A 105,513-nucleotide genomic window follows, 5' to 3' on the forward strand; every position below is an offset into this window, starting at 1 on the left:
GACCGCGGCGGCCAGCTCGGCCGCGCGGGCGCGGGTGGCCAGCAGCTCGCGGCCCTGCTTGGCGAACGCCTTGCGGGCGCCGCGGGCCACCGCGTGCGCCTCCTCGGCCCGGCCGCGGGCCAGCGCGATGCGGGACAGCAGCAGCGCCGCCTCGCCGCGCACCGCCCACAGCCGGCCGCGGCCGCAGGCGTCGACGGCCTCTTGCGCGGCCCGGTGCGCCTCCGGCAGCAGCCGCACCGACTGCAGCAGCTCGGCCAGGTCGAGCTGGCCGATGGCGTCGCGCCCGGTGCGGGTCAGCTCCGGGCGGGCCCGGGCGTAGCGGGCGAGCGCCTCGGGCACGTCGCCGGCCTGCGCGGCGACGAAGCCGAGGTTGTGCTGCACCTGCGCGGCGGCGGCCGGCAGGTCCAGCTCGGCGTAGAGGGCGGCGGCCCGGTGCAGGTCGGCCTGGGCCAGCCGGTGGTTGCCGTGGTAGCCGTGCAGGATGGCCCGGTTGTTCAGCGCCCTCGCCTGCCACAGCCGGTCGCCGTTGTGCCGGAAGACCCGCAGCGCCGCCCGGTAGCCGCGCATCGCCTCGTCGTCGCGGCCCATCCGGCGCAGGATCAGTGCCCGCTGCATGACGGCCCGGGCCCGGCGCAGCCCGCTCAGGCTCTGCAGGGCCACGTCGATCTCGCGGACGGCGGCGGCGGGGCGGCCGAGGTCCTCCAGTACCAGCGCGAGGCTCATCCGCGCCTCCGCCGCGAGCGTCATCCGTTCGTGTCGTCGTGCGACGTTCAGCGCCATTCGGAGGTGTTTTGCGGCGGTATGTGCGTCATACGATGCCCGGGCGGCGAGGCCGAGCGCCCGGTGCGCCACCGACAACGCGTCGGGGTCCCGGGCCTTGCGCGCCGCGGCCAGCGCGGCGGCCGCAAGGGCGAGGGCCCGCCGTGGGTCGCCGGCCACCGCATCCACCGCCCGCGTCGCCAGCGCGATCGGTAACCCCGCAGCCTCGGTCACAGGGCCGATCCTGCCACCGCCGGCGACTGTCGCCCACCCGACGTATCGGTCGGGTGAACGGTACGTCTTCACCTACATGGATCGGTTCGAAGGAGGAGCCATGGGCGGCAACCGGATGGACGCGAACCCGTCGGGCGGCGACGGGGGAGCCGGGACCGAACGGCTCAACCGGTGGCGGCGCCGTCGCGCCGAGCATCTCGCCGCGCTGCCGTGGCTGGCCACGACGAGCGGGGCCCGCCCGGCCCGCTACGTCGCCGGCGAGCTGCTGGCCGTGGACGAGCACTACGACGACGCGCGGTCCGCGGTCTCGGCCCTCGGCCACGACGCGCGGGACCTGACCGAGGACCGCCCCCTGCCGGGCGTGCGCCGCATCCGGGCCAAGGGCCTCGACGCGCCGGCCGCCGCCCGCCGGGTCCGGGACCGGGCCGGCGCCGACGCCGCCGTCGGCCCCAACCACGTGCTGCTGGGCGCCCCGCACGAGCAGGGCGGCCCCTTCGGCCGCCCGGTCGCCTCCCGGGCCGGCGCGATCGGCCCGGCCGGCCGCGACGGCGTGCGGGTGGTCGTGCTGGACACCGGCATCTGGGCCGACAGCCCGCTGCCGACGGACCGCTACCAGGTCGCCGACGCCGACCACGAGACGGTCGTGGACGCCGACGGCGACTCGGTGCTCGACTCCGACGTGGGCCACGCGAACTTCATCGCCGGGGTCATCCTGCAGGGCTCCGGCCGGGCCCGGGTCCGCGTGATGCGGGTCCTGGACTCCTTCGGCGTCGGCACCGAGCTGGAGCTGGCCACCCGCATCGCCGGCCTGACCGACGCCGACGTGCTGAACCTGTCGCTGGGCGCGTACACCGTCGACGACCAGCCGCCGGTGCTGCTGCAGTGGGCCCTGGGCCGGTTCCTGGCCGGTCAGGACCGCCTCGTCGTCGCCGCCGCCGGCAACGAGGGCCTCGACGGCCCGCCCTTCTGGCCGGCCGCGTTCGCCGGCAGCACGGTGCCCTGGCGCGAGCAGGTGCTCGCGGTGGCCGCGCACGACGGCGCCGTGGTCTGCCCGTGGAGCAACGCCGGGCCGTGGGTGAGCGTCGCCGCGCCCGGCGCCGACGTGGTGAGCACCTACATCAACCACGCCGACTTCAGCAGCGGCTGGGCCGCCTGGAGCGGCACCAGCTTCGCGACCCCGCACGTCGTGGCCGCGATCGCCGAGGCGGCCGCGCAAGCCCCGGGCGTCGTCGCCGCGGCCAAGCAAGTGGTGTCGGCCGCCACCCGGTCGATCGGCGGGTACCCTTCGCTATCGTGACGACATTCGATCCCACCATCGCGTTGATCGAGGCGTCGGACGGGAATCAGCGCGCCTGGGATCTGATCGTCTCGCGGTACTCCGGGCTGGTCTGGGCGACCGTGCGGGGATTCAGGCTGGGCGATGCCGACGCGGCCGACGTGTTCCAGGGCACCTGGTTCCGCCTCGTGGAGAAGCTGCACCAGATCCGCGACGGTGACGGCCTCGGCGCCTGGCTGGCCACGACCGCCCGCAACGAGGCGATCGATCTGCTGCGCCGCCGCGGCCGCGAGTCCCCGGCCGAGTTCGACGACCGGCTCGTCGAGGTCAGCTCGACCGCGGGCCTGCCCGAGGAGAGCGTGCTGCGCGAGGAGGAGGACCGCCTGTTGTGGCAGGCGGTCCAGCGCCTCCCGGCCCGCTGCTCCCGGCTGCTGCGGGCGATGGGGGCCGACCCGGCGCCGAGCTACGCCGAGCTGGCTGCGGCCCTCGGGATGCCGATCGGCAGCATCGGCCCCACGCGGGCCCGGTGCCTGGCGGCCCTGCGGACGATCCTGGTGTCATGAGGAGGAGGACGACGTGAGTCAACAGCGCGACGACGAGCAGGGAGCCGATCGGCTCGGCGCCGCGGTGGCCCGCGTCTACGTCACCGTCGACCCGCCGCCGCCCCACCTGCTGGTGGCGGCCTCGGCGGCGCTGGCCTGGCGGGACCCGGACGCGGCCCTGGCCACCCTGCTGATGGACAGCGCGGTGGCGGGCGAGGCCGCGGGCATCCGCTCCGGCTCGGCCCCGCCGCGGCTGGTGAGCTTCGCCGCGGGCGACCTGGTCGTGGACGTCGAGCTGACCGAGGTCGACGGGGTGGTGCACCTCGTCGGCCAGGTCAGCCGGCCGGTCGCCGCCCCGGTGGCGATCCGGCACAGCGACGGCACGTGGACCGGCACCACCGACGCGCTGGGCCGCTTCGCCGCCGAGTCCCTGCCGCTGGGGCCCCTGCGCGTCACGTGGGGCCCGGCCGAGCCCGGCGGGGACACCGTCATCGGACCGACGATCCTGCCCTGAGCCCGCGCGTCCCGGGAGGGCATACATCCCGGGCGGTACGCACAAGAGCCGGTTCTGGCATGACGACGGCGGGCGGCGCGGCGGGGCAGCATCGGGGCATGTCCATGCCGTACCGCTTCGTCGTCCCCGTCCCGCGGCGCGCCGCCACCGGCAGCGTCGCCGCCGTCTACGACCGCTCGTCCCGGGAGCTCGGGGCGCTGTTCGCGCCGCACCTGTCGGTCGTGCCGCGGCTGCACGCGGCGCTGTGGGCGCTGCTGCGCGAGTCGCTGCTGTGCGGCGACGCGCCGCGGGCCCGCAAGGAGGCGGTCGCGGCCGCCGTCGCGGTGGCCAACCGGTGCCCGTTCTGCATCGACGCGCACGGGGCGATGCTGCACGCGGCCGGCGCGCACGAGCTGGCCGGGGCCGTGCTGCGCGGGGAGGCGCCGAGCGACCCCGGCGACGCCGCGCTGGTCGCCTGGGCGGCCTCGACCAGGACGGCCGGCCCGCTACCGTGGCCGTTCCCGGCGGAGCTGGCGCCCGAGTACGTCGGCACGGCCCTGGCCAACCACTTCATCAACCGGATGGTGGACGCGCTGCGGCCGGGCTCGCCGCTGCCGGGCGGCGCGCTGCGGGCGCCGGCCCGCCGGGCGGCCGGGATGGCGCTGGCCCGGACCGTCCGGCGGGGCTGCGCGCCGGGGGAGTCGCTCGACCTGCTACCCGCGGACGCCGGGCCCGGCCCGGCCTGGGCCGCCGGGACGCCGGTCGGGGTGGCGTGGGCGGCGTTCGAGCTGGCCGCCGGGGACGGGGCAGGGCTGCTCGGCACCGCCGCGCAGGCCGCCGTGGTGGCCGCCATCGAGGGCTGGGACGGCGGGCATCCTGACCTCGGGCCAGCCTGGCTGGACGGCGCGCTCGTCGCGGTGCCGGGCGGGCAGGTGCCGGCGGCGCGGCTGGCGCTGCTGGCCGCCCTGGCGCCGTACCGGCTGACCGAGGGGGCGGTGGCCGCCGCCGGGCTCGGGTCCGAGGACCTGGTGCGACTGCTGGCGTACGGGGCGTTCGTCGCGGTCCGGCGCATCGAGCGGGCCGTGCGCGTGACGGCGTGAGGCCCTGAGGGCGCCGCGGCGCCGGCGGAGCTCTTGCGGTACAAGATCGGTATGGTCTTGTCCTCGAACCACGGCGTCACGCTCGTCGATCTGGTCATCGAGTCGGTGCGGGCCGATCCCGGGCGGCTCGTGCTGGACTACAACAAGTGGGCCGGCCCGTGGGTCGACGGGGCACCGGCGCCGCTCACCGGGGTCGAGACGTTCCCGAGCGGGCGGCCGGTGCCCGCGAGCGTGCGGCACTGGCTCGCCTACGACAGCGGCCTGCTGCGCCGGCACAAGTGGTTCGACGACGCCGGCCGGCTGACGCCGCGGACGATCGGCGAGATCGCGCTCGAGGAGTACGGCGAGGGGTGGGGCGCCTGCTACGCCAGCCCGGCGCTGGCCGAGCGGTTCGCCGAGTGCTTCCTGCTGCCCGGCGGCAGCGACTCGCGGCGGGTGCTGGCCACCGGCACGCCGGACGCCTCGGGGGAGTACCCGGTGCTCGCGCTCGACGTCGACGACCTGCCGTGCGTCGAGCTGATGTACCCGGGCTTCGACGTGTACCTCGCCGACACCGCGGGCGTGCTCGGGGTCGAGCGCGGGCCGGGGTACTCGTCGCTGGGCTCGGACCGGACGTACGGGCCGCGGATGCGCGAGCACGCCCGCAACTTCTTCGGCGGCGAGTACGGCGAGGACATGACCTCCTGGTAGGACCGCTCTCCCGCGGTGCGCGCGCGACGGCGTCACCCGGCCGGCGCGACGCTGACCGCCCGGCCGGGGTATCCGTCCTGGCCGGGCACCTCGTAGCGGCACCGGACCCGCTGGCCGGCGCGCAGCGACCGGTACGTGCCCGGCGGCGCCTCGACGGCCGAGTAGTGCGTCCAGAGCTGGAGGCCGCCGTCGTCGAGCGCGATGACGCCCCACCCCTCGTCGTCCTCCCACCGGAGCACGACCCCGGCCCCCGCGCGCTGCTCCCGGTCACCCATGCCCCGCAGGCTACTGTGCGGGCGTGGCCGGGGAGAGCCTGACGGGACGGCACGGGGAGATCCCGGTGCGGTGGTACGGCGACCCGGATGCCGGGCGGCCGCCGCTGGTCTGGCTGCACGGCGGCGGGTTCGCCCACGGTGACCTCGACATGCCCGAGTCGCACGCCGTCGCCGGCGCCGTCGCGCGGTCCGGGCGGGCCGTCGTGGCCGTCGGCTACCGGCTGGTGCCGTACCCCGTGCCGGTGGACGACGTGGCCGACGCGTTCGCCGCTGTCCGGGACCGGGCTCCGGGCGGGCGGGTGGTGCTCGGCGGGGCCAGTGCCGGGGCCTGCCTCGCCGCGGCCGCCGCGCTGCGGATGCGCGACGAGCGCCGGCCCGGGCCCGACCGGCTCGTCCTCGCCTACGGCACGTTCCACGCCGCGCTGCCGGCCGCGTCCCGGGCGCTGTGGCGCCGCCTCGCCGGGCGGTGGTGGTGGCGGCAGATGGGCGGGCGGGACGTCGCCCGCATGAACCGTGCCTACGTCGGCGCGGCCGTCGCCGACCCGCACGCGCTGCCCGGCGGGCACGACCTGGCCGGCCTGCCGCCCGCGCTGCTGCTCGACGCCGACCGCGACCGCCTGCGGGCCTCCGGTGAGCGGTTCGCCCGGGAGCTGGCCGATGCCGCGGTACCGCACGAGCACCACGTCGTCGCCGGCACCCCGCACGGCTTCCTCAACCGGCCGGCGCACCCCGGGTTCGCGGCGGGCGTCGCGCGGATCGTGCGGTGGCTGGACGGCACGGATCACTCGTCGTGAATGTAGATGCCGCCGCGGAACAGGGACACCACGGCGGCGGCCAGTGACAGGGCGGCGGCCAGCAGGAAGACCACGATCAGGCCATCGTGGAACGGGGCGGCCAGGACGCCCGGCAGGTAGGTGCGGGCGGTGACCGTCCCGACCGTGGCGGCCGGCAGCGTGCCGAGGACGCCGGCCGAGGCGAGCAGGGACGTCAGCGGGTTGTAGCCGAGGAACGCGGCGAAGAGCAGGCCGACCGGGGGTACCGCGGCGACCCGGTCGATCGCCGGGCCGGGGACGGACTGGGCGGACAGGGCCTCGCGCAGGGCGGACGGGAGGGAATCCGACAGGCCGGCGATGAGCAGGGAGAAGAACAGGCCGATGGACAGCACCATGCCGGCGTTCTGGAAGGTGGCCCGGATGCCGGAGGCGACCCCGCGCTGGCCGGCCGGGACGGCGTTCATGACGGCGGTGGTGTTCGGGGCCGAGAACAGGCCCGAGCCGACGCCGTTGAGTAGCAGCAGGAGGGCGAACGACGGATAGGAGAAGTCGACGGGGAGCAGCAGCAGGCCCACGAACGACACGGCGGTCAGCACCAGGCCGCCGGTGGCCAGGGGCTTGGCGCCGTAGCGGTCGGACAGGTGACCGGAGACCGGGCCGGCGCAGATGAAGCCCAGGGTGAGCGGCAGCAGGTAGATGCCGGCCCACAGTGGGGTCTCGGCGAAGTCGTAGCCGCGCAGGGGCAGCCAGATGCCCTGCAGCCAGATGATGAGCATGAACTGCAGGCCGCCGCGGGCGATCGCGTTGAGCAGGGCGGCGACGTTGCCGGCCCAGAACGCCTGGATGCGGAACAGGCGCAGGTCGAACATGGGCTGCTCGACGCGGGACTCGACGAGGCAGAACACCGCCAGCAGCGCGACGCCGCCGAGCAGCCCGGCCTGGACCATCGGGTTCGTCCAGCCCTCCGTGTGGCCGCCGTAGGGCTGGATGCCGTACGTCAACGCCGCCAGCACCGCCGTCAGCCCCACCGCCAGGGTCAGGTTGCCGAGCCAGTCCACGCGCACGCCGGTGTGCTCCGGCCGGACGGCCGTCAGGTTGCGGTACGCCCAGTAGGCCCCGGCGACGGCGACCACCACGCTGACCCAGAAGATCGCCTGCCAGTGCCAGGCGGACAGCACCCCGCCGAGCACCAGGCCGATGAAGCTTCCGGCCAGGCCGGCGACCTGGTTGACGCCCAGGGCGGTGCCGCGCTGGCGGGGCGGGAACACGTCGGTGATGATGGCGGTCGAATTGGCCATGAGCATCGCCCCGCCGACGCCCTGGGCCAGGCGCCAGCCGATGAGCCACAGCGCGCCGGCCTGGCCCTCGACGGGGGTGAGGGCCAGGGCGATCGACGTCGCCGCGAACACCACGAAGCCGATCCGGAAGACCCGCACCCGGCCGTGGATGTCACCCAGCCGGCCGAGGCTGACCACCAGCACCGCGGTCATCAGGAGGTACCCCATGAGCAGCCACAGCAGGAAGCTCACGTTGCCCGGGGCGAGCGGGTCGACGTGGATGCCGTTGAAGACCGCGGGCAGCGAGATGATGAGGATGGAGCCGTTCACGGTGGCCAGGAGCATGCCGAGGGTGGTGTTCGACAGCACCGACCACCGGCCGGGCATACCGTGGCTGGGTGACATGAGCGTCCGGTCTACCCGGCGGGTGCCGTTTTAGCGTTGCGGGTGCGGTGCTTCGGGGTACACGTGCCGGTATGGCCACCTACCGGGTCAACCCCGACGCCGTCGAGCAGGCCCGCCGCCTGATCGACGGCCACCAGTACACCCTGGACAGCGACTGGGGCCGGGTCCAGCCCCGGGCCGACGCCGAGAACGCCTACCTGCAGCGCCACTCGTGGGCCGACTACGCCGCGTGGCACCTCGGGCTGACCGAGGGCGCGGCCGAGGAGACCAAGGCCCGCTACGCCTTCGTCTACGGCGACCTGCGCCGGGTCCACCGCAGCGGGCTGATCGCCTGCGTCTACCGGGCCGCGGAGTGGCGGCACAAGGACATCGAGTTGGCCGCGCACGACCTGCTGCAGTACCTCGACACCGCGGCCGGCATCGTCCCCTCGACCGCCGCCTGACCGGTCAGTTGCCGATGCCGGTGGCGGTGCTGTCCTGCAGGGTGGCGTCGATGTCGGCGGTGGTGCGGGTCAGGGTGGCCTCGACCTCGGCCCGCGGCAGGGCGCCCGAGGCGTGCCACAGCTCGGAGAAGTCCTTGGCGATGACGGTCTCCACCGTGACCCACGCCGGGACCGAGGGGTACATCTTGCCGTGGCCGAGCATCTCGCGGAAGGCGGCGTACTTCGGGTCGGTGGCGAGCCTGGTGCCGGCCACGGCCTCGGTGCGGGCCGGGAAGTAGCCGGAGTTCACGGCGTACCGCTGCTGGCTCTTCTGGCTCGTCAGGAAGCGGACCCATTCGAATGCGGCGTCCGGGTGCCTGGCCCCCTTGAGGATGGCCAGGTTGGAGCCGCCCAGGAAGCCGAACCGGCCGGCCTTGCCCGCGGGCATCGGGGCGGTCCCCCAGCCGGCCTGCAGGCCGGCGCGGTCCGGGTTGGCGAGGAAGTCGGCGATCGACTGGGAGTTGTCGATGGTGACGGCGCCCATGCCCCTGGCGAACGCGTCCGGCACGTCGCTGGAGATCAGCTTCATCGCGGCCGGGTCGTCGTAGAGCGAGACGAGGCGCTGGTAGTAGCTGACCGCGTCCACCGCGGCCGGCTCGGCCAGGCGGGAGTGGGTTCCGGTCTCGTCCAGCAGGTCGCCGCCGGCACCCCAGATGAAGGGGGCCACGTTGTGGATGATGCCGAAGGTGTTCTGGTTGCCGATGGCCAGCGGGGCGACGCCGCCGCCATCGGCCTTGATCTTCGCGAGGGTGGCCTCGAACGACTCCCAGGTGGCAAACGCCGTGTCCGGGTCCAGACCGGCCTTGGCCAGGACATCGGTGCGGTAGAACAGCGAGCGGATGTCGACCAGCCAGGGCATGGCGGTGGTCTGGGAGGAGCCGGCCAGGTGGCTGGAGCTCCAGCTGGCGGCCGCGAAGGCGGACTGGCCGCCGACCGCGGCGATCTCGGCCTTCGTGTACGGCCGCAGGGCCCCGAGCGCGCTGAAGCCCCCGACCCACGTGGTGCCGAGCTGGGTGACGTCCGGGCCCTCGCCGCTCGTCGAGGCGGTGCTGATCCGGGTCAGCGCGTCCTCCCAGACCACCCGCACGGGGTTGACGGTGATGTTCGGGTGGTCGGCGTGGAACGCCTTCGTCTCCGCGACCACCGCCTCGTCCTGGACCGCCCCGCCGGCCGGCATGTACCAGAAGTCGATGGTCACCGGCGGCCGGTCGGCGGCGTAGCCGAGCACGGCGGGTGCGTTGCCGGTGGCGGCCGCGCAACCCGTTACGCTGAGCGCGGCCACTGCCGCGACTGCCATGAGCCTGATCACGCCGAGGTCATCGGCGGGACTCCCGGGCGACTGAGCGCAAAAAATCCCGAAGTTCGGCCGAGTGGTGCCGATAGCTACTGGCATGCACAAGGGAGGGCCGGACTGGCTTCGGTGGCGGTGGCCGCGGGTCGTGGCGATCGCCGTGTTCCTGCTGGGCGGCGTCGCGCTGGCCAACATCCGGCTGCACGGCGAGAGCCGGCAGCACGAGGTGACCCGGGCCCGGCTCAGCGAGCTCAACATGATGCTGCACGAGGAGAGCTCGCTGCAGTGGAAGACCCTCGCCGACCGCAACTCGCCGGTGACCGTGGCCCGTGATCTGGGCACCCTGCGGGCCCGGGAGCGCGATATCCTGCAGAGCCTCGAGGGGGCCGGGGACCTGGGCCAGCAGGTGGACCGGTACCACGCGGTGCTGGACGAGGAGCTCGGACTGCTCGGCGTGGGCAAGACGACCGAGGCCAAGGCGCTCGAGCAGCGCGAGACCAACCCCCGCTTCGCCCAGCTCAACCTGTCGCTGCAGCGCCTCGCCCAGCAGGCGGTGGACGCCGCCGACCGGGCGAACGGGTTCGCCAACCTGGCCGTGGTCCTCGCGATGGTGGCCGCCGTCGCCGCGATCGGGATCCTGGTGTACCGCTTCGAGCGCGAGCACCGCGCCAGCCAGCGGGCCGACGAGGAGATGCTGCGCCAGCAGCGGATCGCGCTGGACACCCTGGCCGAGCACGAGGCGCTGGTGCGCTACCAGGCCTCGCACGACCCGCTGACCGGGCTGCCGAACCGGCGCGCCCTCAACGAGCTGTTCGACGACGGCGCCGCCCCGGCCGCGCTGCTGCTGGTCGACCTGGACAACTTCAAGCCGGTCAACGACAACCTCGGCCACGCCGCCGGCGACGAGCTGCTGGTCTCGGTCGCCGCGCGGCTGCTGGCCGCGGCCGGGCCGGACGACACCGTGGTCCGTCTCGGCGGCGACGAGTTCGCCGTGGTGGTCGCGACGGGGGACACCGCCGAGGGGGTGCGGGTGGCCAAGGCCGTCGTGGCCGCGCTGGCCGCGCCGTTCGACGTGGCCGGGAGCCAGGTGCGCATCGGGGCCAGCGTGGGTGTGGCGCCGGCCGACGGGAAGACCGGTGGCGGGGAGCTGCTGCGCCGGGCCGACCAGGCGATGTACTGCATCAAGCAGGCCGGCAAGGGCGGCTACGAGGTCTTCCGGCGCCCCACGCTCGCGGCGGCCTGACCGGCGCAGCGTGGGCCGACACGCCGCGAGGTGAATTTCATCCGCCGGAAACCAGTACCCCTCTGGATCACGGTAGATTCCCGGCATCCTTGACGACGTTGATCCCTTCATCGGCACCGCGGCGACGGCCCTGCCGCCGGCTCGTGGCCTGGCCGCGACCTGGTGGTGGCCGAAGCCGCAGGTCGGCAACACGCACCCCGGTGCGACCTCGCCGTTCGGCATGGTCTCCGCCTGTGCGTACTCCGGCGCGTACCCGACCGGCTACGGCAGGTACGGCAAGAACACGGAGGGCGTGCCGGAGGAGATGTTCGACCGCCTCCAGGCGTCGGGCTTCACCCACTTCCAGCAGTCCGGCACCGGCGCGATCCGCAAGTACTACAACTACATCCGGGTCACGCCGATGGTGCAGCAGCTCGACGTGCTGGGCGAGTCCTGGCCGCTGCGCGACGAGGTCGCCCAGCCCGGCTACTACGCGGCCACCCTCGACACCGGCGTGCGCTGCGAGATCACGGTCGGGGAGAAGGTGGCCGTGCACCGGTACACCTTCCCCGAGCACAGCAACGCCCGGGTCGTCATCGACCTGTCCTGCGGCGGGCTGGGCATCGAGCTGGGCCGCACCGTGCCGCTGCGCGCGCACGCGGAGAGCCTCGGCGGCGGCCGCGCCCAGGGCACCGTGGTGATGGAGGGCGTACCGCTGTCCGTCGCGATGGAGCTCAGCAGCCCCAAGTGGCGGCAGATGCTGTGGTACGACCGCAGGCTCATCGACGGCGGCACGCGCCTGGACTTCGACAGCATCCGGCACACCACGCTGCGCCCGTTCGGCATGCTCTTCATCGGCCCGACCAGCGCCGGCCAGACCGTCGAGATCCGGCTGGGGTTCTCCCTGCGCGGCTGCGAGCAGGCCCGGCGCAACCTCGAGGACGAGTGCGGGACGAACGGCCACGCGTTCGACACGGTGCGGTCCGCGACCCGCGCCCGGTGGCGCGAGCACCTCGGCCGGGTCCAGGTCGACGGCGGCACGCCGGCCCGCCGCACCGTGTTCGCGACCGCGCTGTACCACTCGCTGATCAAGCCGTGCTTCGCCGATGACGAGAGCCCGTTCTGGCCCAACAGCGGGCCGTTCGCGTTCGACGTGTGCACCATGTGGGACATCTACAAGACGCAGCTGCCGCTGCTGACCGCACTCGCCCCCGACCGGGCCCGGGACCTGCTGGAGTCGCTGATCCGGGTCTGCGAGGAGGAGGGCAACTTCCCGATCGGCTACCGGATGGCCCGCGGCGCCGACCGGTTCTTCCGCCAGGCCAGCGCCCTGGCCCACACCGTGCTGGCCGACGTGCACGGCCTGGCCCTGCCCGGCCTGGACCTCGACTGGAACTGGGCGCTCGTGCACATGGTCGACGATCTTCGCCGGATGTACGGCGAGGACTTCTGGGAGCACGGCGTGGTGCACCCGATCAGCCACACCCTCGACCTCGCCTACGCCCACTACTGCACCGCCCAGGTGGCCCGGGCCCTCAACGACGTCCACCTCGCCGACGACCTGGAGCGGCGCAGCCGCCAGTGGACGAACGCCTTCGACCCCGGCACCGGCCTGCTGCGCGACTCGGAGTTCTACGAGGGCGGCAAGTGGAACTACTCGTTCCGGCTGCTGCACGACATGGCCGGGCGGATCGCCCTCGGCGGCGGCGACGACGCGTTCGTGGCCAACCTGGACCGCTTCTTCGGCTACGGCGCCGACCCGGTCGTGCAGCCGGGCCGCCGACCGCAGCCGCCGGAGATGGCGGCCGGCTACGCCCTGCAGCGCTTCGAGGGCCTCAACAACGAGCCGGACATGGAGGCGCCCTGGGCCTACCACTACGCCGGCCGGCCGGACCGCACGGCCGAAATCGTGCACTCCGCGCTGACCTGGCAGTTCGGCACCGGCCCGGGCGGGCTGCCGGGCAACGACGACTCCGGCGGCCTGAGCTCCTGGTACGTCTGGGCGTCGCTGGGCCTGTTCCCGGTCGCCGGGCAGAACCTGTTCCTCATCAACGCGCCCGCGTTCGCCCGCGGCTCGCTGAAGGTCAGCGGCGGCGAGTTCGTCGTCGAGACCTCCGGCCACCGGGGCGCCCCGATCGGCGCCGACGGGGTCGAGTTCGACCCTCCGGCGCAGTACGTTCAATCGGCTACGCTCAATGGAGAGCCGCTCGACGCGACCCACATCAGCGCCGCCGACGTCCACCGGGGCGGCCGGCTGCACCTGCAACTCGGCCCCGAACCGTCCGCCTGGGGGCGCCGGGTCCGTCCGCCGTCCGCCTCCATGCTGGAGTCCAGATGACGTACCCCCGCCGCCGCCTCGTGATCGTCGTCCGCGCCGACCCGGTCATCTGCGGCCACTCCGGCGAGGCGCGCAACCTCGCCGAGGTCGCGCTGACCCGCGGCTACGACGACGTGCGCCTGCTGACCTGGCCGATCCCGGCGCTGCAGGCCGCGGGGCTGCCGCTCAAGCCGCTCGACCGGCTGCTGCCGTACTCCCCGGGCATCACCGTCGAACGCCCCGAGCCGGTCGGCGACTACCGGGTGCCGGACGGGCGCTACCTCGCCGGGCTCACCGGCCGGCTCGTCGAGCTGCTCATGGAGCCCGTGCCGACGACGTGCCTGTCGATGTACCTCGTGCCGCACACCCAGGTCGTCGCGGACGCGGTCAGCATCGCCCGGGCGGCCGGGTTCGCCCCGGACGTGCGCACCGCGGCCAAGGCGGTCGGCTCCGACGTCACCAACGTCATCCGGGCCTGCCTGCGCGAGCGCAACCACGGCGCGGCGATCGCGCTGTTCACCACGTTCCTGGCCAACGAGCAGGTGGTGGCGGTCTCGGCGTACACCCGCGACGAGATCGTGGCCGCCGCCGAGCAGGTCGACGCCCTCTGCGGCACCCGCTTCGCCGACCAGTGCCGGCGCCGGGTCACGATCAGCTACCCGCCGATCGACGTGTCCGCCTACCTCGATCTGGACCCGGCCGCGGTCGACCGGGCGCTGGCCCGCCGCGGGCTGCGCCGCGACGGGTACGTGCTGTACCTGTCGCGGGTCTCCCGGGCCAAGGGCATCTACGACCTCATCACCGCCTACGAGCGGATGCGCTGCCGCCCCGACGTCCGGCTCGTCGTCGCCGGCACCGGCCCGGCGCTGGAGCAGGCCCGCGCCCTGGCCGCCGACGACGACCGGATCGTCTTCCTGACCGACGTCGACGACGCCGAAAAACCGCTGCTCATGCGGGGGTGCGCGGCGTACGCGCTGCCGACCCGCCCGGAGCCGGACTTCGTGGAGACCTTCGGCATCGCCCTGGCCGAGAAGATGCTGGCCGGCGGCGGCCCCGTGATCACCACGCTGACCGGCGGCACGGGCGAGGCGGTCGGCGACACTGCCGTCATCGTCGAGCCGGGCGACATCGACGGCCTGGCCGCGGCGGTCGACCGGGTGGTGCTGGACATGTCGGCGGCGGAGCGCTCGGACCTGGAGCGGCGGGCCCGGGCCCACGCCATGTCCTTCGAGCGCACCGCGGTCTTCGACGACCTCTTCCCACTCACGTCGACCGCCGCGCCGTCCGGCTGGACGGCCCCGCCGCCCCGGCCGCGGATCCCCCAGGCTTGAACGGGGTCCACGCGGCGAAACTGCTCTACGACGGCGGGTTCGTCGCCGAACGGTACCCGCCGTCGGCGCCTACACCAGCTCCTGCAACCTCTTCGGCCTCAGCGCCGTCGCCGTGCCGGCCGGCGAGGCCAGCGGCACCAACTTCGGCGTCCCGGTCGTCGCGCGCGGCTTCGCCGACGCGGTCGCCGGCGACATCGCCGCCCTGCTGACCGGCGAAGCCCTGGCGGGCAGGGGCGGCCGAGGCCCGACGGTGATGGTGGTCGGCGCGAGCCGGACCTTCTCCAGCCCGGCCGCCGGGTACGGCCACTTGATCGTCGGTCCTCGCACTAGACCCTGAGATCATGGGCCTGTTCCGGAAGAAGCCCCGCCCCGAGGCGATCGCCGAGTTCTGGCAGTGTTGGGCGGCCGCCCGCACCGAGGTGGCCGCGGCCATCCCAGCCGGCACCGTGCGCACCTTCAGCGACGCGATCGGCCGCCGCGTCGACGCGATCCATCCCGAGCTGCAGTGGGAGCTGACCCCGGGCGGCACATCCGAGCACGCGCTCGTGGTCACTCCCGCCGGCAACCCCGAACTGCGCGCCATCGCTGACCGCCCTGCGCCAGTTCGAGGACGACCTGACCGCCGCCATCGGCGCCAACGGCACCCTGGTGGCCCACGAGTCCAACCGCCGCAAGCGAGCCCTGCACTTCTACGTCGACTCCCAGACCAACGCCCGTGCCGAGCTCGAGTCCCGCCTGCCCAAGTGGTCCGAGGGCCGCGCGTCGGCTTCGCCGAAACTGGACCCGGGTTTTGAGAAGGTCCGGCACTTGATGCAGTGAGCCGTCATCGGCTCTGGTGGCGTGCCTGCCGGCCGCCTGGGTCGCGCTGCGCGTGCACCCTGAAGCTGGATGTTGCTCCAGAGGAACGGATAGCCAAACGTCCGTTTCCAGGCCAGGGACAGCCCATCGGGACCAGTGATCGGCAGCGCGATTGCAAAGGCCCCGGCGCAGTTACCGCGCAGAAAGAGATCAAGCGGCGACCCCGGTTACGGCAGGGCAACGCCGGCCACCGCCGCGTCGAAACGATCGGCGAGAACGAGAAACTCCCCGGCCCATCCGCTGGACAGCGAGACCTCCTGAATCGGACCTGTCGGCGCGAACAGGACCCTGAGCGTCAGCAGTGGCGGATCACCGGCACGAACCGCAGCACTCAGCTCATCGACCTCCTGCAGCGCGGCATCCACATCAGGAAACGGCGACCACGAATAGTCATTGCCTTGCCGTGCCAAGCTTGCGTGCAAATCCGCGAGCACGGCCAACAACGCCTCAGTATCAACGCTCATGGTGCCGAGCCTCCGTCTGGCGAACGTTAGCGTCCACATGACTGTGCAGGCGCGCAAACGGTCCGGTCGGAGGGACTGCGTCGGCAGCCGCAGCGCTACGACCCGCGACGGCGTCCGCGACGGCCGCGACAGCGGCCTGATCGGGGTCGCGACCCTGCGCCTCGGGCCCGGCCACGTACGCGGCGAGCCATGCCGACACGCGGGTACGCGGATACTGCGCCAGGTCGTTGCGGTAGTGCTCCGGGAGCATCAGTTGATCGTCGGGAAAGGGTTGGTCACCGTAGTCGTAGTTCACAGTCGTCTCGCCGCGGTTCGTGACGGTCAGCAGCAGCCGCCACCAGGGCCCGGCCGGCATCCGCGCGGCAACCTCGCGCTGGCGGCGGACCAGCTCGCCGAGCGGATTCGGCACCGGTACGCGCCCCGATCGGCCCTGTACCCAGAAGTGCAGCTGGGCGATCTCAGCGGAGACGGTGTACGCGAACTCGGCCGAGAACCGGTCCCACCCGGCGGGACCGAGCTGGGCCAGCTGCTGCACGATCGGGTCGATCAGCCGTGAGGCTTCGGCCGCGGTCTCGGCGTTGTCGGTCGGGGCGTCGACGACACTGAACCCGCTGATCGCCGGCGCGCCCTCGGACGCGGCCTGGTTGAAGTGTTGCTCGAACTCGGCCATGCACTCTGACTCGTCGGAGCCACCGCGCCCGCCCCCGCTCCGGAGCTCGACCTCGATGAACTGGCCATAGGCCTGCTGTGGTGATACCGAGGACGACACCTCCTCGATGCGCCCGGAATCACCGATGAGAAACACCGATCGCCCCACCGGTATGTCCAGGAAGGCCATCGGATCGCTCTCGTCGATTTCCACCGGCGCGTATACGGCCCAGCCCACCTCGAAACGGTCCGCCTCCAGCCCCTCCGTGGGGTAGTCGATGTCCTGGGACGTGATCCAGTCCACCACCAGCGAAATCGCTCGCACCTCATTCATCCGCGTACCCTCCCGTGCTTCGGATCGAGGACGCCGCGCGGCAGTCGTCGCCGCCGGAGCGGATCTTCTCGCGGTGTCCGGCGAGCCCTCAACAGCGACCACGGCGCGCCCGGTGTCCTCCTTCGGTGGCGACATCGCAGCACACGGTAACCGGGACCGGTCCCGAACCGGATGGGTTAACGTGCGGTGGGGCCGCAGGGGATTGCGAGGTGGCGATGAAAGAGTTCGTGCCGCAGGTGTTACCTGCGTCCACCCGTAGCCTGGCCGGCGGAGTGCCGCAGGCGCCGCCGGGCACGATCTTCGCGCTGGCCGCCGATGGCGGGTTCGCCGTGCCGCCCCGGAAGTTCACGCTTCACTTCGGTCGCGACAAGGACGACGTCCATGTGCCGATCGGCGTCGACGATCCCTATGTCAGCCGACTGCATGGCGTGATCGTCGGCGACGGGCTGGAGTGGCGGATCCGCAACAAGGGTAAGCTGCCGCTCCAAATGCCCGGTGACGTGATGCTGTTGTCCGGTCACGAACTGCTGATCGAGCCGGGTTACAACCCGCTGTTCATCGGCTCCCCGAAGGGCCGGTCACATCTGCTCGAGATTCACGTCGTCGGTTCCCGGATCACCGACGCCTACGTCGAACAACGCAGCCGGACGAGGATGCCGGAGGTCTACGACCTGAGTCTGGTGGAGCGGCTGGTGCTGACCGCGCTCGCGCAGCGGTACCTGCGCCAGGTGCGCTATCCCCAACCCGTGTCCTGGAACCAGGTGGCCAGCGACCTCAACCGGGTACCGGACGGCAGGCAGTGGACGCCGAAGAACGCGGCGCACATCGTCGCCGCGGTGCGCGAGCGCCTGGCCGAGGGCCCCGATCCGATTCCCGGGATCCGGCGCGAGGACGGGGTCGGCGAACCGGTGGGCAACGCGCTGAACCACAACCTGATCCAGGCGCTGCTGCTCAGCACCACGCTGATGCCGTCGGATCTGCACCTGCTCGGCGAGGAGCAGGACGAGGAGCAGGGGTGAGCGTGTAATGACGTGGCAGGTCGGTGAGGTGATCGATGGCCGGTACCGGGTGACCCTCGTACACGAGCAGGGCGGGATGGGCTTGGTGTACCGGGTCCACCACCTGGCCTGGGGCATCAACCTCGCGGTGAAGAGCCCCCGGCCGGAGCTGTTCTGGCGACCGCAGGATCAGCAGCGGTTCATCGCCGAGGCGGAAACGTGGGTGTCGCTGGGCCTGCATCCGCACGTGTGCAACTGCTACTACGTCCGGGTGCTGGACGGCGTACCCCTGGTGTTCGCTGAGTACGTCCCCGGCGGCAACCTGTACGACTGGATCAGAAGCCGGCGGCTGTACGACGGTGACCTGCCCGAGGTGACGGCCCGGATCCTGGACGTGGCGATCCAGACCGCGTGGGGACTCGACTACGCGCACAGCCATGGCCTGGTGCACCGGGATGTGAAACCGGCGAATGTGCTGCTCGACCTCGAGGACGGCGCAGTCACCGCGAAGGTTACCGACTTCGGCATGGCCCGGGCCCGGGAATTCCCGATCACGGTCGGCACCGACGCGCCGGCCGGCGCCAGCATCCTGGTGCCCGGCGGCAGCGGAATGACACCGTTGTATGCCTCGCCCGAGCAGGCGGCGGGGGAGCGGGTGGGGCGGCGTACCGACATCTACAGCTTCGCTGTGTCACTGCTACAGATGTGCGCCGGCAAGGTGACCTGGATGGCAGGTACCGCCGCGGGGGCGGCGCTGACCGGTCTCCGCGCGAACGCCGCGGCAGGCGCCGTCGCCATTCCGCCGGCCCTCGGCGACCTGCTCGAGCGGTGCCTTCGCCAGTATCCCGCCGACCGGCCGAGTTCCATGCCCGATGTCGCCACCGAGCTGATCGACATCTACCAAGCGGTCACCGGCCACGCCTACCCCCGGCCGGCACCCGCCGTGGCCGACCTGCTCACCGATGAACTCAACAACCGGGCGGTGTCGCTGCTCGACCTCGACCGGCCGGACGAGGCTGACCAGGCGTTCGCTCAGGCGCTGGCGGCCGATCCACGCAACGCGCGGGCCATGTACAACGCCGGACTGGTGAAGTGGCGCCGCGGCGCGGTCACCGACGACGCGCTCCTCGCCGAGATCGAGGCGACCCGCGCGGACACCAGCGATCCCTGAGAGGTGCGGTACGCGCTCGCCCAGATCCACCTGGAACGCGGCGACCTGGGTACGGCCCGCACGCTGCTCGACGAGGTGGCCCGTGAGCGACCGGATGAACGCGAGGTCATCGAGGCCCTAGACCTGATCGCCTCCCCCGAGCTCATCGACGCGCGCTGCACCCGCGAGTGGCAGGTACCCTGGCCCCGGCGCCAGCGTGACCTCTACTCGGTCGGCGAGGACCCTTACCGGATCCCGCTCGCCGTCACCCCCGACGGACGGTTGATGCTCTCCGGGGGCTGGGACGGCGCACTCCGGCTCTGGGATATCCACAGTGGACGGTGCGTGCGGACACTCGACGGGCACCGCCGGCCGGTGCACGCGGTCGACCTCACGCCGGACGGACGCTGGGCCGTCTCCGTCTGTGAGGACGAGTCCGTGTGGTTCTGGGAGCTGACCGGCACCCGCTTCCGCGGCTCACCCAAGGGTCGCCGCCTGTACGCCAGCCCCAACCCGCCGAACTGGGGCAGCGGCGACCGGATCGGGGAACTCGCCCTGCGCGTCGACCGCACGGCGGTCCGGCTGACCCCCGACGGGCGCTGCGTCCTCTACGCGGGCCTGGACGGCGTGCTGCGAATCTGGGACACCTCCGGCCGACGGATGCGGACGCTCGACGAGGTCGCGGCCGGACGGTTGGTGTCGACGAGCGCCGACGGCCGCTGGGCACTGTCGGTCGGTTGGCGCGGGCGCGAGCAGGAGCGGGAGCGTGTCGTGCGGCTGTGGGATCTGGCCGACGGTCGGTGCCGGCAGGAGTTGGCTCCGCACGAGTCGGGGGTGACCGGCCTGTGTTTCAGCGCCGACGGTCGTTACGCCGCCACCGGATGCCACGGCGGCAAGATCCGGGTCTGGGATCTCGGCGATGGTCGCTGCGTACATGTTCTGGAGGGCGGAACCACGCCCGACGCCCTTTCCCTCGACGCCGGTGCGCGATTCCTGATCTCCGGCGGCGACGGCCGCAGCATTCGGCTGTGGGAACTGGACAGCGGCCGGTGCCTGCGGACGTTCGGCGCTCACCAGGGCGGCACCACCCTGGTCCGGCTGGATGCCGACGGCCGGTCCGCGCTGTCTGCCGGACAGGACAGGACGGTACGGCGGTGGGAGCTGCCCGGCCGGTACCGGGTCAGGCCGCGGCTGAGCCGGCCGCGCCGGCACGTCGAATTGAGCCGGCTCGGCGGCCGGGTGGACGCGCTGGTGGCCGAGGCGGAGCAGGCGATGGCGGGCGGCCGTTTCCCGGCTGCGCTCGACCTGTTGCGGCAGGCGCGCTCGACCGAGGGGTACGAGCGGGCGCCGCGCCTCATTTCCGCCTGGTGGGCACTGGGCCGCCGCGGCGTGCGCACGGGTCTGCGGTCGGCCTGGTCGTCGAGACTCCTGACGGGGCACACCAAGTCAGTGGAGGCGGTGGACCTGTCCGGTGACGGCCGGATCGGGTTGTCCGGCGGCAGCGACGCAACGGTCCGGGTGTGGGACCTCGACGCGGGTACGTGCCTGCGGGTTCTGGAAGGCCACCAGCACATGGTGGAGTCGGTCCGCCTGAGCGACGACGGACGGCGGGTCCTGTCCTCGAGCCGGGACGGCACGGTTCGCCTGTGGGACCTGGACACCGGCAGGTGCCTGCGCATCATCGAGCGCAAACGAGGGTTGACACACCGTTCATCGCCGGTGCGGTTCAGCCCCGACGGCACGCAGGCCGTGGTCGGCGGTCAGGACGGCATGGTCCGATACTGGGACCTGGAGACCGGGGCGCCCGTCCGGGAACTGAGGGGGCGGGTCTGGGGCATCGACGACATGTGCCTCGGTGATGACGGCCGTCTCGTCGTGACCGCGAAGGGCGGCGAGGTCGAGGTGTGGAGCCTGGTGGACGGCGGATCCGTGAGCCGGTTGCGAGGGGAGGGGAGCCGCCTGACCGCCGCCCGGATGCGTACTGTGTCGCTCAGTGCCGACGGATGTTCCGTGATGTCCGGCGGCGACGACGGCTTCCGCCTGTGGAATGTCGCCACGGGGAGGATCACGCGGACCTTGGATGGGTCGCCACCCCGCGGATTTCACACGGTCCGGATGACCGCGGACGGCCGCTTCGCCGTGTGCGCCGCTTTCTGGTCACCCATCGAGGTATGGGACATCCATAGTGGACGACGCGTACGGGTCCTCGACGGTCACGAACAGGGTGTCAGCTGTCTCGCGTTGACGCCCGACGGTCGCTTCCTGCTGGTCGGAGGCGGCGACTACCTGCGGTGCTGGGAGCTCGACTGGGAGCTTGAGGCCCGAGCCGCGGCCGACTGGGATGACGGCGCGACACCGTACCTCGAAATGTTCCTGCGCCGATACGGTCCACAGTGGATGACCCAAAACCTTGACGTCCTGCTGCGCCGGCTTCAGGACGTCGGATGCGGCTGGCTGCGCCCCGACGGCGTGCTGGCCCGGCTCGACCGCATGGCGGCCGACGAGGCGGCCCGGCCGCGGACCGAGGTCGGAAACTAGTTCTGGCCGCCGTCTCGAGGCGACAGCCTCGTCAGGATTGTGAGGATAGATGGACCCGCGACGAATCGACCTCAACCGCCAGCACAGCCGAGAAATGGGTCGGCTGTTCGCAGCGTTTCTCGACGCCCATCCAGATGTCGAGTCCGAAGCCGACGGAGGCGACATGACGGCGGAGCAGGACGCCGCGTGGCGAGCGTACAGCGATGAACTGCTCCGCCGGCATCAGGCCGAGCGGGCCACCCTCGCGACCGTGATCGAAGCCGAGCAGCGGGGGCACGCAGCACCGTGACCAACCCGGCTCCGGTACGGCGGCGCTGCCCCGAGGTGAACACCGGACACTCGGGACCGGGTCACGAGGCCCGCAGTTGCTCGGCGAGATCGCTCGCATCGTGCCCGTTGGTGGCCCGCGCCGGAGCTGGCGGCCAATGCCTGCGCACGGTGCGCTCGGACCGGCCGATCCTGGCCGCGATCTCGTCGGGGTGCCGGGACGAGCCGCGGTGGCGCCAGTAGACCCCCGCCGCCGTGTCGGACGGCACCACGCCCACGATTCAACATGATCGTCTGCCCACAGCCGCGGAACGGGGCCTTGACAAGCTTGCTCTTCCGGTCCCGGGTTCCCGACAGTAGGGCACATGATTCCGGGGCCGGTGGCGTTGTCGTTCTCGCGGGGCCGTCTGTTGGCCAAGTCGGCGTACCTGTGGCTGTAGACCTGACGGCGGGTCGGCCGGGGCGGCTGCGGTCCATGGGAACGAGCGGGGGCCGGTGCGGGTTCGCGCCCGGCAGGGGCGGTTGCGGCCGGGCTGCGCGCTGGGCATCGCGTGGAAAACGTTCGTGGTGCGGCGAGAGGAGGCCGGCGGCGTGCTCGCCGCCGCCGGCCTCGAGGTGCTCGACGACTTACCGTACGACGCCTTCTGCCACCGCGTGGACCAGTCCATCCAGCGCGACATCCTGGTCGCACGCAGGCCGGGGTAACCACCGGTCCATCAAAGCGGGGGAAGCTCAGGTGGCGAGGCACCGGCCCGCGTGCTACCAGGACGAGAAAGATCAGGCTAGTGCGAAGCCTTTGTTGCCGCTGCCTTCCCGTCGCGCCGGAAGCTCGCGCTGAAGAGCAGACCGATCGCGACGACGCCCATGGTGATGGACAGTGAGCGCAGGATGCCGACGTGGTTCGCGAAGAATCCGAGTAGTGGGGGCCCGGCCAGGAAGGCTGTGTAGCCGATAGAGGATACGACGCTGACGCGGATGGCTGCGCGGTCTGGGTCGTCGGCTGCCGCGCTGATGCCGAGCGGAAATCCCATTGCGGTCCCAAGTCCCCATGCGATGACACCGATGAGGGCGAGTATCTGATGCGGCCCGAAGACCGTGATTCCGAGGCCGAGCATGGCGAGCGCGGCGCTGGCGCGGGTGACCAGTCTTGGGCCGTGACGGTTGACGAGGGGCGGCCCGAACCATCGGCCGAGGGTCATCGCGGCGACGAACGTCGCGAAGGTCAGTGAGCCGGCGGCTACTGAGGTGTGGTGTCCCTCGATCATGGCTGATGCGAGCCAGTCGTTGCCGGTGCCTTCGGAGAATGCCATGGTGAGCACGAAGAGGCCGAGCGCGAGCGTGCGTGGCTCGGTCCATGCACGGAGAGTGTTGCGGGTCGTGTGGTGCGCGGTCCGCTGCGTGTCGGTGGCCAGGTAGCCCCGCGTGGAAAGCGGCACCGTTACGGCAATCAGGACCGCGACGACCGCCAGGTGGGCGACGACCGGGACGTGGAGTGCGGTGCAGGCCGCGGCGAAGGCTGCACCGAAAACCGTTCCAACGCTCAGGGAGGCGTGGAACCGCGACATGATCGACGCGTCGGTGCGTTGCTCGACGGCGGCGGCCTCAACGTTCATCGCCACATCCCAGACGCCGGTGCTCAGTCCGAGCAGCACAAGCCCTGCCGTCGTCAAAACCGCTGTGCCGTGCGCGCCGGTGCCGGCCAGGCAAAGCCCTGCCGCGCCGGTCAGGCTGGCGATAGCCACGACGCGGCGTGGGCCGAGGTGCGCCACGACCGTTCCAGCCGCCAATAGCGACGCGATCGACCCGACAGGCAAGGCCAGCAGCAGTAATCCCAGCTGTTTCGGGTTGAGGTGAAGCTGCGACTTGACGTCCGGGATGCGGGAGGCCCAGGTCGCAAAGGTGAACCCGCTGCTGATGAAGGCGAGGTATACCGCAGCGGTGGCAGCCCGTGCCGGCCCGCGGCCGGTGCCCGTCGACCCGGCCGCCGGCAGCATTGGCGTGTGTGCGTCCATCGGGCTACCGGTCATCCGAGCACATCCCCGGTGCGAAACGACGGATCGAGTCCCTGATCTTTCGGGCATCGACCGGCCGAGTGGACAGTGTCGCGTGCAGAATCAGCCCCTCGATCAGCGCGTCGAGTGCTTCTGCGGTCTCGGGATCGAAATGCCGCTGCAGTGAGCGGCGGCTGTTGTCCATCCACGCCTGCGTGATCACACGAAGTTCGGGATTGCGCGCTGCTGCGGCGTACAGCTCGTAGGCGAGGACGGCGCTTCGCCGGTTGTCGGCCAGGTCGGCCAACATCGCCTCGACGACTTTGCCGCAGGCATCGGTCCCGGGCTCGATCGCCGCCATCTGCGCGTCGAACGCTGCCGCTGCCGTCTCCGCCATGTGCGTGAACGCTGACGTCAGGAGATCTTCCAAGCTGGCGAAGTGGTACGTGACCGACCCCAGCGGCACGTCAGCGGCGGCAGCCACCCGCCGGTGCGTGGTACCGGCCACGCCGAGCTCGGCGATGACGTCCAGCGTGACCTCGATCAGTCGCTGGCGTCGGTCCGGTTCATACCGGCGCCGTGCCCCGCCGGTGGCCTGCCGCCTGGTGGTCATCTGTCGTAGACCGACTTGATGACCCGCGCGGGGTTGCCCAACGCCACGACGTCGGCGGGGATATCCTTCGTGACGACCGAACCGGCGCCGATCACCGAGTTGTTTCCGATGGTGACGCCGGGGCAGATCACGGCCATGCCCCCGATCCAGACGTTGTCCCCGATGGTGATCGGCAAGGCCGCCTCCCACTTGGCGCGGCGAGGTTCGGGGTCGATCGGATGGGTCGGCGTCAGCAGCTGCACGTTCGGGCCCATCATCACGTCCTCGCCGATACGGATTTGCGCGACGTCCAGGGCCATCAGCCCGAAGTTGATGAACGTCCGAGCGCCGATGTGCAGGTGGCTGCCGTAGTCGACGTGCAGCGGCGGACGGATGTCCACGTCGGTGCCTACGGAACCCAGCAGCTGTTCCAGCAGCGTCCGGCGCCGCTCAGGGTCCTGCGGATCGCTGTCGTTGAACGCCTTGGTGAGCATCATTGCCTGACGCATCTCGGCTTCCAGCTCCGGATCGGCGCCTCGGTACAAATCACCAGCTAGCATGCGCTCTCGCATCGATCGCGAGTCATCAGAGGCAAGATCAAGGGAAGGCATGCGTACGATCGTACACTGTTTGTACGATCGTACGCATCGGTAAGCGGAAAGTCGGGTCATGCCGAGGCAACAAGCCGCGGCGCCGACCGGCACACCGTCAAGGACTGACCAGACTCAACCGGCAACGCGGCCGCCGCCCAGCTTGACCTGGAGTCGAGCTTGGACCCCAACGGGCGGCCGGGACGGCGCCGAATGGGGCGGGCCTCCAGTTCGGCGGCGAGCCTCCCGTCGGCCGTCAGTTCGGAGCGGGCGAAGGACTGGCGGGCCTTGGTCTCGGCCTCCTGGGCGTCAGGTGGCGAAGGCGACCTCGCGCGGCGGGGCGGTGAAGTCGCGGGGCGGCAGCGGGGCCAGGCCGTCGTGTTCGACCCCGGCGACCGCCCCGACGGCGCCCTCGGACACACCGGAGCCGATCTGGGCCGTGCCGGCGTTCGCTCCCGGCGCGCCCGCGATCATGCCGGCGGTGACCAGCTGCGGCCCGGCGACCACCACCGAGACGGTGCCGACCTGGCCGGACACCGGGCGGCCGACGGCGTCCCGTACGGTCGCGGCCGGGGCCTTGCCGGTGCCGCAGCGCTCGCCGCCGAAGGCGGATTCGTCGCCGAGGGGGCAGCGGCCCGCGTCGATCGCCGCACGGGCCACCTCAGGGCGCAGCACCGGCTCGCAGTGCGGCCCGACGCCGGGCGCCGGCCGGCCACCGGCGTCAACGACCCGGGCGACGGGGAGCAGGTCGCAGTGGGTGCCGTCGGCGGCCAGGGTGGCGTACGCGTTGGCCAGGTCCAGGGTGGTGGTCGCGGAGACGCCCAGCGTGAACGCGCCCCAGTGGGTGCTGTTCGGCGACAGGCCGTACTGCTGGTCCACCGGGCTGCGGAAGGTGATGCCCAGGCGCTGCGCCATGGCGACCGCCTTGTCCGCGCCGACCCGCTCCTCGAGCGCCACGAAGTACGTCACCACCGCGTGGCCGAACGCGTCCCACATGGTGCGTCGCCCCGACAGGTATGCCGGGTCGCCGGTGTTGGCGGGGCACCAGTGCGGGCCGTGGCAGGCCGCCGGGCTGTTCGGGTCGATGACGAAGTTCGACTCGTACACCCGCTTCGTGTCGATCGCGTGGTCCAGCGTCAGGCCGCCCTCCAGCGCCGCGGCCAGCGTGAACATCATGAAGGGCGCGCCGGCCGCGCCTCCGGGCGTGTTCGCGTCGCCGGCGACGAGCGCGTCCACCGAGTCCGCGCCGGCGGGCCGCGACGGCGGCTGGTCCGGATCGGCCGGGCTTGCGGAAGTGCCCGGCGGGCGGCGGAAGTTGCGGTTCACGGCCATCGTCCTGACCAGGCCGGTGCCGGGCTCGATCGTGGCCAGCGAGAACACCTTCGGGTCGCCGACCGGCAGGACCTGGTCGACCCGCTGCTTCGCGCCGGCCTGCAGCCGCGGGTCGAGCGAGCCGCTGATGCGGTAGCCGCCGTGGCGCAGCCGGTCGAGCCGCTGCGCGTCGTCGGCCCCGAAGGCGTCCTGCGCCCGCCACCACGTGACCACGTAGTCGCAGAAGTAGCCCCAGTCGTTGACCGGCACGCGCAGGCAGCTCTCGCGGGGATCGTCGGTGTCGAACCGCGCGATCAGCGTCGTGTCGTCGGCCGCGTACAGCTCCGAGGCCCGCGGCCCGGGCGACGCCGGCGCCGCGCCGGGCTCGGCCGTGTCCCGGGAGCGCCAGACGGCGACACCCACCACGGCGCCGACCACCAGGACGAGCGCCACCGCCAGCGCCGCCCGCCGGCCACCCGGCCCGGATCCGTGCGCCGACTCGATGATCGACTCGCTGTGCGATTCCCCCGCCATTGCCGCCCCCGCCGCCGCTTGCTGAGGTGTCGATGATATCGATTGACCTCGCCGTTTGCCGCCCCGTCAGGACCGCAGATCGCCGACGGCCCGCAGCGCCGCCTCGAGCGCGGCCCGGGCCTGCGGGCCGGAGACCGTGCCGCGGCGCGCGGCGAGCCGCGCCGCGAGGTCCGGGCCGGTCAGCCAGGCGACCACCTGCGCCGGGCCCGGTCTGACCGCGCCGTACGGCCCGCTGGGCTCCCCGACGGCAAGGAACGCGTTCCAGTCGCGCTCCCCGGCAAGGATGCGGGCGATCTCCTGGGCGTACCCGGCCAGGTTGGCGAGCGTCGCCGCGTCGTCCGAGCGCTCCCAGTACTCCAGGTACGCCGTGAGATCGTCCTCGATCAGCATGATGCCGGTCAGCACCGGCTCGAAATGGACCAGGTCCACGCCCTCGGCGAGCGCCATCCGCCAGTGCGCCATCGCCAGGTCGCGCACCGCCGCGCGCTCGGGGGCCGGCCAGGCGGCGAAGGAGCCGTACGCGAGGTGCCCGTACACAATCTCGACGTCCGGGAACTCGAAGCCCTCCGTCGCGGCGATCTCCAGGATCCGCGGCAGGAAGTGCTTGAGGTCGCCGAGGTTCCCCCACAGCATCAGGGAATCGGTGGCGTACCACCGCAGGTCCTCGGCGGTCAGTTCGCGCAGCGGCGCCCGGCGCAGCGCCCGCTCGTCGTCCGCCGTGTGACAGTGCGGGCACGGGTCGGTCCAGTCCCGCAACGGGTAGCCGGCGAAGACCTCGTAGAGCGCCGCGACGGCCGCTCGAACCATCCGCAAAGGGTCGTCGAGCTGATGCATCAGGCCGAACTGCCGGGCTGGTGGATCAGGTCGAGCAGGGCGGGCACCCAGTGCGGGCCGTATCGGCGGCGCAGTTCGGGCAGTTGCCAGTCCCCGCCGGTCACCACGCCGCGGCACAGGGGCCCACGGCATTCGCAGCGCATGGTGAAGCCGGGGGCGGCGGTGCTCGTCGCGTAGTCGTTTGTCAGCTCCTCGTCCGCGGCGATGGGGCGGCGCGCGGCGAGGGTGTAGGCGTCGATCCACCACAGGTTCGGGTCGCAGCTGTGGTTGCCCTTGCCGTTCGGGCGGCCGGGCGGCAGCACGAGGTGCAGCGTCTCGGTGACCGTGATGGTGTCGACGTACGGGTGGCCGGGCTGTCTCGCGGCGTCGTCGAGCAGGTCCCGCAGGTCCGGCCAGGTGACCAGGCGGCCGCCGAGGCGCGAGACCGCCGTGCCGGCCGCGATCGGGGCCCGGGCGAACAGGCCGGCGCCCTCGATCGCGGACGGGCGTACCTCGGCATCGGGGTGCAGCCAGCAGTCGGGCTCAGGGGCGTCCGGCATCCGTCCAGTCTGCCGCAGCGGCCGGCTGTCGAACGGCCGGCCCGGACGCGAGCGTGTCCCAGGCGGCCATCGCGCAGGCGATGACCGTCTCCAGGTCGGACCGGCTCGCGCCGTCGCGGGCCTGCACGGACAGGCCCTGCACCACGGTGGTGTAGTAGCGGGCGATGCCGTCCACGCGGGACGCCGGGGCCGCGAGGTCGCCGTCGGCGACGCCGCGGGCGAGCCGGTCCCGGATCGTGGCGAACATGTCGCGGCGCAGATCGGCGAGGAACTCCCGCACCGCGTGGTTCTCCACGGCGCCGGTCGGCGCGGCGAGGATCAGCATGCAGTAGTGCGGAGAGTCCGGCCGGGTGATCTCGTCGGCGGTGGCGCGGAGCATGGCGTGGATCGCCGCGCGGGCCGTGGGCTGCTCGCGCAGCGCCCGCCGGGGCGGCTCGCCCGCGGTCGCGCCGTAGAGCGCCATGGTCCGGCGGAACAGCTGCTCCTTGCTGCCGAAGCAGGCGTAGATGCTGGCCGACGCGACGCCCATGGCGGCGGCCAGGTCATTGAGCGAGGTCCCCTCGTAGCCCCGCGCCCAGAACAGGTCCAGCGCCTGGCGCAGGGCGGTGTCCGGGTCGAAGCCGCGCGGCCGGCCGCGTGCAGCCATCTCGTCACCTTTCTTGGTCGTTCGACAAAGTTTACCTTGACGGCCGGACGGTCGTCATGGGACCTTCTTGGTCGTTCGATAAAAAAATACGACCGGGAGGGGATACGCCCATGCGCGCCCTGCAACAGACGTCGCTGAACGGCCCGCAGGATCTCCGCTTGATCACCGATGCGCCGATACCCCGGCCCGGCGCGGGCGAGGTCCTGATCCGGGTCGCCGCGGCGGGCGTCAACTTCGGCGACGTCCTGCAGGCCCGCGGCGCGTTCCCCGGCGGCCCGCGGCCGCCGTACGTTGCGGGTTTCGAGGCGGCCGGCGAGATCACCGCGCTGGGGGAGGGGGTGACCGGCCTGCCGCCGGGCGCGCACGTGATCGGCGCCGGCATCGCGGGCGGCGCGTTCGCCGAGTACATGGTCCTGCCCGCCGCCGCGGCGGTGCCGGTGCCCGCGGGCTGGACCGACGAGCAGGCGCTGGGCCTCGTCGTGGCCTGGCCGACCGCGCTGGCGGCGCTGCGGCCGCTCGGGCGGCTCGTGGAGGGCGAGACCGTGCTCATCCACGCGGCCGCCGGCGGGACGGGCCAGGCCGCGGTGCGGATGGCCAAGCACTACGGCGCGACGGTGCTCGCCGCCGCCTCGCCGGGCAAGCACGCGACGCTGCGGGCGCTGGGCGCCGACCACGTGCTCGACTCCCCCGGCCCCGGCCTCGCCGCCGAGGTCCTGGGGCTGACCGGCGGCGCCGGGGCCGACCTGGTGCTGGAGTCGGCCGGTGGCGCCACCCTCGGCGCCAGCCTGGCCGCGGCCAAGCGGGTCACCGGCCGGGTCGTGGTCTACGGCACGGCCGGCGGCGACGCCGCGATCACCAACCGGGAACTGGTCTACGAGCACCAGGTCCACGTCATCGGCCTGAACATCGGCGCGCTGATCCAGGCCGCGCCGCAGATCTTCGGCGAGGTGATGGGCGAGCTCTTCGCGCTCATCGCGGCCGGGGTGCTCACCCCCGGGCGGCCGACCGTGTACGACCTCGCCGACGGGCCGAAGGCGCTCGCCGAACTGGAGTCGCGGGCGAGCGTCGGCAAGCTGGCCCTGTTGCCGTGATCCGCCGCCGCGCCCGGTTACCGTCGGAAGATGCGCGACACGCCCAGCATCCTGCACGTGGACCTGGACGCGATGTTCGCCAGCGTGGAGCAGCGGGACAAGCCGTCGCTGCGCGGGCGGCCCGTCGTGGTCGGCGGGATGGGCGGGCGCGGGGTGGTGGCGACCGCGTCCTACGAGGCGCGGGTGTTCGGGGCCCGATCCGCAATGCCGGTCGCCGAGGCGCGGCGGCGCTGCCCGTCCGGCACCGCGTTCCTGGCCCCGCGCTTCGCCGCCTACCGGCGCACCAGCCAGGTCGTCATGGAGCTGCTGGCCGGGCTGTCGCCGCTGGTCGAGGCGGTTTCCATCGACGAGGCGTACGTCGACCTGGCCGCCACGTCGACGGGCGGCCTCGACATCCGGGCGGTGACCGAGCTGGCCCTGGACCTCAAGGCCCGCATCAGGGCGGCGACCGGCGGGGTCACCGGGTCGGTCGGGGCCGGCACGTCGAAGCTCATCGCGAAGATCGGCTCCGACCTGCACAAGCCCGACGGGCTGACGGTCGTGGCGCCGGGGCAGGAGCGGGCGTTCCTCGGGCCGCTGCCGGTGACCGCGCTCTCCGGGGTCGGGCCGGCCACGGCCGAGCGGCTGCGGCGGGCCGGGGTGCACACGATCGGCGACCTCGCCGGGCTCGCCCCGGCCGAGCTGATCGAGCGGCTCGGGCAGGCACACGGGGTGGCGCTGTACCGCCTGGCCCGCGCCGACGACGGCCGGCCGGTGGTCGGCGAGCGGGAGGCCAAGTCGGTCTCGGCGGAGGAGACCTTCGCCGCCGACGTCGCCGACCCGGCCCGCCTCGGCGCCGAGCTGGACGTGCTCGCCGCGCAGGTCGGTGCGCGGCTGCGGGCCGCGGGGCTCTCCGGGCGGACCGTCACGCTCAAGGCGCGGCACTTCGACTTCACCACGATCACCCGTTCCACCACCCGCGCGCAGGCCACCGACGACCCCCGCGTCATCACCCAGGCGGCCCGGCGGCTGCTCGGCGACGTCGACGTCTCCGGCGGGCTGCGGCTGATCGGGGTGGGGGTCTCCGGGCTGACCGAGTTCGCGCAGGACGACCTGCTGTCGCTGCTGGACCCGGCGGCCCGGCGGGAGACGGCGGCCGACCAGGCCCCGGACGAGGCCGCGGAGCCCGAACCGGAGCCGGCCCGGGCGGGCTGGCGCACCGGCGAGGACGTGCGCCACGCCGTGCACGGCGCCGGGTGGGTGTGGGGCAGCGGGCGCGGCCGGGTGACGGTCCGGTTCGAGGGGCCGCGCACCCCGCCCGGGCCGGTGCGCACCTTCGCCGCCGACGACCCGGCGCTGCACCCGGCGGACCCGCCCGACTGGCACGGGGCCGAAGGATAGGTGCCGATCCCATTTGCGGCGGATTTTGTGGGTATGGCGGCAATCGAGCTACGTTCGCGGCATGCGACGCCGACACGTTCTCACCCTGGCGGCCGCTGGATCGGTCGCCGGCATCCTCCGCCCGGCCACCGCGGGCGCCGCCGAGGCCATCCCGGTCACCTTCCCCGCCCGCTTCGGCTGGGGCGCGGCCACCTCCGCCTACCAGATCGAGGGCGCGGCCCGCGAGGACGGCCGCGGCCCGTCGGTCTGGGACACCTTCTGTCAGGAGCCGGGCCGCATCCGCAACGGGGACACCGGCGACGTGGCCGCCGACCACTACCACCGCTACGCCGCCGACCTCGACCTCATGCGCGACCTCGGCCTGACCTCGTACCGGTTCTCCGTGTCCTGGTCCCGGGTCATGCCCACCGGCCGTGGCGCGGTCAACCCGAAGGGCATCGACTTCTATCAGCGGCTGGTCGACGGGCTGCTCGGCCGTGGCATCGCGCCCGTCGTCACGCTCTTCCACTGGGACACCCCGCAGGCGCTGCAGGACAAGGGCGGCTGGGAGAACCGCGACTGCGCCAAGTGGTTCGCCGACTACGCGCACGCGATGTTCCAGGCGATGGGCGACAAGGTGCCGATCTGGCTGACCCTCAACGAGCCGAAGACCGTCGTCGACAACGGGTACACCGCAGGCACCCACGCGCCGGGCAAGCGCGACCGGGCCCTGGGCAACGTCGTCGGCCACCACCTGCTGCTCGGGCACGGGCTGGCGGTGCAGGCGCTGCGCAGTACCAACGGCAGCTCCCGCATCGGCCCGGCGCTCAGCCTCTCGCCGACGTATCCCGCCGACGGCACCGACGGCGCGCGCCGGCACGCGACGATCGCCGACGGCGAGGAGAACCGCCGCTGGCTCGACCCGGTCCTGCTCGGCCGCTACCCCGCGGACTGGCTGGCCCTGCAGGCCCCCGACGCGCCCGTCCGGTCCGCCGTCAAGGATGGCGACCTGGCCGTCATCGGCGCCCGCAACGACATCCTCGGCGTGAACTACTACGGCACCACCCACGTCACCGGCACCGGCGCCCGGGTCATGCTCCACCCGACCTCCCAGGCGACGTGGCAGGAGATCGACCCGAACGGCCTCTACGACCTGCTGACCCGGATCCGCAAGGACTACGGCGACCTGCCGATCACCATCACCGAGAACGGCATGCCGACCACCAACGCCATGCAGGACCCCGACCGCATCACGTTCCTGCGCGACCACCTGACCGCCGCCCACCGGGCCATCCAGGCCGGCGTGCCGCTGGAGAGCTACCACCTGTGGTCGTTCATGGACAACTTCGAGTGGGCGGAGGGGTACACGCAGCGCTGGGGCATCGTGCATGTCGACTTCTCGACACAACGCCGGGAACCCAAGGCCAGCGCGGACTGGTACAAGGGCGTCATCGGCCACAACGGGCTCTGATCCCGGATAGTCCGGGCCGCGCGGCATCCTGCCATGATGTCGCGCATGGATCGGCACGAACTTCGGCTCGCCGTCACGGTCGCGGGCGGGCGGGTGCACACCGTCGCCACCCTCGACGGGGCCGCGCTGGGCGAGCAGGACCGGCCGCTGCCCTTCGGCAAGGACGAGGTCTGGTCCCTTGTGGACCTTCCCGACGCCCCCGCCCGGCTGGCCCGCCTGGGCGAGCGGCTGTCCGCGGCGATGTTCGACGGGGACGTCCTCGATGACGTCACCGAGCTGCTCGCCCCCGGCACGGTCCTCGACGTCGTCGTCGAGGGCGACGGGCCGGTGCACGAGCTGCCGTTCGAGCTGCTGCGCCTGGCCGACCACCGGGCGTTGTCCACTGTGGACGGCGTGCGCTTCACCCGGGCCGTCACCGGCGTGCGCATCGCGGACCACCCGCCGGCCCCGGGGCCGTTGAAGATCCTGGTCGCCGTCGGCGCCCCCGAGCACACCGGCATGCCTGCGCTGGACGTCGAGGCGGAGATGCAGGCCATCGTCTCCGTGGTCGGCGCCGTCGGGGCCGAGGTGACCATCCTCGAGGTGGCCGGGCCGGGCGAGATCGCCGAGGCGCTGCGCCGCGACGCCTACCACGTGCTGCACCTGTCGGCGCACGGGTCGCCGTACGGGGTCGAGCTGGAGGACCGCGACGGCAACGCGGTCGACGTGCGCGCCGAGGACCTCGTCCGGGTGCTGCGCCGGGGCGGGCGGCCGGTGCCGCTCATCGTGCTGTCCAGCTGCGGCGGCGCCGCGGACGCCGACGCCGGCCTGGCCGTCACGCTGCTGCGCCACGGCGCCGACCGGGTCATCGCCATGCAGACGTCGGTCACCGACAAGTACGCCACCGCCCTGCTCACCCGGGTCTACCAGGCCCTGGCCGACGGCGGCACGCCCGTCGCGGCGGCCCTGGCGGCGGCCCGGGCCGAGCTGTTCGAGGAGTCGGCCGGCGAGTTCGCCATCCCGGCCCTCTTCGCCGCCTCCGACGGACCGCTGTGGAACCCCGCCGCCGCCCCGGTGCCGCTGTCCAACCCGACCGAGCTGCCCACCGGCGACGGCGTGCGGGAGCGGCTCATCGGCGACCTCATCGGCCGGCGCGGCCTGCTGCGCGTCATCACCCAGACCCTGCGCGACGAGGTCATCGGCGCGCCGCTGGTCAGCGGAGTCGTGCTCACCGGACCCGGCGGCATCGGCAAGACGGCCCTGGCCGGCCGGGTCGTCACCCGGCTGCGCGACGACGTCGACGACCCGTGGACCATCGTGGTGCACACCGGCGTGTGGGACCCGAACGAGCTGGTCGACGCCGACGCGATGCGCACCGAGCGGATCCTGCTCGTCCTCGACGACTTCGAGCAGAACCTCACCGCCGGCGGCGCCGCGTTCACCGACCCCGGCTTCGCCGCGGCGCTCGCCGCGCTGTGCGCCGCCGCCGAGCGCGGCAAGGTCCTCGTCACCAGCCGCTACCCGATCCCGGCCGACGTGCCGCTGAGCCGGCTCGAGGTGCCGCCGCTGTCCGACGCCGAGCTGCGCCGCCTGCTGCTGCGCATGCCCGGCCTCAGGGACCTCGCCGGCGAGGACCTGGAGACCGTGGTGCGCACCGTGGGCGGGCACCCGCGGCTCGTCGAGTTCGTCGACGCGCTGCTGCACGACGGCGCCCGCCTGCCCGACGTCGCCGCCCTGCTGGAACGGCTCGAGGCCACCGCGCAGCGGACCGTGTCCGGGGCGACCCGCGAGGCCGTCGCCGTCGGCGCCCGCGACGTGCTGCTCGCGCAGCTGCTGGACGGGCTCGAACCGGGCGCGCGGGAGGCGCTGCTGCAGCTGTCGATGTCGCGTGTCCCGATGGCCACGGAGGACCTGGCCTTCGCCGTCACCGGCGCCGACCCGGTGCCGGAGGAGGCGACCGCCGAGCACGCCGCCCACCTCGCCCGGCTGCACGACCTGACCCTGGCGCGGGCCGGGGACGACGGCACCGTCGTCGAGCCGTGGCTGCGCGAGGCCCTGGCCCCGCACCGGCACGAGCGCGACGCCCGGGCCGCGGGCCCGCACCGGCACGAGCGGGCCGCCCGGGCCGCGTGGCGCGCGGTCCGGGCCGGGCGGGGCGAGTTCCGCATGCTGACCGAGGTGGTCCACCACCTGGGGGCCGTCGGTCAGTACGACGAGATCGCAGAGTTCGCCGAGGAGGCGCTGCCGAAGCTCGCCAACGAGGCGACCGTCGCGGCGTTCCTCGGCGAGCTGACCCCGGCCCTGCCGGCGGGGCACCCGGCGTACGCCTCCCTGCTGCACCGCGAGCGCGATGCGCTGGAGGCGATCGGCAGCACCGCCGCGGCCGCGGTCAAGGGCGCGGAGGCGGTCGCGCTGGCCACCGAGGCCGCCGAGGCGACCCCGGACGACCGGGGCGCGCAGGTCGGCCTCAGCGTCGCCCTGGACCGCCAGGGCCGGCTGCTGCACCGCCTCGGCCGCCTCGCCGAGGCCCGCGAGGCGTACGAGCGCGCCCTCGCCCTCGACGTCCGCCTGGCCGAGGCCGAGCCGGACGACTCCACCCTGCGGCGCAACGTCGCCGTGAGCCGCCTGACCGTCGCCGCCGTCGCGCTCGACGACGGCGAGCTCGCCGGGGCCCGCGCCGCGGTCGACGAGTCGCTGCGCATCCGCCGCGCCGTCGCCGAGGAGCGGCCCGACGACGGCGACGCGCTGTGGGACCTGGCCCTGGGCCTGGACACCTCCGCCGCCGTGCACACCGCCGCCGGCCGGCCCGATCTGGCGCTGCGGGAGCGCGAGGAGGCCCTGGCGCTGTGGCGGCGGCTCGCCGAGGCCGCGCCCGACAACGCCCGGGTCCAGGCCCTGCTCTTCGACAACCTCAACGAGGTGGCCGGCCTGATGTCCGACGGCCTCACGGACGACGACGACCCGGCCCGGTTCCGCGACCTCGCCGTCGAGGCGGCCGGCATCGCCGCCCGGCTGTGCGAGGCCGCCCCCGGCGACGTGGGCCACCAGCGCCGGCAGGTCGCCGCGCAGTGGCGCCTCGGCGACATGGACCTGGCCGCCGGCGACGTGGCCTGCGCGGCCACGCACTTCACCGGCGCGCTCGATGCGGCCCAGCGCAACGCCTCCACCGACCCCGACGACGCCGGCGCCCAGCGCGACCTGAGCACCGCGCTGCGCCGCATGGCCGACTCCTATGTGGCCAATGACCAGCCGGAAGAGGTACGGGGCAATCTCGAGCGGTCCCTGGAGGTCGCCGAGGCGCTCGTGCACCGCCACCCGCGCGACGGCGGCGGGCACCGCGAGGTCGCGCAGGCCCGCGAGCGCCTCGCCGCCTGGCTGCGCGACACCGGCGAGCCGCAGGAGGCCCGGGCCCTGTACCGCCGGGCCCTGGCCAGCTGGCGGCGCCGCGCCGCCCTCGACCCCGAGGACACCGGCGCCCGCCGGGCCCAGGCGGAGGTCTACACCCGCATCGCGGAGCTCGACGAGGCGTCCGGCAACGCGGACCGGGCCCGCCGGCAGCGCCGCGCGGCCGAGGAGATCCTGGCGGGGCCGGCGGCTACCAGCGCTGCTCGGTAGCCGCCGAGTTGCGGGTGATGTACTCCGAGCTGGTGTGGTGGAACACCGACGACACCGCCACCCGGCCCGGCCCGATGAGGCGCAGCCAGATGTTGCGCTGGCTGAACGAGCCGCCCCAGGAGAACTTCGGCGTCCCCCGCGGGTACTCCAGGTGCAGGTGCATCTGGACCGACACGTCGCGGTAGAGCAGCGCGCCCGGCTGCACCAGGATCCGCTCGCCCGGCTGCAGGTCGCGCAGGAACGTGTTGCCCGGCGCGTGCAGCAGCAGCAGGCCCGGGCCCTGCTGGGCGGTGAACAGGTCACCGAACCGGCCCAGCGGGTAGTGGGTCTCGCGGTCGTCGCCGGAGCCGGTCGAGTACCACACGCCGGTGTCCTGCCAGGTGTACGTCACGTTGCCCGTCGCGGTCAGGAACCGGTGCTCGCGGACCCACATGACCCGGCCGGGGGCGAGCGGCAGCGCGATGAGCTCGCCCGGCCGGTCGCCCGACAGGGCCAGCCCGCCCGGGCCGCGCGCCTCCACCATGATCAGCGGCAGGCCCGACAGCATCCGGTTCCAGCCGCCCGCGAGGGAGGTGTTGCTCAGCTGTACCGAGGGATCGGTCCACAGCAGCGCGTGGTGCGCGAAGTAGATCCACTCCGGCCCGCTCAGCCGGAAGTCGGCGACGGGCACGTACTTGCCCTCGATCTGCACGCGCGACTGCCCGAACTGGATGCGGGTCATGTCCTTGATCGGCGGCTGCTCGATCCAGCCGGACCGGGTGACCGCCCGCCGGATGTCTAGCGCGGCCCCGCAGCTCGGGCAGGACGACACGCCGGCCGGGTGGGGCAGGCGGCAGTACCGGCAGACGGTGTACCCCTCGGGGGTGCTCATCGGTGCGGCCCCCTCAGTCGGCGTTGTGGTGCACGTACATGGACTGGATGCCGACCCGGCCGGGGCCGGTCATCTCGGCCAGGTACATCCCGCGGCGCAGCAGCCCCGTCTTGACCGGCATCTGCACCGCCTGCATGTTCACCGAGGCGTCCTTGTAGAGGAAGCCGCCCGGCTCCACCATGATCTTCTCGCCGGGCCGCAGCCAGCGCTCGAAGACGTTGCCGTACCCGTGCAGCACCAGCAGGCCGGGGTGGGAGTGTGTCACGAACCGGTCCAGGTACATGCCGTTGCCGCCGTGCAGCACGTTGGCGAGGCCCTGGATCCGGATGAAGTCGTACCCGATCGTGTGCGAGGCCAGCACGAACGCGTGCCCGCGCACGTCGAGGTGCACGCCGGGGGCCATCGGCAGCACGACCAGCTCGCCGGGGGAGTCGCGGGAGAACGCCACCCGTCCCGGCCCGTGCGCGAGGGTCAGTACGAACGGCATGCCGCCGAACACCCGCCGCATGCCGCCCTGGGTGGGCATGGCCACGACCGGCGTCTGCTCGTCCTTCCACAGCAGCACGTGGTGTTCGAAGTAGACGGCGTCGCCGGGGGCGAGCGCCATGTCGATCACTGGCACCAGTTCGCCCTCGACCTGGGCCACCGAGTTGGCGAACCGGAACTCGGTCATGTCCCGCAGCCGGGGCGCCTCCCGCCAGCCGGAGTCGCTGACGAGGTTCTTGACGTCCAGGGGCGCGCCGCAGGACATGCAGGACGCGGACCCGGGCGCGTTCTGCAGCCGGCACCACTGGCACTCGATGCGTTCCACGCGCCGGAAGGTAACAGATGTGTACCAGGTAGATCACCGGGTACGTCGCGTCAATGACTGAGTGCACCGTCGGTGACTACCTCCTGCGGCGCCTGCAGGAGGTGGGCGTTCGCCACGTATTCGGCGTGCCGGGCGACTACCAGCTGGAGTTTCTCGACCAGATCGAGGCCACCGAGGGCCTGTCCTGGGTCGGCAACTGCAACGAGCTCAACGCCGCGTACGCCGCCGACGGCTACGCGCGCCTCAACGGCATCGGCGCGCTCGTCACCACCTTCAGCGTAGGGGAGCTCAGCGCCCTCAACGGCGTCGGCGGCGCCTGCGCCGAGTCGGTCCCCCTGGTCTCCATCGTGGGCACCCCGGCCACGTTCGTCATGCGCCGGCGCCGCCTGGTCCACCACACCCGCGGCGACCGCGACTTCACCCACGCCGCGCGGTGCGCCGCCGAGTACACGGTCGGCCAGGCGATGCTCGACCGTAACAACGCGGCGACCGAGATCGACCGGCTGCTGGGCCTGTGCTGGCTGTGGAAGCGTCCGGTGTACTTCATGCTGCCCTCGGACGTGGCGACCCAGACCATCGACGCGCCGTCGGCCCCGCTGGCCCTGCCGTCGCCGACCAGCGACCCCACCGACCTGGCCGGCTTCATCGACCAGGCGAGGACCCGGCTGCACCGCGCCGCCACCGTCGCCATGCTGGTCGGCCACGAGGTGGACCGCTACCGCCTGTCCGCCGAGGTGCTCGAGCTGGCCGAGGCGCTGGCCTGCCCGGTCGCCACCCTGAGCAGCGCCAAGGGCGTCTTCCCCGAGCAGCACGACCTCTTCACCGGCGTCTACTCGGGCGCCCTGAGCGACCCGGCGGTGCGCCGGATCGTGGAGGAGGCCGACTGCCTCATCGCTGCCGGGACGGAGTTCGCCGACTCGGTGACCGGCGGCTTCACCGCCCACCTGGCCCGCAGCCGCGTCATCGAGCTGCACCCGTCGACCGCCACGGTGGCCGGGGTCTGGCACGGCCAGGTGAGCATGCGCGACGCCCTGCGCGCGATGACCGTGCCCCCGGAGCGGAAGACCTTCCCGCGGTACCGCCCGGCGCCCGCGTCGCTCGGGAGCGCCTCGGGCCCGCTGTCGCAGGAGCGCTTCTGGCAGCGGCTGGGCGCGTTCTTCGAGCCGGGCGACGTCATCATCGCCGAGCAGGGCACCTCGTACTTCGGCAGCGCCGACATCCTGCTGCCGACCGACTGCACGTTCATCGGCCAGCCGCTGTGGGGCTCGATCGGGTACACGCTCCCGGCCCTGCTCGGCACGATGCTCGCCGCCCCCGACCGCCGGCACGTCCTGCTCATCGGCGACGGCTCGTTCCAGCTGACCGCGCAGGAGCTGGCCACGATCCTGCGGCTGCGCCTCAACCCGGTCATCGTGCTGGTCAACAACGAGGGGTACGCGGTGGAGCGCTGCATCCTGGGGCCGGAGGCGGCGTACAACTCCATCACCCCGTGGCGCTACGACCGGCTGGTCGAGGCCTTCGACCCGTCCGGCCGGGCGGTGACCCTGCAGGTCAGGACGGAGGAGGACCTGACGGCGGCCCTGGCCACGGCGTCGGCCGACCGCGACCGCCCGCTCTTCATCGAGGCCTTCATGCAGCCGCTGGACGCCCCGTCCTCGGCGGTGGCCATCGGGCGTGCCTTCGCCGCGTCCGACTATCACCGATTGTAGGCTTTTTCGGACGCCCGCCGGTCGCAGTCGTCAGACTGCGACCGTTTGCGTGTCTGTGGGAGCACCGTCCGGTAAGCAGCGCTCCTTCGTTGACAGTTCTGTTACGGGCGCATGTCCGCACTGTCCTTGACACGCTCGTCGGCCCTGGCCAAGATGTAAAAACCAAGCGCTTGTTAGGTTTTGAATCTGGCAATCACTCCACCCGACAGGGGTTCACATGGGCGTTTTTGCGACGAGGTACCGTCGTATCGCCGGCTGTCTGGCGCTCACGGCGCTCGCGGTGGCCGGCTGCGGCGACAAGGCGGGTGACCAGAAACCGAGCAACGGAACGGCCACCGGCGCCCCGATCATCATCGGCATGGACGAGGACAGCACCGGGTCCGGCGCCTCCTACAGCACCATCGCCGGGAAGACGATCCGGATGGCGGTCCAGGACGTCAACAACAAGGGCGGCGTGCTCGGCCGGCCGTTGCAGCTCGTGGTCGAGAACGACGAGTCCGACCCGACCAAGGTCCCCGCGGTACTGCAGAAGCTCAAGAGCCAGGGCGCCAAGGCCCTGTTCCTGCAGAGCGGCAGCGCGGCCATCATCCAGGCCAAGTCCACCCTCACCCAGCTCGGCATCCCCGCCATCGCCCCGACCGGCGTCACCGCGACCCTCGTCGCCCCGCCGGACAACGAGCTCATCTACATGCTGGCCAACACCACCACCGACTGGGCCCAGGTGTACTGCGGCGCCTTCAAGGCTGCCGGCATCAGCAAGCTCGGCGTGCTCACCGACGACACCACGACCATCGCCGCGCTCGACAAGGCCCTGTTCGCCGCCATGAGCTGCGTGGAGTTCGTGGCCACGGAGAAGGGCGCGGGCAACGCCAGCGACCTGTCGGCCCAGGTGGCCCGGCTCAAGAACGCCAAGCCTGACGCGGTGCTGGTGACCAGCGTCGGCGGCGCGTTCGAGGTGCTGGCCCAGAACACCCTCGGCACCCAGATGGCCGGCGTCAAGCGGTTCTCGCTGGCCTCCATCGGCAACCAGCCCGCCTCCTGGAAGCTCGCCGCACCCGGCGCGCTCAACGGCCTGATCTTCATGGGCTCCATCAACAACGAGAACCCGCGCACCCAGGCGCTGGTGAAGATGCTGCAGGAGAAGAACGGCAAGGACTACGACATCACCGCGTACGACGCTCAGGCGTGGGACTCGGTGCAGCTGCTCAAGCAGGCCATCGAGAAGGCCGGCGGGGTCGACGACCCGAAGAAGCTCAACGAGGCCCTCCAGAGCATCAAGAGCTACCCGGCGACGTTCGGTCAGGCCAACTTCACGCTGAGCTTCGGCGCGGACAAGCACCTGGGCGCGGATGGGCCGTGCGGCCTGTCTCTCGTCGAGTTCGGCTCGGACAACAAGCCGAAAGGCCCCTGGGCGACCTTCCAGCCCCCGTGTAACAAGTAACGACCAGCGCGCCAGTAACACAGAAAGGGAGGCGACGTCGTGGGCCAGTTGCAGCTGTGGTTGTCCGCGCTGGAGATGGGATGTTTCTTCGGCCTGCTTGCGCTGGCCTACTACCTAGTGCTCGTCGGCGCGGGGTTCTTCAACTTCGCGATCGGGCCCTACGCCATGGTCGGCGGCCTGTGCACCTCGTACCTCGTGCTCTACGAGGACATGAACGTGTGGGCCGCCGCCGCGGTGGCCGTGCTCGCGTCGGCCGCCCTGGCCGTCGTCACGGAGCTGGCGGTGGTACGGCAGGTGCAGCGCAGAGCCGGCCGGGGTGAACTGCCGGCGCTGGTAGCGGTGGCCGCAGTGCTCTTCGCCATCCAGCAGCTCGGCGGGTACCTCTTCGGCTACACCACCTTGCCGGGCCAGAACCTGTTCACGTTCGACCCGGTGCCGATCGGCGACACGATCGCCCAGCCGAGCACGGTGGTGCTGCTCGGGTTCACCGTGGTGGCCTTCGCGGCAGCCGCGCTGTGGATCCGCTCCACCCGCACCGGCCGGCTGCTGCGGGCGGTCGGCGACAGCACCCACGCGGCCGGGCTGCTCGGCCTGCCGGTGAACCGGATCCGGCTCATCGCGTTCCTGGTCTCCGGGCTGCTGGCCGGGATCACCGGCCTGCTGTTCGCGCCCAAGGCCGGGGTCAGCTCGCTGTCCGGGCTGAGCTGGGCGCTGTCGGGCTTCCTGGCCATGGTGGTCGGCGGCACCGGCTCGGTGTGGGCCCCGCTGGCCGGCGGGCTGCTGCTCGGCCTGGTGGAGGTCTTCGTGCCGTACTACTTCGGCGGCCAGTCGCACGTCTACGGCCTGCTGCTGGTGGCCTTGCTGTTCTTCGCCTTCAAGCCAAACGGGCTGTTCGTCAGAAGGATTCGCGCATGAAGCGGGTACCGGGCTCATTCGGTCTGGTCTGCGGCATCATCGGGGCGGCCCTGATCCTCGCCTGGGTCGGCGCCGACGGCTACCGGCAGACCCTCATCACCACCACGGCCACCTACGCGCTCATCGCGCTGGGGATGTACGTGCCGTACCTCATGGCCGGCTCCCTGTCGATGGCCTACGGCGCCTACGCGGGCATCGGCGGTTACGCGGTCGGGCTGCTCTCGGCCCGCACCGGCCTGCCGCTGGCGCTCGCGTGGGTCGCCGGCCCGGTCGTCGCGGCGGCGGTCGCCGTGCTGCTCGGCCTGGCCACCCGCCGGCTGTCCGGCTTCTTCCTGGCCGCGGTGACGCTGCTGTTCGGCATGGCGTTCACCGCGCTGCTCGTCGACGCCGAGGGCCTCTCCGGCGGCTCCGGCGGCCTCGGCTCGCTGCGCCCGCTCAACCTGTTCGGCTGGGTGCCGTCGCACTACCAGATCGTGGTCGGCTCGGTCGTGGTCGTCTGCGTCATCGCGTTCCTGCTCGACCGGCTGCGGATGTCGCCATGGGGCGTGATCGTGCGGACCATGCGCGACGCGCCCCGCGCCGTCGAGGCGGCCGGGGTGCGGGTCCCGGTGATGAACCTCGTGGCGCTGGCCATCGGCGCCGCGATCGCGGCCGTCGGCGGCGGGCTGTTCACCTACTCGGCCGGCAGTGTCACCCCGGACACGTTCACGCTCAACCTGGTGTTCCTGGCGATCTTCATGCCCCTCATCGGCGGCTCGGCCACCCCGTGGGGCGCGGTGCTCGGCGCGGTCATCGCCGTCGAGCTGACCCTGAACTTCCCGGTCATCCAGACCAGCGGCACGCTCATCCTCGCCCTCGGGGTGCTTGTCATCCTGCTGCTCGCCCCGCAGGGCGTGATCGGTTACGTGAGCCGCCTGGCCCGTCTGGGTGCTCGATTCGTGGGAGGCCGACGTGGCTGAGACCCTGCTGGTCGGCGAGGGCCTGACCAAACGCTACGGCGGGGTGACCGCCCTGCAGGACGTGTCGTTCACGCTCGCGGCCGGCGAGATCCTCGGCCTCGTCGGGCCCAACGGGGCCGGCAAGACGACCCTCGTCGACCTCATCTCCGGCGCCCAGCCGGCCACCGAGGGCACCCTCACCCTGCGGGGCCAGCGGTTGACCGGCCCCGCCGCCCGCCGGGCCAAGGCCGGGCTGGCGCGCACGTTCCAGTACCCCCAACTGGCTCTGGAGCTGAGCGTCGCGGACAACCTGCTCCTCGGCCGGGCGGCCCGCCGCCACGGCACCATCGGGCAGATGATCGCGGGCGCGTTCGCCGGCGCGTTCCGCCCGCACCCGGCCGGCGACGCGGATACGGTCCGCTCGCTCGCCGACGAGCTCGGCATCGACCGGCTCGACCGCCCGGCCGGCGACCTGTCCCTCGGCGAGCAGCGCCTCGTCGAGGTCGGTCGCGCCCTCGGCCAGGACCCGCTCGTGCTGCTGCTCGACGAGCCGTTCGCCGGCTCCGACGCGGGCGGCGTGCACGGCATCGTCGAGGTGATCCGCACCGTCCAGCGCCGCGGCCACGCCGTCATTCTCGTGGACCACAACGTCGATCTCGTCGCCGGCCTGGTCGACCGGATCATGCTGCTCGACCGCGGCCGCAACGTGTTCGACGGCGATCCGCGCGAGTGCCTCGCCAGCCCGCAGATGCAGCAGGTGTACTTCGGGGTCGCCGACAATTCGGATGAGGACGTGTCGCATGTCGTCTCATGAACTGCGCCTGGAGTCGCTGACCGTCCGCTACGGCCACGCCGGGGCGGTCACCGGCCTCGACCTGACGGCTCCCGGCGGCGTGGTGACCGCGCTCGTCGGCCCGAACGGCGCGGGCAAGAGCAGTGCCCTGCTGGCCGCCTACGGCTCGGTGCCGTCGACCGGCCGGGTGTACCTCGACGGCGAGGACGTCAGCCGCCTGAAGCCCGCCGCCCGCGCCCGCGCCGGCCTGGCCATCGTGCCGCAGGGCCGCCAGCTGTTCCCGAAGCTGAACGTGGCCGACAACCTGCAGGTGATGGCCGAGCTGCTGAAGCTGCCCCGCTCGGCCGTCGACACCGCGCTGGACCGCTTCCCGATCCTGCGCACCCGTCTGCGCAGCCTGGTCGGCGTGCTCTCCGGCGGCGAGCAGCAGATGCTCGTCGTGTCCCGGGCCCTCATGGGCTCCCCGCGGGTGCTGCTGCTCGACGAGATGATGACCGGCCTGGCCCCGCTGGTGGTCCAGGAGCTGCTGCGCACGGTCACCCAGCTCGCCGACGAGGGCGTGGCGGTGCTCATGGCTGAGCCGGCGCTCGGTGCGGTACGGGGGGCCGTGGAGCGCGGCTACGTGCTGGTGCGCGGCGAGGTCGTGGCCGCGAGCGAGGACGGCGGCAAGGCCCTGGACGCGGCCTACCAGGCCAAGATGGGCGTGCTGAAGACCGCCGTCGGTTAATGGCTTTACCCCGATCGCGGGGCCCTCGCATGCTGGCGCGGCCCGTGTAGTGGGGCGGCCGGACCTTCTACCGCCTGCCCACGCCGCACGGCGCGCGCGGGCACAAGGGCGGGCACGCCGACGCGCGGGAGCGCATGAACGCGGCCGCCCGGCGTGCCCGTGCGCGCGCTGCTGCACCTGCAGCGTGGTCGTCCGCTCGCCGCTGCTGTCCGGCGTGATGCGCAGAGTAGGGGTGTTCTCCGGCCAGGCGTGAGGAAGGGGTTGCGCGGCGGACCGCATTGGGCCACCCTGGGGCCGTCACGGCGGTAGCTCAGCGGGCCGGAGGAGGCTCCGGCCCGGCAGAGCGAGCGGCTCACCGACCTTCCGCTCCGTCCCCGTTTCGGCCACGGGCCGCCGTGCACCCCTTCCTTCCATGGGATATGTTGACGATTGTCAATGTGTCACTGGGGGAGGACGCCATGAGGAACGTGCACGTCGTCGGGCGGCGGGTGCTCGCCACCATCATCGACCTCGTCGTCGCCGGGCTGTTCGGCGCCGCCCTGCTGCCGGTCTTCGGCGAGGACATGCAGGCGGGAGACTTCAGCTACACCGCGCTGAGCAACACCGGCCGGTTCGTGGTGCTGCTCTTCATCATCGTGTACCACGGGGTGCTGGAAGGGACCACCGGCCGCACGCTGGGCAAGCTGGCGACCGGCATCCGGGTCGTCGACGAGGCCACCGGCGCCACGCCCGGCCTCGGCAAGGCCTTCCTCCGCAGCGTGCTGCTCGTCATCGACGGCCTGTTCATCTACCTGGTCGCCATGATCGTCATCCTCACGAACGACCGCCGCCGGCGGCTCGGGGACATGGCCGCCAAGACCCTCGTCGTGCGGGCCTGACCGCAACGGGGTTCCGTGAACGTTCACTACGTGATCACGCGGTGGCCGAACGGATGATCGGCCATCTCCTTAACGTCCGTTGGGTCAATGTGCACCCGACGGAGCGGAGTTCCCGATGTCCCTGCGCCATGTCCTGGTGAGCCTGGCCCTGGTGCCCGCGCTCGCCTCGCTTGTCGCACCAACCGCCGGCCATGCCGCATCGGCCGGCAAGCCCGGTGTAGTGCTGCCCCAGAAGACCCACTTCGACCTGCAGGCCCACCGTGGCGGCATCGGCATGACGACCGAGGAGTCGCTGGAGGGTTTCGGCAAGGCGTTGCGCCTCGGGGTCAGCACCCTGGAGCTGGACACCCACGTCACCAAGGACGAGAAGGTCGTGGTCAACCACGACCGGCAGATCAGCGCCCAGAAGTGCCGCGACACCGCGCCGGTCACGCCTGGCGACCCGATGTACCCGTACGTCGGGAAGTACATCAAGGACCTGACCCTGGCCCAGATCAAGACGATGAACTGCGGATACCAGCAGCTGCCCGGCTTCCCCGAGCAGGAGGTGGTCTGGGGTTTCCGCATGGTCGAGCTCAAGGACGTGCTGAACCTCGTCAAGAGCTACCACGCCAACCAGGTCAAGCTGAACATCGAGACCAAGGTCGAGGCGGGAGCGCCCGAGCAGACCGCGCCGCGTGAGCTGTTCGTCCGCCGGGTGTACGAGGAGATCCACACCTCGGGCATCGAGGACCAGGTCACCATCCAGTCCTTCGATTGGGGCGCGCTGAAGGTCATGCACCAGCTCGCGCCGAGGTGGCCGCTGGTGGCGCTGACCAACTACGACTTCCTCCAGGTGGGCAAGCCGGGCGCCTCGCCGTGGCTCGGCGGCCTCGACGCCGACGACTTCGGCGGCGACTTCGTGAAGGCCGCCGCCGCCATCCCGGGCGTCACGGCGCTTTCGCCGGTGTACGGCTTCCCGCAGGACGGCAAGATCGGCAACCCGGGCTTCCGCTTCTACGTCGACGAGGCGATGGTGTCGGAGGCGCACGCCCGGAACCTGAAGGTCATCCCGTGGACCTGTGACGACCCGGCCACGATCGAGGCCCTCATGGACATGGGCATCGACGGCATCATCACCAACTACCCGAACCACGTCCGCCAGATCATGGCCGACCGCGGCATGCGCCTGCCGAAGGCCTACGAACCGCGCTGACCCGTATTGCTCGCACGACGACCTCCGGGTGTGACCTTCGCACCACACCCGGAGGTCCTGCGTTCGACCAATGCTCGCCCTGCACGCGACGTCGGACATCTGTCTGTGTGGGCGGTCCCGCACGTGGGCAAGGTTCGTTATCCTGCGCACGTGATCGTTGTTGACGGGCAGTCGAACGAGCGCCTCATCCTCGACGGTGGTTGGCTGGAGAAGCAGCGCGGCGCCCAGCCTGTCACCCGGACACCGGCGTCCTCGTTCAGGGGTGCGCAGTGGAAAGACCTGGAGCGGCGCGTCAAGCTGTTCGGGCGCGAGAAGGAGCAGTTGGTCCAGGTCACCCTCACCTTCGAGGGCGGCCCGTTCGTCGGGCTCATCACCGACGCCGCCAAGCGCCCTGAACTCGAGGCCATCGTCGCCGGACTCGAGGCGGCACGCTCCGCCTGAGCGGCCCGCGCAAGATCTGCTCACTGCGTAGCGACGCGTGGGTGTTCGCACGATCGCGGGCACTCCCATCCGCGCCGCCTCATGCACCCGAGTCGACGGCCGACCCGACGTCCAACGGACGATAGCGGACGCCGATCGGTCTATTCGCGCAGTGCCGCGGTGAGGAGATCCCGGGCCGGCTCGTCGAAGGCGACCAGTCGGATCTGTTCGACAGCGGTTGGTGTGGAGCGAATCGTGGCCACCGCGATACTGGCTGCGTATTCGGGTGGGAACCCGTACAGGCCGGTGGCGATGGCGGGGAATGCGACGGTGCGTACCCCGAGTTCGTCGGCGAGTTGCAGACAGCGCCGGTAGCAGGAGGCCAGAATGTCGGCCTCGCCGTAGGCGCCGCCGTCCCAGACCGGTCCGACGGTGTGAATGATGTACCGGACCGGCGGGTCGAGGTCGAACGCCGGGGTGGCCTTGGCGTCGCCGGGCTGGCATGGCGCGATCGCCGCCCCCGCCTCGGCCAGGCGGGGGCCGGCAGCCTGGTGTACCGCCCAGTCCACGCCACCCCCGCCCAGCAGGGACTCGTTGGCTGCGGTCACGATCGCATCGACCCGCTCCTGGACAATGTCGCCCAGCACAACCTCAATCATCGCCACGGCGACGATGATGACATGGGCTGAGCCGTCGTCCGGGCTCCTGAAGGCCATAACGGGAGATCGTTCCATGAGCCCACAATCGGTCTCCACGAAGCGTGACGATCCTCGTGCAGGATGTCGTCAACTCACATCGGGCCGCCCGGCGCTATCGTCGGCGTTGTGCACGCCGCTTCCCGTCTCACTGGCCTGCCCGAGCTGACTGACGTCCGGAAATTGTGGTTTAGCGACTGGTACGACGGCCCGATCACGGGCCTTGCCGCGCAGGGTGATCGCGAATACTGGTTCGTCATGGTTGCCGATGACAGTGGCGGTGGGTTTTGGGACTTCGACCCTCGCGTCTACATTCTCCACCGGATATCTCCCGAACAACTGGCGCAGGCTTGGGACGCGCACGGCAGTTTCGCGGCTGCGGGACTTCCGGGATGCCTGCACTCGCCGCCGTGTGCCACCACTGATGCCACCGACAACGACATGTTGGCCGCTCTGCGCGATCGTTGGCCGCCTGAGAATGAGGACGACTACATGAACGCTCCAGCAGTCGGGTGGTTCCGGGATACGTAGCGCAGTGATCGATTCACTGACATCGCGACCTCGTCACTCCGATCGCGACGTGAGCGCGCGCAGCATGCTGCAGAGGATGTACCCCGGGAGAAGGCGCCCTACTCGTCGTTCGGAACCGCGGCGACAACACGGACGAGAAAGCCGGCGAAGCGCCGGTCACCCAAGTCGCTGTTCCATTTCTCGGCCGCGACGACGGGCGTCACAACCCCGGAACCGGCAACCGGCTCAGGCGCGAAACGACAGTGGACCGTGGCGATCGAGACAACAGTGGCCATCGTCGGCGGGACGCTGGAATCACCGTGATGGTCTTCGATCGCATCGATGGTCGCGGCAACGCTGTCGTGGAGTACGGTGTCGAGCCACCCGACGTCGGTCGGGGGCCGCAGTCTCCACGAGACCGACGAACCGACTTGGAAGGGTGTACCGCAACACTCCATCTGCCAACCGGCCATCCACACGCAGAGCGTCACCGGTCCAGCGTGCCAGACCCCCACCCGCCGGCGAGCCTCAACGGGCGCCGGACGGCGGACCCATTCGATCAGTGCGTCGCATCCTGCTCCAACATGCGCCACATCTGCTCGGCGGGTAGGGCAGGGTTGGCCGCCGCGTGTTCCGCCAGCTCTGGGGCGTCAAGCAGCGCTGTGATGCGCTCCAGGGGCAGCCGCGGGCAGCCGGCCATCGCTGTTCGCACGGCGATGTCCGGATCGGCGGACAGGCGGCCGACGAGCTCGGCGTCGGCGTGCGGGTCGAGTGCGACCAGTCGCCGCACTGCCGGGTCGGGGTGGTCGGCAAAGCGGGCCAGCCCGGCCTTCGGGAACTGCGGGAGCGCACTGAGCCTGTCCCTACCACGGTCATATTCCAGGAAGCAGCGCAGCAGCAGCGCCGCGGGCGCGTGCGGGTGGTTGTGGGCCAGCAGGACACGTACACCGAGATCGGGATCATCGGCGAGCGCGGCGACCAGGTCCTGCGGCAGGTCGGGGCGGCGTGCCGCGCGCCGGCGCAGCAGCCGATTGCCCGAAACGGCCCACTGCCGTGCCTGGTCGAGTCCGGCCACGCTCGCGTCGCCGTGGCCCGCTGACCGGAGTCCTTCCAGAGGACCGAAGTTGGTGTCGCTGGCGCCGATGTCGATGTCGGCCCGTTGCTGTTCGGTGAGCCCCGGATGGGTGGAGACCGCCGTGCGTACCTCGACCGCCGGATCAGTGACGAGGCGGAGCAGTTGCCCGCTGGTCAGGTCGGCGCGAGTGGCGGCTCTGCAGCGTATGCCGATGTCCGGGTGGTGCAGGAGCGTCTCGACGACGTCGGGTGGGGTCGTCGGATTGATGGCAACGAAGTACAGGGCTTCCACATCGTCGGTGGCGAGCACGCGGTCGACCAACGCTCGCGACAAGGGCCGCTGCAGCACGTACCAGAACGCATGACAGTGCTGCTCGGGCAGGTCGGTGGGCTGCATGACGCGTTCATGTTCCGCGAGGGACTCGGCCGCGGCCGTCCGTACCTCTGGCACCGGGTCAGTGAGCAGCGTCCGAAGGTCGTCACGCCAGACGGCGAGGACCGCAACCCGCCGGCGCACCTCGGGATCGGAATGCGTGGCGGCGAGGTGAACCAGATGCCGGTCGTACCGCGTCGCCTCGAACAGCTCACCGAACAGCTCTTCGCTGGTGTGCGGCATGCTCGGCGAAGGTTGGGGCAGCTCGGCCAGTAGCTGGATCAGGACCTCGTCAGGCAGCGGACGCTGCCCCCGGCGGCCGAAGGCCCGGATCCGCACACGCCAGTCCGGATCGGCGAGCAGACGCGTTCGTATCGCCGGGGCCACGTCCGGATGTTCGGCCAGCGTTCCACGGACCTGCCGCGACGGATGGAGCGACATCACGTCCTGCACCCGCCCCGGCAGCGCACCGCGATCCCGCAGTCCCACACATGCCAGTTCCGGGCACGTTCGCAGAAGGTGCAGCAGCAGGTCGGCAGGAGCCGCCGGGTTTCTCGCCAATCCATGCACCAGCGGCGCAAACGCCGGCGCCCGTTGAGTCATGGCGGCGAGCCTAGATGGCGTTCCGCTAGAGCGGGCGTGGGCGGCCGGGCGCTCGCGTGGTGACGAGCGCATCCGGGCGGGCTGCCCCCTGGGTCAGATGCCGAGGGGTGCGCTGATCCGCAGCTGCCGGTCCACGGCGGCGACGAGTGGATCGGCCAGTTCGGCAGCGATGTCCTGTGCCCATGGACGCAGGGCGATCAGGAAACCCGCGAGGTCCCGGTGAACGGCATCCAGAAGCCTCGGCAGGTCGGCACGCGGGACGTCGATGTGCGGCTCGCCCGGGCCGGGCAGCTCTCCCGGAAGGAGCTGGCGCTTGTCCTTCCAGATGCGCAGCACCGGCCCCCGGTGCTCGACCAGCACGTCAGGGTCGTGCCCGAGGTCGATGACCTCGCCGCCGAGGACGTGCAGCCAGTCGCGCCATTCGTCAAGGCCGACGCAGCAGCCCGGGTCGATCACGACATCGCCGGTGCTGACTCGCAGGCCGCCGGGCGCGAAGTCCCCTTCCTCGTAGGTCAGATACTCCTCGATCGCTTCTTGGGTGTCGGTCGCGGTGATGGACAGGTCGTCCGCGGTCACGCTGCGGCCGATCAACGTCCACACCACGGTTCCCACCCGGCGCGGAGCCGGCAGACGCGGGATCGCGAAGAAGAGGTCGGTCCGATCGACAGGCCAGAATGGGCAGTCCGCGAACCATCGCTCCAGCACCGGCGTCAGCGTGATCATCGGCCGAGGCTAGCGGCCGTGGCCGACGCCTGCGACCGCTTTGACCGGGCGGCCGCTTAGACGTACGCGAGCAAGAAGCGGCGCAGGGTGTGTGGGGCGCCGGCCAGGGCGTGGTTGGCGGCGGCGCGCTTGAGGTACCGGTGCGCCGGATGCTCCCACGTGAACCCGATGCCGCCGAGGAGCTGGATCGCCTCCCGCGTCACCGTGTAGGCGGCCTCGGTGGCGGCCAGCTTCGCCAGGGCCGCGGCGACCGGGAACTCCTCGGTTCCGGCCACCCGCAGGGCGTGCCGGGCCGTGGAGGTGGCCTGCTCCAGCTCAACGTACAGGTCGGCGACCCGGTGCCGCAGCGCCTGGAACGTGGCCAGGGGCACGCCGAACTGCTGCCGGGTGCGCAGGTGCTCGATCGTGATGTCCAGGGCGGCGCGGGCGACGCCGATCGACTCGGCGGCCAGGGCGGCCCGCAACAGGTCGAGGGCGTGGGAGGCGCGGCCCGGGCCGGCCGGGCGGGCCGGGACGCTGTCGAAGACCAGGGCCGCCTGGCCGCGGGTGGTGTCCAGGGTCGGCATCACGGTGACGGTGACCTGCGACGCCTCGACGGCGTAGAGGTCGTCGCCGGCCGCCACGACGAACAGGTCGGCCACGTCGCCGTCGAGGACGTGCTCGACCCGGCCGTGCAGGAGGCCGTCCGAGAACGTGGCGCCGAAGGCTACGGCGCCGATCGTGGTGCCGGCGGCCAGGCCCGCGAGCGCGGGGTCGGCGGGGTCCAGGGCGAGGGCGGCGACGGTGGTGGACAGCAGCGGCGCCGAGAGCAGGGCCGCGCCCGCCTCCTCCAGGGCGATGCCGGCCTCGAACAGGGTGGCCCCGAAGCCGCCGCCCTCCTCGGGGACGGCCAGCGCGGTCAGGCCGAGCTCGCCGGCGAGCCGGTCCCAGCTGTAGCCGTCCGAGGTGAGGAAGGCGCGAACCGAGTCGCGCAGGGCCAGCTGTTCTGCGTCGAAATCCACAGTGGACACCCCTAACGGCCCAGGAGCCTGTTGGCGATGATGTTGCGCTGGATCTCGTTGGAGCCGCCGTAGATGGTGTCGGCGCGGGTGAAGAGGAACAGCCGCTGGGCGTCGGTCAGCTCGTACGGCGCGTCGAGCAGTACCGTCCCCGCCGGCCCGTCGACCGCCATCGCCAGTTCGCCCAGCCGCTGGTGCCAGCTCGCCCACAGCAGCTTCGCCACCGAGGCCGCGAGCGGGTCGGGCTCGGTCGCCGACAGGGTGCGCAGCGCGTGGTGGCGCAGGCCCTGCAGCCCCGCCCAGGCGGCGGCGATCCGGTCCGCGACGATCGGGTCGTCGAACGTGCCGTTCTCCCGGGCCCGCTCGACGATCCCGGACAGTTCCTGAGCGAAGCCGAGCTGCTGGCCCAGCGTCGCCACGCCCCGCTCGAACGCGAGGGTGCTGGTGGCCACGCGCCAGCCGTCGCCGGGCGCGCCGACCACGTGGTCGGCGCCGGTGACCGCCTCGTCGAAGAAGACCTCGTTGAACTCCGACGTGCCGGTGATCTGCACGATCGGGCGGACCGTGACGCCGGGCTGGTCCATCGGCACCAGCAGGTAGGACAGGCCCTGCTTGCGCCCGCCCGGGCCGGTGCGGGCCAGCACGAAGCACCACTGGGCGATGTGGGCCAGCGAGGTCCACACCTTCTGCCCGGTGACCCGCCACTGGTCCCCGTCGAGCTCCGCCCTGGTCTGCACGCCGGCGAGGTCGCTGCCGGCGCCGGGCTCGGAGTACCCCTGGCACCACAGCTCCTCGGCCCGCGCGATCGGCGGCAGGAACCGCGCCTTCTGCTCCTCGGTGCCGTGCGCGATGAGGGTCGGGGCGAGGAGGTACTCCCCGACGTGGCTCAGCCGTCCGGGTCCGCCCGCCCGCGCGTACTCCTCGAAGAAGACCACCTGTTCGGCAATGGTGGCCCCGCGCCCGTACGGCCGCGGCCACCCCAGCCCGATCCAGCCCCCGGCGCCGAGCTCCCGCTCCCAGGCGGCCCGCAGCTCGAGGTGCTCGTGCTCGCGGCCCGGCCCGCCGGTGCCGACCAGCGGCTCGAACTCGCCGGTGAGATGTTCGGCGAGCCAGGCCCGCACCTCCGCCCGGAAGTCAGGCGCCATAGACGGCCGCCGGCTGCGGGGCGCGGGCGAGCAGGTCGCGCACGACCGGGCCGAGCTCGGCGGGGTCCCAGCGGCGGCCGGCGTCGGCGGCCGGGCCGTGCTGCCAGCCGTCGGCGACGCTCACACTGCCGCCGGAGACCTCGAACACCCGGCCGGTGACGAAGCCGGCCTCCTCCGAGGCGAGCCAGACGACCAGCGGCGAGACGTTGTCGGGGGCCATGGCGTCGAACCCTTGCTCCGGCGCGGCCATCGTGGAGGCGAAGACCGACTCGGTCATCGCGGTGCGGGCGCTTGGCGCGATCGCGTTGACGGTGATCCCGTAGCGGGCCAGCTCGGCCGCGGCCACCTGGGTCAGGGCCGCCACGCCGGCCTTGGCGGCGCTGTAGTTGACCTGGCCGACGCTGCCGAGCAGCCCGGCGCCGGAGGTGGTGTTCACGATCCGCGCGGCCACGGGCGTGCCCGCCTTGGCCTGGGCCTTCCAGTACGCGGCGGCGTGGCGCAGCGGCGCGAAGTGGCCCTTGAGGTTGACCCGGACCACGTCGTCCCACTCGGCCTCGCTCACGTTGGTGAGCATCCGGTCGCGGACCAGCCCGGCGTTGTTCACCAGGGCGTCGAGCCGTCCGGTGTCGGCGACCGCCCGCTCGACGAGCGAGGCCGCGAAGCCCCAGTCGGCGATGTCGCCCGGGATGGCGAGCGCCTGCGGGCACTCGGCGGCCACGGCGTCCAGACGCGCCGGGTCGAGGTCGTTGAGGACCACCCGGTGCCCGGTCGCGGCGAACGCGAGCGCGTGCGCGCGGCCGAGGCCCTGCCCGGCCCCGGTGACGATGACCGTTCTCACGACGTCAGCATCTCCTTCTGGTAGTGGCGCACCTTGTCCCGCACGCCGACGAGGTCGTCCGGATCGGCCCGGATCACCACCCGGGACACGCCGAGGGAGCGCAATGTCTCCAGCTCGCCGCGGTCGCCCGGGGCGCGCACGGTCACCTCGACCTCGTCCGGGTCGCGGCCCAGCGCCTCGCATTCGCGCCGCAGCAGTTCGCGCCGCTCGGCGAAGGCGGCGCCACGCACGCCGAGCGGGTACCAGCCGTCGCCGAGGCGGGCGGCCCGCCGTACCGCCGCCGCGCTGTGCCCGCCCACGACGATGGGGACGGTGCCGCGGACGGGGCGGGGGCGGCTGTGCACCGGGCCGAAGGACACGAACCGGCCGTCGTACCGCGCCGGGTCGCCCGTCCACAGGGCACGCATCGCCTCGAGGTACTCGTCGGCCCGGGCGCCCCGCTCGGCGAAGGGCACCCCGACGGCGTCGTACTCCTCGCGCAGCCAGCCGACGCCGATGCCCGCCAGGAGCCGTCCGCCGCTGAGCGTGTCCACTGTGGCCAGTCGCTTGGCCAGGGCCACCGGGTGGTGCTCCGGCAGGATGAGCATTGCCGTGCCGAGGCGCAGCGTGCTCGTGCAGGCGGCGGCGAACGTCAGCCAGTGCAGCGGGTCCGGGATGTCGTCGTGCGGGCCGAGGCTCATCCGGCCGCTGCGGTCGTATGGGTAGACGCTTCCGTAGTCGTCCGGGACCACGACGTGCTCGACCGCCCAGACCGACTCGCACCCGAGGTCCTCCACCAGCCGGACGAACCGGGCCGTGGTGGCCGCGTCGGCGCATCCGCGTGACGGCATGACCCCGAGTTTCAGCTCCACGGCCGGTACCCTACCAAACGCTTGCTTGGTAGGGTACCCGCCATGCACAGGGATTTCGCCTACCGTCAGGGCGTCGCGGTGGTCACCGGAGCCACCGGTGGCATCGGCGCCGCCATTGCACAGATGCTCGCCGAGCGCGGCAGTGCCGTCGTGCTCGCCTACCGCTCCAACGCCGCGGCGGCCGAGGAACTGGCCTCCCAGCTTCCCCGGAAGGCCCGGGCGATCCAGGCCGACCTCACCGACCCCGCGGCCTGCGTCGAGCTGTTCGCCGCCGCGGGCGAGGTGCACACGCTGGTTCACGCGGCCGGCCCCCACGTGCCGATGATGCACCTGAGCCGGGTGGAGGCGGACCAGTTCGCCGAACAGGTGGCGCAGGACGTGCTCGCCTGCTTCAACGTGGTCCGGGCGGCCCTGCCGGCGCTGCGGTCCAGCCGCGGCAGCCTGGTCGCGGTCACCACCGCGGCGACGCGGCGGTTCCCGGTCCGGGATGGTCTGTCGGCGGTACCGAAGGGTGCGGTCGAGGCGCTCGTGCGCGGCATCGCCGCCGAGGAGGGCCGCTTCGGGGTCCGCGCCAACTGCGTCGGCCCGGGCATGCTCACGGACGGCATGGCGACCCGCCTCATCGCCTCAGGCGATCTGGACGAGCGTGCCCTGGACGTGGCCCGGGCCAACATCCCGCTGCGCAGCTTCGGCTCCGCCGCCGACGTGGCCGAGGCGGTGTGCTTCCTGGCCAGTGACCGGGCCCGGTTCATCACCGGCCAGAAGCTCGACGTCGACGGCGGCTACACGGTGTGAAGGCGTCGGCGGCGGCTACACGGTGTGAAGGCGCCGGCGGCGGCTACACGGTGTGAAGGCGCCGGCGGCGGCTACACGGTGTGAAGGCGCCGTCGGCGGCTACACGGTGTGCATCAGGGCTCGGGGCGGGCGGTGTCCCAGTAGCGGGGCACCTGCCCGCCGCCGTCGACGACCAGCGAGGCGCCGGTGACGTAGCCGGCCAGCGGGGAGGCCAGCAGCAGCACCGCGTCGGCAACGTCGTCGGGGGTGGCCATCCGGCCCAGCGGCACGGTGGCGGCGACCGCGGCCAGGGCGGCCTCGTCGCCGTAGTGCGCGGCGTTGTCCTCGGTGCGCACCGCGCCCGCGGTCACCGTGTTCACCCGCACCTTCGGCGCCCACTCCAGGGCCAGTGCCCGGGTGAGGACCTCGAGGCCGCCCTTGGCCGCCGCGTACGCCGCGGTGCCGGGGGCCGGGCGCAGCGCCGACACGCTGCCGATGTTCACGATGAGGCCGCCGTCCGGCTGCTCCTGCATGACGGCGTTGGCCGCCTGGGCGACGAAGAACGGGGCGAGCAGGTTGAGCCGGACCACGGCGGTCACCAGGCCGGGGGAGGCGGTCGCGGCGGGGGCGGGCGGGCCGCCGCCGGCGTTGTTCACCACCAGGTCCAGCCGGCCGAAGCGCTCCACGGCGGCGGCGACCAGGCCGGTCGCCTGCTCGGGCTCGCGCACGTCGGCCTGGTGGAAGGCGACCCCGTCCGGCAGTGAGTCGGGCTCGCGGCGGCCGCAGGCGAGGACCTGGTACCCCGAGGCGGCGAGCCGCGCGACGATGGCCCGGCCGATGCCGCGGGTGCCGCCGGTGACGACGGCGACGCGGTCAGAGGCGTTCGATGATGGTGACATTCGCCGTACCCCCGCCCTCGCACATCGTCTGCAGGCCGTAGCGGCCGCCGCGGGCCTCCAGGGCGTGCAGCAGTGTGGTCATCAGGCGGGCGCCGGTCGCGCCCAGCGGGTGGCCGAGCGCCACCGCGCCGCCGTCGGCGTTCACGCGCGAAGGGTCGGCGCCGGTCTCGCGCAGCCAGGCGAGCACCACCGGTACGAACGCCTCATTGATCTCGACCAGGTCGATGTCGCCGATCGTGAGGCCCGCGCGGCGCAGGGCGTTGGCGGTGGCCGGGATCGGGCCGGTCAGCATGTAGACCGGGTCGTCGGCGAGGACCGACAAGTGGTGGATGCGGGCCCGGGGCAGCAGGCCGTGCTCGCGGACCGCGCGCTCCGAGGCGACCAGCAGGGCGGCGGCCCCGTCGGAGATCTGGCTGGCGAGGGCCGCGGTGACGACTCCGTCCGGGGTGAGCGTCGGCAGCGTGGCCATCTTCTCCAGGGTGGTGTCGCGGCGCGGGCCCTCGTCGCGCGCGACGCCGGCGATCGGCTCGATCTCGCGGTCGAAGCGGCCCTCGTCGACGGCGGCCGCCGCGCGGCGGTGGCTCTCCAGGGCGTACCGCTCCATCTCCTCGCGGGTGAGCGACCACTTGGCGGCGATGAGCTCGGCCGCGCGGAACTGGCTGACCTCCTGGCCGCCGTAGCGGGCCTGCCATCCGGCCGAGCCACCGAACGGGTCGTCGAAGCCGTACTGGCGCCCGGCCAGCATCGCCGAGGAGATCGGGATGGCGCTCATGTTCTGCACGCCGCCGGCGACCACGAGGTCGGCGGTGCCGGACATGACGGCCTGCGCGGCGAAGTGCACGGCCTGCTGTGATGAGCCGCACTGGCGGTCGACGGTCACCCCCGGGACGTGCTCGGGCAGGCCGGCGGCGAGCCAGCTGGTGCGGGCGATGTTGCCGGCCTGTGGGCCGAGCGTGTCCACGCAGCCGAAGATCACGTCGTCCACCGCCGCCGGGTCCACGCCGCTGCGTCGGACCAGCGTGCCGAGCACGTGCGCGCCGAGGTCGGCCGGGTGGACGCCGGCCAGGCCGCCGCCGCGTCGGCCGACGGGCGTGCGGACCGCCTCGACCAGGTATGCCTCCGTCATGTCCGGACCTTACCAAACGAGCGCTTGATTGGTAAGGTGCCGTGCATGGAACCGTTGGACGCCCGTACCATTCCAGAACTGGTCCGGGCCGGCGCCGTGCACTACGGCGACCGCGAGGCCGTCGTCGATGGCGATGTGCGGCTGACCTACGCCGAACTGGCCGACCGCGTCGGCGCGTTCGCCGAGGCCCTTGCCGCCCGGGGGGTCGGCAAGGGCGATCGGGTCGCGCTGTGGGCGCCGAACGGCTGGCGCTGGATCGTCGCCGCTCTCGGCATCGTCGCAGCCGGCGGGGTGCTCGTGCCGCTGAACACCAGATTCAAGGGCGCGGAGGCGGCCTACATTCTGGCCCGCAGCGGCGCCCGGCTGCTGTTCGTCGACGACGGCTTCCTCGGCAACCAGTACGTCGCCGGCCTGGCCGAGGCGGCCGCCGAGACCCCGCTGCCGGCGCTGGACGGGACCGTGACCCTCGCCGAGTGGGACGAGTTCCTGGCCGAGCGCCGCCCGGTCGAGGCGGTCGTCGAGCCCGACGACCTCTCGGACCTGTTCTTCACCAGCGGCACGACCGGGCAGCCGAAGGGCGCGATGCTCACGCACCGGCAGAGCACGCAGCTGTACGTCACCTGGAGCGAGCTCGCGGACCTGCGCGAGGGGGACAGGTACCTCCTGGTGAACCCATGCTTCAACACCTTCGGCTACAAGGCCGGCGTCATCGCCTCCCTGCTGCGCGGCGCGACCATCGTGCCGCAGGCCGTGTTCCACGTCCCCACCACGCTGGAGCTGGTCCAGCGGGAGCGCATCACCGTGCTGCCGGGCCCGCCGACGCTCTACACCTCGATGCTCGACCACCCCGGCCGCGGCGACTACGACCTGTCCAGCCTGCGGGTCGCGGTCACCGGTGCGACGACCGTGCCCGTGGTGATGATCGAACGGCTGCGCGCGGAGCTGCGCCTGCAGACCGTGATCACCGCCTACGGGCTGACCGAGTCCTGCGGCACCGCGACCATGTGCCGCCCCGACGACGACCCGCAGACCACCGCCACCACCTGCGGCGCCGCGGTGCCCGGCGTCGAGGTCCGCATCGACCCGGTCACCGGCGAGGTGCTGGTGCGCGGCTACAACGTCATGCGCGGGTACTTCGACGACCCCCGCGCCACCGCGGACGCCGTCGACGCCGACGGCTGGCTGCACACCGGCGACGTCGGCGAGCTCGACGAGCGCGGCTACCTGCGTATCACCGACCGTCTCAAGGACATGTTCATCGTCGGCGGGTTCAACGCCTACCCGGCCGAGATCGAACAGGTCATCGCCCGCCACCCGGGCGTGGCCGAGGTCGCCGTCATCGGCGTGCCCGACGAGCGGCTCGGCGAGGTCGCCCGCGCCTACGTGGTGGCCCGCTCCGGCCCGCCGCCGGACCCGGACGACCTGGCGTCGTTCTGCCGGACCCGGCTGGCCAACTACAAGCAGCCGCGGTCCTTCGTGCTCGTGCCGGCGCTGCCCCGCAACGCCAGCGGCAAGGTACTCAAGACCAGACTTCGGGCGGGTGCGCTGTGAACGGGTTCATCGAGGGCGAGACGATCGTGGTCACCGGCGGGGCCAGCGGCATCGGGGCCGCGACCGCCACCCTGGCCGCACGGCTCGGGCTGCGGGTGGTGGTATGGGACCTCGCCCAGGTGCCGGGCGGGTCCATTGTGGACGTGCGCGACCCGGACGCCGTCGCCGCCGGGTTCGCCGCGGCCGGGCCGGTGCGCTACCTCGTCAACAACGCCGGGCCGGCCAGCGGCGGGCCCGCGCTCGCCTTCACCGACGGGCTCACGGCCACCGCCGGCAGCGTCGAGGCCGTCACCTCGGCCTGGCTGGCCACCGGGCCCCCGGACGGGTCCGCCGTGGTGAACGTCGCCTCCGTCGCCGGGAACCTCGTCGGGACCGACTCCGCGTGGTACTCCGCCGGCAAGGCCGCCATCGCCGGGTACACCCGGCACCTGGCGACCCGGATCGCGCCGCGCATCCGGGCCAACGCCGTCGCACCCGGGTTCATCGACACGCCCCGGATGGCCGGCTTCGCCGATACCCCGCTCGGCCGCGCGCTCGTCGAGCGCAACCCGATGCGCCGGGCGGGCCGCCCCGAGGACGTGGCCGCCGCGGTGCTGTTCCTGCTGTCCCCGGCCGCTGCCTACGTCAACGGCGTCCTGCTGCCGGTCGACGGCGGCTGGGTCGTCACACAATAGCCTCAGAAAGGGGTCCACGTGGACGCCGTCATCGTCGCCACGGCCCGTTCGCCGATTGGCCGGGCCAACAAGGGCTCGCTCGCCGGCGTGCGCGCCGACGACCTCGCCGCGCAGATCGTCGGCAAGGCCCTCGCCAAGGTGCCCGCCCTCGATCCGGCCACGCTCGACGACCTCATCCTGGGGTGCGCGCAGCCGGCCGGCGAGCAGGGGTACAACCTCGGCCGCCAGGTCGCCATGCACCTCGGGTTCGACATGGTGCCCGGCACCACCGTCAACCGGTACTGCGCCTCGTCCCTGCAGGCGATCCGGATGGCCTTCCACGCCATCCGGGCCGGGGAGGGACACGCGTTCGTGGCCGCGGGGGCCGAGATCGTCTCCCACTACGGCGCGGGCAAGTCCGACGGGATGCCCGGCACCCGCAACCCGCGCTGGCCGCAGCGCACCGCCACGCTGCCGTGGAGCGACCCGCGCGAGCGCGGCGAGCTGCCGGACGTCTACATCGCCATGGGCGAGACGGCCGAGAACGTCGCCTCGCTGTGCGGCATCAGCCGCCGCGAGCAGGACGAGTTCGCCGTGCGCAGCCAGAACAACGCGGAGAAGGCCCAGGCCGACGGCTTCTGGGACCTCGACATCACCCCGGTCACCCTGCCCGACGGCACCGAGCTGCGCCGCGACGACGGCCCCCGCCCGGGCGTCACCCTGGACAAGGTCGCCGCGCTGCAGCCGGTGTTCCGGCCCGACGGCACCGTCACGGCCGGCAACTGCTGCCCGCTCAACGACGGCGCCGCCGCCCTGGTCATCCTCAGCGCCGCCCGGGCCCGCGAGCTCGGCCTGGCCCCGCTCGCGCGGATCGTGGCCACCGGCGTGTCCGCGCTCAGCCCCGAGATCATGGGCCTCGGCCCGGTCGAGGCGAGCCGCCGGGCCCTGGCCCACGCCGGGATGAGCATCGGCGACGTCGACCTCATCGAGATCAACGAGGCGTTCGCGGCCCAGGTCATCCCGTCCTACCGGCAGCTGGGCGCCGACCCGGAGCGGGTGAACGTGCACGGCGGCGCGATCGCCGTCGGTCACCCGTTCGGCATGACGGGCGCGCGGATCGCCACGACGCTGCTCAACGGCCTGATCCACCGCGACGCCACGATCGGCCTGGAGACCATGTGCACCGCCGGCGGCCAGGGCATGGCCCTCATCGTGGAGCGGCTCTCATGACCGGTCATCTGGACGGCAAGGCCGTGGTCGTCACCGGGGCCGGGCGGGGCCTCGGGGCGGCGTACGCGCGGCTGGCCGCGGCCGAGGGGGCCGCGGTCGTGGTCAACGACGTCGACGGGGCCCAGGCCGAGGTGGTCGCCGCCGAGATCCGGGCGTCCGGCGGGCGGGCCGAGGCGGTCGCCGGCTCCGTCGCCGACTGGGACGGCGCCGGCGCGATCGTCGCCGCCTGCGTCGACGCGTTCGGCGCCATCGACGGCCTGGTCAACAACGCCGGGATCTTCCGGCTGGCCGGCCCCGCGGAGCAGGACCCGGCCGACTTCCGGGCCGTGCTCGAGGTCAACGTCCTCGGCACCGCCTACTGCGGCCTGCACGCCATCCGCGCCATGCTGCCCCGGGGCCGCGGCTCCATCGTCAACGTCACCTCCGGCTCGCACGCCGGTTCGGCCGCGATGGGCGCCTACGGGGCCAGCAAGGGCGCCGTGGCGTCGCTGACCTACTGCTGGGCCGCCGACCTGGCCGGCACCGGCGTGCGGGTCAACGCCGTCTCCCCGAACGCGCACACTCGCATGGCCGACGCCTACGAGGCCTACCTCGGCGCCGCCGCCCAGGGCCAGAACGTCCACAAGCCGCCGGCCCAGAACGCGCCCGCGGTCGTGTACCTGCTCTCCGACGCCGCCGCCGCGCTGCACGGCCAGGTGGTCCGCATCGACGGCGACGAGCTGTCGATGGTCGCCCACCCGACCGTCATGGGCCACGGCGCGACCGGCCCGGCCTGGACCGTGGAGTCGGTGGCGGCCGCGTTCGCGGCCGGCGCCGTCGGTCCGCTCAGCCCGGTCGGGCTCCACCGCGCCTCAGCGGCGGGAGAGCCCGTCCAGGAAGAGTGAGGTGCAGTCCTCGGCGAGGCGGCCGATCGGGTAGTCCGCGGTCGGCTTGAACCAGCGCACCGACAGCCAGACCGCGTCACGCATCAGGCGGTAGAGGATCTTCGGGTCCAGGTCGTCGCGGACGACGCCCTGCGCGATGCCGGCCTCGATCACCTCCAGCCAGGTGGCCTGGACCTCCTTGCCGGCATTGCGCAGGTATCCGAACCGTTCGATCTGGATGAGGTAGTTGACGTCGTTCTGGTAGATCTCGGTGGCATGCGGGTGCGCCTCCACCACCTCGAGCGAGGCCACGATCAGGTCGTGCAGCCGGGTCCGGGGGTCGGTGTCGGCCGCCATCACCCGCTTGTACCGGGTGCGCAGGTCGTCCAGGTAGGAGGTGACGATCTCGTCGACCATCGCCTCCTTCGACTCGAAGTGGTGGTACAGGCTGCCGGACAGGATGCCCACCTCGTCGGCGATCTCACGCACCGTGGTCGCGGCCACGCCCTTGTTAGCGAACAGCGCCGCCGCGCTGGCGAGAATCCGCTCGCGTCGGTCCCCAGAATCTCGCGCCATCCCGTGTTCCTTTGCAGTGAAGGTGATGTATCCCGCCGCACTCAGCACGGAGTGTACCGAGCCTGTGAGAAAACGAGTGTAGCCCAAACAAGCAAGCGCTTGGTACGGTCGCTGGGTAAGCGACCTCCGGGAGTTAAGGCGGCCAAACACTGCGATGGCGAACAAACAGATGTCCCCGGACGAGGTCGTGGCGCGGCTGCGCTCCGGCATGACCATCGGGATCGGCGGCTGGGGGTCGCGGCGCAAGCCGATGGCCCTGATCCGGGCGATCCTGCGCTCCGACCTGACCGACCTCACCGTGGTCAGCTACGGCGGGCCCGACGTCGGCCTGCTGCTGGCCGCGAAGAAGGTCCGGCATTTGGTGTACGGTTTCGTCTCCCTCGACTCCATCCCGCTGGAGCCCCACTTCCGGGCGGCCCGGCAGGCCGGCGCCGTCGAGGTGACCGAGTACGACGAGGGCATGCTGCGCTGGGGGCTCTACGCCGCCGCCTGCCGGCTGCCGTTCCTGCCCAGCCGGGTCGGCCTCGGCTCCGACGTGCTGCGGGTCAACCCCGCGCTGCGGACCATCTCCTCGCCGTACGGCGACGAGGAGCTGGTGGCGGTGCCGGCCCTGCCGCTGGACGCCGCCCTGGTGCACCTCAACCGGGCCGACGTGCACGGCAACGCGCAGTATCTCGGCGCCGACCCGTACTTCGACGACCTCTTCTGCAGCGCGGCCGAGCGCGCGTACGTCTCGGTCGAGCGGATCGTGCCGACCGCGGAGCTGACCCGGGACGCGCCCGTGCAGTCGCTGCTGCTGCAGCGGTGGATGGTGCACGGCGTGGTCGAGGCCCCGGGCGGCGCCCACTTCACGTCCTGCGACCCGGACTACGGGCGGGACGAGGCATTCCAGCGCGAGTACGCCGCGGCCGCCGCCGACCCGCAGACCTGGACCGCGTTCTACGAGCGGTACCTGGCCGGCGACGAGAGCGCCTACCGGGCCGCGGTCGAGCAGAGAGGGGTGGCGGCATGAGCACCGCGACTCGGGCCGAGGTTTGTGTGGTCGCGTGCGCCGAGGCGTGGCGCGGCGATGGGGAGATCCTGGCCAGCGCGATCGGCCTGATCCCGACGATCGCCGCCCGGCTCGCCCGGGCCACCTTCGAGCCGGACCTGCTGCTCTCCGACGGCGAGGCGCTGCTGGGTCGCGGCACGTGGGCGATCGGCGAGGCGCCGCCCGAGATCGAGGGCTGGATCCCGTTCCGCGCCGTCTTCGACCTGCTCTACGGCGGTCGCCGGCACGTGATGATGGGCCCGAGCCAGATCGACCGGTACGGCAACGCCAACATCTCCGCCATCGGCGACTTCGCCCGCCCGACCCGGCAGCTGCTCGGCGTGCGCGGCGCCCCCGGCAACACGGTGAACCACCCCACCAGCTACTGGGTGCCGCGGCACGGCAAGCGCTCGTTCGTGGCCACCGTCGACATGGTCAGCGGGGTCGGCTACGACCGCGCGGCGGCCCAGCCCTCGGCCGGCCGCTTCCACGAGCTGCGCCGGGTGGTCAGCAACCTCGGGGTGTTCGACTTCCGCACCGAGGACCACCGGATGCGCCTGGTGTCGGTGCACCCGGGCGTGACGGTCGACGAGGTGCTGGACGCCACCGGTTTCGACCTGGTGGTACCGGACGAGGTGCCCGAGACCCGCGAGCCCAGCGACGCCGAGCTGACCCTGATCCGCGAGGTGATCGACCCGACTGACATCCGCGCGCGCGAGGTCGCCGGATGAGCGGATCGCCGCTGCGCACGCCGATCTGCGATCTGTTCGGGGTCAAGTACCCGATCGTGCAGACCGGCATGGGCTGGGTCTCCGATGCCCGCCTGACCGCGGCTACTGCCGAGGCGGGCGGGCTCGGGATCCTGGCCAGCGCGACCCTGACGTACGAGGAGCTCGCCCAGGCGATCGCGGACGTGCAGGCCCGCACGGACCGGCCCTTCGGGGTGAACCTGCGGGCCGACGCGCCCGACGCCGCCCGCCGGGTCGACCTGCTGATCCGCGAGAAGGTCCGGGTCGCCTCCTTCGCGCTCGCCCCGAAGCCGGAGCTCATCGACCGGCTCAAGTCGGCGGGCGCGGTGGTCGTGCCGTCCGTCGGCGCTCGCCGGCACGCCGAGAAGGTCGCCGGCTGGGGCGCCGACGCCGTGGTGGTGCAGGGCGGCGAGGGCGGCGGCCACACCGGCCCGGTCCCCACCACCCTGCTGCTGCCGCAGATCGTCGACGCCGTGGACATCCCGGTCATCGCCGCGGGCGGGTTCTACGACGGCCGGGGGCTCGTCGCGGCGCTCGCCTACGGTGCCGCCGGGATCGCCATGGGCACCCGGTTCCTGCTCACCACCGACAGCCCGATCGCCGAGGACGTCAAGCGGCGCTACCTGGCCGCCACCGTCACGGACACCGTCGTGACCGACGCGCTGGACGGTGTGCCGCAGCGGGTCCTCAAGACCCCCTTCGTCGAGGAGCTCGCCGGGCGGTCGGCCGGGCGGCGCCTGGCCCGGGCCGTCGGCTCCGCGCGGGCGTTCCGCCGGCTGACCGGGCGGTCGTGGCTGTCGCTGCTGCGCGAGGGGCGGGCGATGCGCGGGCACGGCCTGCGCTACGACCAGGTGCTCCTCGCCGCGAACACGCCGATGCTCATCCGCGCCGCCATGGTCGAGGGCCGCGCCGACGCCGGGGTGATGGCCAGCGGCCAGGTCGCCGGGCTCATCGCCGACCTGCCCAGCTGCGCCGAGCTCATCGACCGGATCGTGGCCGAGGCCGAGGCGACGCTGAAGCGGCTCGCCTGATGCCCGCCTACGCCATCGAGGGCGTCGTCCCCGTCGTGCACCCCACCGCGTTCGTGCACCCGACGGCCGTGCTCATCGGCGACGTCCACGTCGGCGCGGACTGCTACGTCGGCCCGCTCGCCAGCCTGCGCGGCGACTTCGGCCGCATCGTCATGGAGGAGGGGTCGAACCTGCAGGACTCCTGCGTGTTCCACACCTTTCCCGGCACCACCGCCGTGCTGGGCCGCGACGGGCACGTGGGCCACGGCGCGGTGCTGCACGGCTGCCGCATCGGCGCCGGGGTGCTCGTCGGCATGAACGCCGTCGTCATGGACGGGGCCGAGGTCGGCGAGCTGGCGTTCGTCGGCGCCCACGCGTTCGTGAAGGCCGGGTTCGTCGTCCCGCCGCGCACCCTCGCCGCCGGCTCGCCGGCCCGGGTCGTGCGCGAGCTGACCGCCGAGGAGCTGGCCTGGAAGGCCAACGGGACCCGGGTGTACCACGAGCTGACCTCCCGCAGCCTCGCCACGCTGCGGGAGGTGGAGCCGCTGCCCGAGGCGGAGGCGGACCGCCCGGCGCTGTCCACGACCGCGGCGACGGCCGTGCCCCTGGACGTACAACGTGCTGGCAAACCAAACAAGCGCTTGGTAGAGTGACGCCATGGTGAGCAAACCGGCCGGTCACGGCCTGCTCGAGGGCCGCACGGTGCTCGTCACCGCCGCGGCCGGCACTGGTATCGGCTTCGCGACCGCGCAGCGCTGCGCCGAGGAGGGCGCCACGGTCGCGATCAGCGACCGGCACGAACGGCGCCTCGCCGAGGCCGCCGAACGCCTGGGCGCCCTCGCGGTGCCGTGCGACGTCACGGACGAGGCCCAGGTGCAGCGGCTGTTCGACACCGTCGCCGATCGGCTCGGCGGCCTCGACGTGCTAGTCAACAACGCCGGCCTGGGCGGCACCGCGAACATCGTCGACATGACCGACGAGCAGTGGGGCTCGGTGCTGGACGTCACCCTCACCGGCACGTTCCGCTGCACCCGGGCGGCGCTGCGGCACATGATGCCGCGCGGCCGCGGGGTCATCGTCAACAACGCCTCCGTCATCGGCTGGCGGGCCCAGGCCGGGCAGGCCCACTACGCCGCGGCCAAGGCCGGCGTCATGGCCCTTACCCGGGTCTCGGCGGTCGAGGGCGCGTCGGCCGGGGTGCGGGTCAACGCGGTCGCGCCCAGCCTCGCGATGCACCCGCACCTGGCCAAGGTCACCACTTCGGAGCTGCTGGAGGAGCTGTCCGCGCGGGAGGCCTTCGGGCGGCCGGCCGAGCCGTGGGAGGTGGCCAACGTCATCGTGTTCCTGGCCAGCGACTACAGCAGCTACATGACCGGCGAGGTCGTCTCCGTCAGCAGCCAGCACCCCTAGTTCGCTTTGGAGCAGCGCAATGGTTGACGACAGCGCGGCCGGGGTCACCGGCGAGCCCTTCGTCCTCGACGTCGAGCGCGGGAAGATCCGCGAGTTCGCCCGCGCGACCCACTCGGCCAACCCGGCCTACCTGGAGGCCGAGGCTCCGGTGGTACCGCCGACCTTCCTCACCACCGCCTTCTTCTGGCAGACCGGGGCCAGCGACCCGTGGACGGCGGTGGCCATGGACCAGCACAAGGGCCTGCACGCCGAGCAGGAGTTCGTGTTCCACGGGCCGCCCCCGCGGGCCGGCACGCGGCTCATCGGCCGCTCCCGGATCGAGTCGGTCACCCGCAAGGAGGGCCGGTCCGGACCCCTCGCGTTCGCCGTGATGGTGACCGAGTTCCACGACGAGAGCGGCCGGCTGGTCGCCACCGCCCGGCTGACGGGGGTGGAGGCCGGATGAGCGGTCCGGAGCGAAGCGGAGGTGACGGCATGAGCGCGCTTGTTATCGGACCGCTGACCCGCACCGACCTGGTCCGGTACCAGGGCGCCTCGGGTGACTTCAACCCGATCCACCACGACGAGACCTTCGCCCGGGCGTCCGGGCTGGACGCACCGCTGTCGCTGGGCATGCTCCAGGCCGGCTTCCTGGCCACCTGGGCCACGGACCGGTTCGGCGCCGCCGGCGTGCGCGCCTTCCGGGTCCGGTTCGCCGCCCGGGTCTTTCCCGGGGACACCGTCACCTGCGACGGCACGGTGACCGCCCGGCGCGCCGGCGAGTTCGACGTCGAGATGACCTGCACGAAACAGGACGGGACCGTCGCCGTGTACGGCTGGGCGACCTTCGCAACCGATGGGGACCAATGATCGAGGCAAGCGTGGACGAGCTCGGCGTCGCCGAGATCGTCGTCAACAACCCGCCGGTGAACGCCCTGCCGGTCAAGGGCTGGTTCGACCTCGCCGCGGCGCTGCAGAGCGCCGGGGCCGACCCGGCCGTGCGGGCCGTCGTGCTGCGCGCCGAGGGCCGCGGGTTCAACGCCGGGGTGGACATCAAGGAGCTGCAGGCGGCCAAGGACTTCGGCGCGCTCGTCGGCGTCAGCCGGGGCTGCGCGGCCGCGTTCGCCGCCGTCTACGACTGCCCGGTGCCGGTGGTCGTCGCGGTGCAGGGCTTCTGCCTCGGCGGCGGCATCGGCATCTGCGGCAACGCCGACATCATCGTGGCCGCCGACGACGCCACCTTCGGCCTGCCGGAGGTGGACCGGGGCGCGCTGGGCGCCGCCACCCACCTGGCCCGGCTCGTGCCGCAGCACAAGATGCGCGCCATGATGTACACCTCGGCCACCGCGACCGCCGCCGAGCTGCAGGCCTTCGGTTCGGTCCTGACGGTCGTGCCCCGGGCCGAGCTGCGCGCGGCCGCGTTCGAGGTGGCGCACGGCATCGCGGCCAAGGACCCGGCGGTCATCCGGGCGGCCAAGGAGTCGCTCAACGGCATCGACCCCTGGGACCCGAAGCGCAGCTACCGGTACGAGCAGGGCTACACCTACGAGCTGAACCTCACCGGCGTCGCCGACCGCGTCCGGGACGAGTTCGGTCGATGACCGGCGTCGACCTCACCGACACCCCGGCCGAGGCCGCCTTCCGGGCCGAGGCCCGCGAATGGCTGCGGGCCAACGTGCCCGCCGAACCGCTGCCGTCCGGCGACACCCGCGACGGCTTCGCCGCCCACCTGGACTGGGAGCGGCGCCTGTTCGACGCCCGCTGGGCCGTGGTCTCCTGGCCGGAGGCGTACGGCGGCCGCGACGCCTCGCTGTGGGAATGGCTGGTGTTCGAGGAGGAGTACTACGCCGCCGGCGCGCCCCAGCGGGTCACCCAGAACGGCATCTTTCTGCTCGCCCCGACGCTGTTCGAGTTCGGTACGCCGCAACAGCGCGACGTGCTGCTGCCGCGCATGGCCGCGGCCCAGGACCTGTGGTGCCAGGGCTGGTCGGAGCCCGGCGCCGGCAGCGACCTCGCCGCCATCGCCAGCCGCGCCGAGCGGGCCGACGGCGGGTGGCGGCTGCGCGGCCAGAAGACCTGGACCACCCGCGGCGCGTTCTGCACCCACCTCTTCGGCCTGTTCCGCACGAACCCGGAGGCGCCCCGCCACCGCGGGCTCACCTACTTCCTGGTCCCGCTCGACGCCCCCGGCGTGACCGTGCGCGGGTTCGGCCGCCTCGACGGCGACGAGGGCTTCGCCGAGGTCTTCTTCGACGACGTGTTCGTGCCCGACGACGCCGTGCTCGGCGGCGTGGACCAGGGCTGGCGGGTCGCGATGGCGACCACCGGCTCGGAGCGCGGCCTCACCCTGCGCTCGCCCGGCCGCTTCCTGCACACGGCCGAGCGGCTCGTCGCCCTCGCGATCGCCCGCCGGGACCGGCTGCGCCCGGCCACCCGCGAGCGGGTGACCCGCGCCTGGCTGCGCGCCCGCGCCTACCGGCACTTCACCCTCCACCAGGTGACCGGGCTGGTCGAGGGCCGCCCGCCGGGCGCCCGGGCCAGCCTCAACAAGCTCTACTGGTCGCAGCTGGACATCGACCTGCACGAGGTCGCGCTGGAGCTGCTCGGCGCCGAGGCCCTGCTGGACTCGCCGTGGACCCGCGGCTTCCAGTTCTCCCTCGCCGGGCCGATCTACGCCGGCACCAACGAGATCCAGCGCAATATCGTCGCCGAGCGCGTGCTCGGCCTGCCCAGGGCCTGAACGGGGGCTTGTCATGCGTTTCGCACCGAACGAGGAGCAGTTGGCCCTCGCCGACGCCGTCCGCGAGCCGCTCGCCGCCGCCGACTGGGGTGCCCTCGCCGCGATGGGCGTCTTCGACTCCGGCCTGGCCGAGACCGACCTCGTCGGCGTGCTGGAGGCCGTGGGGTACTCGGCCGTCGCGCTGCCGGTGTCGGCGACCGCGTTCGTGGCCGGGCCGCTGCTGGCCGCCGCCGGGGACCCGCGGGCCGCCGGCGTCGCCGCCGGCCGGGTCCGGATCGCCCTCGCCGGGCCGGACGGGCTCACCCCGTTCGGCGGCGCCGCCGACTGGGTCCTCCACCTCGACGGGCCCAGCGCCCGGCTCGGCGCGGCCGCGGGCGACCCGGCGTCCACCGTGGACCCGTTCCTGGACGCCGCCCGGTCGACCGAGGCCGAGGTCGTCACCTCCGACCCGGCCCTGGTCCGCACGGCGCGGCTGCGGGCCGGGCTGGCCGTCGCGGCCGAGCTGGTCGGGGTGGGGCGGCGGATGCTCGACCTCACCGTCGGCTACGTCAAGCAGCGCCACCAGTTCGGGGCGCCGGTCGGCAGCTTCCAGGCGGTCAAGCACCACCTCGCCGACGCCGCGCTCGGTATCGAGTTCGCCGCCCCCGAGGTCCTCGCGGCCGCCTGGGCCGTCGAGCACGACACCGACGCGGACCGGGCCGTGGACGCCGCCGTGGTGCTCGCCGCCGAGGCCGCCCACGCCGCCAGCCGGGCCGCGATCCAGTGCCACGGCGCCATCGGCTACACGGTCGAGTACGAGCTGCACCGGTACGCCAAGCGGGCCTGGGCCCTCGAGGCGCTCGCCGAAACCGGGGCCCGGCTCGACCGGCTCGCCGCATCCCTCGACCTACCGGAGGCCGCCCGATGAGCGAACAAGAAGCAGAGGTCGTGCTGTACCGCACCGAGGGGCCGGTCGCCGTGGTGACCATGCACCGGCCCAGGTACCGCAACGCGCAGAACTCGGCCATGACGTACGCCCTCGACGACGCGTTCGGCCGGGCCGCCGCCGACGACGACGTCAAGGTGATCGTGCTGGCCGGCGCCGGGGACCACTTCTCCGCCGGGCACGACATCGGCACCCCCGGCCGCGACATCGACCAGTCGTTCCCGCGCCGGGCCGGGCTGTGGTGGGACCACGTCGGCAAGGAAGGTGCGGAGAGCCGCTTCGCCCGCGAGTCCGAGGTGTACCTGGGCATGTGCCGCCGCTGGCGGGAGCTGCCGAAGCCGACCATCGCCATGGTCCAGGGCGCCTGCATCGCCGGCGGCCTGATGCTCGCCTGGTGCTGCGACCTCATCGTCGCCGCCGACGACGCGTTCTTCGCCGACCCCGTGGTGCGGATGGGGATCCCCGGCGTCGAGTACTTCGCCCACCCGTGGGTCATGGGCCCCCGGTACGCCAAGGAGTTCCTGTTCCTCGGCGAGCGCGTGCCGGCCGAGCGGGCGCTCGCGCTCGGCATGGTGAACCGGGTCGTGCCCCGGGCCGACCTCGAGGCGTCCACGATGGACATCGCGAACCGGATCGCGGCCATGCCCCGGCTCGGGCTGGCGCTGACCAAGAAGGCGGTCAACCAGGCCGAGGACCTCATGGGCCTGCGGGCCGGCATGGACTCAGTCTTCGGCCTGCACCACGTGGCACACGCCCACAACGCCGAGGTCGGCCGGGACTCCCTGGCCGGGCACGACGCCCGCACGATGCGCGACGGCGGCCGCTCGTGACGTCCCGGTACGCCGGCCGCGTCGCCCTGGTCACCGGGGCCGCCTCCGGCATCGGCGCGGCCACGGTCCGCCGCCTGCTGGACGAGGGCGCCCGGGTCGCCGCCCTCGACCTGCGCCCGGTCGAGGAGGGGCCGGACCTGCTGGCGCTCGAGGGCGACGTGCGCGACGAGGCACAGGTCGCCGCCGCCGTCGCCCGCGCGGCCGAGTGGGGCGGGCGCCTCGACCTGCTCGCCAACGTCGCCGGGGTCGCCTCCTACCAGCACACCACCGACGTGACCCTCGCCGAGTGGGAGCGGATCGTCGGGGTGAACCTCACCGGCCCGTTCCTGGTCTGCCGGGCCGCCCTGCCGCACCTCGTCGCCGCCGGCGGGGCGATCGTCAACGTGGCCTCTCTCGCCGGGGTGCGCGGGTGGCGGTACAGCGCCGCGTACTCGGCGGCCAAGGGCGGCGTCGTCGCGCTCACCCGGTCCCTCGCGGTCGAGTACGCGCCGCACGGCGTCCGGGTCGCCTGCGTCTGCCCCGGGTCGGTCGACACGCCGCTGCGGGACGGGCTCGTGCCGGTAGCGAATCCGCATCCAAAGCTTGCCGAGCGCGGTGGGGCGTTGCTCGACCCGCCCGTCGCCGACCCGGCGGAGGTGGCGGCGGCGATCGCGTACCTCGGCGCGGCCGAGGCGCGGTTCGCCACCGGCGCGATCCTGAGGCTGGACGGGGGAGCCGGTGCCTGAGACCATCGCCGACTTGGTCGCCCGCAACGACCCGGAACGAGTCGCCTTCTACGCGCCCGAGGGGATCATCACCTGGGGCGAGTACGACCGCCTGTCCTCCCGGCTGGCACAGTCCTATGTGGACTCCGGCCTGAAGGCGGGGGACCGGCTGGCCGTGCTGCTCACGGGCGGGGCGCTGACCCACGTGGCCTACCTGGCCGCGCAGAAGGCCGGGATCGTCACCGTCGGCATCGGGCCGCGGGCCGGGGACGCCGAGATCACCCACCTCCTGCGCAAGACCGGCGCCTCGCTGGCGACGCGCGCGGTGCACCGCGGTCGACCCGGGGCGGACATCGCCGCCCGGTGCGGTGCGCCGCGGCATCTGGTGGTGGACATGTCCCTCTCCGGAGAAGGCGCCCTGGGACCGGGGCTCGGCGCCGACGACATCTTCTTCCTCAACTCCACATCCGGGACGACCGGGCTGCCGAAGGTCGTGCGGCAGACCATGAACAACCGGAAGTACTTCGGGCCGCTCGCCCACGCCGCCGGGCGCTTCGGCCCGGACGAGGTCTTCGCCTCCGTGCTGCCGGCGCCCTACGGGTTCGGGCTGTGGAGCGCCCACGTGGTCCCGGCCATGTACGGCTACCCGACCGTCCTCACCGCCGAGTTCGACGCCGCCGAGACGCTGCGGCTCATCGAGGAGCACCGGGTCACCGTGCTGTGCGCGGTGACCGCCCAGTTCATCATGCTGCTCAACGACCCCGGCTTCGCCCGCGCCGACCTGTCCTCGCTGCGGGTCATGTTCACCGGCGGCGAGCGCGTGCCCTACGCCCGGGCGCGGGAGTTCGAGGAGCGCACCGGGTGCGTGGTGCTGCAGTTCTACGGCTCCAACGAGGCCGGGCCGATCTCGGTGACCACGGTGGACGATCCGCCCGAGCGGCGCCTCACGACCGCCGGCCGGCCCATCCCCGCCGTGCGGCTGCGGCTGCTCGACGGCGGGCAGATCGCGGTCAACGGGCCGGGGTGCACGCCCGGGTACCTCGACGACGAGCCGGCCAACGCCGCCCTGTTCGGGCCGGACGGCTGGCTGCGGACGGGGGACCGCGGGGCGGTGGACGAGCTGGGGTACCTCTCGATCACCGGGCGGATCGCGGACTTCATCATCCGCGGCGGGCACAACGTCAGCGCCCTCGTCGTCGAGGAGGCTGTCGCGAGCCACCCGGCGGTCGCCGCCGTGGCCGTGGTCGCGGCGCCCGACCCGGTGCTGGGCGAGCGGGTCTGCGCCTACGTCGTGACCCGCGAGCCGCTCACCCTGGACGAGCTGCGGGTGCACCTGGACGCTGGCGGGGTGAGCAAGCAGAACTGGCCGGAGCACCTCGTCGCGCTGCCGTCGCTGCCGCTGGGCACCGGCGGCAAGGTGGACAAGGCCGCCCTGCGCGCCGATGCCGCGCGCCGGTTCGCTATTCCAGGCTGATCAGCGTCTGGGCGACCTGGCCGTCGCCGACCGGGCGGCCGTCCGCCGCGGCCCGGACGTCGAAGAGGTACCGGCGGCCGCGCGTCTCCACGAGCGCGGCCGTCACGATGACCGTCTGCCCGATCCGCGCCGGGCCGGTGTGCCGCACGCCGATCCAGGTGCCCAGCGAGGCGGTGGCCGGGCCGAAGTGCGGCCGCAGCACGTCGGCCGCGGTGTCCTCCATGAATGCGATCAGGGTCGGGGTGCTCAGCACCGGCTCGGCGCCGGGCACGTGGTCGGTGGTGTGCTTCTCGCCCACCGTGAAGCGCCGCGTGTACGTGGGTCTGCGGGTGACGCCGGGGCCGAGCAGGCCGTGGGGCTGGGGCGCGCGGGCCGGGCCGCGGCGCACCCGCAGGTCGGCCACGACCCGCTCGCCGGCCGCGATACGCACGGTGACAGTGTGCGCGTCGCGGGCCGCGACGTAGACCCGCGCGTCCGGCCCGATGCCGTCGCCGTGCCAGATCAGCTGGTCCACGTGGGCGTCCGGCGGCAGCGGGACGGGTGGTAGGGCGGTCGCGACCGGGAGGTCCAGAGGTACGCCGATCGGGGCCTGCCAGATGTCGTCCACGCGCTCGCTCCCGCCTTGACACCGTTGATCTGCCGGGAACAGAATGGCACAACCAAGCGCTTGTTTGGTAGGAGGTTCATGGTGAATGTGCACGAGCGCTATGTCGCCGACCGGCTCGCCGAGGCCGGGCGGTGGGGCTCGGAAACCCTGCCCGACGTGGTACGGCGGCACGCCTCGGAGGATCCGGACGGGCTCGCGTTCATCGCGGGCGAGGACCGGATGACCTGGCGGCAGTTCGACTCGTGGTCCACCGCTTTCGCCCGCCGGCTGGTCGCCGCGGGCCTCGAGCGCGGTGCGCGGGTCGGGGTGCTGCTGCCCGACGGGGTCGAGGTCCACGTGGTGTACCTGGCGGCGATGAAGGCCGGCGTGGTCGTGGTCGCGATCGGGCCCCGCGCGGCGCGCCTGGAGATCCGGCACCTGCTCACGGTGGGCGGCGCGACCGCCCTGGTGAGCTTTGCCTCGCACCGTGGTACGCCGATCGTCGAGCTGGTCGACGGGCTCGACATCGCGGCGTTCCTCACGCTTGACGGTCCGTTCTCGGACCTGTCCGACGCGGTGGACCTGTCGGGCCGGGCGCTCGGGATCGAGGAGGTGCACCTGCTCAACTCGACGTCGGGGACCACCGGCATGCCCAAGTGCGTGGTGCACAACCAGAACCGCTGGTTCTACTACCACGAGCTCGCGGTCGAGTGCGGCGACCTGCGCGGCGACGACGTGTTCCTGACGCTGATCCCGGCGCCGTACGGCTTCGCGCAGTGGACCGCGAACTTCACCCCGACCCTGCTGGGCTCGCCGACGGTGGTCATGCCCCGCTTCAGCGCCGACGAGGCGCTGCGCCTGATCGAGCGCGAGCGGATCACCGTGGTCTGCTGCGTCAGCACCCAGTTCATCATGATGCTCAACTCGCCGATCCTGGAGGAGGTCGACCTCTCCTCGCTGCGCTGCATGTTCACCGGCGGCGAGGCGGTGCCGTTCGAGCGGGCCGCCGAGTTCGAGCGCCGCACGGGCGCCAAGGTCCTGCAGTTCTTCGGCTCCAACGAGACCGGCGCCCTGTCCCGCACCTCGGTCCGCGACACGACCGACCAGCGCCTGCGCACGGCCGGCCGGGTCATCGACGAGATGCGGGTGCGGCTGTTCGCCGAGGACGGCTCCGACGTGACCGCCGTGGGCGGCCCGGGGCAGGCCGCCTGCGCCGGCCCCGCGACCTGCCTGGGGTACTACGACGACCCGGCCGCCAACGAGCGGCTGTTCACCCCCGACGGCTGGATGCTGACCGGCGACATCTGCACCATCGACGCGGACGGCTACCTGCGCGTGGTGGACCGCAAGTCGGACTTCATCATCCGCGGCGGCAAGAACATCAGCGCCGCCGCCGTCGAGGACCACGTCGGCGCCCACCCGGCGGTGGCCATGGTCGCCGCCGTGGCGATGCCGGACCCCACGTTCGGCGAGCGCGTCTGCGCCTTCGTGGTCCTGCGCGAGTCCGCCACCCTGGCCCTCGACGAGCTGCGCGCCCATCTGGACGCCAGGGGCGTGTCGCGGGAGAACTGGCCCGAGCGCCTCGAGATCGTCGACGACCTGCCCCGCGGCTCAGGCGGCAAGGTCGCCAAGGCCCAGCTCCGCCAACGCTTCAAGACGCCGGCCTGACCTTTCGCGGGTGTGCCCGGCCGGTCCCCGGCCGGGCTTCCTGAGCCTTTCCTATTGAGTCGATCGGAAAAGGCTACTACGGTCACGACGTGTTCTCATCGAAGCCCATGTCTCGCCGTGCCGTGCTGGCGACCGCCGCCGGTGCGGGCGCCGCCACCGTGCTGATACCGTCACCGGCCGGCGCCGCCGCGCCGCGGATCGACACGCTGCTCGAGTGGTACGACCTCACCGCTACCACCATCGGGGTCATCACCGGCCCCCAGCAGGTGACCAACAGCCGCACCTGGGCGGTCGCCTGGATCGCCGCCTGGCGCGCGGTCTCGTCCGTCCGTGCGGGCGCCGACGCCGAGCTCGCACTGGCCGCCGCGGTCCACGAGACCCTCAGCGCCACCAACCCCGCCGCCGCCCCGGCGCTGGACGCCGCACTCGCGGCCACCCTGACCCGGCTGAGCGTCCGGCGCCCGGACCGGCCCGTCGCCGCCGGCGTCGACGCCGCCCGCGCGGTGCTCGCCGAGCGGGCCGGCGACGGCCTCGATCCCGCCTCGGTCAACCGGCCGTTCACCCCTCCGCCCGCCGCGCCCGGCGTCTGGCAGCCGACGCCACCCGCCTTCGCCGCGGCGGTCCAGGCCGGCCAGGGCGACGGGCGCCCGTTCCTGGTGCGCGGCGTGGGGCCGCTGCAGCCGGGCCCGCCGCCGGCCCTCGGTAGCGCCGTCTACCTCCGCGACCTCGCCGAGTCGCGGGCGGTCGGGGCCGTGGACAGCAGCGTGCGCACGCCCCAGCAGACGGCGGTGGCGCGGTTCTGGTCGCAAACCTCGCTCAACGGCTTCACCGGCGCGCTGCGCACGACCGTGGCGCCGCACGGCTCGCACGCCGCGGACCGGCGCCCGCTCGCCCAGCGCATCGCCCTCGTCGCCCTGTTCCACGCGGCGACCATCGACGCGCAGATCACGACCTACAAGGCAAAGTACCGGTACCTGTTCTGGCGCCCGGTCACCGCCATCCGCACCGGCGCCATCGCCCCGGACCCGTCGTGGACCCCGCTGATCGCCACGCCGGCCCACCCGGAGTACCCCTCGGGCCACACCACGTACGCCGGCGCCGCCCAGGCGGTACTGGAGACCCTCGCCGGCCCGCCGAGGGCAGCGTTCTCCCTGACGAGCGCGGTGGCCACCGACGTGACGCTGACGTACCGCCAGTGGTCGGAGCTGACGCGGGACAACATCGACGCGCGCGTCTGGGAGGGCGTCCACTTCCGCAACACGGACGAGCTGGGAGCCGCCGTCGGCAGGCGGGCCGCCCTGGCCGCACTTGCCCGCTGGCACGGACGGCCGCTGTAGGCCCCGGCCGGGCACATGCCTCCCGGACCCCTGGAGCATGAGCCCGGTCCGCGCCGAGGTCGCCCGGCACCGGTAGTGGCCCGCTACGGCACGAGGACCAGCCGGCCACGCAGGCCGCCGGTCTCCAGGCGACGGTGGGCCTCGGCCACGTGGGTCAGGGGAAGCGTGGCGGCCACGCGCAGGGTCAGGTCCGCCGCGGCCAGCGTCGCCAGGCGCGGGCCGTCGGCGCGGATCCAGACGTTGGCCACGCGGATGCCGCGCAGCGGGGGCGGTGCCGCGCCGCCGAGCACGGACACGAAGGCGCCGGCGCCGCGGACCGCGTCCAGGGCGCCGATGCCCAGGCCGGCCGCGTCGACGGCGGCGTCGACGCCGCCCGGGGCCAGGGCGCGTACGTCGGCGGCCAGGTCAGCGGAGGGCGGCACGACCTCGGCGGCGCCCAGCGACCGCACGAGCGGCCCGTCGCCCGGGCGGGCCACGGCGATCACCCGGGCGCCCGCGCGGGCCGCCAGTTCGACCGCGTAGCCGCCCACCGCGCCGGCCGCGCCCGTCACCAGAAGGGTCTCCGGCGGCCGGGGCAGCAGGTCCAGGGCCTGGGCGGCGGTCAGGGCGTTCAGCGGCAGGGTGGCGGCGGCGACCAGGTCGGCACCGTCGGGCAGGCGGGCGGTGGCGGCGGCATCCAGTACCACCTGATCCGCCTGGGCCTTCAACGCCAGTCCGGGGCGGTCGGACAGGCCGATCACCCGGTCGCCGGGGGTGAAGTCCTCGACGGCCGGGCCGACCGCGTCGACGGTGCCGGAGACGTCCCAGCCCAGGCCCACGACCTCCCGCGGCGGCATGATGCCGGCCCGGGCCAGCGCGCCCGAGCGGGTCTGGACGTCGACCGGGTTGACGGTCGCCGCGGCGACGCGGATGCGCACCTGCAAAGGGCCCGGCAGCGGTACGGGAACCTCGCCGATCTCCAGGACGTCGGGCCCGCCGAACTCGCGGATCGTCACAGCTCTCATGGCGCAACCGTATGGAGCGTTACTCTCCATCGGGAAGTACGCACTCCGGGGTGCGTACCGCACCCGGGGGTGAGGGCGATGGCGACGCGGACGGTGGCGCAGCGGCGGGAGCAGCAGCGGCGCGAGTACGACGCGTTCATGGCCACCTGCCCCGCCCGCAAGCTGCTCGACCGGATCAGCGACAAGTGGGTGAGCCTCGTGCTCACGGCGCTGACCGGCGGGCCGCAGCGGTACAGCGACCTCAGCCGCCGCATCGCGGGCGTCAGCCAGAAGATGCTCACCCAGACGTTGCGCACCATGGAGCGCGACGGGCTGCTGACGCGCACCGTCACGGCCGCGGTGCCGGTGCGCGTCGACTACCGGCTCACCGCGCTCGGCGAGAGCCTGCTGCCGCTCATGGCCGCCATCAAGGCGTGGGCCGAGACGCACATCGAGGCGGTCGAGCGGGCGCAGGCCGCCTACGACGAGGCCTCAGCCCAGTAGCTCACGCAGGCGGGTGCGCTGGATCTGGCCCGTGGCCGGGGTGCGCGGGATCGCCGGGACCACGGCCACGCGCCGCGGCAGCTTGAACGAGGCCAGGCGGCCGTCGACGTGCTCGCGGATCGCGGCCGGGGTCGGGGCGTCGGTGCCGGGCGGGAGCACGAACACGGCGCAGACCGTCTCGCCCCACTTCGGGTCGGGCAGGCCGACCACGGCCACGTCCAGGATGCCCGGCAGGTCGCGCAGGGCGTGCTCGACCTCCGCTGGGCCGACCGACTCGCCGCCGGTGCGGATGACCTCGCGGGTTCGGCCGGTCAGGTACAGGTAGCCTTCGTCGTCGATGCGGCCGACGTCCCCGGAGCGGTACGGGCCGGTGAGCGGGTCGGCGCCCAGGTAGCCGTTCATGAGCGCCGGGCCGGTCGTGCACACCTCGCCGTCGTCGAGCCACAGCGCGTTCGGGGTGGCCGGGCGGCCGACGCTGCCGGGCTTCCGATCGAGCTCCCAGTCGTGCAGGGCGGCCATGCGGCCGGCCTCGGTCGAGCCGTACAGGATCGTGGTCGTAGTGCCGGGCAGTCGCTCCTTGATGCGCTCGACCAGCTCGGCGGCGACGCTGGACGTGCCGGTGTCGGCGTGCTGCAGCGAGCGCAGGTCGGCGTGGCGGTGCTCGCGGTCCAGCAGGCGCTCCCAGACGGCCGGGATGCAGTACAGGGCCGCGGGGCGGCGCCGCTGCACCACGTCGATCATGTCCGCGGCGTCGGCCCGGCGGACCAGGTGCACGGCCGTGCGGTGCTGCCACGCCTCCATGACATAGTGCCAACCCCCGTAGTGGTACAGCGGGAAGGTGCACACCACGCCACCGTCGCCCCGCAGCCCGCTGGTGAACGTGCCCCCGCCCGGCGCGGCGCGCAGCCAGCTCGCCCGGTGGCTCACCAGGGCGCCCTTCGGGACGCCGGTGCTGCCGCTGGTCAGGTACAGGATGTGCGGCGCCCGGTCGTCGACCGGCACCCGGCGCAGCCCGGACGCGCCGCCGTCCAGCACGGACGGCGGGAGGGCGGGGACGGTGAAGTCCACATCGGACAGCACGACGCGAGGCTCCACGTAGGCCACCACGCGGTCGCGCTCGGCGAGCGGCAGGGCCGGGTTGACGGGGGCGAAGACGGCGCCGATGCGGGCGCAGGCGACGAAGACCTCGACGGAGCGCAGGGTCGGCGTCACGCACCACAGGACCGTGTCGCCCGGGCGCACGCCGAGGCCGACGAGGGCGTTGCCGGTGCGGTCGGCGGCCGCGTCCAGCTCACGGAAGGTGAGCTGGTCCGGGCCGAGGGTGGCGGCGGGCGTGTGCGGCACGGTGAGCGCCGCGGTCGTGACGATGTCCCCGATGAGCAGGCTCATGCCGTCGCCTCCGCTTCGCTCCGGCGCCGGCCTGAGCCAACCCTGCACCAATTGTTCGCGGCCCCTCCGCTTCGCTCCGGACCGCTCATGCCGTCGCCTCCGCTTCGCTCCGGCGCCGGCCTGAGCCAACCCTGCACCAATTGTTCGCGGCCCCTCCGCTTCGCTCCGGACCGCTCATGCGGCGCGGTCCCAGTCGAAGAGGTCGACCTGGGCCGGGCCGAGCGCGCCGTAGCGCTGCTTGTCCCGGGTGATCGCGAGGGCCTCCGGCAGCGCCTCGACGCCGGCGAGCCGGTGGCTGATGAGGCAGTCCACGTCGACGTCGCCGCGGGCGACCAGGCGCAGGGCGTGCTCGAAGACGCCGCCGCCGGATCGCGGGTGCACCACCGTGATCCCGCGCTCCCGGAGGCGGGCCAGCGGGGCGCCGGCGTGGTCGGGCAGCACCGAGACCATGACGATCGTGCCGCCGCGGCGCACGCAGCGGGCGGCCAGCTCGAACGTGCCGGCCCCGGCCGCCTCGAACACGACGTCGGCGCCGACGCCGCCGGTCGCGGCCAGCACGGCGGCCTCGACGTCGCCGACGGCGTCCATCACGAGGTCCGCGCCGGCGCGCCCGGCCAGCTCCCGCTTGGCCTCGCTGCGGCCGCTGACCATGACCAGGCCGGCGTTGCCGTGCCGGGCGACCTGGGTGTGCAGGACGCCCATGACGCCGGCCCCGATGATCAGCACGCTGTCGCCGGGGTGGACCGCCGCGGCGGCGTGGCCGTGCAGGGCGCCGGCGAGCGGCTGGATGGCGGCGGCCTGAGCGGCGGTGACGCCGTCGGGCACGCGCACCAGCGTCCGGGCCGGGACGAGCACCTGCTCGGCGAACGCGCCCGGGCCGGTGAAGCCGAGCACGGCGGGCGACGGGCACGCGTGCGGGTGGCTCGCCCGGCAGGCGGCGCAGCGGCCGCACGGCGCCGTCTCGACCGCGGTGACCCGGTCGCCGACCCGGATCCCGTCGGGCGCGCCCGGGCCGAGCGCCCGGACCACGCCGGCGAACTCGTGGCCGCCGAACCGGACCGGGCCTTCGGCCAGGCGGGCGGCGAGAACGGTGTGCATGGCGATCGGCTCGCCGGCCAGCAGCATGCACTCGGTGACGCTCGGCTGTACGCAGGCAACGTCGACGACGGCCTCGCCCGGCCCGGCAACCGGGTCGGGGACCTCCTCGACGGCCGCGTCGCCGAAGCCACGCAAGACCAGTGCCCTCAATTCGCGACCTCCCTTGACGCTCGAATCAGATTTTGTATTCAATATTCAAACCACGTCAAGGGAGGTCGAGGGTGGAGCGCGAATTGCTCGTCACCGGCATCGGTGGGCAAGGGATCCAGCTGCTCGCCAAGACGCTGGCGCTCGCCGCCACCCGGGAGGGCCGCTACGCCATGCTGGCGGCCGACTACGGGGGCGAGATGCGCGGCGGCCCCTCCAAGGCCGGCGTCGTCATCGGCGACGAGCCGCTGAAGGCACTGCCCATCCTCCCGTCGGCCGGGTCGGCCATCTTCGCCCACCGCAAACACGCCGAGGGCGTCGAGGACCGGCTGCGGCCCGGGGCGCTGGTCGTGGCCAACACGCCGCTCGTCGACCCCGAAGGATTCCGCAAGGATCTGCGCGTGGTCGCCGTGGACGCGGCGGCGCTGGCCAAGCAGGCCGAGGCGCCGAACGCGCTGGGGTTCGTGCTGCTCGGGAAGTACAACGCGCTCACCGGCATGGTCGCGCCGGAGTCGCTGGCCGAGGCGATGGAGGAGCTGCTCCCGCCGTACCGCCGCCAGCACGCCGCGGCCAACAAGCGAGCCCTGGAGGTGGCCATATGACGCTGGAATTGCTCGAAGGGACCGCGGCGATGGCGGAGGCGGCGATCGCCGCCGGGTGCCGGTTCTTCGCCGGGTACCCCATGTCGCCGTTCACCGGGCTGCTGGAGCAGATGTCGCGGCGGCTGCCCGAGGCCGGCGGCATCTGCATCAACGCGGAGAGCGAGATCGAAGGGGTCAACATGGCCCTGGGCGCGGCGGCGGCCGGGTCGCGGGCCGCCACCGGCTCGTGCGGGCAGGGGATCGCGCTCATGCAGGAGGCGATCGCCGAGGCCGCGCTCAACGAGACGCCGTTCGTCGTGTTCAACCTGGCCCGCAACCAGCAGGACTACTTCCAGGCCACCCGGGGCGGCGGCTGGGGCGACTACCGGACCATCACGCTCGCGCCCAAGGACATCCCCGAGGCGGTCGAGCACACTCAGCTGCTGTTCCACCTGGCCGACAAGCACCGCGCGCCGGTGGTCCTCTACGGGGACCCGCTGCTGGCCCAGACCCGGGTCGGGGTGTCCGTCGAGCCGCTGGACTTCGGCCCGCTGCCGGCGAAGGACTGGGCGCTGGACGGCACCGGCGGCGGGACCGGGCGCAGCAGGCAGGTCTGGACGTGGGCGATGGGCAAGGCGACCGACCCCGGCCCCGGTCCGGACGGGCACTGGCGGGCGATCGCCGAGAAGTTCGCGCGGATCGAGCGGCTGGAGGCCCGGCACGAGCAGTCCGACGTGGACGGCGCCGAGACCGTGGTGGTGTCGTTCGGGTCGGCCGCGAAGTTCGTCGAGCACGTCGTGGCCGAGCTGCGCGCCGAGGGGCACTCCATCGGCTGGTTCCGGCCGGTGACGCTCTGGCCGTTCCCGGGTGAGGCCCTGGAGGCGGCGACCCGGACGGCGAAGAACGTGCTGGTGTTCGAGCTCAATGCCGGGCAGATGGTCGACGACGTGCGCATCCACGCACACGACCGGCGGGCCGTGCGGTTCGTCGGCGGGGTCAGCATCGCCGAGTCCGGCCTGTCGTACGGCCCGCTGCTGGACGCCCCCGAAATCCGCCGCCGCATCCTGGAGTCGCTATGACCATCGACACCACCCGGCCACCCGAGCGCGACGCCAAGCAGGTCGCCGACTTCCGGCCGAGCCTCATCCTCGGCGAGCACTCGCTGTGCCCCGGCTGCGGGGAGCCCGTCGCGTTGCGCATTCTCCTGGAGGTACTCCAGGAGCTCGACATCGTGCAGAAGACCATCGGCGTCGTCGGGCACGGCTGCTACGGCAGCTTCGTGCGCATCATGGACGTCGACGTCCTGCAGTGCCTGCACGGCCGCGCGCCGGCCTGCGCCACCGGGATCAAGCGGGTGCGGCCCGGCGTCGCGGTGTTCACCCTGCAGGGCGACGGCGACATGGCCAACGAGGGCCTGCAGGAGGTGCTGCACGCGGCCGCCCGCGGCGAGAACATCACCTGCGTCATGCTCAACAACGGCGTCTTCGGCGACACCGGCGGGCAGCAGACCGCGACCACCGTGCTCGGCCAGCGGACCAAGACGAGCATCGAGGGCCGCGACCCCGAGCGGCACGGGTACCCGATCCCGGTCGCCGACCTCGTCGCCGGGCTGCGCGGCGTCGGGTACGTGGCGCGGGGAGCGGTCTCCACCGCCGGCTCGGTGCTGCAGACCAAACGCATGCTGCGCAAGGCGTTCCAGACGCAGCTGGCCGGCGGCGGGTTCTCGCTGGTGGAGATCCTCACCATGTGCCCGACCGGCTGGTTCGTGCCCACCGCCGAGGGGCCCGGATACCAGCAGGACACCATGGAGCAGACCTATCACCTCGGCGAACTGGTGACGACGTGAAGCTCGAGCGGGCCAACACCAGCGAGGCGGTCGCCGCCTACGTGCTGCGCCGCCTCTTCGACGGCGACCTGCGCAGCGGCCAGCGCCTCGACCTCGACGCGATCGCCGAGGAGCTCGGGGTGAGCCGCGTGCCGGTCCGCGAGGGGCTCATCCAGCTCGAACGCGACGGGCTGGTCGAGCGGGCCCACTACCGGCGCGCGTTCGTCGCCGAGTTCGACGACGCCACCGTCCGGGAGGCGTTCGAGCTGTACGGCATGTTGAGCGCCCTGACCAACCGGCGCGTCGCCCGCCGTGGCGACCCGGCCGTGCTGGAGGCGCTGGGCAAGCTCGACGAGGCCCTCGCCGGCTGCGAGAGCCCGGACGAGTACGAGGCCCTCGCCCGCGAGTTCCGCCGGGTGGTCAACGTCGCCGGGGCGGGCAACCATCTGCGGGCGCTGCTGCGCACCTTCAGCGGCCTGGTGCCGGCCGCCGCCCGGTTCTCGATCGACGAGGCCCTGGCCGAGGAGCGGGCCGCGCTGCACGCCGAGTACGTCGCGCTGCGCGCCGGCGACCCCGGCGCGGCCGGCGCGGCGGCCCTGGCCCACCTGCGCCTCACGGCGGACAACGCGATCCGCGCGTTGCGCCGCCGCGGCGTGTTTCCGGCGCCGGACACAGTGGACGATCCGGAGTGGACGGACATCGCGCGGATCGTGGAAGGGAGCGAAGCATGAGCCGGGTCGCCCGCGGCACGCTCGTCATCGATGTGGAGCGGTGCAAAGGCTGCGAGCTGTGCATCGCCGCCTGCCCGCCCGACGTGCTGAGCATGTCGGCCGCCGTGAACGAGCAGGGGTACCGCTATCCGGTGCTCGACGACGGCTGCACCGGCTGCACCGCCTGCCAGCTGGTCTGCCCCGACCACGTGTTCGCGGTGTACCGGTACACCTGAGGCCTGAACCCGACCGCCGGGGGAAGATTGCCGTCATGGACACGATGACCGCCTGGCAGGTCGACCGGCCCGGGTCCGTCGCGACGCATCCCCTGCGCCGGGTGACGCTGCCCGTGCCCCGCCCGTCCGCCGACGAGGTGCTGGTCCGCGTGCGCACCTGCGCGGTCTGCCGTACCGACCTGCACCTCGCCGAGGGTGACCTCCCGCCGCGCCGGCACGGGACGGTCCCCGGCCACGAGGTGGTCGGCACCGTCGAGGCACTCGGCGCGGACGTGACCGACCCGCCGGTGGGCACCCGCGTCGGCGTGGCCTGGCTGCGGCGGACCGACGGCGTGTGTCGCTACTGCCGGCGCGGCGCGGAGAACCTGTGCCCGAACTCGAAGTACACCGGCTGGGACGCCGACGGCGGGTACGCCGAGTACTGCGTCGCCCCGGCCGCCTACGTCTACCAGCTGCCGGCCGCCTACGGCGACGAGGAGGTCGCGCCGCTGCTGTGCGCCGGGATCATCGGGTTCCGGGCGCTGCGCCGGGCCGCCCTGCCGCCGGGTGGCCGCCTCGGCATCTACGGGTTCGGCGGGTCGGCCCACCTCGCCGCCCAGGTGGCCATCGCCGAAGGGGCGACCGTCCACGTGGTCACCCGATCGGCCGCGGCCCGGGAACTGGCCCTGTCGCTCGGCGCCGCGTCCGCCTCCGACACCGCGCCGCCCGAGCCGCTGGACTCGGCGATCCTCTTCGCGCCGGTCGGCTCGCTGGTCCCGCCGGCGCTGGCCGCGCTGGACCGGGGCGGGACCCTGGCGATCGCGGGGATCCACCTCACCGACATCCCGCCGCTCAACTACGCCGACCACCTGTTCCAGGAGCGGAAGCTGGTCAGCGTCACCGCCAACACCCGCGCCGACGGCCGCGAGTTCCTCGACATCGCGGCCCGGCACCGGCTGCGGGTGACCACGACCGGCTACGCGCTGGGCGAGGCCGACCGCGCCCTGGCCGACCTGGCCGCGGAGCGTTTCGCGGGGGCGGCCGTGCTGCACTGCGCTTCTTGACGACCGCCACCGGCTTCTTGACGACCGCCACCGCGGACCGTTTCGCGGGGGCGGCCGTGCTGCACTGCGCTTCTTGACGACCGCCACCGCGGACCGTTTCGCGGGGCGGCCGTGCTGCACTGCGCTACTTGACGACCGCCACCGGGCAGGTCGCGTGGCGGATGGCGGCCTGGCTCACCGAGCCCAGCAGCATGCCGGTGAAGCCGCCCCGGCCACGCGAGCCGACCGCCAGCAGCAGCGCGCCCTGCGAATGGTCGACCAGCGCCTCGGCCGCGCGGCCGAGCACGCCGTGGTAGCGGGCGTTGACGTCGGGGTACTTCTCGGTCCAGCGGCCCACGACCTCGGCCAGGCTGTGGTTCTCGGCCGGCCGGTCGTAGACGTGCAGGGCGGTCAGCCCGGCGCCGTAGGCCGAGGCGTGGTCGAAGGCGAACTCCAGCGCCAGCTCACCCTCGTGCGAGCCGTCCACGCCGACCACGACCCGGCCGGCGGCCGTCCCGCCCTCACTGCCGCGCCGGACGACGACCGTCGGGCAGGTGGCGTGCGCGGCCAGGGCCACCCCGACGGAGCCGAGCAGCATGCCGGTGAACCCGCCGCGGCCGCGGTGGCCGACCACGACCATGGAGGCGTTCGCGGCCGCCTCGAGGAGCGCGGGCCCCCGGCTGCTGCATCCGGATCTCGGTCTCCACGTCGGCCCGGGGCGCGGCGAACCGGGCCCGCTCGGCCGCCTCGTCCAGGATCTGGGCGGCGGCCTCCTGGATGCCCGACTCGTAGGGCGCCGGCACCGGCGCGGCGAACGGCGCGTACACGGTCGGCCACACGAACGCGTGCACGATCCGCAGCGGGCGGCGGCGGACCTCGGCCTCGACCGCCGCCCAGACAACGGCGTCGAGACTCTCGGGCGAGCCGTCCGTCCCGACGACCACTGGCAGAGCGGTACCCATCGCAGCACCTCCTGGTTTCCCTTGCGGGCAGTCACTTCCAGGGTGCCGCGCCCCGCCGCGCGGAGACCACGTCAGTACGGGGCCACGCCGTACGCCGAGGCCGCCCGCGCGGCCGGGGAGAAGTAGCCCGCGCAGCCGCTCCCGCCGGACGTCATGCCGATGCCGGCCGTCGCGGCGAACAGTGGTCCGCCGCTGTCGCCCGGCTGGCTGCAGACCGACGCCCGGATCAGCCCGGTCACCGTGCCGTCGGCGTAGTTGACGGTCACGTTGAGTGCGGTGATGACCCCGGTGCGCAGGCCCGTCTGGCCGCTCTGGGTCACGGTCTGCCCGACGTGTCCGGTGCCGAAGCTGGTGATCGGCGCGAGCGTGCCGTTGTGCAGGTCGACGGCGCTCGGCCTGGCGATCGTGGCGTTGGTGTAGCGGACCAGCGCGTAGTCGAAGCCGGCGTTCTTCGTCGCCACGGTGCCCAGCACGACGGCGTGCGCGGCGTCGGCGTACACCGTCGAACCGACCGCGCCGACGCAGTGCGCCGAGGTGAGGAAGTAGTAGTCGGGCAGGGCGCGGGCGTTGAAGCCGACCAGGCAGCGCCCGCCGGCCGCGCCGAAGAACGGGTCGGCGCCCGCGATGTGCTGATGCAGCACGCCCGGGTCGCGGCGCACGGTCCCGCCGGCGCGGGTCACCGCCCGGGTGAGCGCGGCCGCGACCGTGCCCTGGACCGTGTCGTCGAGGCCGACCGCCGGGCGGCCGGTGGCCTCATCGCGCCACCACGCGGTGCCGGCGACCCCCGTGAATGCGGCGACGCCGGGCGACGCCTCGGCCGCTGCGCCGCTGAGCACCACCGCGCCCGCGGCCACGACGGCAACCAGGATCTTGACGGCGAACATCGCCACCTCCTGCAGTATGGGCCAACCGGCAATGTATCGAAATTCACCGATCATTGGGATGCCCATCGCCGGCTGAGCGCCGTCAGGGGCAGGCGTCGGCGAGCTCGCGGAACCGTTCCCTGGCCCAGCGGTACTCGCCGGCGCCATTGGCGATGACCAGCTCGTCGGCGGCGGGGGAGCCGCCGCGGCACAGGCTGTCGGCGAGTTGCCGGCGGCGGGCGGGCTCGGCGAGGTACGCGACGAGGTCGGCCCGCTCCAGGTCGTGGTCGATGGCCATCGGCTCGACCACGAGGACGGCGACCTTCTGCGTTCCGGCCGGGGCCGCGGGCCGGGCGAGGTCGGGGAGGGCGCGTTCGCCGGTGATGGAGCTGATCCGGTACGTCCTGTGCCCGGAAACGTCCGTGACCGCATCGCCGCCGTCGGGCCCGGGCAGGCGCACGCGCGCGCCAGGGTCCGTGGCGAGCAGGCGGGCCGCGAACTCGGTCTGCCGCCGCACGCTGAGCCGGTCGAGTCGTCCCTGCACGGGATCGCCGGCGGGCGCGGCGGCGGCCCGGGTCAGCTGCCCGGCGAGGTCCCCGGGGTTGTCGAGCCGCCCCGACGCGACGATCGTGCGCAGCTCCGGCAGCATCTCCTCGGCGACCGCGGCCTCGAGGGCCTGGAGCACCGACCGCTGCTCGGCCTGGCTGACGACGGTCCGGCCGCGGGTCATGAGATCGGCCGCGCCGAGCAGCACGGCCTGCACCGACGGGTCGAGCTGGTTGATGGCCGGCGACTGCGACGGGTCGATGCCGAGCGTCTGCAGGTGCCGGCGGGCGGCGGGGTCCGGACCGTCGAGCACCGGGCTGTACACCTGCGCGGAGTATCGGATCGCGCCGGGCGCCCCGGGGTTGGCGAAGGTCATCGCCGGCGTGGTCGCCTTCGCGTTCGGCTGCAGCGTGCCGAGGTGCACGGCCTGGGCCGGCTCGCCGGGCACCGCGCTCGCGATGACGGTGGCGTCGCCGGCGGCGGTCCCGGTGTTGATGACGGTGACGGACCATTGGCAGCGGGCCGCGGCGCAGTCCTCCGGATTGGCCTGCACGGCGAACCGCGGCACAGGCACCTTCGCGGCCGTCTGGGAGACGGTCTGCGGCAGCGCCTCGGCGGCCGCGCGGCGCACCCGGTCGAGCTCGGCCTCGTCCGGGGTGGTGAGGGCGACGGTGACCTGCGGCGGCTGGGCCGCCGGCGCGCGGGCCGGGACGAACGCGGGCCGCCCGTCGCCCGCGGACCACGCCGCCCGCTGCAGCGGTCCGAAGCCGGTGAGGTGGCCGCCGAACCAGACCACGGACGGGTTGGCGTCCCGGGTGACGGCGACGGACCAGTCGCCGTTGTCGACCAGGGTGACCGGCCGGCCGTGCCACGGCGCCCCGGCGGCCACGGTGGGGTGGCCGGCCGCGGCGAACCGGATCGACTCCGCCAGGTTCTTCGGCGTCAGGGCCCGGCTCACGTCGATGGGCAGGACCGTGCCGTCCTTCGGCGCGACCCACTGGCCGGCCAGGGCCGAGACCTGGCCCGGCGCGCGGCGGGTCCACCAGGCGGCGTCGGCCCGGACCACGGTGCGCCGGCCGTCGGTGCGCACCTCGGCCGCCCCGCCGCCGGGATCGGTGACGGTGCCGGCGCCGGACCCGTCGGCGGCGACGGTGAGCTCGGCCGTCACGGTGAGGCCGCTCTTGTCGCCGAAGGTGAGCCGCGCGTGGACGCCGGGCGCGGCGGCCACGGCGGCCACCGCCCGCTGGACGCCCCCGTCGTCGGCGGGCCGGTCCTCCCCGCCGCGCAGCTTGAGGCCGGCGATCACGGCGGCGACCAGGAGGGTGACGAGACCGCCCGCCACCATCGCCCGCACCCGGGACCGGTGCGGAATGCGCTCCGGTTCAGGGGCCGGTTCAGCTTCCGGCTCGGGTTCCGGTTCTGGTGCGGGAGGGAGCGCTGCCCAGGGGGACGGCGGGACCGAGGGCGGCCTGGCCCACGGCGACGGTGCGCTGAACGGGTCGTCGGCCATCGATTCCATCGTAGCGGCCCGGCATCATCCCGCGGGTCCTCCGCCGTCCGGGCGGGCCCGAGCCAGACTGCACATATGACCGCTATGACCGAGACCGAGGCGCTCGCCTTCCTTGCCGACGGGACCCGCACCGGCACGCTCGCCACCGCCGCGCCCGACGGCGACCCGCACGCCGCGCCGATCTGGTTCGTGGTCGACGGGCACGACCTCGTCTTCAGCACCGGGCGCGACTCGGTGAAGGGCCGTCACCTGCGGGCGAACCCGAAGGCGGCGCTGACCGTCGACGTGCCGGCGTTCCCGTACCACTTCGTGGCCATCCGGGGTGACGTCGGTGTCTCCAGCGACCCGCCCGACCTGCAGGACTGGGCGACCCGGATCGCCGCCCGATACGTGCCGGCCGGCCAGGCCGAGCGGTACGGCGAGGTCAACAGCGGCCCGGGCAACCTGCTGTGCCGCATGCACATCGAGCGCGTGACGGGCGTCCGCGACGTCGCCGCGATGTGAGCGCCCGGCGGCCGGGGTTAGTGCAGTGGCCGTGCAAATTGAAGGTAGCGCGCAAAAACTTCCAGCGTTAGTTTGGAGGCCATGAGCGCGACCCTGTCCCTCGCCGCGATCCTGGCCGAGTCGGCGCGGCGGTACCCGCACAAGGTGGCCGTCGTCGACGGCGAGCAGCGGGTCACCTACGCCGACCTCTGGCGCCAGGCCCTCACCTGCGCATCCGCCCTCCGCGAGCGGGGCGTGCGCCCCGGCGACCGGGTGGCGCTGCAGATCCCCAACGTCGTCGACTTCCCCCGGGTGTACTTCGGGGCGCTCGCCCTGGGCGCCGTCGTCGTCCCCGTCCACCTGTTGCTGACCGCCGACGAGGCGGCCTACACGCTCAAGGACAGCGGCGCCAGCCTGCTGGTCTGCCACCCGAGCCAGGCGGCGATGGGTTCGGTCGCGGCCGAGGCGGCCGGCATCCCGGTCGTCGCCCCCGCCGACCTGCTCAGCGCCGAGCCGCTGCGGTCCTACGAGTCCCGCGCGCCGGAGGACCCCGCCGTGGTCCTCTACACCAGCGGCACCACCGGCGAGCCCAAGGGGGCCGTGCTCACCCACCTCAACCTGGTGATGAACACGATGGTGAACGTGTTCGACGCCAACGACGCGCGCCCCGACGACGTCGTGCTCGGCTGCCTGCCGCTGTTCCACACCTTCGGCCAGACCGTCGGCATGAACGGCACCTTCCGCCTCGGCGCCACCCTGGTCATGCTCGCCCGGTTCACCGGCGAGGCCGCCCTGGACCTCATGGTCCGCGAGAAGGTGACCGTGTTCCACGGGGTGCCGACCATGTACGTCGCGCTGGTCGCCGCCGCCGAGGGCCGGCCCGAGCTGCCCCGCCTGCGGTTGTGCGTCTCCGGCGGGGCCGCGCTGCCGCTGGCGGTGCTGGAGAAGTTCAACGCGGCCTTCTCGACGTCCATCTTCGAGGGGTACGGCCTGTCGGAGACGTCGCCGACCGCGACCACGAACCAGCCGCACTTCGGCACGCGGGCCGGCACCATCGGGCACCCGGTGTGGGGCGTCGAGGTCGAGATCGCCCGCCCGGAGATCGACGAGCGCATCGAGCTGCTCCCGGCCGGCGAGCTGGGCGAGATCGTCATCCGCGGCCACAACGTCTTCGCCGGGTACCTCAACCGGCCCGAGGACACCGCGCAGGCCATTGTGGACGGCTGGTTCCGCTCCGGCGATCTGGGCACCAAGGACGCCGACGGGTTCATCACCATCGTGGACCGCAAGAAGGACATCGTGATCCGCGGCGGGTTCAACGTGTACCCGCGCGAGGTCGAGGAGGCCCTGGCCCGCCACCCCGGCGTGGTCCAGGTCGCGGTCATCGGCGTGGCGGACCCGGTGCACGGCGAGGAGATCTGCGCCGTGGTGGTGCCCGACGCGGCCGCCGGCCTCACCGCCGACGAGCTGATCGAGTGGTCGAAGGAGCGGCTGGGCCGGCACAAGTACCCGCGGCTGGTCCGTTTCGTCGAGGCCCTCCCGCTGGGCCCGAGCCACAAGGTGCTCAAGCGCGAGCTGCGCCGGACCATCGCGGGGTAGGGACAGCCCTACCCGCGACTGTATGGCGGGCGGTGTCGATTTCCGGCGGCCGCGTTGCGAGCGTTGAGCCATGACGCAGACATCGACCGCCGGGCGGCCGCACCGGCCGCTCATCTGGCTCACCTGGCTCATGGCGGGGCTCGCCGTCGTCGCGCTCGCCGGCCTGGTGGTCGACCACCGCACCGTCAACGGGGCCCCGGTGTGGCTCAAGCCGCTCAAGTTCGCGGTGTCGTTCGCGCTCTACGGCGCCACGCTCGCCTGGATGCTGCGGCTGGTGCGACGAGGCCGCTGGATCGCCTGGTGGAGCGCCACCGTGGCGGCGCTCGCGACGGTGGCCGAGGTGGGCGCGATCGTCTCGCAGGCTGCGCGCGGCCGGGCCAGCCACTTCAACGTCGCGACGCCGTACGACACCGAGGTCTACAACGTCATGGGTGCCCTCGCGATGGTGATCTGGCTGTCCACCTTTCTCCTCGCCGTGGTCGTCTCCGTCCAGCGGCTCGCGGACCGGCCCACGCTGTGGGCGATGCGCCTGGGGATGTTCGTCTCGCTCGGCGGCATGCTCGTGGGCGTCATGATGGCCCAGCCGACGGCCGCGCAGCAGCGCCTCGCCGACGCTGGCGGCGTGCTCACGGTCAGCGGCGCGCACGCGGTCGGCGCCCCGGACGACGGCCCGTCGATGCCGGTGACCGGCTGGGCCGCCACCGGCGGGGACCTGCGCATCGCGCACTTCGTCGGCATCCACGCGCTGCAGGCCCTGCCGCTGCTGGCCTGGCTGCTGACGCTGCTTGCCCGCCGCTTCCCGCGCCTGGCCGACCAGGCCGTGCGGGTGCGACTGGTCGTCCTGGGCGCGCTGGGGTACGCGGGCCTCGTCGCCCTGCTGGTCTGGCAGGCCCGCCGGGGCCAGCCGCTGCTGCACCCGGACACCCGCACGCTCGTGGCCGCGGCCGCCCTGACCGCGCTGGTCGCCGCCGGCGCCGCGACGGCCACCCGCCTGCGGCGGCCCGGTCCGGTGCTCGCGGAGGCGCGCACCGCGACCGGTTGACGGGGGCGGCGCGCGCCCACATACTACTTACCCGGTAACTACTTACTCGGTAAGGTCGGTCGGATGAGCGTGAGGTTTGGCCTGCTGGCGTTGTTCGCCGACGGGCCCAAGTACGGCTACCAGCTGCGCACCGAGTTCGAGGAGCGGACCGGGGGCACGTGGGCGGTCAACGTCGGGCAGGTGTACACGACGCTGGAGCGGCTGGAGCGGGATGGTCTGGTCGCCGCCGAAGGCACGAACGCCGACGGGCGTGCGATGTACTCGATCACCGAGGCCGGCCGGTCGGCGCTGGACGGTTGGTTCAGCACGCCGGTGACGGATGCCGACCGGCCCCGCAACGAGCTGGCCCTCAAGCTGCTGATGGCGGCGATCACGCCCGGGGTCGACGTCGCCGCGGTGGTGCAGCGGCAGCGCACGGAGTCGCTCCGGACGATGCGCGACTACACCAGCCTGCGACGCGACGCCGAGGCCGTCGACGACGTGGCCGGGGTGCTGCTGCTGGACAGCGTGGTCTTCGCGCTGGAGGGCGAGGTGCGCTGGCTCGATCACGTGGAGGCGACGGTACTGCGCCGAGGCGGCCGGCTCGCCGCTCCCGCCCGGGCGGTCCGGTCAACGGCCCGCCCGGCGGCGCGGCGCGCGGCGCAGCGGAGCGAGCGGTGAGCGCGCAGCCGGTGTTGCGCTTCACCGACGTGAGCCGGGTCTACCGGTCCGGCGAGACGGTCGTGCGCGCACTGCACGACCTGACCCTGGAGGTCGCCGCCGGCGAGCTGGTCGCGGTGATGGGTCCGTCCGGCTCCGGCAAGTCCACGCTGCTGGCGATCGGCGGCGGCCTGGACACTGCGACCTCGGGCCAGGTGCGGGTCGAAGGCACCGCGCTGGAGGCGCTCTCGCCGGCGGCGCTGGCCCGGCTGCGGCGGGACCGGATCGGCTACGTCTTCCAGGACTTCAACCTTGTCTCCGGGCTGACCGCCGCCGAGAACGTGTCCCTGCCCAGAGAACTGGCCGGCGTATCCGCCCGGTCGGCGCGCGCCGAGGCGGTCGCCGCGCTGGACGAGGTGGGGCTCGGCGGCGAGGCCGACCGGTTTCCCGACCAGCTCTCCGGCGGTCAGCAGCAGCGGGTCGCGGTGGCCCGGGCGCTCATCGGACAGCGCCGGCTGCTGCTCGCCGACGAACCGACCGGAGCGCTCGATTCCGCCACCGGGCAAGCGGTCCTCGATCTGATCCGCGCCCGGGTGGACGCGGGCGCGGCGGGGGTGCTGGTCACCCACGAGGCGCGCTTCGCGAGCTGGGCCGACCGGATCGTGTTCCTGCGCGACGGGGTGCTGGTCGACAGCACCGGCGGCCGGGACCGCGCAGAGGAGCTGCTGAGCCCGTGAGCATTCGCGAAGCGACCCACTCGTGGCGGGTGGCGGTACGGATCGCCCGCCGGTCGGCACGGCGGAGCAAGGTCCGTACCGCACTCATCGTGCTGATGCTGGGATTGCCGGTGTACGCCGGCACCGTGATCGCCCTGTCCTACTCGGCCACCTACACGTCGGCGGACGCCGAGGCGAGCTGGCGGCTGGGCAGCGCCGACTACGAGATCACCGGGGAGGGCGCGGACACGGTACTCGCGACCCTGCCCGACGGCAGCCAGACCGTCCCGGTCACCTACGGCCGCACGGTGGTGCGCGCGGGCGACACCTACAGCCTGCGTGACTACGCGGCGGTCGACGTGGACGCGCCACTGACCCGGGGCATGTTCGTCATCCGCGACGGCCGCGCGCCGCGCGGCACCGGCGAGGTGGCCGTCTCGGCGAGGCTGGCCACGGCGCTCGGGATCCGCGTCGGTGACCGGCTCGCCGTCGGTCTTCCGCCCGTGGAGCGTTCCGTCGTGGGTGTCATCGACGCCGCCCGCGAGCTGAGCATCCCACTGGTGATCAGCCCGGCCGGCCAGCGGCTCTCCGGAGACATCCCGCACGTGCTGGTACAGCTTCCACCGGGCGCCGCGGGCTGGACACCACCGGATCCCTCCCAGCACATGTCCTGCCAGAGCGCCGGCGAAGGCGGGCGGACGTGTCTCTCGTCGTTCAGCAGCATGTACCGGGGCGACGTCCGGCCGAGCGCCGCCGAATTGGCGACGCGTACCGCGGCCTTCGTCCTCGTGGTCGGGTTCGCCGGCACGCAGGTGGCCCTGCTCGCCGGTGCGGCATTCGCGATCGGCGCCCGCCGGCAGCGCCGCGAGCTGGCCATGATGAGCGCGATCGGCGCCCGGCGCTCCCAGATCGCCCGGTTGGTGCTCGCCAACGGGCTGGTCCTCGGCGCGTTCGCCGGAATCTGCGGTGTCGCGTGCGGCGCGCTGACGTACTGGCTCAACCGCGACGCCGTCGAACGGATCGCCAACCATCCGCGCACCGCGGGCGCCGTACCGGTGCCATGGCTGGCCGGGATCGCGCTGTTCGCCGTCGCCGTCGGACTCCTCGCCGCACTCGGACCGGCGCGCGCCGCGTCCCGGCAGGCCCTGCGGGCCGCCCTCACCGGCCGGGAAGCCGTGCCGCGGGCGAGCAACCTGCGCTGGGTGCTCGGCGGCACGCTGTTCGCCGCGGGCGGCGCGGCCGCCGCGGTGCACGCGGCCGGCTCGTCCGGCAGCATCGTCACGGTAACCGCCGGCACGATGGCGATCCTGCTCGGCGTCACCGCCTTCGCTCCCGTCCTGGTCGCCGGCGCCGGTCGGCTCGCGAGGCGGTTCCCGCCGGCCATCCGGCTGGCGGCGCGGCACGCCGCCCGGCACCGGCTCCGCACGGCCGCCTCGGCCGCCGCCGTGTGCACGGCGGTCGCCGGCAGCGTGGCGCTGATGCTCTACAACGCCGCGGACAGCAATCAGAGCATGGCGCTGCAGCCCAACGCGCGCAGCGGCCAGATCCTGCTGTCCACACAGGTCGCCGCCCACCTGACACCCGAGCGGCTCCGCGAGATCGAGCGGGCGCTACCCACCCGGGACAGCGTGTCCCTCACGGTCCTCGCCGATCGCGCACACATGGCGCCCGGGCGGCCGGCGGACTATGGCAATACCGGTGTGCCGGCGTTCCCGTCCCAGACGGTCGCAGCCGGCGGCGCGGAGCTGATCCGGGCAATCACCGGCGCGGCAGCGACCCCGGCGGCCTTGGCGGCGCTGCGCGACGGCGGCGCAGTCGTGTTCTACCCGTCGCTGACGACCGATGGAATGCTCGCGATCGGCGACGGTACGCGGCTGCCGGCGATCCTGGTGCCCGCTCCGGACTACTACACCGACCTGCCCGGTGCCGTCGTGTCCGAGCAGACCGCGAGCCGGCTCGGCCTGAAGACCGGCCCCGGTGGCGTCATCATCGACACCACGCGCGCCCCGACGGAGGCCGAGCTCGCCGCCGCGAACTCCCGCGTGCTGGCCGCCCAGGTGGAGACGGACCCGTCCGTCACCGACCCCGCGCAGATCACGGTCGGCACGAAACGGAGCGTGAACGGCCGCGACTACGGCGCGATGTTCCTCGTGCTGGCGGTGGTGAGTGGCATCGTCACGCTGGCCGCCGGCGCGGTTGCGGTCGGGCTGGCCACCTCAGAGATGCGCGACGACCTGTCCACGCTGGCCGCGGTGGGCGCCGATCCGCGCATGCGGCGGCGGATCGCGGCGGCCCAGGCCGGGCTGCTCGTCGGGATCGGTACGCTGCTCGGCGTGGCCGGCGGCATCGCACCCGCGGCCGGGATGGTGGCGTTGCGCAGCGACCTGGAGTGGCACGTGCCCTGGCTGCCCCTGACCATCACCGTGCTCGTCGCGCCCGTGCTCGCCGTGGCGGCCACCGCCTTGCTGACGCGGCCCCGGTTGGTCCTCGTCCGCAGGATCGGCTGAGCGCGTCCTGAGGCCTGACTCGTCGCCGCGCCAATCCTCAGGTACGGCGCGTCCGTGCCGATTCGGCTCATGCCCCCCGATGCGGGCGGCAGAGGGAGCAGTGGGCGACATGGCTGACGAACGCAACGGCGGGTGGTTCGCGAACCTCGGTATCGCGACCAAGATCGTGGTCTCGGTGCTGGCGGTGGTCGCCGTGGCCGTCGGGGTCGGCGTGCTCGGGCTGGTGCGCATGGGCCAGCTCAACAGCGACCTGTCCCGCATGAAGGCTCAGCACGTGCGGACCATGGCCTACGTCTCCGACATCCGGGCCGGGATCGCCAGCGGCTACCGCGCCATCCTCGTCTACCAGAACGCCACTGACGACGCCGGCAAGTCCGCCGGTGCGGACCTCGTCGCCCAGTCGGACAGCCAGCTCGACGCCACGGTGGCCGCCTACAAGCAGGCGGCGGCCGGCTCACCGGCCCGCGTGGACCCGCTGGAGGCGTTCGCCGCCGCGGAGCAGGACTACCGCACCCTGCGCGACGTCATCGTGTTCCGCAAGACCCCGCCGGCCGGCTTCACCGTGCCGACCGACCGGCGGACGGCGTTCGGCGACATCGAGGCGCGGATGAACGGCGCCGCCGACCAGCTGCAGGCGGCCGAGGTCTCCTCCGCGGACCAGATGGCCGCGGACGCCGACGCCGCCTACGGCCGCTCCCGCGTCGTGGTCGTCGTGTCGCTCGCCGCCGGCCTGGTGCTGGCCCTCGCGCTCGCCTTCTCCGTCGCGTCGCGCATCAAGCGGCAGGTCCGGGCCGTCGGCGCGGCGTTGGACGCGGTGGCCGACGGCGATCTGACCAGGCCCGCCGAGGTGTACTCGCACGACGAGATCGGCGCCATGGCCCTCGCCGTCAACCGGGCCCGCGACGGCCTGCGCGACACCGTGGGCCGCCTCGCCACCGGCTCCGCCACGCTCGGCGACTCCAGCGGCCGGCTCACCGGCGCCACCGCACGGATCGCGGCCAGCGCCGAGGAGGCCGCCGTCCAGGCGGGCGTGGTCGCCGGGGCCGCCGACGAGGTGTCCTCCAACGTCGCCACGGTCGCCGCCGGCTCCCAGCAAATGGGCGCGTCGATCCGCGAGATCAGCCAGAACGCGAACGACGCCGCGCGGGTCGCGGCCGAGGCGGTCGGGGTCGCCGAGACCACCAACCAGATCGTGTCGAAGCTCGGCGACTCCAGCGCCGAGATCGGCAACGTGGTCAAGGTGATCACCGCGATCGCCGAGCAGACCAATCTCCTCGCGCTCAACGCCACCATCGAGGCGGCCCGGGCCGGCGACGCGGGCAAAGGCTTCGCCGTGGTCGCCGGCGAGGTCAAGGACCTGGCCCAGGAGACGGCGCGGGCGACCGACGAGATCAGCAAGCGGGTCCAGGCCATCCAGGCCGACACCGGCAACGCGGTCGAGGCCATCGGCGAGATCAGCCGGATCATCGCCCGGATCAACGACTATCAGGTCACCATTGCCAGCGCGGTGGAGGAGCAGACCGCGACGACGAGCGAGATGAGCCGCAGCGTCGGCGACGCCTCGAACGGCAGCTCCAACATCGCGACCAACATCGGCGGCGTGGCCCAGGCGACCCAGCGCACGACCGCCGCCCTGGCCGAGGCCGACGCGACCGCCGCCGAGCTGTCCCGCCTCGCGACCGAGCTGCAGGCCGTGGTCGGCCGGTTCCGGGTCGCGTGACACCGCGCGGGCTTCGCGCGGTTCGGGGTGCGCGGCGTGGGCCGGGCGTCGTACGGTTCGGGGATGGTGACCCTGGAGCAGGTGTCGGCGCTGGTCCTTCGGCTGCCCGAGGTGGCCGAGGACGAGCGCGACGGGCGCCGCAGCTGGTCGGTGGCGGGCAAGGGGTTCGCGTGGGAGCGGCCGTTCAGCAAGGCCGACCTGAAGCGCTTCGGTGACGCCACCCCGCCGGTCGGGCCGATCGTCGCGATCCGGGTCGCGGACCTGGGGGAGAAGGAGGCGGTGCTCGCCGCCGGGCGGCCGGGCTTCTTCACGATTCCGCATTTCGACGGGTACTCCGCGGTGCTCGTCGCGCTGCCGGACGTACACCTGCGGGATCTCGAAGAGGCGCTCGAGGACGGCTGGCTGGCGCGGGCCCCGCAACGGCTCGCCGAGGCGTTCCTCGCGGGGCGCTGACCGGCGCGGCTATCCGGTCGCCACAGCCGGCTCGCCGGGCGCCTTGGCGCTGCGGCGGGCGGCCCACGCGACGAGCGCGGTGCAGACGGCGGTGAGGGCCAGGGTCGCGACGGTGACGGCGTTCTCGAAGGTGCGGGCGCCGGCCGCGCTGGCGCCGACCGTCGACAGCGAGCCGGTGAGCGCGGCGGCGACGATGGTGCCGACGACGGCCATGCCGATGCTGGTGGCGACCTCCTGGCTGGTGTCGATCAGGGCGGCGCCGGTGGAGGTCTGGTCCTGCGGGAGGCCGCGCATGACGGTGATCGACGCGATGATCATGACGACGCGCATGCCGGCGGCGGCGAGGGCGAGCGCGACGGCGATCCACACGTAGTGGTAGCGGCCGAGGATGGCGTAGAGGACCAGGCCCGCGATGACCGCCGCCGCGCCGATGGGGCCGGCGCGGCCGGTGCCGAAGCGCTCCACGAACTTCTCCACGAACGGGCCGACCGCGAGCATGGTGACGACCTGCGGGAGGTTGCCGAGCGCGGCCTCGGCCGGCGACCAGCCCCAGACGAGCTGCAGCTGCAGCGACACGCTGTACGAGAGCGCGGCCAGGCCGAGGCCGAGCGCGGCCTGGTAGGCGAGGCTGGCCGAGACCTGCGCGCGCTTGAGCAGCGCGAAGTCGAACATCGGGTGGGCCGCGCGCCGCTCGCGCACGACGAAGCCGGCGGCGCAGGCCAGGGCCCCGGCTCCGGCCAGCCACGGCGTGGCCCGGCTCCAGCCGTCCTCGACGGCCAGGGTGGCCGTCCACAGGGCGAGCATGATCGTGGCCGTGCCGAGCAGGGCGCCGGGCAGGTCGAGCGGCGACCGGTTGCGGTGCGCCGGGTCGTCGGCCGGGATGCCGAAGCGGATGCACGCGCCGGCGAGCACGGCGACGGGCACGTTGAGCACCAGCAGCGCCTGCCAGGGCAGGACCTGCAGGACCAGCCCGCCCAGGGTCGGCCGCCGTCGAGCTGCTCGACGGCGACGGCGAGAGCGGGCTGAGCTTCCGGGCGCTCGCCGGGCGGTTGAAGACCGGCCCCGGCGCGATCTACTGGCACGTGGCGAACAAGAGCGAGCTGCTCGTCGCCGCCACCGACGCCGTGCTCGCCGACGTACTGGCCGCCGACGCCTCCGGCGAGACGCCGCAGGACGCGATCCGCACGGTCGCGCTCGGCGTGTTCGACGCGATCGACGCGCACCCCTGGATCGGGGCGCAGCTGTCCCGGCTCGCGTCCCAGTCGGCGACGCTGCAGATCTTCGAGCGCATCGGACGGCAGGTCCAGGCGCTCGGCGTCCCCGGCGCCGCCCAGTTCGACTCGGCGTCCGCGCTGCTGAACTACATCCTCGGCGTCGGCGGGCAGAACGCCGCGAACGCCCGCGCGCAGGAGCCGGGCACGAGCCGGGCCGACGTCCTCGGCGCCGAGTCGGCCCTGTGGTCGAGGCTCGACCCGGACCAGTACCCCTTCATCCGCGGCATCGCCGGCCAGCTGCGCGACCACGACGACCGCGCGCAGTTCCTCGCCGGCATCGACCTCATCCTCGCCGGCATCGCCGCCCTGCGGTGAAGGGCGGGGCCGGGCGGCTACCCGGCTGGTGCTCTGACCGCAAACGTTCACGGTGTTGGATGGCACGCCGCTCGGCCTCCGGGCTGGACGGCGTGTGGTCTCGGCCCCTCATGCAGTGGACGGGGGCTGGGTCTTGATGATGATCCCTGCGGTGCGGGTCGGGCTACGGTGTTGGCTTCCGGGGTGTCGGGTCGGGGCCAGCTGGTGCAGGCGTGCCCGCGCCTGGTGGCGACAGGTAGGAGCCGGCGGTGGAGATGGTCGAGCAGCTCATTTCCCGGACGGATGCCGCCTACCAGCGGTGGTTGGCGTCGGTCACCGACGACGTCGTCGCCGATGGAGTGGTCATGTACTGCCTGGAATCCCTGCTGGAGCGCAACACGACCTACGGAATCGGCGAGTGGCTCACGGGCTACCTCATGATCGGCCAAGAAGGCGATCGGGGATTCTTCCTCAGGTGCGACGACGGCGGCGGCCCGGTGTTTTGGGCCGACCTGGGCGGTCTCGGCGAAGTCGACCTCGATGTTGCTGCCCCCGTGTTCGAGGTGTGGCTGCGTTCCGGTTTCGCTCTGCCAGCCGACCCGGAGCCAGACCTGCCGCCAACCGCCGACGTCTATGTGGACAAGATTCCGGTCGATAGAGTTCAGCTGCTGGTACGGGCGAGGAAGCTGCTGGGTGTGGATTGGCGGTTCGGGGATCTCAGGGGCCTGCTCGCCGCCCAGCCGTTCCTGGCGGCGAGGTCAGCTGATCTGTATGCGCTGCGCCGCGACCTGGAATACGCCCCTGAGTTGCGGCCATACCTGCTCTACGCCACCGACCACGGCCTAGCAGCGGTATGGCCGACCGACCGCCCAGAAAGCCAGTGACCTGGCACAAGTGGACGATGCCCCAGAGGGTGTCGTCGTTGACGCTGTAGCGGCCTCGGAACGAGGTAGTCGGGGCTCCACCGGGTGAACGGCTGGCCGAGGGCTTCGGGTCTGGTGTTGGCCTTCGCGACGATGAACGCCACGTCTCGTTGAACCGGTGGATGATCTGCCGGACCGAGTCCTCATCGGCCTGGCCGCGCGATCGCCGGCACGCTGTTCCCGCCGGTCGAGGCCAGGACATTGCCGCCGCAACCAGATCGCTGAGTTGGTCCCTCGTCTGGTTACCCGCAGCAGCTGCTGACGTTGCTGGTCGGGCAGCCGCCGCACACGCACGGGTTCTGCCATCGCCGCGGCCTGAGACGACGCACGCCGCCCAGCCCGGAGGCTGAGCGGCGTGTCATCCAACACCGTGAGCGTTCATAGCACCAGCACGCCGTTGCGGAGGGCGGCGAACAGCCGCTCGAAGCGCGCCCGGTGGTCGTCGAGCAGCGCGCCGGCCTCCTCTCCGGCGATGAGGCGACGCGCGGTCTCCGCCAGCACGGTGCCGTAGCCGGCGATGAAGAAGGCGGCGAGCAGCGTCGCGTCGCCCTCGAAGGCCGGGTCGCGCCCGAGTTCCTCGGCGAGGGTCCGCTGCAGGTCGGCGGCGATCTCCCTGGCGCGCGCGAGCAGCGCAGGTGACGCCGCGACGGTCCGGAAGAACGGCGTGGACCTGTCGTTGACCCCGGACAGCGGGTGGCCGGCGTCGACGAGGCGGAGGGTCGTCTCGCGCAGGGACGCCAGCACGTCGACGCCCGCGGAGCGGTCGCGCACCGCGGCGCGCAGGAGCTCGGCGGCGTCGACCGCGCGGTCCAGGAAGAGGTCCTCCTTGCGCGGGAAATGGTTGAAGACCGTCACGCTCGAGACCCCGGCCTGCCGTGCGACCTCGGTCACCGTGACCGCGTCGAACCCGCGCTCGAGGAACAGCCGGGCCGCGACCTCCGCGATCCTCGCGCGCGTCTGCGGGCCGCCCCGCTCTCCGGTCCTGGGCAACGCATCCCTCACTCTCTTGTGTAACTAAACTTAGTCACTTAACGTAGTGGCATGTCCTCCTCCACGCCGCCCCCATTCGACCACGGTCCCGCTGCTCCCCGGTCGCTGCGGGAGGCGTGGGTGGCCCTGGCGGGGCTGTCCGCGGTCTTCCTGTTCGAGATGCTGGACAACTCGATCCTGAACGTCGCGCTGCCCACGATCGGCCGCGAACTGCACGCCTCCACGACCGCGCTGCAGTGGGTGACGGGCGCGTACGCGGTCGTCTTCGGCGGGCTGATGCTGGCGTTCGGCGCCGTGGCCGACCGGTTCGGCCGGCGGCGGATCATGCTCATCGGGCTGGTCCTGCTCGGCGTGGCGAGCCTGGCGACCGCGTTCGTCGTCACCGCGGAGCAGCTCATCGCCGTCCGGGTGGCGATGGGGGTCGCGGCCGCGATGACGACCCCCGGCTCGATGGCGCTGGCCTTCCGGCTCTTCGACGAGGACGGCCTGCGCGTCCGCGCGATGACGCTGATCTCGACCGTGGGCCTGGTCGGGCTCGCGATCGGCCCGACCGTGGGCGGTTTCGTGCTCGCGATCGCCCCGTGGCAGGTCCTGCTCCTGGTGAACGTGCCGATCGCCGCGCTCGCGATCGCCGGGGTGCGGGGCGGCATCGCCGCGGACGCCGCGGACGAACTGCACCGCGACCCGCTCGACCTGCCCGGCGCGGCGCTGGGCACGGCGACGATCGTGCTCGCGCTCGTCGCGCCGACGCTCTTCGTCGATCAGGGCGCCGGGTCGTGGGGCCCGTGGGCGGTCACGGCGGCGGCCGCCGCGGGCGCGGTGCTGTTCCTGCTCCGCGAGCGTTCGGCGCGTCACCCGCTCCTCGACCCGAGGCTCGTGGCCCACCCGCTGGTGTCGAGCGGCCTGGCGTTCAAGGCCGCGGCCGGGCTGGCGACCGCCGGCCTCGGCTACCTGGTGACCCTGCAGTTGCAGCTGGACTGGGGGTGGACCCCCGCGCTCGCCGCGATCGGGATGCTGCCGCAGGTCGTCGTCCTCGTCGCGGGCGGCGCCTTCGTCAACCCGTTCGTGCGCCGGGTCGGCCTCGAACGGGCCGCCTGGCTCAGCGCCGCGACGGTCGTGCTCGGGCTCGCCGTCTACGCGCTGCTGAGCAGGTTCGGATACGTGTGGGTCGCCGTCGCGCTCGTGCTCGTGGCCGCCGGGATGCGCGTGGTCGGCGTCGTCGCCGGGACCAACGTGCTGCGCGGCCTGCCGAAGAGCCGGACCACCATCGGCGCGGCGCTCACCGACACGGCCACCGAGGTCACCTCCGGCGCCGGCATCGCCGTGACCGGCACCATCCTCGCGGCGCTGTTCACCGGCGACGTCGCCGCACCGCACTGGAGCGCGCACCAGACGACGCAGTTCCGGGAGGCGGTCACGACCGCGGGCCTCACCCTCACCGTCGTGGCCGCGGCGCTCGTCGGCTGGGGAATCGCCCGCGCGCGGCACGCCGCGAACGACCCCGCCGCCACGCCCGTCGCCGAAGTGGTCCCCGAGCACGCCTGACCCGCCAATATCCGACATGTCGAACTTCGGCGGCATCCTGGCCCGGGCTGGGTCGTTGAGTCCACGTGCGCAAGATCTATCGGCCGCTCGCCGCCGTCGTGTTGCTCATCGCCCTGGCCGTGGCCGGGCCGGCGGTCGCCGGGCAGTCGCTGCCGGGCGTGGTCAGCGACCAGCCGGTGGCGTGGACGCCGAACGTGCTCGACGGGACGGTGACCGCCATCGCCGTCGTCGGGGACACCGTCGTGGTCGGCGGGGACTTCACCACGGTCGCCGAGGCGGGCGGGAAGACGCGGCTGCGGCGGCGGTACCTGTTCGCGTTCCAGCTCGGCACCGGCCGCGTCCTCGACGCCGCCCCGGTCCTCGACGGCCCGGTCACGGCGCTGGCCGCGGGCCCGTCCGGCGGCGTGTACGTGGCGGGGAAGTTCGCCCGCGTCAACGGCACGGCGCGGCCCGGGCTCGCCGAGCTCGACGTGGCCACCGGGGCGCTGGTGCCGGGGTTCGACGCCAAGGCGGGCAAGGGACAGATCCGGGCGCTCGTCGCCGGGGGCTCGTGGGTGTACGCCGGCGGCACCTTCACCAGCATCGGCGGCGCGAACCGCACGGGTCTGGCCCGGCTGGACGCCGCCACCGGGGCCGCCGACCCGGCGTTCGACCTGCGGCTGGCCAACGCCAACCACGACAAGGTCAAGGTCGAGGCGCTCGCCGTGACCAACGACGGGGCAAGGCTCGCCGCCGTCGGCGCGTTCGACACCGCCGCCGGGCAGCGCAGGCCGCAGCTGCTGGTGGCGGATGCCGGCGGTACCGCACCGGCGCTGGACGCCTGGTCGACCGACGCCTACGCGGCGCGGTGCAAGACGCTGTACGACAGCTATCTGCGCGGCGTGGACTTCGCCCCGGACGGCACCTGGCTGGCGGTCGCGGCCACCGGCGGCATGTCGGGCGCGACCCGCATGTGCGACAGCGTGGCCCGCTTCGACCTCGACGGCCGGGGCAACCACGCGCCGGCCTGGGTGAACCGCACCGGGGGCAACACGCTGTGGTCGGTCGCGGTGACCGGCGCCGCCGTGTACGTCGGCGGCCACCAGCAGTGGATGGACAACCCGGCCGGCCACAAGAGCGCCGGGCCGGGCGCGGTGTCCCGCCCCGGCATCGCCGCCCTGGACCCGCACACCGGTGCCGCCCTGCCCTGGAACCCGACCCACAGCCGGGGCGTGGGCGTCGGCGTCCTGGTCACCGTCCCGGCCGGACTGCTGGTCGGCTCCGACACGGACCAGCTCGGCCGCACCTACCACGGCAGGATCGGCCTGCTACCGGCCGTCGACGGCTGAGCGCGGCGCGCGGACCCGCGTCGTCACTGGATGACGAAGGTGGTGAAGTAGATGTCCATGATCTCCTTCTTCTTGTCCACCGTGTAGGCCTTCACGACCTTCTCGACGAGCTCCTTCTTGGTGCGGTCGCGCTCGGCGTTGGACATCAGCTCGTCCATCTTGCGGCCGCTGTAGAGCTCGATGGCGATGTCCATGGCCTTGCTGCCGTCGGGGGCCTCGGCTGCCTCGGTGGTGGCCTGCAGGGTCATCTTGAGCTTCAGGTAGTGCCCGTCGGCGAGGTTGATCGTGATCGCGTCGAGTACGGCGACCACGCCGGGGGTGGGGGCCGGCTCGGCGGTGGCCTTCTTGGGGGCGAACATCATGTACCCGCCGAACCCGCCGCCGCCGAGGGCGACCAGGGCGATCGCGATGATCATGATGAGCTTCTTCTTGCCGCCGCCCTTGGCGGGCGTTTCCTCGGTCTTCTTCTCGTCGGCCATGATGTGCCTCCCTCGTCAGTTGGTGGTGTTGGTGGATGCCGAGGGCAGTAGCGCCCGGATGTCGGCCGGCAGGTTGGACAGGACGATGACTTCGACGCGGCGGTTGAGGGTTTCGGCGCGGGGGTCGGTGGCGGGGTAGAGGGGTTTGGTGTCGGCGAAGCCGGCGGCTTGGAGGCGGGTGGCGGGGATGGCGGCGTCGGTGTGCAGCATGCGGACGACGGCGGAGGCGCGGGCGGAGGACAGTTCC

108 protein-coding genes and 1 pseudogene are annotated in these 105,513 nt (G+C 73.2%); 70 read left to right on the plus strand and 39 right to left on the minus strand.

All coding sequences use genetic code 11. The annotated features are described in order from the left end of the window. Positions 1–993, minus strand: a 993-nt coding sequence (locus tag ABD352_RS53935) for a tetratricopeptide repeat protein (protein WP_486303859.1), incomplete at its 3' end; no start/stop codon positions are given. 100 nt (positions 994–1,093) lie between these two features. Here ABD352_RS53935 and ABD352_RS53940 point away from each other — a divergent pair. The 5 genes from ABD352_RS53940 (at position 1,094) to ABD352_RS53960 (ending at position 5,094) form a co-directional block, all read left to right on the plus strand. Beyond that, complete coding sequence (locus ABD352_RS53940; RefSeq protein WP_344620477.1) at positions 1,094–2,290, plus strand: S8 family peptidase; 1,197 nt, start codon at positions 1,094–1,096, stop codon at positions 2,288–2,290. After that, positions 2,287–2,832, plus strand: coding sequence for an RNA polymerase sigma factor (locus ABD352_RS53945; RefSeq protein ID WP_344620478.1), 546 nt, complete (start codon positions 2,287–2,289; stop codon positions 2,830–2,832). The genes ABD352_RS53940 and ABD352_RS53945 overlap by 4 nt, the downstream gene beginning before the upstream one ends. 13 nt (positions 2,833–2,845) lie before the next feature. After that, a complete protein-coding gene (locus ABD352_RS53950; RefSeq protein WP_344620479.1) occupies positions 2,846–3,325 on the plus strand; it encodes a hypothetical protein in 480 nt (159 codons plus the stop codon). A gap of 98 nt (positions 3,326–3,423) precedes the next feature. Next, entirely contained in the window at positions 3,424–4,404 is a 981-nt protein-coding gene (locus tag ABD352_RS53955; protein WP_344620480.1) for a carboxymuconolactone decarboxylase family protein, read from the plus strand. Between the two features lie 51 nt (positions 4,405–4,455). Then, a complete protein-coding gene (locus ABD352_RS53960; protein ID WP_344620481.1) occupies positions 4,456–5,094 on the plus strand; it encodes a hypothetical protein in 639 nt (212 codons plus the stop codon). A gap of 32 nt (positions 5,095–5,126) precedes the next feature. Here the strand turns inward: ABD352_RS53960 and ABD352_RS53965 are convergent, their stop codons facing one another. Continuing rightward, positions 5,127–5,369: a cold-shock protein gene (locus tag ABD352_RS53965; protein ID WP_344620482.1), complete on the minus strand. Its 243-nt coding sequence runs from the start codon at positions 5,367–5,369 to the stop codon at positions 5,127–5,129. Positions 5,370–5,392: 23 nt separating this feature from the next. Here ABD352_RS53965 and ABD352_RS53970 point away from each other — a divergent pair, with 23 nt between their 5' ends. Beyond that, a complete protein-coding gene (locus ABD352_RS53970) occupies positions 5,393–6,163 on the plus strand; it encodes an alpha/beta hydrolase (protein ID WP_344620483.1) in 771 nt (256 codons plus the stop codon). Here the strand turns inward: ABD352_RS53970 and ABD352_RS53975 are convergent. After that, the gene (locus ABD352_RS53975; RefSeq protein WP_344620484.1) at positions 6,151–7,824 is read right to left on the minus strand and encodes an MFS transporter; all 1,674 of its coding nucleotides are present in this window, start codon (positions 7,822–7,824) and stop codon (positions 6,151–6,153) included. The genes ABD352_RS53970 and ABD352_RS53975 overlap by 13 nt on opposite strands. A gap of 71 nt (positions 7,825–7,895) precedes the next feature. Between ABD352_RS53975 and ABD352_RS53980 the strand changes: the two genes are divergently transcribed. Next, positions 7,896–8,267, plus strand: a complete 372-nt coding sequence (locus ABD352_RS53980) for a hypothetical protein (RefSeq protein ID WP_344620485.1) — start codon at positions 7,896–7,898, stop codon at positions 8,265–8,267. Between the two features lie 4 nt (positions 8,268–8,271). Here the strand turns inward: ABD352_RS53980 and ABD352_RS53985 are convergent, their stop codons facing one another. Further along, positions 8,272–9,603 carry an extracellular solute-binding protein gene (locus tag ABD352_RS53985; protein WP_344620486.1) on the minus strand — a complete coding sequence of 444 codons (1,332 nt, stop codon included), beginning with the start codon at positions 9,601–9,603 and terminating at the stop codon, positions 8,272–8,274. A gap of 94 nt (positions 9,604–9,697) precedes the next feature. Between ABD352_RS53985 and ABD352_RS53990 the strand changes: the two genes are divergently transcribed. From ABD352_RS53990 to ABD352_RS54010, 5 genes are all read left to right on the plus strand, one after another. Beyond that, positions 9,698–10,840, plus strand: a complete 1,143-nt coding sequence (locus ABD352_RS53990; protein ID WP_344620487.1) for a diguanylate cyclase domain-containing protein — start codon at positions 9,698–9,700, stop codon at positions 10,838–10,840. Between the two features lie 109 nt (positions 10,841–10,949). Beyond that, on the plus strand, positions 10,950–13,157 hold the full coding sequence (locus ABD352_RS53995; protein ID WP_344620580.1) for a GH92 family glycosyl hydrolase: 2,208 nt from the start codon (positions 10,950–10,952) through the stop codon (positions 13,155–13,157). Next, the gene (locus ABD352_RS54000; RefSeq protein ID WP_344620488.1) at positions 13,154–14,467 is read left to right on the plus strand and encodes a glycosyltransferase; all 1,314 of its coding nucleotides are present in this window, start codon (positions 13,154–13,156) and stop codon (positions 14,465–14,467) included. The genes ABD352_RS53995 and ABD352_RS54000 overlap by 4 nt, the downstream gene beginning before the upstream one ends. A 112-nt stretch (positions 14,468–14,579) precedes the next feature. Then, complete coding sequence (locus ABD352_RS54005; protein ID WP_344620489.1) at positions 14,580–14,804, plus strand: hypothetical protein; 225 nt, start codon at positions 14,580–14,582, stop codon at positions 14,802–14,804. 311 nt (positions 14,805–15,115) lie between these two features. Then, positions 15,116–15,286: a hypothetical protein gene (locus ABD352_RS54010; RefSeq protein ID WP_344620490.1), complete on the plus strand. Its 171-nt coding sequence runs from the start codon at positions 15,116–15,118 to the stop codon at positions 15,284–15,286. Positions 15,287–15,492: 206 nt separating this feature from the next. Here the strand turns inward: ABD352_RS54010 and ABD352_RS54015 are convergent, their stop codons facing one another. After that, positions 15,493–15,789 carry a hypothetical protein gene (locus ABD352_RS54015; RefSeq protein WP_344620491.1) on the minus strand — a complete coding sequence of 99 codons (297 nt, stop codon included), beginning with the start codon at positions 15,787–15,789 and terminating at the stop codon, positions 15,493–15,495. Continuing rightward, positions 15,779–16,771, minus strand: coding sequence for a hypothetical protein (locus ABD352_RS54020; RefSeq protein ID WP_344620492.1), 993 nt, complete (start codon positions 16,769–16,771; stop codon positions 15,779–15,781). Before ABD352_RS54020 ends, ABD352_RS54015 begins: the two co-directional genes overlap by 11 nt. Positions 16,772–16,980: 209 nt before the next feature. Between ABD352_RS54020 and ABD352_RS54025 the strand changes: the two genes are divergently transcribed. From ABD352_RS54025 to ABD352_RS54040, 4 genes are read left to right on the plus strand one after another with little or no spacing between them, the layout of a single operon-like run. After that, positions 16,981–17,790 (plus strand): FHA domain-containing protein, encoded by an 810-nt coding sequence (locus ABD352_RS54025; protein WP_344620493.1) that lies wholly within the window; start codon positions 16,981–16,983, stop codon positions 17,788–17,790. 7 nt (positions 17,791–17,797) lie between these two features. Continuing rightward, positions 17,798–18,940, plus strand: a complete 1,143-nt coding sequence (locus ABD352_RS54030) for a protein kinase domain-containing protein (RefSeq protein ID WP_344620494.1) — start codon at positions 17,798–17,800, stop codon at positions 18,938–18,940. Between the two features lie 3 nt (positions 18,941–18,943). Further along, positions 18,944–21,457 carry a hypothetical protein gene (locus ABD352_RS54035; protein WP_344620495.1) on the plus strand — a complete coding sequence of 838 codons (2,514 nt, stop codon included), beginning with the start codon at positions 18,944–18,946 and terminating at the stop codon, positions 21,455–21,457. A 49-nt stretch (positions 21,458–21,506) separates the two neighbouring features. Continuing rightward, entirely contained in the window at positions 21,507–21,746 is a 240-nt protein-coding gene (locus ABD352_RS54040; protein ID WP_344620496.1) for a hypothetical protein, read from the plus strand. A 61-nt stretch (positions 21,747–21,807) separates the two neighbouring features. Here the strand turns inward: ABD352_RS54040 and ABD352_RS54045 are convergent, their stop codons facing one another. After that, positions 21,808–22,002 (minus strand): hypothetical protein, encoded by a 195-nt coding sequence (locus ABD352_RS54045; RefSeq protein WP_344620497.1) that lies wholly within the window; start codon positions 22,000–22,002, stop codon positions 21,808–21,810. Between the two features lie 217 nt (positions 22,003–22,219). Between ABD352_RS54045 and ABD352_RS54050 the strand changes: the two genes are divergently transcribed. Continuing rightward, the gene (locus ABD352_RS54050) at positions 22,220–22,429 is read left to right on the plus strand and encodes a hypothetical protein (RefSeq protein ID WP_344620498.1); all 210 of its coding nucleotides are present in this window, start codon (positions 22,220–22,222) and stop codon (positions 22,427–22,429) included. Positions 22,430–22,506: 77 nt separating this feature from the next. Here ABD352_RS54050 and ABD352_RS54055 read toward each other — a convergent pair whose 3' ends face one another. From ABD352_RS54055 to ABD352_RS54085, 7 genes are all read right to left on the minus strand, one after another. Continuing rightward, on the minus strand, positions 22,507–23,751 hold the full coding sequence (locus tag ABD352_RS54055; RefSeq protein WP_344620499.1) for an MFS transporter: 1,245 nt from the start codon (positions 23,749–23,751) through the stop codon (positions 22,507–22,509). Then, positions 23,741–24,328, minus strand: a complete 588-nt coding sequence (locus tag ABD352_RS54060; RefSeq protein WP_344620500.1) for a TetR/AcrR family transcriptional regulator — start codon at positions 24,326–24,328, stop codon at positions 23,741–23,743. Before ABD352_RS54060 ends, ABD352_RS54055 begins: the two co-directional genes overlap by 11 nt. Beyond that, the gene (locus ABD352_RS54065; protein ID WP_344620501.1) at positions 24,325–24,918 is read right to left on the minus strand and encodes a sugar O-acetyltransferase; all 594 of its coding nucleotides are present in this window, start codon (positions 24,916–24,918) and stop codon (positions 24,325–24,327) included. The genes ABD352_RS54060 and ABD352_RS54065 overlap by 4 nt, the downstream gene beginning before the upstream one ends. Before the next feature lie 288 nt (positions 24,919–25,206). Next, a complete protein-coding gene (locus ABD352_RS54070) occupies positions 25,207–26,742 on the minus strand; it encodes a penicillin-binding transpeptidase domain-containing protein (RefSeq protein WP_344620502.1) in 1,536 nt (511 codons plus the stop codon). Between the two features lie 66 nt (positions 26,743–26,808). Further along, entirely contained in the window at positions 26,809–27,549 is a 741-nt protein-coding gene (locus ABD352_RS54075) for a hypothetical protein (RefSeq protein ID WP_344620503.1), read from the minus strand. Between the two features lie 26 nt (positions 27,550–27,575). Then, entirely contained in the window at positions 27,576–28,115 is a 540-nt protein-coding gene (locus ABD352_RS54080; RefSeq protein WP_344620504.1) for an SET domain-containing protein, read from the minus strand. Then, positions 28,099–28,761, minus strand: coding sequence for a TetR/AcrR family transcriptional regulator (locus ABD352_RS54085; protein ID WP_344620505.1), 663 nt, complete (start codon positions 28,759–28,761; stop codon positions 28,099–28,101). The genes ABD352_RS54080 and ABD352_RS54085 overlap by 17 nt, the downstream gene beginning before the upstream one ends. 110 nt (positions 28,762–28,871) lie before the next feature. Between ABD352_RS54085 and ABD352_RS54090 the strand changes: the two genes are divergently transcribed. The 4 genes from ABD352_RS54090 (at position 28,872) to ABD352_RS54105 (ending at position 36,276) form a co-directional block, all read left to right on the plus strand. Further along, on the plus strand, positions 28,872–29,852 hold the full coding sequence (locus tag ABD352_RS54090; protein ID WP_344620506.1) for a zinc-binding dehydrogenase: 981 nt from the start codon (positions 28,872–28,874) through the stop codon (positions 29,850–29,852). Between the two features lie 30 nt (positions 29,853–29,882). Continuing rightward, positions 29,883–31,232 carry a DNA polymerase IV gene (locus ABD352_RS54095; protein ID WP_344620507.1) on the plus strand — a complete coding sequence of 450 codons (1,350 nt, stop codon included), beginning with the start codon at positions 29,883–29,885 and terminating at the stop codon, positions 31,230–31,232. 61 nt (positions 31,233–31,293) lie between these two features. Continuing rightward, a complete protein-coding gene (locus tag ABD352_RS54100) occupies positions 31,294–32,682 on the plus strand; it encodes a GH1 family beta-glucosidase (protein WP_344620508.1) in 1,389 nt (462 codons plus the stop codon). Between the two features lie 45 nt (positions 32,683–32,727). Next, positions 32,728–36,276, plus strand: coding sequence for a CHAT domain-containing protein (locus ABD352_RS54105; protein ID WP_344620509.1), 3,549 nt, complete (start codon positions 32,728–32,730; stop codon positions 36,274–36,276). Here the strand turns inward: ABD352_RS54105 and ABD352_RS54110 are convergent. Together ABD352_RS54110 and ABD352_RS54115 are read right to left on the minus strand one after the other, a co-directional pair. Further along, on the minus strand, positions 36,257–37,147 hold the full coding sequence (locus ABD352_RS54110) for an AIM24 family protein (RefSeq protein ID WP_344620510.1): 891 nt from the start codon (positions 37,145–37,147) through the stop codon (positions 36,257–36,259). The two genes, ABD352_RS54105 and ABD352_RS54110, sit on opposite strands and share 20 nt — an antisense overlap. Before the next feature lie 13 nt (positions 37,148–37,160). Further along, entirely contained in the window at positions 37,161–37,958 is a 798-nt protein-coding gene (locus tag ABD352_RS54115) for an AIM24 family protein (protein WP_344620511.1), read from the minus strand. A gap of 53 nt (positions 37,959–38,011) precedes the next feature. Here ABD352_RS54115 and ABD352_RS54120 point away from each other — a divergent pair, with 53 nt between their 5' ends. From ABD352_RS54120 to ABD352_RS54160, 9 genes are all read left to right on the plus strand, one after another. Further along, on the plus strand, positions 38,012–39,667 hold the full coding sequence (locus tag ABD352_RS54120) for an alpha-keto acid decarboxylase family protein (RefSeq protein WP_344620512.1): 1,656 nt from the start codon (positions 38,012–38,014) through the stop codon (positions 39,665–39,667). Between the two features lie 217 nt (positions 39,668–39,884). After that, positions 39,885–41,108: an ABC transporter substrate-binding protein gene (locus ABD352_RS54125; RefSeq protein WP_344620513.1), complete on the plus strand. Its 1,224-nt coding sequence runs from the start codon at positions 39,885–39,887 to the stop codon at positions 41,106–41,108. 39 nt (positions 41,109–41,147) lie between these two features. Then, positions 41,148–42,023 carry a branched-chain amino acid ABC transporter permease gene (locus ABD352_RS54130; RefSeq protein WP_344620514.1) on the plus strand — a complete coding sequence of 292 codons (876 nt, stop codon included), beginning with the start codon at positions 41,148–41,150 and terminating at the stop codon, positions 42,021–42,023. Further along, on the plus strand, positions 42,020–42,982 hold the full coding sequence (locus ABD352_RS54135; RefSeq protein ID WP_344620515.1) for a branched-chain amino acid ABC transporter permease: 963 nt from the start codon (positions 42,020–42,022) through the stop codon (positions 42,980–42,982). The genes ABD352_RS54130 and ABD352_RS54135 overlap by 4 nt, the downstream gene beginning before the upstream one ends. Continuing rightward, positions 42,975–43,775, plus strand: coding sequence for an ABC transporter ATP-binding protein (locus ABD352_RS54140; protein ID WP_344620516.1), 801 nt, complete (start codon positions 42,975–42,977; stop codon positions 43,773–43,775). Before ABD352_RS54135 ends, ABD352_RS54140 begins: the two co-directional genes overlap by 8 nt. Then, positions 43,762–44,481 (plus strand): ABC transporter ATP-binding protein, encoded by a 720-nt coding sequence (locus ABD352_RS54145; RefSeq protein WP_344620517.1) that lies wholly within the window; start codon positions 43,762–43,764, stop codon positions 44,479–44,481. The genes ABD352_RS54140 and ABD352_RS54145 overlap by 14 nt, the downstream gene beginning before the upstream one ends. Positions 44,482–44,939: 458 nt before the next feature. Continuing rightward, the gene (locus ABD352_RS54150; protein ID WP_344620518.1) at positions 44,940–45,359 is read left to right on the plus strand and encodes an RDD family protein; all 420 of its coding nucleotides are present in this window, start codon (positions 44,940–44,942) and stop codon (positions 45,357–45,359) included. 115 nt (positions 45,360–45,474) lie between these two features. Continuing rightward, positions 45,475–46,554: a glycerophosphodiester phosphodiesterase family protein gene (locus ABD352_RS54155; protein WP_344620519.1), complete on the plus strand. Its 1,080-nt coding sequence runs from the start codon at positions 45,475–45,477 to the stop codon at positions 46,552–46,554. A 150-nt stretch (positions 46,555–46,704) separates the two neighbouring features. After that, on the plus strand, positions 46,705–46,995 hold the full coding sequence (locus ABD352_RS54160; RefSeq protein WP_344620520.1) for a hypothetical protein: 291 nt from the start codon (positions 46,705–46,707) through the stop codon (positions 46,993–46,995). 140 nt (positions 46,996–47,135) lie between these two features. Here ABD352_RS54160 and ABD352_RS54165 read toward each other — a convergent pair whose 3' ends face one another. After that, positions 47,136–47,633, minus strand: coding sequence for a macro domain-containing protein (locus ABD352_RS54165; RefSeq protein WP_344620581.1), 498 nt, complete (start codon positions 47,631–47,633; stop codon positions 47,136–47,138). A gap of 165 nt (positions 47,634–47,798) precedes the next feature. On the opposite strand from ABD352_RS54165, the gene ABD352_RS54170 reads away from it, so the two are divergent. Continuing rightward, entirely contained in the window at positions 47,799–48,200 is a 402-nt protein-coding gene (locus ABD352_RS54170; protein WP_344620521.1) for a hypothetical protein, read from the plus strand. Positions 48,201–48,298: 98 nt separating this feature from the next. Here ABD352_RS54170 and ABD352_RS54175 read toward each other — a convergent pair whose 3' ends face one another. The 7 genes from ABD352_RS54175 to ABD352_RS54205 form a co-directional block, all read right to left on the minus strand. Then, a complete protein-coding gene (locus ABD352_RS54175) occupies positions 48,299–48,670 on the minus strand; it encodes a DUF6578 domain-containing protein (RefSeq protein WP_344620522.1) in 372 nt (123 codons plus the stop codon). Between the two features lie 68 nt (positions 48,671–48,738). Further along, positions 48,739–50,229, minus strand: coding sequence for a HEAT repeat domain-containing protein (locus ABD352_RS54180; RefSeq protein WP_344620523.1), 1,491 nt, complete (start codon positions 50,227–50,229; stop codon positions 48,739–48,741). Between the two features lie 93 nt (positions 50,230–50,322). Continuing rightward, on the minus strand, positions 50,323–50,952 hold the full coding sequence (locus ABD352_RS54185; RefSeq protein ID WP_344620524.1) for a hypothetical protein: 630 nt from the start codon (positions 50,950–50,952) through the stop codon (positions 50,323–50,325). A gap of 56 nt (positions 50,953–51,008) precedes the next feature. Continuing rightward, the gene (locus ABD352_RS54190; protein ID WP_344620525.1) at positions 51,009–51,953 is read right to left on the minus strand and encodes an acyl-CoA dehydrogenase family protein; all 945 of its coding nucleotides are present in this window, start codon (positions 51,951–51,953) and stop codon (positions 51,009–51,011) included. Between the two features lie 11 nt (positions 51,954–51,964). Next, positions 51,965–53,095 (minus strand): acyl-CoA dehydrogenase family protein, encoded by a 1,131-nt coding sequence (locus ABD352_RS54195; RefSeq protein WP_344620526.1) that lies wholly within the window; start codon positions 53,093–53,095, stop codon positions 51,965–51,967. Then, positions 53,085–53,933, minus strand: coding sequence for an SDR family oxidoreductase (locus ABD352_RS54200; RefSeq protein WP_344620527.1), 849 nt, complete (start codon positions 53,931–53,933; stop codon positions 53,085–53,087). The genes ABD352_RS54195 and ABD352_RS54200 overlap by 11 nt, the downstream gene beginning before the upstream one ends. After that, the gene (locus ABD352_RS54205; RefSeq protein WP_344620528.1) at positions 53,930–54,784 is read right to left on the minus strand and encodes an LLM class F420-dependent oxidoreductase; all 855 of its coding nucleotides are present in this window, start codon (positions 54,782–54,784) and stop codon (positions 53,930–53,932) included. Before ABD352_RS54205 ends, ABD352_RS54200 begins: the two co-directional genes overlap by 4 nt. 42 nt (positions 54,785–54,826) lie before the next feature. On the opposite strand from ABD352_RS54205, the gene ABD352_RS54210 reads away from it, so the two are divergent. Beyond that, the gene (locus ABD352_RS54210) at positions 54,827–55,579 is read left to right on the plus strand and encodes an SDR family NAD(P)-dependent oxidoreductase (RefSeq protein ID WP_344620529.1); all 753 of its coding nucleotides are present in this window, start codon (positions 54,827–54,829) and stop codon (positions 55,577–55,579) included. A 113-nt stretch (positions 55,580–55,692) separates the two neighbouring features. Here ABD352_RS54210 and ABD352_RS54215 read toward each other — a convergent pair whose 3' ends face one another. Both ABD352_RS54215 and ABD352_RS54220 read right to left on the minus strand, forming a co-directional pair. Then, positions 55,693–56,457: an SDR family oxidoreductase gene (locus ABD352_RS54215; protein ID WP_344620530.1), complete on the minus strand. Its 765-nt coding sequence runs from the start codon at positions 56,455–56,457 to the stop codon at positions 55,693–55,695. Further along, positions 56,432–57,583 (minus strand): acetyl-CoA C-acetyltransferase, encoded by a 1,152-nt coding sequence (locus ABD352_RS54220; RefSeq protein WP_344620531.1) that lies wholly within the window; start codon positions 57,581–57,583, stop codon positions 56,432–56,434. Before ABD352_RS54220 ends, ABD352_RS54215 begins: the two co-directional genes overlap by 26 nt. A 45-nt stretch (positions 57,584–57,628) precedes the next feature. Between ABD352_RS54220 and ABD352_RS54225 the strand changes: the two genes are divergently transcribed. Genes ABD352_RS54225 through ABD352_RS54240 form a run of 4 tightly spaced genes read left to right on the plus strand, consistent with a single transcriptional unit; the run spans position 57,629 to position 61,901 of the window. Further along, a complete protein-coding gene (locus ABD352_RS54225) occupies positions 57,629–59,134 on the plus strand; it encodes a FadD3 family acyl-CoA ligase (RefSeq protein ID WP_344620532.1) in 1,506 nt (501 codons plus the stop codon). Continuing rightward, the gene (locus ABD352_RS54230; protein ID WP_344620533.1) at positions 59,131–59,808 is read left to right on the plus strand and encodes an SDR family NAD(P)-dependent oxidoreductase; all 678 of its coding nucleotides are present in this window, start codon (positions 59,131–59,133) and stop codon (positions 59,806–59,808) included. Before ABD352_RS54225 ends, ABD352_RS54230 begins: the two co-directional genes overlap by 4 nt. Positions 59,809–59,826: 18 nt before the next feature. Continuing rightward, on the plus strand, positions 59,827–61,017 hold the full coding sequence (locus ABD352_RS54235) for an acetyl-CoA C-acetyltransferase (RefSeq protein ID WP_344620534.1): 1,191 nt from the start codon (positions 59,827–59,829) through the stop codon (positions 61,015–61,017). Continuing rightward, on the plus strand, positions 61,014–61,901 hold the full coding sequence (locus ABD352_RS54240; RefSeq protein WP_344620535.1) for an SDR family NAD(P)-dependent oxidoreductase: 888 nt from the start codon (positions 61,014–61,016) through the stop codon (positions 61,899–61,901). Before ABD352_RS54235 ends, ABD352_RS54240 begins: the two co-directional genes overlap by 4 nt. On the opposite strand, the gene ABD352_RS54245 is transcribed toward ABD352_RS54240, so the two are convergent. Continuing rightward, on the minus strand, positions 61,869–62,456 hold the full coding sequence (locus ABD352_RS54245; protein ID WP_344620536.1) for a TetR/AcrR family transcriptional regulator: 588 nt from the start codon (positions 62,454–62,456) through the stop codon (positions 61,869–61,871). The genes ABD352_RS54240 and ABD352_RS54245 overlap by 33 nt on opposite strands. Before the next feature lie 154 nt (positions 62,457–62,610). Between ABD352_RS54245 and ABD352_RS54250 the strand changes: the two genes are divergently transcribed. The 13 genes from ABD352_RS54250 to ABD352_RS54310 are packed head-to-tail and all read left to right on the plus strand — an operon-like array spanning position 62,611 to position 73,307. Next, positions 62,611–63,468 carry a CoA transferase subunit A gene (locus ABD352_RS54250; RefSeq protein WP_344620537.1) on the plus strand — a complete coding sequence of 286 codons (858 nt, stop codon included), beginning with the start codon at positions 62,611–62,613 and terminating at the stop codon, positions 63,466–63,468. Then, positions 63,465–64,217, plus strand: a complete 753-nt coding sequence (locus ABD352_RS54255) for a CoA-transferase subunit beta (RefSeq protein WP_344620538.1) — start codon at positions 63,465–63,467, stop codon at positions 64,215–64,217. The genes ABD352_RS54250 and ABD352_RS54255 overlap by 4 nt, the downstream gene beginning before the upstream one ends. Further along, positions 64,214–65,266, plus strand: a complete 1,053-nt coding sequence (locus ABD352_RS54260) for an NAD(P)H-dependent flavin oxidoreductase (RefSeq protein WP_344620539.1) — start codon at positions 64,214–64,216, stop codon at positions 65,264–65,266. The genes ABD352_RS54255 and ABD352_RS54260 overlap by 4 nt, the downstream gene beginning before the upstream one ends. Continuing rightward, complete coding sequence (locus tag ABD352_RS54265; RefSeq protein ID WP_344620540.1) at positions 65,266–65,898, plus strand: gamma carbonic anhydrase family protein; 633 nt, start codon at positions 65,266–65,268, stop codon at positions 65,896–65,898. The genes ABD352_RS54260 and ABD352_RS54265 overlap by 1 nt, the downstream gene beginning before the upstream one ends. Positions 65,899–65,902: 4 nt before the next feature. Continuing rightward, the gene (locus ABD352_RS54270; protein WP_344620541.1) at positions 65,903–66,655 is read left to right on the plus strand and encodes an SDR family oxidoreductase; all 753 of its coding nucleotides are present in this window, start codon (positions 65,903–65,905) and stop codon (positions 66,653–66,655) included. Positions 66,656–66,674: 19 nt separating this feature from the next. Beyond that, positions 66,675–67,100: an FAS1-like dehydratase domain-containing protein gene (locus ABD352_RS54275; protein ID WP_344620542.1), complete on the plus strand. Its 426-nt coding sequence runs from the start codon at positions 66,675–66,677 to the stop codon at positions 67,098–67,100. A 29-nt stretch (positions 67,101–67,129) separates the two neighbouring features. Continuing rightward, on the plus strand, positions 67,130–67,504 hold the full coding sequence (locus tag ABD352_RS54280) for a MaoC family dehydratase (protein WP_344620543.1): 375 nt from the start codon (positions 67,130–67,132) through the stop codon (positions 67,502–67,504). Beyond that, entirely contained in the window at positions 67,501–68,235 is a 735-nt protein-coding gene (locus ABD352_RS54285) for an enoyl-CoA hydratase family protein (RefSeq protein ID WP_344620544.1), read from the plus strand. The genes ABD352_RS54280 and ABD352_RS54285 overlap by 4 nt, the downstream gene beginning before the upstream one ends. Next, positions 68,232–69,374, plus strand: a complete 1,143-nt coding sequence (locus tag ABD352_RS54290; protein ID WP_344620545.1) for an acyl-CoA dehydrogenase family protein — start codon at positions 68,232–68,234, stop codon at positions 69,372–69,374. The genes ABD352_RS54285 and ABD352_RS54290 overlap by 4 nt, the downstream gene beginning before the upstream one ends. Before the next feature lie 13 nt (positions 69,375–69,387). Continuing rightward, the gene (locus tag ABD352_RS54295) at positions 69,388–70,281 is read left to right on the plus strand and encodes an acyl-CoA dehydrogenase family protein (protein ID WP_344620546.1); all 894 of its coding nucleotides are present in this window, start codon (positions 69,388–69,390) and stop codon (positions 70,279–70,281) included. Next, positions 70,278–71,129 carry an enoyl-CoA hydratase gene (locus tag ABD352_RS54300; protein ID WP_344620547.1) on the plus strand — a complete coding sequence of 284 codons (852 nt, stop codon included), beginning with the start codon at positions 70,278–70,280 and terminating at the stop codon, positions 71,127–71,129. The genes ABD352_RS54295 and ABD352_RS54300 overlap by 4 nt, the downstream gene beginning before the upstream one ends. After that, positions 71,126–71,854 (plus strand): SDR family NAD(P)-dependent oxidoreductase, encoded by a 729-nt coding sequence (locus ABD352_RS54305; protein WP_344620548.1) that lies wholly within the window; start codon positions 71,126–71,128, stop codon positions 71,852–71,854. The genes ABD352_RS54300 and ABD352_RS54305 overlap by 4 nt, the downstream gene beginning before the upstream one ends. Then, on the plus strand, positions 71,847–73,307 hold the full coding sequence (locus ABD352_RS54310; RefSeq protein WP_344620549.1) for a class I adenylate-forming enzyme family protein: 1,461 nt from the start codon (positions 71,847–71,849) through the stop codon (positions 73,305–73,307). The genes ABD352_RS54305 and ABD352_RS54310 overlap by 8 nt, the downstream gene beginning before the upstream one ends. Here the strand turns inward: ABD352_RS54310 and ABD352_RS54315 are convergent. After that, positions 73,294–73,914, minus strand: a complete 621-nt coding sequence (locus ABD352_RS54315) for a thioesterase family protein (protein ID WP_344620550.1) — start codon at positions 73,912–73,914, stop codon at positions 73,294–73,296. The two genes, ABD352_RS54310 and ABD352_RS54315, sit on opposite strands and share 14 nt — an antisense overlap. Before the next feature lie 78 nt (positions 73,915–73,992). Between ABD352_RS54315 and ABD352_RS54320 the strand changes: the two genes are divergently transcribed. Both ABD352_RS54320 and ABD352_RS54325 read left to right on the plus strand, forming a co-directional pair. Further along, complete coding sequence (locus tag ABD352_RS54320; protein WP_344620551.1) at positions 73,993–75,561, plus strand: class I adenylate-forming enzyme family protein; 1,569 nt, start codon at positions 73,993–73,995, stop codon at positions 75,559–75,561. A gap of 107 nt (positions 75,562–75,668) precedes the next feature. Then, entirely contained in the window at positions 75,669–76,898 is a 1,230-nt protein-coding gene (locus ABD352_RS54325; RefSeq protein ID WP_344620552.1) for a vanadium-dependent haloperoxidase, read from the plus strand. Positions 76,899–76,981: 83 nt separating this feature from the next. On the opposite strand, the gene ABD352_RS54330 is transcribed toward ABD352_RS54325, so the two are convergent. Then, positions 76,982–77,902, minus strand: a complete 921-nt coding sequence (locus ABD352_RS54330; protein ID WP_344620553.1) for an NADP-dependent oxidoreductase — start codon at positions 77,900–77,902, stop codon at positions 76,982–76,984. Between the two features lie 78 nt (positions 77,903–77,980). Between ABD352_RS54330 and ABD352_RS54335 the strand changes: the two genes are divergently transcribed. Continuing rightward, positions 77,981–78,385: a winged helix-turn-helix transcriptional regulator gene (locus ABD352_RS54335; RefSeq protein ID WP_344620554.1), complete on the plus strand. Its 405-nt coding sequence runs from the start codon at positions 77,981–77,983 to the stop codon at positions 78,383–78,385. Here ABD352_RS54335 and ABD352_RS54340 read toward each other — a convergent pair. Both ABD352_RS54340 and ABD352_RS54345 read right to left on the minus strand, forming a co-directional pair. Continuing rightward, positions 78,374–79,774, minus strand: coding sequence for a class I adenylate-forming enzyme family protein (locus ABD352_RS54340; RefSeq protein ID WP_344620555.1), 1,401 nt, complete (start codon positions 79,772–79,774; stop codon positions 78,374–78,376). The genes ABD352_RS54335 and ABD352_RS54340 overlap by 12 nt on opposite strands. Positions 79,775–79,948: 174 nt before the next feature. Further along, positions 79,949–81,022 (minus strand): zinc-dependent alcohol dehydrogenase, encoded by a 1,074-nt coding sequence (locus ABD352_RS54345; protein WP_344620556.1) that lies wholly within the window; start codon positions 81,020–81,022, stop codon positions 79,949–79,951. A gap of 71 nt (positions 81,023–81,093) precedes the next feature. Between ABD352_RS54345 and ABD352_RS54350 the strand changes: the two genes are divergently transcribed. The 6 genes from ABD352_RS54350 to ABD352_RS54375 are packed head-to-tail and all read left to right on the plus strand — an operon-like array spanning position 81,094 to position 85,414. Then, positions 81,094–81,621 carry a 2-oxoacid:ferredoxin oxidoreductase subunit gamma family protein gene (locus ABD352_RS54350; RefSeq protein ID WP_344620557.1) on the plus strand — a complete coding sequence of 176 codons (528 nt, stop codon included), beginning with the start codon at positions 81,094–81,096 and terminating at the stop codon, positions 81,619–81,621. Then, the gene (locus ABD352_RS54355) at positions 81,618–82,679 is read left to right on the plus strand and encodes a hypothetical protein (protein ID WP_344620558.1); all 1,062 of its coding nucleotides are present in this window, start codon (positions 81,618–81,620) and stop codon (positions 82,677–82,679) included. Before ABD352_RS54350 ends, ABD352_RS54355 begins: the two co-directional genes overlap by 4 nt. Beyond that, a complete protein-coding gene (locus ABD352_RS54360; RefSeq protein WP_344620559.1) occupies positions 82,676–83,446 on the plus strand; it encodes a thiamine pyrophosphate-dependent enzyme in 771 nt (256 codons plus the stop codon). Before ABD352_RS54355 ends, ABD352_RS54360 begins: the two co-directional genes overlap by 4 nt. Next, on the plus strand, positions 83,443–84,156 hold the full coding sequence (locus ABD352_RS54365) for a GntR family transcriptional regulator (RefSeq protein WP_344620560.1): 714 nt from the start codon (positions 83,443–83,445) through the stop codon (positions 84,154–84,156). Before ABD352_RS54360 ends, ABD352_RS54365 begins: the two co-directional genes overlap by 4 nt. Continuing rightward, positions 84,153–84,371, plus strand: coding sequence for a 4Fe-4S dicluster domain-containing protein (locus ABD352_RS54370; RefSeq protein WP_344620561.1), 219 nt, complete (start codon positions 84,153–84,155; stop codon positions 84,369–84,371). The genes ABD352_RS54365 and ABD352_RS54370 overlap by 4 nt, the downstream gene beginning before the upstream one ends. 35 nt (positions 84,372–84,406) lie before the next feature. Further along, positions 84,407–85,414 carry a zinc-binding alcohol dehydrogenase family protein gene (locus tag ABD352_RS54375; RefSeq protein ID WP_344620562.1) on the plus strand — a complete coding sequence of 336 codons (1,008 nt, stop codon included), beginning with the start codon at positions 84,407–84,409 and terminating at the stop codon, positions 85,412–85,414. A 124-nt stretch (positions 85,415–85,538) separates the two neighbouring features. On the opposite strand, the gene ABD352_RS54380 is transcribed toward ABD352_RS54375, so the two are convergent. The 4 genes and pseudogenes from ABD352_RS54380 to ABD352_RS54395 form a co-directional block, all read right to left on the minus strand. Continuing rightward, on the minus strand, positions 85,539–85,991 hold the full coding sequence (locus tag ABD352_RS54380) for a universal stress protein (RefSeq protein WP_425553994.1): 453 nt from the start codon (positions 85,989–85,991) through the stop codon (positions 85,539–85,541). After that, positions 85,986–86,355: pseudogene (locus tag ABD352_RS54385) on the minus strand (universal stress protein); the annotation flags it as partial. The gene ABD352_RS54380 and the pseudogene ABD352_RS54385, both read right to left, overlap by 6 nt. Positions 86,356–86,426: 71 nt before the next feature. Continuing rightward, positions 86,427–87,239 (minus strand): S1 family peptidase, encoded by an 813-nt coding sequence (locus ABD352_RS54390; RefSeq protein WP_344620582.1) that lies wholly within the window; start codon positions 87,237–87,239, stop codon positions 86,427–86,429. A gap of 82 nt (positions 87,240–87,321) precedes the next feature. Continuing rightward, entirely contained in the window at positions 87,322–89,109 is a 1,788-nt protein-coding gene (locus ABD352_RS54395; RefSeq protein ID WP_344620565.1) for a hypothetical protein, read from the minus strand. Between the two features lie 240 nt (positions 89,110–89,349). On the opposite strand from ABD352_RS54395, the gene ABD352_RS54400 reads away from it, so the two are divergent. The 8 genes from ABD352_RS54400 to ABD352_RS54435 all read left to right on the plus strand — a co-directional run bounded on the left by ABD352_RS54400 (position 89,350) and on the right by ABD352_RS54435 (position 98,433). Next, a complete protein-coding gene (locus ABD352_RS54400; RefSeq protein ID WP_344620566.1) occupies positions 89,350–89,778 on the plus strand; it encodes a PPOX class F420-dependent oxidoreductase in 429 nt (142 codons plus the stop codon). Between the two features lie 81 nt (positions 89,779–89,859). Further along, complete coding sequence (locus tag ABD352_RS54405; RefSeq protein WP_344620567.1) at positions 89,860–91,356, plus strand: long-chain-fatty-acid--CoA ligase; 1,497 nt, start codon at positions 89,860–89,862, stop codon at positions 91,354–91,356. Positions 91,357–91,426: 70 nt separating this feature from the next. Continuing rightward, positions 91,427–92,398: a hypothetical protein gene (locus ABD352_RS54410; RefSeq protein ID WP_344620568.1), complete on the plus strand. Its 972-nt coding sequence runs from the start codon at positions 91,427–91,429 to the stop codon at positions 92,396–92,398. A 63-nt stretch (positions 92,399–92,461) separates the two neighbouring features. Then, complete coding sequence (locus ABD352_RS54415) at positions 92,462–93,058, plus strand: PadR family transcriptional regulator (RefSeq protein WP_344620569.1); 597 nt, start codon at positions 92,462–92,464, stop codon at positions 93,056–93,058. Further along, positions 93,055–93,774 (plus strand): ABC transporter ATP-binding protein, encoded by a 720-nt coding sequence (locus tag ABD352_RS54420; RefSeq protein WP_344620570.1) that lies wholly within the window; start codon positions 93,055–93,057, stop codon positions 93,772–93,774. The genes ABD352_RS54415 and ABD352_RS54420 overlap by 4 nt, the downstream gene beginning before the upstream one ends. Continuing rightward, positions 93,771–96,260, plus strand: coding sequence for an FtsX-like permease family protein (locus ABD352_RS54425; RefSeq protein ID WP_344620571.1), 2,490 nt, complete (start codon positions 93,771–93,773; stop codon positions 96,258–96,260). The genes ABD352_RS54420 and ABD352_RS54425 overlap by 4 nt, the downstream gene beginning before the upstream one ends. Positions 96,261–96,369: 109 nt before the next feature. Continuing rightward, the gene (locus tag ABD352_RS54430; protein ID WP_344620572.1) at positions 96,370–97,980 is read left to right on the plus strand and encodes a methyl-accepting chemotaxis protein; all 1,611 of its coding nucleotides are present in this window, start codon (positions 96,370–96,372) and stop codon (positions 97,978–97,980) included. Positions 97,981–98,043: 63 nt separating this feature from the next. Further along, positions 98,044–98,433, plus strand: a complete 390-nt coding sequence (locus ABD352_RS54435; RefSeq protein WP_344620573.1) for an MmcQ/YjbR family DNA-binding protein — start codon at positions 98,044–98,046, stop codon at positions 98,431–98,433. 9 nt (positions 98,434–98,442) lie between these two features. Here ABD352_RS54435 and ABD352_RS54440 read toward each other — a convergent pair whose 3' ends face one another. Then, the gene (locus ABD352_RS54440) at positions 98,443–99,366 is read right to left on the minus strand and encodes a hypothetical protein (RefSeq protein WP_344620574.1); all 924 of its coding nucleotides are present in this window, start codon (positions 99,364–99,366) and stop codon (positions 98,443–98,445) included. A 62-nt stretch (positions 99,367–99,428) separates the two neighbouring features. On the opposite strand from ABD352_RS54440, the gene ABD352_RS54445 reads away from it, so the two are divergent. Then, on the plus strand, positions 99,429–100,022 hold the full coding sequence (locus ABD352_RS54445; protein WP_344620583.1) for a TetR/AcrR family transcriptional regulator: 594 nt from the start codon (positions 99,429–99,431) through the stop codon (positions 100,020–100,022). Positions 100,023–100,270: 248 nt separating this feature from the next. Then, entirely contained in the window at positions 100,271–100,885 is a 615-nt protein-coding gene (locus ABD352_RS54450; RefSeq protein WP_344620575.1) for a hypothetical protein, read from the plus strand. 417 nt (positions 100,886–101,302) lie between these two features. On the opposite strand, the gene ABD352_RS54455 is transcribed toward ABD352_RS54450, so the two are convergent. Further along, positions 101,303–101,914 (minus strand): TetR/AcrR family transcriptional regulator, encoded by a 612-nt coding sequence (locus ABD352_RS54455; RefSeq protein WP_344620576.1) that lies wholly within the window; start codon positions 101,912–101,914, stop codon positions 101,303–101,305. A gap of 51 nt (positions 101,915–101,965) precedes the next feature. Here ABD352_RS54455 and ABD352_RS54460 point away from each other — a divergent pair, with 51 nt between their 5' ends. Together ABD352_RS54460 and ABD352_RS54465 are read left to right on the plus strand one after the other, a co-directional pair. After that, positions 101,966–103,459 carry an MFS transporter gene (locus tag ABD352_RS54460; RefSeq protein ID WP_344620577.1) on the plus strand — a complete coding sequence of 498 codons (1,494 nt, stop codon included), beginning with the start codon at positions 101,966–101,968 and terminating at the stop codon, positions 103,457–103,459. A 65-nt stretch (positions 103,460–103,524) separates the two neighbouring features. Next, the gene (locus ABD352_RS54465; RefSeq protein ID WP_344620578.1) at positions 103,525–104,787 is read left to right on the plus strand and encodes a PKD domain containing protein; all 1,263 of its coding nucleotides are present in this window, start codon (positions 103,525–103,527) and stop codon (positions 104,785–104,787) included. 23 nt (positions 104,788–104,810) lie between these two features. On the opposite strand, the gene ABD352_RS54470 is transcribed toward ABD352_RS54465, so the two are convergent. Further along, entirely contained in the window at positions 104,811–105,266 is a 456-nt protein-coding gene (locus ABD352_RS54470) for a flagellar basal body-associated FliL family protein (RefSeq protein ID WP_344620579.1), read from the minus strand. Between the two features lie 15 nt (positions 105,267–105,281). Next, a partial coding sequence (locus ABD352_RS54475) for an OmpA/MotB family protein (protein WP_425553993.1) occupies positions 105,282–105,513 on the minus strand: 232 nt, incomplete at its 5' end.

The organism is Dactylosporangium salmoneum (assembly GCF_039532525.1).
In the GTDB taxonomy this organism is placed as follows: domain Bacteria; phylum Actinomycetota; class Actinomycetes; order Mycobacteriales; family Micromonosporaceae; genus Dactylosporangium; species Dactylosporangium salmoneum.

What these genes read in the sequence shown, in the direction of transcription:
- ABD352_RS53940 (WP_344620477.1), top strand. Translation starts at nt 1,094, where the DNA reads ATGGGCGGCAACCGGATGGACGCGAACCCGTCGGGCGGCGACGGGGGA.
- ABD352_RS53955 (WP_344620480.1), top strand. Translation starts at nt 3,424, where the DNA reads ATGTCCATGCCGTACCGCTTCGTCGTCCCCGTCCCGCGGCGCGCCGCC.
- ABD352_RS53960 (WP_344620481.1), top strand. Translation starts at nt 4,456, where the DNA reads ATGGTCTTGTCCTCGAACCACGGCGTCACGCTCGTCGATCTGGTCATC.
- ABD352_RS53965 (WP_344620482.1), bottom strand. Translation starts at nt 5,369, where the DNA reads ATGGGTGACCGGGAGCAGCGCGCGGGGGCCGGGGTCGTGCTCCGGTGG.
- ABD352_RS53975 (WP_344620484.1), bottom strand. Translation starts at nt 7,824, where the DNA reads ATGTCACCCAGCCACGGTATGCCCGGCCGGTGGTCGGTGCTGTCGAAC.
- ABD352_RS53980 (WP_344620485.1), top strand. Translation starts at nt 7,896, where the DNA reads ATGGCCACCTACCGGGTCAACCCCGACGCCGTCGAGCAGGCCCGCCGC.
- ABD352_RS53985 (WP_344620486.1), bottom strand. Translation starts at nt 9,603, where the DNA reads ATGGCAGTCGCGGCAGTGGCCGCGCTCAGCGTAACGGGTTGCGCGGCC.
- ABD352_RS53990 (WP_344620487.1), top strand. Translation starts at nt 9,698, where the DNA reads ATGCACAAGGGAGGGCCGGACTGGCTTCGGTGGCGGTGGCCGCGGGTC.
- ABD352_RS54000 (WP_344620488.1), top strand. Translation starts at nt 13,154, where the DNA reads ATGACGTACCCCCGCCGCCGCCTCGTGATCGTCGTCCGCGCCGACCCG.
- ABD352_RS54015 (WP_344620491.1), bottom strand. Translation starts at nt 15,789, where the DNA reads ATGAGCGTTGATACTGAGGCGTTGTTGGCCGTGCTCGCGGATTTGCAC.
- ABD352_RS54020 (WP_344620492.1), bottom strand. Translation starts at nt 16,771, where the DNA reads ATGAATGAGGTGCGAGCGATTTCGCTGGTGGTGGACTGGATCACGTCC.
- ABD352_RS54030 (WP_344620494.1), top strand. Translation starts at nt 17,798, where the DNA reads ATGACGTGGCAGGTCGGTGAGGTGATCGATGGCCGGTACCGGGTGACC.
- ABD352_RS54040 (WP_344620496.1), top strand. Translation starts at nt 21,507, where the DNA reads ATGGACCCGCGACGAATCGACCTCAACCGCCAGCACAGCCGAGAAATG.
- ABD352_RS54055 (WP_344620499.1), bottom strand. Translation starts at nt 23,751, where the DNA reads ATGACCGGTAGCCCGATGGACGCACACACGCCAATGCTGCCGGCGGCC.
- ABD352_RS54060 (WP_344620500.1), bottom strand. Translation starts at nt 24,328, where the DNA reads ATGACCACCAGGCGGCAGGCCACCGGCGGGGCACGGCGCCGGTATGAA.
- ABD352_RS54065 (WP_344620501.1), bottom strand. Translation starts at nt 24,918, where the DNA reads ATGCCTTCCCTTGATCTTGCCTCTGATGACTCGCGATCGATGCGAGAG.
- ABD352_RS54070 (WP_344620502.1), bottom strand. Translation starts at nt 26,742, where the DNA reads ATGGCGGGGGAATCGCACAGCGAGTCGATCATCGAGTCGGCGCACGGA.
- ABD352_RS54075 (WP_344620503.1), bottom strand. Translation starts at nt 27,549, where the DNA reads ATGGTTCGAGCGGCCGTCGCGGCGCTCTACGAGGTCTTCGCCGGCTAC.
- ABD352_RS54080 (WP_344620504.1), bottom strand. Translation starts at nt 28,115, where the DNA reads ATGCCGGACGCCCCTGAGCCCGACTGCTGGCTGCACCCCGATGCCGAG.
- ABD352_RS54085 (WP_344620505.1), bottom strand. Translation starts at nt 28,761, where the DNA reads ATGGCTGCACGCGGCCGGCCGCGCGGCTTCGACCCGGACACCGCCCTG.
- ABD352_RS54090 (WP_344620506.1), top strand. Translation starts at nt 28,872, where the DNA reads ATGCGCGCCCTGCAACAGACGTCGCTGAACGGCCCGCAGGATCTCCGC.
- ABD352_RS54095 (WP_344620507.1), top strand. Translation starts at nt 29,883, where the DNA reads ATGCGCGACACGCCCAGCATCCTGCACGTGGACCTGGACGCGATGTTC.
- ABD352_RS54100 (WP_344620508.1), top strand. Translation starts at nt 31,294, where the DNA reads ATGCGACGCCGACACGTTCTCACCCTGGCGGCCGCTGGATCGGTCGCC.
- ABD352_RS54105 (WP_344620509.1), top strand. Translation starts at nt 32,728, where the DNA reads ATGGATCGGCACGAACTTCGGCTCGCCGTCACGGTCGCGGGCGGGCGG.
- ABD352_RS54110 (WP_344620510.1), bottom strand. Translation starts at nt 37,147, where the DNA reads ATGAGCACCCCCGAGGGGTACACCGTCTGCCGGTACTGCCGCCTGCCC.
- ABD352_RS54120 (WP_344620512.1), top strand. Translation starts at nt 38,012, where the DNA reads ATGACTGAGTGCACCGTCGGTGACTACCTCCTGCGGCGCCTGCAGGAG.
- ABD352_RS54125 (WP_344620513.1), top strand. Translation starts at nt 39,885, where the DNA reads ATGGGCGTTTTTGCGACGAGGTACCGTCGTATCGCCGGCTGTCTGGCG.
- ABD352_RS54135 (WP_344620515.1), top strand. Translation starts at nt 42,020, where the DNA reads ATGAAGCGGGTACCGGGCTCATTCGGTCTGGTCTGCGGCATCATCGGG.
- ABD352_RS54145 (WP_344620517.1), top strand. Translation starts at nt 43,762, where the DNA reads ATGTCGTCTCATGAACTGCGCCTGGAGTCGCTGACCGTCCGCTACGGC.
- ABD352_RS54150 (WP_344620518.1), top strand. Translation starts at nt 44,940, where the DNA reads ATGAGGAACGTGCACGTCGTCGGGCGGCGGGTGCTCGCCACCATCATC.
- ABD352_RS54155 (WP_344620519.1), top strand. Translation starts at nt 45,475, where the DNA reads ATGTCCCTGCGCCATGTCCTGGTGAGCCTGGCCCTGGTGCCCGCGCTC.
- ABD352_RS54165 (WP_344620581.1), bottom strand. Translation starts at nt 47,633, where the DNA reads ATGATTGAGGTTGTGCTGGGCGACATTGTCCAGGAGCGGGTCGATGCG.
- ABD352_RS54180 (WP_344620523.1), bottom strand. Translation starts at nt 50,229, where the DNA reads ATGACTCAACGGGCGCCGGCGTTTGCGCCGCTGGTGCATGGATTGGCG.
- ABD352_RS54185 (WP_344620524.1), bottom strand. Translation starts at nt 50,952, where the DNA reads ATGATCACGCTGACGCCGGTGCTGGAGCGATGGTTCGCGGACTGCCCA.
- ABD352_RS54195 (WP_344620526.1), bottom strand. Translation starts at nt 53,095, where the DNA reads ATGGCGCCTGACTTCCGGGCGGAGGTGCGGGCCTGGCTCGCCGAACAT.
- ABD352_RS54210 (WP_344620529.1), top strand. Translation starts at nt 54,827, where the DNA reads ATGCACAGGGATTTCGCCTACCGTCAGGGCGTCGCGGTGGTCACCGGA.
- ABD352_RS54215 (WP_344620530.1), bottom strand. Translation starts at nt 56,457, where the DNA reads ATGTCACCATCATCGAACGCCTCTGACCGCGTCGCCGTCGTCACCGGC.
- ABD352_RS54220 (WP_344620531.1), bottom strand. Translation starts at nt 57,583, where the DNA reads ATGACGGAGGCATACCTGGTCGAGGCGGTCCGCACGCCCGTCGGCCGA.
- ABD352_RS54225 (WP_344620532.1), top strand. Translation starts at nt 57,629, where the DNA reads ATGGAACCGTTGGACGCCCGTACCATTCCAGAACTGGTCCGGGCCGGC.
- ABD352_RS54240 (WP_344620535.1), top strand. Translation starts at nt 61,014, where the DNA reads ATGACCGGTCATCTGGACGGCAAGGCCGTGGTCGTCACCGGGGCCGGG.
- ABD352_RS54245 (WP_344620536.1), bottom strand. Translation starts at nt 62,456, where the DNA reads ATGGCGCGAGATTCTGGGGACCGACGCGAGCGGATTCTCGCCAGCGCG.
- ABD352_RS54250 (WP_344620537.1), top strand. Translation starts at nt 62,611, where the DNA reads ATGGCGAACAAACAGATGTCCCCGGACGAGGTCGTGGCGCGGCTGCGC.
- ABD352_RS54255 (WP_344620538.1), top strand. Translation starts at nt 63,465, where the DNA reads ATGAGCACCGCGACTCGGGCCGAGGTTTGTGTGGTCGCGTGCGCCGAG.
- ABD352_RS54260 (WP_344620539.1), top strand. Translation starts at nt 64,214, where the DNA reads ATGAGCGGATCGCCGCTGCGCACGCCGATCTGCGATCTGTTCGGGGTC.
- ABD352_RS54265 (WP_344620540.1), top strand. Translation starts at nt 65,266, where the DNA reads ATGCCCGCCTACGCCATCGAGGGCGTCGTCCCCGTCGTGCACCCCACC.
- ABD352_RS54270 (WP_344620541.1), top strand. Translation starts at nt 65,903, where the DNA reads ATGGTGAGCAAACCGGCCGGTCACGGCCTGCTCGAGGGCCGCACGGTG.
- ABD352_RS54275 (WP_344620542.1), top strand. Translation starts at nt 66,675, where the DNA reads ATGGTTGACGACAGCGCGGCCGGGGTCACCGGCGAGCCCTTCGTCCTC.
- ABD352_RS54280 (WP_344620543.1), top strand. Translation starts at nt 67,130, where the DNA reads ATGAGCGCGCTTGTTATCGGACCGCTGACCCGCACCGACCTGGTCCGG.
- ABD352_RS54285 (WP_344620544.1), top strand. Translation starts at nt 67,501, where the DNA reads ATGATCGAGGCAAGCGTGGACGAGCTCGGCGTCGCCGAGATCGTCGTC.
- ABD352_RS54290 (WP_344620545.1), top strand. Translation starts at nt 68,232, where the DNA reads ATGACCGGCGTCGACCTCACCGACACCCCGGCCGAGGCCGCCTTCCGG.
- ABD352_RS54295 (WP_344620546.1), top strand. Translation starts at nt 69,388, where the DNA reads ATGCGTTTCGCACCGAACGAGGAGCAGTTGGCCCTCGCCGACGCCGTC.
- ABD352_RS54300 (WP_344620547.1), top strand. Translation starts at nt 70,278, where the DNA reads ATGAGCGAACAAGAAGCAGAGGTCGTGCTGTACCGCACCGAGGGGCCG.
- ABD352_RS54320 (WP_344620551.1), top strand. Translation starts at nt 73,993, where the DNA reads ATGGTGAATGTGCACGAGCGCTATGTCGCCGACCGGCTCGCCGAGGCC.
- ABD352_RS54325 (WP_344620552.1), top strand. Translation starts at nt 75,669, where the DNA reads ATGTCTCGCCGTGCCGTGCTGGCGACCGCCGCCGGTGCGGGCGCCGCC.
- ABD352_RS54330 (WP_344620553.1), bottom strand. Translation starts at nt 77,902, where the DNA reads ATGAGAGCTGTGACGATCCGCGAGTTCGGCGGGCCCGACGTCCTGGAG.
- ABD352_RS54335 (WP_344620554.1), top strand. Translation starts at nt 77,981, where the DNA reads ATGGCGACGCGGACGGTGGCGCAGCGGCGGGAGCAGCAGCGGCGCGAG.
- ABD352_RS54340 (WP_344620555.1), bottom strand. Translation starts at nt 79,774, where the DNA reads ATGAGCCTGCTCATCGGGGACATCGTCACGACCGCGGCGCTCACCGTG.
- ABD352_RS54355 (WP_344620558.1), top strand. Translation starts at nt 81,618, where the DNA reads ATGACGCTGGAATTGCTCGAAGGGACCGCGGCGATGGCGGAGGCGGCG.
- ABD352_RS54360 (WP_344620559.1), top strand. Translation starts at nt 82,676, where the DNA reads ATGACCATCGACACCACCCGGCCACCCGAGCGCGACGCCAAGCAGGTC.
- ABD352_RS54370 (WP_344620561.1), top strand. Translation starts at nt 84,153, where the DNA reads ATGAGCCGGGTCGCCCGCGGCACGCTCGTCATCGATGTGGAGCGGTGC.
- ABD352_RS54375 (WP_344620562.1), top strand. Translation starts at nt 84,407, where the DNA reads ATGGACACGATGACCGCCTGGCAGGTCGACCGGCCCGGGTCCGTCGCG.
- ABD352_RS54380 (WP_425553994.1), bottom strand. Translation starts at nt 85,991, where the DNA reads ATGCTGCTCGGCTCCGTCGGGGTGGCCCTGGCCGCGCACGCCACCTGC.
- ABD352_RS54390 (WP_344620582.1), bottom strand. Translation starts at nt 87,239, where the DNA reads ATGTTCGCCGTCAAGATCCTGGTTGCCGTCGTGGCCGCGGGCGCGGTG.
- ABD352_RS54395 (WP_344620565.1), bottom strand. Translation starts at nt 89,109, where the DNA reads ATGGTGGCGGGCGGTCTCGTCACCCTCCTGGTCGCCGCCGTGATCGCC.
- ABD352_RS54400 (WP_344620566.1), top strand. Translation starts at nt 89,350, where the DNA reads ATGACCGCTATGACCGAGACCGAGGCGCTCGCCTTCCTTGCCGACGGG.
- ABD352_RS54405 (WP_344620567.1), top strand. Translation starts at nt 89,860, where the DNA reads ATGAGCGCGACCCTGTCCCTCGCCGCGATCCTGGCCGAGTCGGCGCGG.
- ABD352_RS54410 (WP_344620568.1), top strand. Translation starts at nt 91,427, where the DNA reads ATGACGCAGACATCGACCGCCGGGCGGCCGCACCGGCCGCTCATCTGG.
- ABD352_RS54415 (WP_344620569.1), top strand. Translation starts at nt 92,462, where the DNA reads ATGAGCGTGAGGTTTGGCCTGCTGGCGTTGTTCGCCGACGGGCCCAAG.
- ABD352_RS54430 (WP_344620572.1), top strand. Translation starts at nt 96,370, where the DNA reads ATGGCTGACGAACGCAACGGCGGGTGGTTCGCGAACCTCGGTATCGCG.
- ABD352_RS54435 (WP_344620573.1), top strand. Translation starts at nt 98,044, where the DNA reads ATGGTGACCCTGGAGCAGGTGTCGGCGCTGGTCCTTCGGCTGCCCGAG.
- ABD352_RS54460 (WP_344620577.1), top strand. Translation starts at nt 101,966, where the DNA reads ATGTCCTCCTCCACGCCGCCCCCATTCGACCACGGTCCCGCTGCTCCC.
- ABD352_RS54470 (WP_344620579.1), bottom strand. Translation starts at nt 105,266, where the DNA reads ATGGCCGACGAGAAGAAGACCGAGGAAACGCCCGCCAAGGGCGGCGGC.